General features: G+C 74.8%; 96 protein-coding genes, 4 tRNA genes, 3 pseudogenes and 1 riboswitch (1 of these 104 running past the window's edge). Of the genes and pseudogenes, 66 read left to right on the plus strand and 37 right to left on the minus strand.

Annotation, left to right across the window (positions count from 1 at the left end):
• Both AB2L27_RS10310 and AB2L27_RS10315 read right to left on the minus strand, forming a co-directional pair.
• Positions 1 to 583: the 5' portion of an alcohol dehydrogenase catalytic domain-containing protein gene (locus AB2L27_RS10310; RefSeq protein WP_370441382.1), read on the minus strand. 530 nt of this gene lie to the left of the window's left edge; 583 of the gene's 1113 nt are visible here — the first part of the coding sequence; its start codon is at positions 581 to 583; its stop codon lies beyond the left edge, outside the window.
• A 173-nt stretch (positions 584 to 756) separates the two neighbouring features.
• On the minus strand, positions 757 to 1737 hold the full coding sequence (locus tag AB2L27_RS10315; RefSeq protein ID WP_370441383.1) for a LysR family transcriptional regulator: 981 nt from the start codon (positions 1735 to 1737) through the stop codon (positions 757 to 759).
• A gap of 282 nt (positions 1738 to 2019) precedes the next feature.
• Between AB2L27_RS10315 and AB2L27_RS10320 the strand changes: the two genes are divergently transcribed.
• From AB2L27_RS10320 to ppsA, 9 genes are read left to right on the plus strand one after another with little or no spacing between them, the layout of a single operon-like run.
• Positions 2020 to 3291, plus strand: coding sequence for a CaiB/BaiF CoA transferase family protein (locus AB2L27_RS10320; RefSeq protein WP_370441475.1), 1272 nt, complete (start codon positions 2020 to 2022; stop codon positions 3289 to 3291).
• On the plus strand, positions 3288 to 4568 hold the full coding sequence (locus AB2L27_RS10325) for an acyl-CoA dehydrogenase family protein (RefSeq protein ID WP_370441384.1): 1281 nt from the start codon (positions 3288 to 3290) through the stop codon (positions 4566 to 4568). The genes AB2L27_RS10320 and AB2L27_RS10325 overlap by 4 nt, the downstream gene beginning before the upstream one ends.
• The gene (locus tag AB2L27_RS10330; protein WP_370441385.1) at positions 4565 to 6637 is read left to right on the plus strand and encodes a 3-hydroxyacyl-CoA dehydrogenase NAD-binding domain-containing protein; all 2073 of its coding nucleotides are present in this window, start codon (positions 4565 to 4567) and stop codon (positions 6635 to 6637) included. Before AB2L27_RS10325 ends, AB2L27_RS10330 begins: the two co-directional genes overlap by 4 nt.
• Entirely contained in the window at positions 6634 to 7839 is a 1206-nt protein-coding gene (locus tag AB2L27_RS10335; RefSeq protein ID WP_370441386.1) for an acetyl-CoA C-acyltransferase, read from the plus strand. Before AB2L27_RS10330 ends, AB2L27_RS10335 begins: the two co-directional genes overlap by 4 nt.
• Positions 7840 to 7888: 49 nt before the next feature.
• On the plus strand, positions 7889 to 9331 hold the full coding sequence (locus AB2L27_RS10340) for an aldehyde dehydrogenase family protein (RefSeq protein ID WP_370441387.1): 1443 nt from the start codon (positions 7889 to 7891) through the stop codon (positions 9329 to 9331).
• Between the two features lie 43 nt (positions 9332 to 9374).
• Positions 9375 to 10334, plus strand: coding sequence for a LysR family transcriptional regulator (locus AB2L27_RS10345; RefSeq protein WP_370441388.1), 960 nt, complete (start codon positions 9375 to 9377; stop codon positions 10332 to 10334).
• Positions 10331 to 12160: an FAD-dependent monooxygenase gene (locus AB2L27_RS10350; protein ID WP_370441389.1), complete on the plus strand. Its 1830-nt coding sequence runs from the start codon at positions 10331 to 10333 to the stop codon at positions 12158 to 12160. The genes AB2L27_RS10345 and AB2L27_RS10350 overlap by 4 nt, the downstream gene beginning before the upstream one ends.
• Positions 12157 to 12999 carry a pyruvate, water dikinase regulatory protein gene (locus AB2L27_RS10355; RefSeq protein ID WP_370441390.1) on the plus strand — a complete coding sequence of 281 codons (843 nt, stop codon included), beginning with the start codon at positions 12157 to 12159 and terminating at the stop codon, positions 12997 to 12999. Before AB2L27_RS10350 ends, AB2L27_RS10355 begins: the two co-directional genes overlap by 4 nt.
• A 1-nt stretch (position 13000) precedes the next feature.
• The gene (ppsA, locus tag AB2L27_RS10360) at positions 13001 to 15511 is read left to right on the plus strand and encodes a phosphoenolpyruvate synthase (protein WP_370441391.1); all 2511 of its coding nucleotides are present in this window, start codon (positions 13001 to 13003) and stop codon (positions 15509 to 15511) included.
• A 74-nt stretch (positions 15512 to 15585) separates the two neighbouring features.
• Here the strand turns inward: ppsA and AB2L27_RS10365 are convergent.
• A pseudogene (locus tag AB2L27_RS10365) lies at positions 15586 to 16656 on the minus strand (transposase).
• A gap of 160 nt (positions 16657 to 16816) precedes the next feature.
• Here AB2L27_RS10365 and AB2L27_RS10370 point away from each other — a divergent pair.
• Positions 16817 to 17224 carry a hypothetical protein gene (locus tag AB2L27_RS10370; RefSeq protein ID WP_370441392.1) on the plus strand — a complete coding sequence of 136 codons (408 nt, stop codon included), beginning with the start codon at positions 16817 to 16819 and terminating at the stop codon, positions 17222 to 17224.
• A gap of 120 nt (positions 17225 to 17344) precedes the next feature.
• Here AB2L27_RS10370 and arsB read toward each other — a convergent pair whose 3' ends face one another.
• Positions 17345 to 18415 carry an ACR3 family arsenite efflux transporter gene (gene arsB, locus AB2L27_RS10375; RefSeq protein ID WP_370441476.1) on the minus strand — a complete coding sequence of 357 codons (1071 nt, stop codon included), beginning with the start codon at positions 18413 to 18415 and terminating at the stop codon, positions 17345 to 17347.
• Positions 18416 to 18566: 151 nt separating this feature from the next.
• Here arsB and AB2L27_RS10380 point away from each other — a divergent pair, with 151 nt between their 5' ends.
• The 3 genes from AB2L27_RS10380 (at position 18567) to AB2L27_RS10390 (ending at position 20185) form a co-directional block, all read left to right on the plus strand.
• On the plus strand, positions 18567 to 18998 hold the full coding sequence (locus AB2L27_RS10380) for an ArsR/SmtB family transcription factor (protein ID WP_370441393.1): 432 nt from the start codon (positions 18567 to 18569) through the stop codon (positions 18996 to 18998).
• 89 nt (positions 18999 to 19087) lie between these two features.
• Positions 19088 to 19558: an arsenate-mycothiol transferase ArsC gene (locus AB2L27_RS10385; RefSeq protein WP_370441394.1), complete on the plus strand. Its 471-nt coding sequence runs from the start codon at positions 19088 to 19090 to the stop codon at positions 19556 to 19558.
• 117 nt (positions 19559 to 19675) lie between these two features.
• Complete coding sequence (locus AB2L27_RS10390; RefSeq protein ID WP_370441395.1) at positions 19676 to 20185, plus strand: pyridoxamine 5'-phosphate oxidase family protein; 510 nt, start codon at positions 19676 to 19678, stop codon at positions 20183 to 20185.
• A 27-nt stretch (positions 20186 to 20212) separates the two neighbouring features.
• Here AB2L27_RS10390 and AB2L27_RS10395 read toward each other — a convergent pair whose 3' ends face one another.
• A complete protein-coding gene (locus tag AB2L27_RS10395) occupies positions 20213 to 20779 on the minus strand; it encodes a TetR/AcrR family transcriptional regulator (protein WP_370441396.1) in 567 nt (188 codons plus the stop codon).
• 25 nt (positions 20780 to 20804) lie between these two features.
• Positions 20805 to 21143: a YnfA family protein gene (locus tag AB2L27_RS10400; RefSeq protein WP_370441397.1), complete on the minus strand. Its 339-nt coding sequence runs from the start codon at positions 21141 to 21143 to the stop codon at positions 20805 to 20807.
• Positions 21144 to 21344: 201 nt separating this feature from the next.
• On the opposite strand from AB2L27_RS10400, the gene AB2L27_RS10405 reads away from it, so the two are divergent.
• The 17 genes from AB2L27_RS10405 to AB2L27_RS10485 all read left to right on the plus strand — a co-directional run bounded on the left by AB2L27_RS10405 (position 21345) and on the right by AB2L27_RS10485 (position 36800).
• Complete coding sequence (locus tag AB2L27_RS10405) at positions 21345 to 22217, plus strand: ABC transporter ATP-binding protein (RefSeq protein ID WP_370441398.1); 873 nt, start codon at positions 21345 to 21347, stop codon at positions 22215 to 22217.
• Positions 22214 to 22987, plus strand: a complete 774-nt coding sequence (locus AB2L27_RS10410) for an ABC transporter permease (protein WP_370441399.1) — start codon at positions 22214 to 22216, stop codon at positions 22985 to 22987. The genes AB2L27_RS10405 and AB2L27_RS10410 overlap by 4 nt, the downstream gene beginning before the upstream one ends.
• A 62-nt stretch (positions 22988 to 23049) precedes the next feature.
• A complete protein-coding gene (locus tag AB2L27_RS10415) occupies positions 23050 to 24144 on the plus strand; it encodes an ABC transporter substrate-binding protein (protein ID WP_370441400.1) in 1095 nt (364 codons plus the stop codon).
• Positions 24141 to 25205: an LLM class flavin-dependent oxidoreductase gene (locus tag AB2L27_RS10420; protein WP_370441401.1), complete on the plus strand. Its 1065-nt coding sequence runs from the start codon at positions 24141 to 24143 to the stop codon at positions 25203 to 25205. Before AB2L27_RS10415 ends, AB2L27_RS10420 begins: the two co-directional genes overlap by 4 nt.
• Positions 25202 to 25867: a cysteine hydrolase family protein gene (locus AB2L27_RS10425; protein WP_370441402.1), complete on the plus strand. Its 666-nt coding sequence runs from the start codon at positions 25202 to 25204 to the stop codon at positions 25865 to 25867. Before AB2L27_RS10420 ends, AB2L27_RS10425 begins: the two co-directional genes overlap by 4 nt.
• Positions 25868 to 25879: 12 nt before the next feature.
• On the plus strand, positions 25880 to 30094 hold the full coding sequence (gene hrpA, locus AB2L27_RS10430) for an ATP-dependent RNA helicase HrpA (protein WP_370441403.1): 4215 nt from the start codon (positions 25880 to 25882) through the stop codon (positions 30092 to 30094).
• A 107-nt stretch (positions 30095 to 30201) separates the two neighbouring features.
• Entirely contained in the window at positions 30202 to 30621 is a 420-nt protein-coding gene (locus AB2L27_RS10435; RefSeq protein WP_370441404.1) for an Hsp20/alpha crystallin family protein, read from the plus strand.
• A 2-nt stretch (positions 30622 to 30623) separates the two neighbouring features.
• Positions 30624 to 30980, plus strand: coding sequence for a hypothetical protein (locus tag AB2L27_RS10440; RefSeq protein ID WP_370441405.1), 357 nt, complete (start codon positions 30624 to 30626; stop codon positions 30978 to 30980).
• Positions 30981 to 31038: 58 nt separating this feature from the next.
• Positions 31039 to 31623 (plus strand): CDP-alcohol phosphatidyltransferase family protein, encoded by a 585-nt coding sequence (locus AB2L27_RS10445; protein WP_370441406.1) that lies wholly within the window; start codon positions 31039 to 31041, stop codon positions 31621 to 31623.
• On the plus strand, positions 31620 to 32504 hold the full coding sequence (locus tag AB2L27_RS10450; RefSeq protein WP_370441407.1) for a DUF881 domain-containing protein: 885 nt from the start codon (positions 31620 to 31622) through the stop codon (positions 32502 to 32504). The genes AB2L27_RS10445 and AB2L27_RS10450 overlap by 4 nt, the downstream gene beginning before the upstream one ends.
• 11 nt (positions 32505 to 32515) lie before the next feature.
• A complete protein-coding gene (locus AB2L27_RS10455; RefSeq protein ID WP_370441408.1) occupies positions 32516 to 32848 on the plus strand; it encodes a small basic family protein in 333 nt (110 codons plus the stop codon).
• Positions 32848 to 33618, plus strand: a complete 771-nt coding sequence (locus AB2L27_RS10460; protein ID WP_370441409.1) for a DUF881 domain-containing protein — start codon at positions 32848 to 32850, stop codon at positions 33616 to 33618. Before AB2L27_RS10455 ends, AB2L27_RS10460 begins: the two co-directional genes overlap by 1 nt.
• Before the next feature lie 40 nt (positions 33619 to 33658).
• A complete protein-coding gene (gene gcvH / locus AB2L27_RS10465; protein ID WP_370441410.1) occupies positions 33659 to 34042 on the plus strand; it encodes a glycine cleavage system protein GcvH in 384 nt (127 codons plus the stop codon).
• A gap of 192 nt (positions 34043 to 34234) precedes the next feature.
• Positions 34235 to 34750, plus strand: a complete 516-nt coding sequence (locus AB2L27_RS10470; protein ID WP_370441411.1) for an FHA domain-containing protein — start codon at positions 34235 to 34237, stop codon at positions 34748 to 34750.
• A 41-nt stretch (positions 34751 to 34791) separates the two neighbouring features.
• Positions 34792 to 35475 (plus strand): transcriptional regulator FtsR, encoded by a 684-nt coding sequence (gene ftsR / locus AB2L27_RS10475; protein ID WP_370441477.1) that lies wholly within the window; start codon positions 34792 to 34794, stop codon positions 35473 to 35475.
• A gap of 68 nt (positions 35476 to 35543) precedes the next feature.
• Complete coding sequence (locus AB2L27_RS10480; RefSeq protein WP_370441412.1) at positions 35544 to 36023, plus strand: bifunctional nuclease family protein; 480 nt, start codon at positions 35544 to 35546, stop codon at positions 36021 to 36023.
• Between the two features lie 93 nt (positions 36024 to 36116).
• Positions 36117 to 36800 (plus strand): MerR family transcriptional regulator, encoded by a 684-nt coding sequence (locus AB2L27_RS10485; protein WP_370441413.1) that lies wholly within the window; start codon positions 36117 to 36119, stop codon positions 36798 to 36800.
• A gap of 142 nt (positions 36801 to 36942) precedes the next feature.
• Here AB2L27_RS10485 and AB2L27_RS10490 read toward each other — a convergent pair whose 3' ends face one another.
• Both AB2L27_RS10490 and AB2L27_RS10495 read right to left on the minus strand, forming a co-directional pair.
• Positions 36943 to 37704: an SMI1/KNR4 family protein gene (locus AB2L27_RS10490; RefSeq protein WP_370441414.1), complete on the minus strand. Its 762-nt coding sequence runs from the start codon at positions 37702 to 37704 to the stop codon at positions 36943 to 36945.
• A 52-nt stretch (positions 37705 to 37756) separates the two neighbouring features.
• Positions 37757 to 38539: a ParA family protein gene (locus AB2L27_RS10495; protein WP_370441415.1), complete on the minus strand. Its 783-nt coding sequence runs from the start codon at positions 38537 to 38539 to the stop codon at positions 37757 to 37759.
• Between the two features lie 75 nt (positions 38540 to 38614).
• Positions 38615 to 38711, plus strand: a riboswitch (glycine riboswitch).
• 79 nt (positions 38712 to 38790) lie between these two features.
• On the opposite strand from AB2L27_RS10495, the gene gcvP reads away from it, so the two are divergent.
• Genes gcvP through AB2L27_RS10510 form a run of 3 tightly spaced genes read left to right on the plus strand, consistent with a single transcriptional unit; the run spans position 38791 to position 43269 of the window.
• Positions 38791 to 41661 carry an aminomethyl-transferring glycine dehydrogenase gene (gcvP, locus tag AB2L27_RS10500; RefSeq protein ID WP_370441416.1) on the plus strand — a complete coding sequence of 957 codons (2871 nt, stop codon included), beginning with the start codon at positions 38791 to 38793 and terminating at the stop codon, positions 41659 to 41661.
• 26 nt (positions 41662 to 41687) lie between these two features.
• Complete coding sequence (locus tag AB2L27_RS10505) at positions 41688 to 42182, plus strand: NfeD family protein (protein ID WP_370441417.1); 495 nt, start codon at positions 41688 to 41690, stop codon at positions 42180 to 42182.
• Between the two features lie 19 nt (positions 42183 to 42201).
• Positions 42202 to 43269 (plus strand): SPFH domain-containing protein, encoded by a 1068-nt coding sequence (locus AB2L27_RS10510; protein ID WP_370441418.1) that lies wholly within the window; start codon positions 42202 to 42204, stop codon positions 43267 to 43269.
• Here AB2L27_RS10510 and AB2L27_RS10515 read toward each other — a convergent pair.
• The 3 genes from AB2L27_RS10515 to AB2L27_RS10525 are packed head-to-tail and all read right to left on the minus strand — an operon-like array spanning position 43266 to position 44960.
• A complete protein-coding gene (locus tag AB2L27_RS10515) occupies positions 43266 to 44012 on the minus strand; it encodes a cytochrome c oxidase assembly protein (RefSeq protein ID WP_370441419.1) in 747 nt (248 codons plus the stop codon). The two genes, AB2L27_RS10510 and AB2L27_RS10515, sit on opposite strands and share 4 nt — an antisense overlap.
• Positions 44009 to 44440, minus strand: a complete 432-nt coding sequence (locus AB2L27_RS10520; RefSeq protein WP_370441420.1) for a DUF2243 domain-containing protein — start codon at positions 44438 to 44440, stop codon at positions 44009 to 44011. The genes AB2L27_RS10515 and AB2L27_RS10520 overlap by 4 nt, the downstream gene beginning before the upstream one ends.
• 1 nt (position 44441) lies before the next feature.
• The gene (locus AB2L27_RS10525; RefSeq protein WP_370441421.1) at positions 44442 to 44960 is read right to left on the minus strand and encodes a hypothetical protein; all 519 of its coding nucleotides are present in this window, start codon (positions 44958 to 44960) and stop codon (positions 44442 to 44444) included.
• 41 nt (positions 44961 to 45001) lie between these two features.
• Here AB2L27_RS10525 and AB2L27_RS10530 point away from each other — a divergent pair, with 41 nt between their 5' ends.
• The 3 genes from AB2L27_RS10530 to AB2L27_RS10540 are packed head-to-tail and all read left to right on the plus strand — an operon-like array spanning position 45002 to position 47802.
• Positions 45002 to 45814: an MBL fold metallo-hydrolase gene (locus AB2L27_RS10530; RefSeq protein ID WP_370441422.1), complete on the plus strand. Its 813-nt coding sequence runs from the start codon at positions 45002 to 45004 to the stop codon at positions 45812 to 45814.
• A 48-nt stretch (positions 45815 to 45862) separates the two neighbouring features.
• On the plus strand, positions 45863 to 47386 hold the full coding sequence (locus tag AB2L27_RS10535) for a cryptochrome/photolyase family protein (protein WP_370441423.1): 1524 nt from the start codon (positions 45863 to 45865) through the stop codon (positions 47384 to 47386).
• Entirely contained in the window at positions 47383 to 47802 is a 420-nt protein-coding gene (locus AB2L27_RS10540; protein WP_370441424.1) for a PPOX class F420-dependent oxidoreductase, read from the plus strand. The genes AB2L27_RS10535 and AB2L27_RS10540 overlap by 4 nt, the downstream gene beginning before the upstream one ends.
• Positions 47803 to 47826: 24 nt before the next feature.
• Here AB2L27_RS10540 and AB2L27_RS10545 read toward each other — a convergent pair whose 3' ends face one another.
• The 4 genes and pseudogenes from AB2L27_RS10545 to AB2L27_RS10560 all read right to left on the minus strand — a co-directional run bounded on the left by AB2L27_RS10545 (position 47827) and on the right by AB2L27_RS10560 (position 50652).
• Positions 47827 to 48504, minus strand: a complete 678-nt coding sequence (locus AB2L27_RS10545) for a RibD family protein (RefSeq protein WP_370441478.1) — start codon at positions 48502 to 48504, stop codon at positions 47827 to 47829.
• A gap of 96 nt (positions 48505 to 48600) precedes the next feature.
• Positions 48601 to 49191, minus strand: a pseudogene (ribA, locus tag AB2L27_RS10550) (GTP cyclohydrolase II); the annotation flags it as partial.
• A 73-nt stretch (positions 49192 to 49264) separates the two neighbouring features.
• Positions 49265 to 49687 carry a SufE family protein gene (locus tag AB2L27_RS10555; RefSeq protein ID WP_370441479.1) on the minus strand — a complete coding sequence of 141 codons (423 nt, stop codon included), beginning with the start codon at positions 49685 to 49687 and terminating at the stop codon, positions 49265 to 49267.
• Between the two features lie 50 nt (positions 49688 to 49737).
• Positions 49738 to 50652: a sulfurtransferase gene (locus tag AB2L27_RS10560; protein ID WP_370441425.1), complete on the minus strand. Its 915-nt coding sequence runs from the start codon at positions 50650 to 50652 to the stop codon at positions 49738 to 49740.
• Between the two features lie 151 nt (positions 50653 to 50803).
• Between AB2L27_RS10560 and zapE the strand changes: the two genes are divergently transcribed.
• Positions 50804 to 51865, plus strand: coding sequence for a cell division protein ZapE (zapE, locus tag AB2L27_RS10565; protein WP_370441426.1), 1062 nt, complete (start codon positions 50804 to 50806; stop codon positions 51863 to 51865).
• A 9-nt stretch (positions 51866 to 51874) separates the two neighbouring features.
• On the opposite strand, the gene AB2L27_RS10570 is transcribed toward zapE, so the two are convergent.
• Genes AB2L27_RS10570 through glgX form a run of 5 tightly spaced genes read right to left on the minus strand, consistent with a single transcriptional unit; the run spans position 51875 to position 60018 of the window.
• On the minus strand, positions 51875 to 52936 hold the full coding sequence (locus AB2L27_RS10570) for a HoxN/HupN/NixA family nickel/cobalt transporter (protein WP_370441427.1): 1062 nt from the start codon (positions 52934 to 52936) through the stop codon (positions 51875 to 51877).
• Positions 52937 to 52980: 44 nt separating this feature from the next.
• Positions 52981 to 53637, minus strand: coding sequence for an NUDIX hydrolase N-terminal domain-containing protein (locus tag AB2L27_RS10575; RefSeq protein WP_370441428.1), 657 nt, complete (start codon positions 53635 to 53637; stop codon positions 52981 to 52983).
• Complete coding sequence (gene treZ / locus AB2L27_RS10580) at positions 53634 to 55373, minus strand: malto-oligosyltrehalose trehalohydrolase (RefSeq protein WP_370441429.1); 1740 nt, start codon at positions 55371 to 55373, stop codon at positions 53634 to 53636. Before treZ ends, AB2L27_RS10575 begins: the two co-directional genes overlap by 4 nt.
• A gap of 44 nt (positions 55374 to 55417) precedes the next feature.
• Entirely contained in the window at positions 55418 to 57859 is a 2442-nt protein-coding gene (gene treY / locus AB2L27_RS10585) for a malto-oligosyltrehalose synthase (protein ID WP_370441430.1), read from the minus strand.
• A gap of 17 nt (positions 57860 to 57876) precedes the next feature.
• Positions 57877 to 60018 carry a glycogen debranching protein GlgX gene (gene glgX / locus AB2L27_RS10590; RefSeq protein ID WP_370441431.1) on the minus strand — a complete coding sequence of 714 codons (2142 nt, stop codon included), beginning with the start codon at positions 60016 to 60018 and terminating at the stop codon, positions 57877 to 57879.
• Between the two features lie 264 nt (positions 60019 to 60282).
• On the opposite strand from glgX, the gene AB2L27_RS10595 reads away from it, so the two are divergent.
• Positions 60283 to 61362 (plus strand): YihY/virulence factor BrkB family protein, encoded by a 1080-nt coding sequence (locus AB2L27_RS10595; RefSeq protein ID WP_370441432.1) that lies wholly within the window; start codon positions 60283 to 60285, stop codon positions 61360 to 61362.
• A 60-nt stretch (positions 61363 to 61422) separates the two neighbouring features.
• The gene (locus AB2L27_RS10600) at positions 61423 to 62532 is read left to right on the plus strand and encodes an amidohydrolase family protein (protein ID WP_370441433.1); all 1110 of its coding nucleotides are present in this window, start codon (positions 61423 to 61425) and stop codon (positions 62530 to 62532) included.
• Positions 62533 to 62545: 13 nt separating this feature from the next.
• Here the strand turns inward: AB2L27_RS10600 and AB2L27_RS10605 are convergent, their stop codons facing one another.
• The 5 genes from AB2L27_RS10605 to AB2L27_RS10625 form a co-directional block, all read right to left on the minus strand.
• Complete coding sequence (locus tag AB2L27_RS10605; RefSeq protein WP_370441434.1) at positions 62546 to 63745, minus strand: glycosyltransferase; 1200 nt, start codon at positions 63743 to 63745, stop codon at positions 62546 to 62548.
• A 180-nt stretch (positions 63746 to 63925) separates the two neighbouring features.
• Positions 63926 to 64000: transfer RNA gene (locus AB2L27_RS10610), tRNA-Val, on the minus strand.
• 34 nt (positions 64001 to 64034) lie between these two features.
• A tRNA-Cys gene (locus tag AB2L27_RS10615) sits at positions 64035 to 64108 on the minus strand.
• A 32-nt stretch (positions 64109 to 64140) separates the two neighbouring features.
• Positions 64141 to 64213, minus strand: a tRNA-Gly gene (locus tag AB2L27_RS10620).
• A gap of 163 nt (positions 64214 to 64376) precedes the next feature.
• Complete coding sequence (locus tag AB2L27_RS10625) at positions 64377 to 64805, minus strand: SsgA family sporulation/cell division regulator (RefSeq protein WP_370441435.1); 429 nt, start codon at positions 64803 to 64805, stop codon at positions 64377 to 64379.
• 444 nt (positions 64806 to 65249) lie between these two features.
• Here AB2L27_RS10625 and AB2L27_RS10630 point away from each other — a divergent pair, with 444 nt between their 5' ends.
• The 11 genes from AB2L27_RS10630 (at position 65250) to AB2L27_RS10680 (ending at position 73865) form a co-directional block, all read left to right on the plus strand.
• Positions 65250 to 65714 (plus strand): TIGR02611 family protein, encoded by a 465-nt coding sequence (locus AB2L27_RS10630; RefSeq protein ID WP_370441436.1) that lies wholly within the window; start codon positions 65250 to 65252, stop codon positions 65712 to 65714.
• Between the two features lie 76 nt (positions 65715 to 65790).
• Positions 65791 to 65862: transfer RNA gene (locus AB2L27_RS10635), tRNA-Val, on the plus strand.
• Between the two features lie 17 nt (positions 65863 to 65879).
• Positions 65880 to 66473, plus strand: a complete 594-nt coding sequence (locus AB2L27_RS10640; protein WP_370441437.1) for an MOSC N-terminal beta barrel domain-containing protein — start codon at positions 65880 to 65882, stop codon at positions 66471 to 66473.
• A 38-nt stretch (positions 66474 to 66511) separates the two neighbouring features.
• Positions 66512 to 68512, plus strand: a complete 2001-nt coding sequence (thrS, locus tag AB2L27_RS10645) for a threonine--tRNA ligase (RefSeq protein ID WP_370441438.1) — start codon at positions 66512 to 66514, stop codon at positions 68510 to 68512.
• Positions 68509 to 69069: an HIT family protein gene (locus AB2L27_RS10650; protein WP_370441439.1), complete on the plus strand. Its 561-nt coding sequence runs from the start codon at positions 68509 to 68511 to the stop codon at positions 69067 to 69069. The genes thrS and AB2L27_RS10650 overlap by 4 nt, the downstream gene beginning before the upstream one ends.
• A gap of 20 nt (positions 69070 to 69089) precedes the next feature.
• Positions 69090 to 69713, plus strand: a complete 624-nt coding sequence (gene pgsA / locus AB2L27_RS10655; RefSeq protein ID WP_370441440.1) for a phosphatidylinositol phosphate synthase — start codon at positions 69090 to 69092, stop codon at positions 69711 to 69713.
• Positions 69710 to 70621, plus strand: a complete 912-nt coding sequence (locus tag AB2L27_RS10660; RefSeq protein ID WP_370441441.1) for a phosphatidylinositol mannoside acyltransferase — start codon at positions 69710 to 69712, stop codon at positions 70619 to 70621. The genes pgsA and AB2L27_RS10660 overlap by 4 nt, the downstream gene beginning before the upstream one ends.
• Positions 70622 to 70624: 3 nt before the next feature.
• A complete protein-coding gene (locus AB2L27_RS10665) occupies positions 70625 to 71770 on the plus strand; it encodes a glycosyltransferase family 4 protein (RefSeq protein ID WP_370441442.1) in 1146 nt (381 codons plus the stop codon).
• On the plus strand, positions 71767 to 72354 hold the full coding sequence (locus tag AB2L27_RS10670) for a hypothetical protein (RefSeq protein ID WP_370441443.1): 588 nt from the start codon (positions 71767 to 71769) through the stop codon (positions 72352 to 72354). The genes AB2L27_RS10665 and AB2L27_RS10670 overlap by 4 nt, the downstream gene beginning before the upstream one ends.
• A 48-nt stretch (positions 72355 to 72402) precedes the next feature.
• Positions 72403 to 73332 carry a pyridoxal 5'-phosphate synthase lyase subunit PdxS gene (gene pdxS / locus AB2L27_RS10675; RefSeq protein ID WP_370441444.1) on the plus strand — a complete coding sequence of 310 codons (930 nt, stop codon included), beginning with the start codon at positions 72403 to 72405 and terminating at the stop codon, positions 73330 to 73332.
• Entirely contained in the window at positions 73329 to 73865 is a 537-nt protein-coding gene (locus AB2L27_RS10680; RefSeq protein WP_370441445.1) for an NUDIX hydrolase, read from the plus strand. The genes pdxS and AB2L27_RS10680 overlap by 4 nt, the downstream gene beginning before the upstream one ends.
• A 4-nt stretch (positions 73866 to 73869) precedes the next feature.
• Here the strand turns inward: AB2L27_RS10680 and AB2L27_RS10685 are convergent, their stop codons facing one another.
• Entirely contained in the window at positions 73870 to 74505 is a 636-nt protein-coding gene (locus AB2L27_RS10685; RefSeq protein WP_370441446.1) for a nucleoside deaminase, read from the minus strand.
• A gap of 91 nt (positions 74506 to 74596) precedes the next feature.
• On the opposite strand from AB2L27_RS10685, the gene pdxT reads away from it, so the two are divergent.
• From pdxT to ruvC, 3 genes are all read left to right on the plus strand, one after another.
• On the plus strand, positions 74597 to 75214 hold the full coding sequence (pdxT, locus tag AB2L27_RS10690) for a pyridoxal 5'-phosphate synthase glutaminase subunit PdxT (RefSeq protein ID WP_370441447.1): 618 nt from the start codon (positions 74597 to 74599) through the stop codon (positions 75212 to 75214).
• A 56-nt stretch (positions 75215 to 75270) separates the two neighbouring features.
• Entirely contained in the window at positions 75271 to 76032 is a 762-nt protein-coding gene (locus AB2L27_RS10695; RefSeq protein WP_370441448.1) for a YebC/PmpR family DNA-binding transcriptional regulator, read from the plus strand.
• Positions 76033 to 76111: 79 nt separating this feature from the next.
• Positions 76112 to 76732: a crossover junction endodeoxyribonuclease RuvC gene (gene ruvC / locus AB2L27_RS10700; RefSeq protein WP_370441449.1), complete on the plus strand. Its 621-nt coding sequence runs from the start codon at positions 76112 to 76114 to the stop codon at positions 76730 to 76732.
• Here the strand turns inward: ruvC and AB2L27_RS10705 are convergent.
• Positions 76663 to 77379: a dienelactone hydrolase family protein gene (locus tag AB2L27_RS10705; protein ID WP_370441450.1), complete on the minus strand. Its 717-nt coding sequence runs from the start codon at positions 77377 to 77379 to the stop codon at positions 76663 to 76665. The genes ruvC and AB2L27_RS10705 overlap by 70 nt on opposite strands.
• 92 nt (positions 77380 to 77471) lie before the next feature.
• On the opposite strand from AB2L27_RS10705, the gene ruvA reads away from it, so the two are divergent.
• The 7 genes from ruvA (at position 77472) to AB2L27_RS10740 (ending at position 85933) form a co-directional block, all read left to right on the plus strand.
• The gene (ruvA, locus tag AB2L27_RS10710; RefSeq protein ID WP_370441451.1) at positions 77472 to 78083 is read left to right on the plus strand and encodes a Holliday junction branch migration protein RuvA; all 612 of its coding nucleotides are present in this window, start codon (positions 77472 to 77474) and stop codon (positions 78081 to 78083) included.
• Positions 78080 to 79180 (plus strand): Holliday junction branch migration DNA helicase RuvB, encoded by a 1101-nt coding sequence (gene ruvB / locus AB2L27_RS10715; RefSeq protein ID WP_370441452.1) that lies wholly within the window; start codon positions 78080 to 78082, stop codon positions 79178 to 79180. The genes ruvA and ruvB overlap by 4 nt, the downstream gene beginning before the upstream one ends.
• Positions 79181 to 79337: 157 nt before the next feature.
• A complete protein-coding gene (yajC, locus tag AB2L27_RS10720; RefSeq protein WP_370441453.1) occupies positions 79338 to 79718 on the plus strand; it encodes a preprotein translocase subunit YajC in 381 nt (126 codons plus the stop codon).
• Between the two features lie 181 nt (positions 79719 to 79899).
• Positions 79900 to 81816 carry a protein translocase subunit SecD gene (gene secD, locus AB2L27_RS10725; RefSeq protein ID WP_370441454.1) on the plus strand — a complete coding sequence of 639 codons (1917 nt, stop codon included), beginning with the start codon at positions 79900 to 79902 and terminating at the stop codon, positions 81814 to 81816.
• Positions 81816 to 82811 (plus strand): protein translocase subunit SecF, encoded by a 996-nt coding sequence (gene secF / locus AB2L27_RS10730; RefSeq protein ID WP_370441455.1) that lies wholly within the window; start codon positions 81816 to 81818, stop codon positions 82809 to 82811. Before secD ends, secF begins: the two co-directional genes overlap by 1 nt.
• A gap of 2 nt (positions 82812 to 82813) precedes the next feature.
• Positions 82814 to 83353: an adenine phosphoribosyltransferase gene (locus AB2L27_RS10735; RefSeq protein WP_370441480.1), complete on the plus strand. Its 540-nt coding sequence runs from the start codon at positions 82814 to 82816 to the stop codon at positions 83351 to 83353.
• Positions 83354 to 83440: 87 nt separating this feature from the next.
• Positions 83441 to 85933, plus strand: coding sequence for a RelA/SpoT family protein (locus AB2L27_RS10740; RefSeq protein ID WP_370441456.1), 2493 nt, complete (start codon positions 83441 to 83443; stop codon positions 85931 to 85933).
• On the opposite strand, the gene AB2L27_RS10745 is transcribed toward AB2L27_RS10740, so the two are convergent.
• Together AB2L27_RS10745 and AB2L27_RS10750 are read right to left on the minus strand one after the other, a co-directional pair.
• Positions 85905 to 86537, minus strand: a complete 633-nt coding sequence (locus AB2L27_RS10745) for a hypothetical protein (protein WP_370441457.1) — start codon at positions 86535 to 86537, stop codon at positions 85905 to 85907. The two genes, AB2L27_RS10740 and AB2L27_RS10745, sit on opposite strands and share 29 nt — an antisense overlap.
• 118 nt (positions 86538 to 86655) lie before the next feature.
• Positions 86656 to 88302 (minus strand): DUF349 domain-containing protein, encoded by a 1647-nt coding sequence (locus AB2L27_RS10750; RefSeq protein WP_370441458.1) that lies wholly within the window; start codon positions 88300 to 88302, stop codon positions 86656 to 86658.
• 81 nt (positions 88303 to 88383) lie between these two features.
• Here AB2L27_RS10750 and AB2L27_RS10755 point away from each other — a divergent pair, with 81 nt between their 5' ends.
• The gene (locus AB2L27_RS10755) at positions 88384 to 89058 is read left to right on the plus strand and encodes an MBL fold metallo-hydrolase (RefSeq protein WP_370441459.1); all 675 of its coding nucleotides are present in this window, start codon (positions 88384 to 88386) and stop codon (positions 89056 to 89058) included.
• A 6-nt stretch (positions 89059 to 89064) separates the two neighbouring features.
• Here the strand turns inward: AB2L27_RS10755 and AB2L27_RS10760 are convergent, their stop codons facing one another.
• Both AB2L27_RS10760 and AB2L27_RS10765 read right to left on the minus strand, forming a co-directional pair.
• Positions 89065 to 89739: a pentapeptide repeat-containing protein gene (locus tag AB2L27_RS10760; RefSeq protein WP_370441460.1), complete on the minus strand. Its 675-nt coding sequence runs from the start codon at positions 89737 to 89739 to the stop codon at positions 89065 to 89067.
• Between the two features lie 76 nt (positions 89740 to 89815).
• Entirely contained in the window at positions 89816 to 90487 is a 672-nt protein-coding gene (locus AB2L27_RS10765) for a hypothetical protein (protein WP_370441461.1), read from the minus strand.
• A gap of 287 nt (positions 90488 to 90774) precedes the next feature.
• On the opposite strand from AB2L27_RS10765, the gene AB2L27_RS10770 reads away from it, so the two are divergent.
• Positions 90775 to 91440, plus strand: coding sequence for a TetR/AcrR family transcriptional regulator (locus AB2L27_RS10770; RefSeq protein ID WP_370441462.1), 666 nt, complete (start codon positions 90775 to 90777; stop codon positions 91438 to 91440).
• A 55-nt stretch (positions 91441 to 91495) separates the two neighbouring features.
• Here AB2L27_RS10770 and AB2L27_RS10775 read toward each other — a convergent pair whose 3' ends face one another.
• The 4 genes from AB2L27_RS10775 to AB2L27_RS10790 all read right to left on the minus strand — a co-directional run bounded on the left by AB2L27_RS10775 (position 91496) and on the right by AB2L27_RS10790 (position 94859).
• Positions 91496 to 91771, minus strand: coding sequence for a hypothetical protein (locus AB2L27_RS10775; protein ID WP_370441463.1), 276 nt, complete (start codon positions 91769 to 91771; stop codon positions 91496 to 91498).
• A gap of 368 nt (positions 91772 to 92139) precedes the next feature.
• The gene (locus AB2L27_RS10780; RefSeq protein ID WP_370441464.1) at positions 92140 to 92304 is read right to left on the minus strand and encodes a hypothetical protein; all 165 of its coding nucleotides are present in this window, start codon (positions 92302 to 92304) and stop codon (positions 92140 to 92142) included.
• Positions 92282 to 93556 carry a glycoside hydrolase family 1 protein gene (locus tag AB2L27_RS10785; protein WP_370441465.1) on the minus strand — a complete coding sequence of 425 codons (1275 nt, stop codon included), beginning with the start codon at positions 93554 to 93556 and terminating at the stop codon, positions 92282 to 92284. The genes AB2L27_RS10780 and AB2L27_RS10785 overlap by 23 nt, the downstream gene beginning before the upstream one ends.
• Before the next feature lie 28 nt (positions 93557 to 93584).
• Positions 93585 to 94859 (minus strand): MFS transporter, encoded by a 1275-nt coding sequence (locus tag AB2L27_RS10790; protein ID WP_370441466.1) that lies wholly within the window; start codon positions 94857 to 94859, stop codon positions 93585 to 93587.
• Positions 94860 to 95001: 142 nt separating this feature from the next.
• Here AB2L27_RS10790 and AB2L27_RS10795 point away from each other — a divergent pair, with 142 nt between their 5' ends.
• Both AB2L27_RS10795 and AB2L27_RS10800 read left to right on the plus strand, forming a co-directional pair.
• Complete coding sequence (locus tag AB2L27_RS10795) at positions 95002 to 95592, plus strand: TetR/AcrR family transcriptional regulator (protein WP_370441467.1); 591 nt, start codon at positions 95002 to 95004, stop codon at positions 95590 to 95592.
• 116 nt (positions 95593 to 95708) lie between these two features.
• Entirely contained in the window at positions 95709 to 98273 is a 2565-nt protein-coding gene (locus AB2L27_RS10800) for a glycoside hydrolase family 78 protein (protein ID WP_370441468.1), read from the plus strand.
• On the opposite strand, the gene AB2L27_RS10805 is transcribed toward AB2L27_RS10800, so the two are convergent.
• Together AB2L27_RS10805 and AB2L27_RS20165 are read right to left on the minus strand one after the other, a co-directional pair.
• Positions 98205 to 98975 (minus strand): hypothetical protein, encoded by a 771-nt coding sequence (locus AB2L27_RS10805; protein WP_370441469.1) that lies wholly within the window; start codon positions 98973 to 98975, stop codon positions 98205 to 98207. The two genes, AB2L27_RS10800 and AB2L27_RS10805, sit on opposite strands and share 69 nt — an antisense overlap.
• A 68-nt stretch (positions 98976 to 99043) precedes the next feature.
• A pseudogene (locus tag AB2L27_RS20165) lies at positions 99044 to 99382 on the minus strand (YbfB/YjiJ family MFS transporter); the annotation flags it as partial.
• A 21-nt stretch (positions 99383 to 99403) separates the two neighbouring features.
• Here AB2L27_RS20165 and AB2L27_RS10810 point away from each other — a divergent pair.
• Both AB2L27_RS10810 and AB2L27_RS10815 read left to right on the plus strand, forming a co-directional pair.
• Positions 99404 to 100012: a TetR/AcrR family transcriptional regulator gene (locus tag AB2L27_RS10810; RefSeq protein WP_370441470.1), complete on the plus strand. Its 609-nt coding sequence runs from the start codon at positions 99404 to 99406 to the stop codon at positions 100010 to 100012.
• Between the two features lie 191 nt (positions 100013 to 100203).
• On the plus strand, positions 100204 to 100572 hold the full coding sequence (locus AB2L27_RS10815) for a hypothetical protein (RefSeq protein ID WP_370441471.1): 369 nt from the start codon (positions 100204 to 100206) through the stop codon (positions 100570 to 100572).
• The last annotated feature ends 176 nt before the right edge of the window (positions 100573 to 100748 follow it).

Raw genomic sequence — 100748 nt, forward strand, 5'->3', positions numbered from 1 at the left:
CGCTCGCCCCGTTGACCAGCAGGGTGCTGTGCGGTCCGGCGCCGGCCCGGCGCAGCGCGCGGTAGGCGGTCCCGAGGTATCCCCAGCGCGCCGCCGTCTCGAAGGACACGGAGTCGGGCAGGTCGACCAGGCTGTACTGCGGCGCGGTCATGTAGTCCGCCAGGCCGCCGTAGGGGTAGGCCTTGTAGATCTCCTTCGAGCCGGGACCGAACCCGAAGTAGCCGTTGAAGGTGTAGTAGGCGCACGAGATGTGGTCACCGGCCCGACAGGGCCGGCACCCGCCGCAGTAGCGGGCGGGGTTCACGTAGACGCGTTGCCCCAGCTCGACGCCGTGGACCTGCGACCCCTTGCGGACGACGACGCCGGCGGCGTCGAGACCGAAGATGGCCGGCAGCTCCGGCATCACCAGGTGGGGGAACCACGTGGTGATGTTGTCCAGCACGTTGCGCAGGTTGGGCACGATCCCGCAGGCCCTCACCTCCACCAGGACGTCGGTGGGCCCCGGCTCGGGGACGTCGATCGTGTCGATGCGCAGGTCTTCGCCCGTCGCGTGCATCCGGGCGGCTCGCATGGTCTTGCTCATGGGTCCCTCGCAGTCGGCCTCGTCGCCACGTGCTGTGGATGGTGTCGGTCACCCGGTGCGTGTCAGGTGTCGAACGCCTGTTCGCGACCAGGATCCCGGGGTCCGAACACAACCAGTCCCTCGTCGTCGCAGGCAACGGGGATGTTCCGAGGAAGTTGTCCTGCTGCGCCGAATTACTCTTCGCCGCCCGCGGGTGGCGAGGGCGGATCGTGGGTCGGGGAAGCCGGGGGGGCCACCTTCCCGAGCGGCCAGCTGACGGCCTGGGCGAACTCGATCACGGCCCTGCCCCGGTTGCTCAGGGTGAGGCTGGAGGACCAGATGAGCGCCACCGACACCGGGGTGACGGGCGGGGAGATCTCCCGCCGCACCACCGGGAGTTCCGTCAGGTGGGAGTAGTCGGGGTGGGGCTGGATGAGCATCCCGTAGCCCAGCCCGTGGCCCACCAGGGTGCGCACCACGTCGGAGTTGGCGGTGCGGTGCCGGACGCGGGGGGTCAGCCCGCGCGCGGCGAAGATCCCGAGCGCGTGGTCGGTGGTGGGTGGGGCGTTGAGCATGATGAAGTCGTCGTCGGCGAGGTCCTCCAGGCGCACCTGGTCGGCGTCGGCGAGGCGGTGGGAGGCGTGCAGCAGCACGTGCGGGCGCAGGGCGAACACTTCGATGCGCGGGGTGCCGCTCGGCAGGAAGGCGTCGTACACGAAGGCGACGTCGAGGCGTGCGGACTCGAGCATCTCCACCAGCTGGTCCTGGGTGGACTCGACCAGTTCGATGTCGAGGCCGGGGTGCGACGCCCCGAAGTCGCCGAGGAGCGCCGGCAGAACCGTGGGCGCGATGGGGCCGAAGCAGCCGACGGCCAGGGGGCCGGCGAGCTGCTCGCCTTCGGAGGAGAGGGTGACGCTCAGCTCCTCGGCGCCGCGCAGCAGCCGCCGGGCGTCGCTGACGGTGCGCGTCCCGGCGCTCGTGAGCGTCACCCCGTGGGACTTGCGGCGCACGCACAGCTTGGCGCCCAGCACCCGCTCGAGCTCGGTGATGGCCTCGGACATCGCCGAGGCCGAGACGTGCATGCGCTCGGCCGCACCGATGATCGTGCCGGTCTCGGAGACCGCGACGAGGTAGGCGAGCTGACGCAGGGTGAAGTTCGGGGGGTAAGGACGCATCGTCGCTCTCCGCGGGCCTCCGTGGGACCAGGTGACGGTAGCAGCAGCTCAGCGGCGTGGCGGGCGGGTGGAAGGCGAGGGGTGAGCGCTCTTTTGTTCTTTGAAACAGAACAACTGAAAGTCTTGTGCTCCCTCGTGGGACAAGTCCAGGCTGTTCGCACCGTCGGCAGCAGCGCCGGCGGGTACCGAGGAGGGTGGGCCGTGGTCGACGACGACCTGCAGGACCAGCGCCGTCTCGACGAGGCCCCGCGTGGAGTCGTCGGCGGCACCCCGAGCGGTGTCCTGGACGGTGTCCAGGACGGGCTCCCCCTGACCGGCCTGCTCGTCGCCGACTTCTCCCGCGTGCTCGCCGGCCCCCTGGCGACGACGCACCTGGCCGACCTCGGCGCCCGCGTGGTCAAGGTGGAGCGGCCCGGTGCCGGCGACGAGACCCGGCGGTGGGGACCGCCCTTCAGCGCGACCGGCTCCACCTACTTCGAGAGCGTCAACCGCAACAAGGAGTCGCTCTGCCTCGACCTGTCCGACCCCGCTGACCGCGAGCTCGCCCGCGAGCTCGCGGCGCGCGCCGACGTGCTGGTGCAGAACTTCCGCCCCGGCGCCATGGAGGCCATGGGCCTCGGCCTGGACGAGCTGCGCCGGGCCAACCCGGGTCTCGTGACCGTGTCCATCAGCGGCTTCGGTGAGGCGGGGGGTGCCTCGCTGCCGGGCTACGACTTCGTGGTCCAGGCGCTCGGCGGGCTGATGAGCATCACCGGCGAGGCCGACGGGGACCCCACCAAGGTGGGGGTGGCCGTCGTCGACGTGGTGTGCGGCAAGGACGCCGCCCTCGGGGCGCTGGCCGCGCTGGTCCGCCGCGGGGTCACCGGCCGCGGGGGCCACGTGGAGGTGAACCTGCTCTCCAGCCTCCAGGCCGCCCTGGTCAACCAGGTGCAGGCGTACGTCGGCGCGGGTGTCGACCCGGTGCGGGCGGGCAGCCACCACCCGTCGATCGCCCCCTACGAGCTGCTGGCCGCGGCCGACGGCCAGCTGGCGGTGGCCTGCGGCACGGACGCGATGTTCCGCAGGCTCGGTGAACAGCTGGGTCTGCCCGACCTCGCCGACGATCCGCGCTTCGCCACCAACACCGACCGGGTCCAGCACCGACCGGCCCTGCGCGCGGTGCTCGAGTCACGCCTGCGCACCGCGCCCGCCGAGCACTGGGAGGGCCTCCTGCTCGCCGCCGGTGTGCCCGCGGGCCACGTCGCGACCATCAGCGAGGGGCTCGCCCTGGCGCACTCCCTCGGGCTGGAGCCGATTGTCGACGTCCACGACGCCGGGGGCCGCGTGGTGGGCCGCCAGGTGCGAGGACCTGTCCGCGTCAGTTCCGGTGAGCCGGCCCCACGGCGCAGCCCCCCCACCCTCGGCGAGCACGACGAAGCGCTGCGGGCGTGGCTCGCCGCCCCCCGTGGGCGACCCGGCGGACCACCGCTGCCGGTGCCCGCCGCACCGCACCGCCCTGCCCACGCCCCCGCACCCGCCGCCACGCCTGCCGACCAGCTCGAGGAGTCCCGATGAGCAGCACGCTCGACCGCGCCACCGACCACGAGACGGGCGGCTCTCCCGCGAGCCCGACGGCCACCGCGCCCCTCGAGGTCGCGGTGCAGGCCGCCGAACCGCCCGCCGAGCCCCGCCCCCAGCTGCTGGGCCTCGAGGAGCTCCTCAGCGACGCCGAGCGCGACGTCAGCCGCCGCGTGGCCGCCTTCGTCGACGCCGAGGTACGCCCGAACATCGCCGAGTGGTTCGAGCGCGCGCACTTCCCGCGCGAGATCATGCCGCGCCTCGGCGAGCTCGGGCTGCTGGGCATGCACCTGAAGGAGGAGGGCTGCCCGGGGCGCAGCGCGGTCGAGTACGGCCTGGCCGCCCTCGAGCTGGAAGCAGGCGACTCCGGGCTGCGCACCGCCGTCAGCGTGCAGGGTTCGCTGGCCATGAGCGCCATCGCCAAGCACGGCTCGGCGGAGCAGAAGGCCCAGTGGCTGCCCGGCATGGCCGCCGGCCGCCTCGTCGGCTGCTTCGGCCTCACCGAACCCACCGCGGGGTCGGACCCGGGCAGCATGAGGACCTTCGCCCGCCGCGACGGCGCCGGTGAGGGGGCCGACTGGGTGCTCACCGGCGCCAAGCGCTGGATCGGCCTGGCGAGCATCGCCGACGTCGCCGTCGTCTGGGCGGCCACCGACGACGGCGTCCGCGGCTTCCTCGTGCCCACGAGCTCCCCGGGCTTCACCGCCACCCCCATCACGCCCAAGCTGTCGATGCGCGCCTCGGTGCAGTGCGACCTGACCTTCGACGAGGTCCGCCTGCCCGCCGACGCCCTGCTGCCGGGGGCCCGCGGCCTGTCGGGACCGTTCTCCTGCCTCAACGAGGCCCGCTACGGCATCTCCTGGGGCGTGCTCGGCGCCGCCCGCGACAGCTACCTCGAGGCCCTGGAGTACTCCCTGCAGCGCCAGCAGTTCGGCAAACCGCTGGCCGGCTACCAGCTGACCCAGAAGAAGCTCGCGGACATGGCGGTGGGCATCGAGAAGGGCTGGCTGCTGGCCCTGCACCTGGGCCGCCTCAAGGACGCCGGCCGGCTGCAGCCGCACCAGATCTCCGTGGGCAAGCTCGACAACACCCGCACCGCCATCGAGATCTGCCGCGAGGCCCGCACGGTGCTGGGCGGCAACGGCATCACCCTCGACCACGCCAGCCTGCGCCACGCGAACAACCTGGAGAGCGTGCGCACCTACGAGGGCACCGACGAGGTCCACACCCTCGTCATCGGGCAGCGCATCACCGGCATCCCGGCCTTCAGGTGATCGCCACCACGTCCGTCCGCGAGGTCGCGGGCCACCGGATCGCCCTGCTCGAACTCACCGCCGACGAGCGCAGACCCCTGACGTGGGACGCGACCGCCCTGGAGTCCCTGGGCAGCGCCGTCGCAGCGGTCGGCGGCCTCGACGTCGAGGCGCTCGTGCTGCTCGGACCCGGGGGAGGTCTGGGCGCCGGCGCAGACCTGCAGGAGCTCCGCTCGCCGCGCCAGCCCGACCTGGGGCTGCGCGTGGCCGAGCGCGGCTACGCAGCGCTGGAGCCGTTGCGCACCCTCCCGGTGCCCACTGTCGCGCTGCTCGCCGGTCCGGCGCTGGGCGGTGCCCTCGAAGTGGGGCTCACCGCCGACGTGCGCATCGCCCGCGACGGGGCCGCAGTGCTCGGACTGCCGGAGGTGCGGCTGGGGCTGGTCCCCGGGTGGGGCGGCGTGACACGCCTGGCCGAGCTCACCGGACGCGCGGTGGCCGGCCGGGTGGCCGTCACCGACGCCCTCGCGGGACGCACCCTGTCGGCCACCGGTGCCCTGGAGGCCGGAGTCGTCGACGTCGTCCTGGCCGGCGAGGACCTGGACTCCTTCGTGGAGCAGGCGGTGACCGCGGTCGCCGCGGCGCTCGACGCTCCGGGCTCCGGCCAGCCCGCCCCGCCACCGCAGACGCCCCCGACGGCGGCGTGGGAGGCGTGGGAGGCGTGGGACGGTGGTGCGCTGCTCGCTGCGGTGGAGCGCCGGACCCCGGGCGGCACCGACGCGGTCCGTGCGGCAGTCGAGCTCCTCGACGCGCTCGGCGACGTCGAGGCGACCGCCGGCACCTCGTTGCGCGAGCGCACCGCCGTCCGCCTGTCCAGGCCGGAGCCACCGCTGCGCAAGGAGACGGTGACGGCCTTCGACCGCCTCGTGGGAGGCGTCCAGGCCCGGGCCGGCATCGCGAGCTTCTTCGCCGTGCAGCGCGCGCGCAGCGCCACCCGCCGCGCGGCCGCCGGTGCACGCTGGAGCCGCGTCGGGGTGGTGGGCGGCGGGCTCATGGCCACCCAGCTCGCCGCGCTCGTCGCGCAGCGGACCGGTGCGCGCGTGCACCTCGTGGAGGTCGACCCCGAGCGCGCCGCCACCGCCGTGCAGCGCGTGCGCGGCCACCTCGAGCGCGCCGTGCGCGCCGGGCTGGACGCCGCTGCGGCGGCCGCTGCCGCCGAGGCCACCACCGCCGGCACCGACCTCGCGGACCTGGCCGGGTGCGAGGCCGTCATCGAGGCCGTCGTGGAGGACCTGGCGGTCAAGCGGAGCGTCTGGCGAGACCTCGAGGACGTCGTCGACGACACGACCCTCCTGCTCACCAACACCTCCTCGCTGTCGGTGACCGCGATGGGCGACGGCCTGCGCCACCCCGAGCGCGTCGTCGGACTGCACTTCTTCAACCCCGTCGCGGTGCTGCCGCTGGTCGAGGTGGTGGCCGCGCCCGCCACCTCGTCGGAGGCGGTGCGCACGACGTTGGCGCTGGCCGACGCGCTCGGCAAGACGGCCGTCACCAGCGCCGATGCCCCCGGCTTCATCGTCAACCGGTTGCTGAGCCGGTGGATGGGCGACGCCCTGTCGCTCGTCGACGCCGGGGAGGACCCCGAGGTGGTCGACCGGGCCCTGCAGCCCGACGGTCTGCCGATGACGCCCTTCCAGCTGGTCGAGCACATCGGGCCGGCGGTGCAGCTGCACATCCTCGAAAGCCTGCAGGACGCCTTCCCCGACCGGTTCGTGGCCAGCGCGTGCCTGCGCGAGCTGGTGCAGCACGACCTGCCCGGCTTCCGCGACCCGTCCGCCGCGGCCCTGCTGCCCCCGCGGTCCGGGACCGCGACGTCGCCGCAGGTGAGGCGCTCGCTGCTGTGCGGGCTCGCCGACGAGCTGGACCAGGTCCTGCGCGAGCACGTGGCCGCCGACGTGCAGGACGTCGACGCGGCGATGCTCCTGGGCGCCGGCTTCCCGCCGCACCAGAGGGGCCTGAGCGGCCTCCTCGACACCTCCGGGGCCTCGCAGCTGGTTCGGGGCTCGCGCTTCCACGAGGAGGGAGCCCGATGACCGGCACGACGGCGGACCCCCGCACGACCCCGGTGCTCGTCGCCGGGGCGCGGACCCCGTTCGGCCGCTGCGGCGGGGTGTTCGGGTCCGTGAGCGCCACGGAGCTGGGGGCGCACGCCGCCCGCGCCGCTCTGGCGAGGGCGGGCCTGAGCGGGGAGGAGGTCGACGCCGTCCTCGTCGGACAGGTCGTGCAGGCAGGCTCCGGCCAGGGGCCCGCGAGGATCACGGCCGTGGCGGCCGGGGTCGGGTGGCGCGCGCCGGCCACCACCGTCAACAAGATCTGCCTGTCGGGCCTGACCAGCGTCGTCGACGCCGCGCGCCTGGTGCGGCTCGGCGAGGCCGCGGTGGTGCTCGCCGGAGGGCAGGAGTCGATGAGCTCGGCGCCGCACCTGGTGCCCCGCGCCCGCGGCGGCGTCGGGTACGGGAACGCCACCCTGCTGGACGGCCTGTCCGACGCCCTCACCGACTCCTTCTCCCACCTGTCGATGGGCGAGGACACCGAGGGCCGGCTGCAGCGGGCGGAGGTGGGCCGCCAGGAGCAGGACGAGGTGGCCGCCGCCTCCCACGAGCGGGCGGCCGCGGCTCGCGACGCCGGCCGGCTCGCCGAGGAGGTGGTGCCCGTCGCGGTGCCGCGACGCCGCGGCGAGCCGGCGGTGGTCGAGCACGACGAGGGTGTCCGGGACGGCACGACGGTGCAGGTCCTCGCCGGGCTGCGACCGGCGTTCTCCCCCACGGGGTCCATCACCGCCGGCAACGCCTCACCGCTGTCGGACGGCGCCGCGTTCGTGGTGGTCACCAGCGCGGCGTGGGCCGCGGAGCGGGGCGTGGTCCCCCTGGCGCGCCTGGGGGCCGCCGGCCAGGTGGCCGGACCCGACCCGTCGCTGCTGTCCCAGCCCGCCGCCGCGGTGCGCGCTGCTCTCGCCCGCGCCGACCTCCAGGTGCGCGACCTGGACGTGGTGGAGATCAACGAAGCGTTCGCCGCTGTCGTCGTCAGGTCCTGCCGGGACCTGGGGATCTCCCCGGAGGCGGTCAACACCGACGGCGGGGCGATCGCCCTGGGCCACCCGGTGGGCGCCTCCGGCGCCCGCCTGGCGCTGCACGCCGCCCACGCCCTGCGGCGCAGGGGCGGAGGCACCGCAGCCGTCGCCCTGTGCGGCGGCGGCGGGCAGGGCGAGGCACTGCTGCTCCACCACGCCGGTTGAGCGACGACCACAGACGAGACCCGGCCCCGGCCGGCCCGAAGGAGGACCAGTGGACACCGAGGTCACGCTCCGCCAGCTCATCGGCGGCGACTGGCTGGACGGCGAGGGCGAGCAGGTGCGCTCCACCGACCCGACCCACCCGGACCACGTGGTGGCGGTCGGGTGCCTGGCCGGACCCGACCAGGTCGACGCGGCGGTCCGCGCCGCCACGGCGGCCGCTCCGAGCTGGGCGGCCACGCCCTACCACGCGCGCGGCGAGGTCCTGCAGCGAGCCGCGGGGGTGCTGGAGCGGGAGGCCGAACGCTACGGCCGCGAGCTGACCCGCGAGGAGGGCAAGACGCTGGCCGAGGGCGTCGGCGAGGTGCGCCGGGCCGCCGCGGTGCTGAGGTACTGCGCGGGGGAGGCGGACCGCGAGGCCGGCCAGCTCTTCCACTCACCCCGGGCGGGCCAGCGGATCCTCGTGGTCCACCGCCCCGTCGGGGTGGTCGGCGTCATCACCCCTTTCAACTTCCCCATCGCCATCCCCGCCTGGAAGATCGCCCCCGCGCTCGTCCACGGCAACACCGTGGTGTGGAAGCCGGCCGGTCTGGTGCCCCTCCTCGCGCAGCGGCTCGCCGAGGCGCTGGTGGAGGGCGGGCTGCCCGCGGGGGTGCTCAACCTCGTCATCGCCGATTCGCGCACCGGCCGGCGCATCGTCGACCACCCCGGCGTGCACGCCGTCACCTTCACGGGCTCCACCGGCGTGGGCCGCTCCATCGCCGCCGCCTGCGCGGCGCGCGGAGCGGCCGTCCAGGCGGAGATGGGCGGCAAGAACCCCGCCGTCGTCCTCGCCGACGCCGACCTGGAGCTCGCCGCGGAGCAGGTGCTCCTGGGCGCCTTCCGCTCCTGCGGCCAGAAGTGCACGGCGACGTCGCGCCTGGTGGTGGAGGACGCCGTGGCGGACGACCTCCTGGCGCTGCTGAGCGCCGGCGTCGAGCGCCTCGTGGTGGGCGACCCGCTCGACCAGGCCACCCAGATGGGACCGCTGGTCTCGGCAGGGGCCCGCTCCACCGTCGACGACGGCGTCCGGAAGGCCGTCGCCCAGGGCGCGCGTGCCGTCGGCTCTCCCGGGACGCAGCTGCCCGACGACGGCTGGTTCAGCCGGCCAGCACTGCTCGAGCTGCCGTCGCCGTCGCTGGAGGTCTGGCGCGAGGAGCTCTTCGGGCCCGTGCTGTCCGTGCTGCGCGCGGGGAGCGCGGCCGAGGCGTTCCACCTGGCCGGCGACAACGAGTTCGGTCTGTCCGCCGCGGTGTTCACGCGGGACCTCGGTGCCGCCCTCGCGGCGGTGGACGCCCTGGACGTGGGGGTGCTGCACGTCAACGACGAGAGCGCCGGTGCGGACCCGCACGTCCCCTTCGGCGGTTCCCGGGCCAGCTCTCTGGGACCGAAGGAGCAGGGCACCGCCTCGCGGGAGTTCTTCACCCGCTCCACCACGGTCTACCTGCGCGGATGACCGCGGTGCAGCCGGGACCTGCTCGTCGGGGGCAGGGGGCCGCGTGGACCTGAGGTGGTTGCGCGCCTTCGTGGCCGTGGTCGAGGAGATGCACTTCGCGCGGGCCGCGGAGGGGCTGGAGACGGCCACCTCCAACGTCAGTTCCCAGTTGAAGGCCCTCGAGGACCACCTCGGGGTGCGCCTGCTGGAACGGGGTCGGCGCACCGTGCCCCGCCTCACGGCGGCGGGGGAGGTCTTCCTGCCGCAGGCCCACCGGGTGCTGCTCGCCGTCGAGCAGGCCGAGGCGGTCGGGCGTGCCGCGGGCCAGGGCCTGCTCGGCCGCGTGCGCGTGGGCTACGTGGCCTCCGCGGCCTACTCCGGTGTGCTGGCCGAGGCGCTGGCACACGTGGCCGACGACTCCCAGGTGGAGGTCGTCATCGAGGAGATGACCACCCCCGCCCAGCTGGAGGCGCTGCAGGCGGGACGCATCGACGTGGGCCTGCTGCGGGAGCGACCCGACCTGCCGACCGCGCTCGCGGCCACCGTGGTGCGGCGCGACGCAGTGCTCGTGGCCCTGCCCTCCCGCCACGCGGCGGCCGGGTCCGGCACCGTGCGCGCGGCCGACCTGGCGGGGGAGCGTTTCGCCGCGCCCTCCTTCGGCGAGGCGCACGACGCGCGCGACGAGGTGGCCGCCGTGGCCAGGGCCGGGGGCTTCCCCGTGCCCGCGGTGACGGCCGTGCGCGACTACCTCGCCGCGGTGGCGCTGGTGGGCGCGGGCAACGCGGTGGCGCTGGTGCCCGAGTCGGTCTCGGGCCTGTCGCTGCCGGGGGTCGTCTACGCGCGCCTGCAGGACGTGCGGCTGGAATCCGCGCTGCTTCTGGTGCACCGACGGGACGAGAGCGCCCCGGCGGTGCGGACGGTGCTGGCGGGCCGGTGGGCACCACCCGCCGACGACGGCGGTGACGCGCCGGTGACAGCGGACGTGAGGACGGACGAGACGACGGTGGGAGGACGGGAGTGGTGAGAGCTGCAGCGGGACGGGCGCCGGGGCGCGGGGCGCTGCTGGGCCGACGGCAGCGGCTGCGGCCCAGCGGCCCCGACGTCGACGTCGACGTGCTCGTCGTCGGGTCGGGTCCCATGGGCTCGACCACGGCCCTGGCCCTGGCCCGGTACGGGGTCAGCGTGCGCGTCGTCACGAAGCGGCGCTGGCTCGCCGACGGGCCGCGGGCGCACGTGACCAACCAGCGCGCCATGGAAGTCTTCCGCGACCTGGGCGTGGAGGAGGCGGTCAGCGCGGACGCCGTCCCGTGGGAGCTGATGGGCGACATGGTCTTCGCGACCAGCGTGGCAGGGCCGGAGGTCGCGCGCATGCACGCCTTCGGCTCCGGGCCGGACCGGCTCTCGGACTACCTCACGGGCAGCCCGTGCCCGATGGCCGACGTCCCGCAGCCGCTGCTGGAGCCGGTGCTCGTGGACGCCGCAGCGGTGGCCGGTGCGGAGTACGCCTTCTGCACGGAGTACCTCTCCCACACGCAGGACGAGGACGGGGTCACCACCACGGTCCTCGACCGGCTCTCGGGCCACCGGTCCACCGTCCGCTCGCGCTACCTCGTGGGCGCCGACGGGGCCGGCTCGAAGGTCGTGCAGGACGCCGGCCTGCGCATCGAGGGCGTGATGGGGCGTGCCGCCTCGATGTACACGGTGTTCTCGGCCGACCTGGCGCGGTACGTGGCCCACCGCCCCAGCGTGCTGCACTGGATCATGAACCCCGCCGTGGGCTTCGGCGAGATCGGCATGGGTACCTTGCGGGCCGTGCGCCCCTGGGACCTCTGGATCGCGGGGTGGGGCTACGACCCCGACGCGGGGGAGCCGGCCACGGAACCGGCCGCCGTGCTGCCCACGATCCGGGCGATGATCGGTGACCTGGACGTGGCGGTCGAGGTCCACTCGACGAGCACGTGGCGCATCAACCAGGCGTGGGCACCGGTGTACTCGGCCGGACGCGTCCACTGCGGCGGGGACGCGGTGCACCGCCACCCCCCCAGCGGAGGCCTGGGGTCGAACACCTCCGTCCAAGACGGCTTCAACCTCGCGTGGAAGCTGGCCCACGTCGTCAAGGGGTGGGCGCACCCCCGTCTCCTGGAGTCCTACTCCGACGAGCGCGCCCCCGTGGGCGAACAGGTGGTCGCCCACGCCAACCGGGCCCGGACCGACTACCAGCCCATCGCGGACCTGTTCCGGACCGGGGTCCAGGACGACCCCGTCGCAGCCGGCGTGGCGAGGTTGCGGGACCCCGGTCCGCAGGGGGTGGCCGACCGCGAGGCGCTCAGCCGGGCGCTGGAGCTGAAGGACACCGAGCACAACGCCCACGGCACCGAGCTCAACCAGCGCTACGCGTCCTGCGCGGTCGTGCCCGACGAGGCCGCCGGACCCGAGGTGTGGCGGCGTGACCCCGGCCTGCACCTGCAGGCCACCACGAGGCCCGGGGCCAAGGTCCCCCACGTCTGGCTGGTCGACGAGGCGGGGCGCAAGCTCTCCACCCTCGACGTCACCGGTGGGGGGCGATTCAGCCTGCTGACCGGCCTGGCGGGCGGCGCCTGGCGGACGGCCGCCGAGGCGCTGGACCTGCCGCACCTGCGCACCGTCGTCATCGGGGACGCCGGGGTCCGCGACCCCTACCTGGCCTGGCACCGGGTGCGCGAGGTCGCCGAGGCCGGGGCGGTGCTCGTGCGGCCCGACGGGTACGTCGCCTGGCGGTGCGCTGAGCCGGTGACCGACCCGCAGGACGCGCAGACGCGCCTGCGGGGCGCGGTGGCCGCCGTTCTCGGCGCCCAGGGGCTCGCGCGGTGAGCGACGCGGCCCCTGCCCGGGCGGTGTTCTTCGTCTCCGACAGCACCGGGATCACGGCCGAGACCCTCGGCGGGGCGCTGCTGTCGAACTTCCCCGCCGTCCGGTTCGCGCGCCGCACGACGCCGTTCGTCGCCAGCCGCGCAGCTGCCGAGCAGGTGGTGCGGGACGTGGTCGGGGCAGCAGGGCGCGGGCTCGCTCCCATCCTGTTCACCACCATCCGGGACCCGGTCGTGCGCGAGGTGCTGCGCTCGGCGCCCGCCGTCCGGATCGACCTCCTGAGCGGGTACCTGACCGAGCTGGAGCAGGCGCTGGGCACCACCGCCTCCGAGCAGCTGAGCGGGTTCCACCGCGTCGGCGACACCGAGGCGTACTTCGCCCGCATGCGCGCCGTGGAGTACGCCATCGAGCACGACGACGGCCAGAGCTACCGGGCCCTGGGCAGCGCCGACGTGGTCATCGTGGCTCCCAGCCGCTGCGGCAAGACCCCGACCACCATGTACCTGGCCCTCCAGCACGGCCTCCAGGTGGCCAACTACCCGCTCACCGACGAGGACTTCCCCGCCGATGGGCTCCCGACCGTGCTGGCGCCGCTGGCGGACCGCTGCTTCGGGCTGACGACGACGGCGCTGCGGCTGAGCCAGGTCCGGCACGAGCGCCGCCCCGACTCGCGCTACGCGAGCCTCGCGCAGTGCTCCCTGGAGCTGCGCCGTGCGGAGCAGTTGTACCGGCGTCACCGGATCCCCTACGTGAACTCCTCGACCAAGAGCGTCGAGGAGATGTCTGCGGTGATCCTCCAGAACCTCCACCTGCGCCCCCGGCGCACCGGCGAGAAGAGCTGACATGAACCACGTGGCCACTGACTCCCGCAACGTGTTGTGGTTCGACGAGATCACCCTGGAGGACCTGCCCCGGGTCGGCGGCAAGAACGCCTCCCTGGGCGAGATGGTCTCCAACCTCGGGCACGCCGGGGTGAGGGTGCCCGGTGGTTTCGCCACCACCGCGGACGCCTACCGCCGGTTCCTCGCCCACGAGGGCCTGGGGGACCGGATCGTGGCCGCGGTCGCCGCCGTGGACGTCGACGACGTCGCGGACCTGACCCGCGTCGGCGACCAGGTGCGCCAGTGGGTGCAGCAGCAGTCGTTCCCCACCGACCTCGAGGCGGACGTGCGCGCGGCCTTCGCCCGGCTCGTCGAGACCGACCCCGAGCCGCAGACCGTCACGTGGGCCGTGCGCTCCTCCGCGACCGCCGAGGACCTGCCTGACGCCTCCTTCGCCGGCCAGCAGGAGACCTTCCTCAACATCGCCGGCATCGACGGCGTGCTGTCCGCCGTGCGTGCGGTCTTCGCCTCCCTCTACAACGACCGCGCGATCTCCTACCGTGCCCACCACGGCTTCGGCCACGATGTCGCCCTGTCCGCCGGGGTGCAGCGCATGGTGCGCTCCGACGTCGGCGCCTCCGGTGTCGTCTTCACCGTGGACACCGAGTCCGGCTTCGACCGGGCCGTCTTCGTCACCAGTTCCTACGGCCTCGGGGAGGCCGTGGTGCAGGGGGCTGTGAATCCCGACGAGTTCTTCGTCTCCAAGGTCGCCCTGCGCGCCGGGCGCCCCGCCGTCCTCAAGCGGGTGGTGGGGGAGAAGGCCATCGCCATGCGCTACACCGACGACCGCACCGTGGGCGCCAGCACGGCCTTCGTCGACGTGCCCCCGGAGGACAGGAGCCGCTTCTCCGTCACCGACGCCGAGGTGCAGGAGTTGGCCCGCCACGCGCTCGTCATCGAGGAGCACTACGGCCGGCCGATGGACGTCGAGTGGGGCAAGGACGGCGTCGACGGGCGTCTCTACGTCCTGCAGGCACGCCCGGAGACGGTTGTCTCCCGCGCCAGCAGCACCGTCCTGCGGCGCTTCGAGCTCACCGAGCGCGCCGCCGTGCTGACCACGGGCCGCTCGATCGGGCAGCGCATCGGCGCGGGGCCGGTGCGCGTGATGCGGTCCCTGGACCAGATGCACGACTTCCGACCTGGCGACGTGCTGGTGGCCGACATGACCGACCCCGACTGGGAGCCGATCATGAAGCGGGCCGGCGCCATCGTCACGGACCGCGGCGGCCGGACCTGCCACGCGGCCATCATCGCCCGCGAACTCGGCATTCCGGCCGTGGTGGGGACCGGAGACGCCACCCGGGTGCTCGGCGACGGCGCGCCCGTCACCGTCTCGTGCGCCGAGGGCGCGGACGGTCTGGTCTACGAGGGGATCTTGCCCGTCCGCGAGAGCGAGACGCACCTGGACGCGATGCCCCCCGTTCCCACGAAGGTCATGATGAACGTCGGGACCCCCGACCAGGCCTTCACCTTCTCCCGGCTGCCCCACCACGGCGTGGGACTGGCGCGCCTGGAGTTCATCATCAACCGTCAGATCGGCGTCCACCCCCGGGCCCTGCTCGAGCACGCCGACCTCCCCGACGACCTCAAGGCCCAGGTCGACGCACGGGCTGCCGCCTACCCCTCGCCCCGGGACTACTTCGTGCAGCGGGTGGTCGAAGGGGTGGCAACCATTGCCGCGGCCTTCGCGCCCGAACCGGTCATCGTGAGGCTGAGCGACTTCAAGTCCAACGAGTACGCCAACCTGCTCGGCGGGGAGCGCTACGAGCCCCACGAGGAGAACCCGATGCTCGGCTACCGCGGTGCCTCACGGTACGTCTCGCCCGAGTTCCGCGGGTGCTTCGACATGGAGTGCGAGGCCCTGCGCTTCGTGCGCGAGGAGATGGGTTTCACCAACGTCCAGGTCATGGTGCCCTTCGTGCGCACCGTGGCTGAGGGGCGGGCGGTGGTGGACCTCCTGGCCCAGAACGGGTTGCGCAGCGGAGACCATGACCTGAAGGTCGTGATGATGTGTGAGCTGCCGTCCAACGCCCTGCTCGCCGACCAGTTCCTCAAGCTCTTCGACGGGTTCTCCATCGGCTCCAACGACATGACCCAGCTGACCCTTGGACTCGACCGCGACAGCGCTCTGGTGGCCGGCTCGTTCGACGAACGGGACCCCGCCGTCCTCGCGTTGCTGTCGCTCGCCATCGAGGCAGCCAAGCGGCAGGGCAAGTACGTCGGAATCTGCGGTCAGGGACCGAGCGACCACCCCGACTTCGCGCAGTGGCTCGTGGACCAGGGGGTCACGTCGGCGTCGCTGAACCCCGACACCGTGGTCGACACCTGGCTCGGTCTGAGCCGTCGACAGCTCGCAGAACCGCTCCCCTCGGAGACGGACGGACCGACATCGGCGCGCCGGCCGAACCCGAGCGAGCGACCGAGAGGAGAGGAACCTCGTGCGTCGAGGGCCTTGGGTCCCACGTGCCGCTGACCGGTGTGGGAAGGTCTGCGGGCACCGATGGCATCAGGGGCTCTCCTGACACATGTGTGAAGCCTCATCAGCCCTCAGCGCCCTCCGCGGCCCGGTAGCGGCGGGCAGAACCCACCCGAAGCCACCATCGCCAACCCCACCAACGGCGCCGCCGAGTGGACCCCGAACGCCACCCGCGTCAACACCCGGATCTTCGTGTTCATCGACTCCACCGACCCGTTCGACGACCCGTGCTCGAACGTCGCCTCGATCGCCAGCCGGTGCCTGATGATCGTGCGCGACAGCGCCACGAACGCCGGGACCCTGCACCGCCTGGCCCACCCGATCCACCGATCCAACGCCGCCCCCGCCGCGACTGGCCCGTCCGAGCGATCCACGCCAGCTGGGCTACCTGCTGCTCGGTGAGGTGCTCAGGGTTCCTCCACAACGCCCACCGCGCACCCTTGAGCGACTTCGCCGCGCCCGTGGCCTGCGCAGCCCTGCCCTCGGTTGCACGCCGGCCCACCGCACCCTGGCGCGGTTCCACGACGCCCGCCGTTCTCCATCCAAGGCCTTGCTCGCCCACTGCACCACCGCACGAGGCCGTGAAAGGGGTCAGCGCACCGCACCGCGTTCGGGCACCGATCGGCCACGACCGTCGCGATCCAGTTCGCCCCGTCCGCCGACACGTGCGTGATCTGGGAAGACCGCAACTCCTCACTCCCTGGACCCGAGGCGTCCAGCTCGTCGAAGAACCCGGCCGACGTCTCCTTGTCCCGCCCCGGCCCCACCCGCACCAGCCGCTCGGTGTCGTGATCGACCACCACGGTCAGGTCCTCGTGCCCGCGCTTGTCGGAGATCTCATCGACCCCGATCCGGCGCAGCCCGGCGAACCGGCCCATCCCGTGCTCACGGCAGCGGACCCGCGGCGCACGGGCCTGGACGAAGGTACGGGCCGCGCCCAGGTCCAGCGCCCGCCACCGGCGCACACCGCGGCCCGCACCGAAGCGCCGGCACCGCCGTCGACATCACCCGCACCGATCCTGGGCCCGACGCGGCACACGAGCAGTCACGACGAGCACGCCAGCGTCCTGGTCGGAGTCGACGCCCTCGACGACCGCCTGCTTCAAGCCGAGCAGCTCAGCCCATGTCCTGATCCCGCGCACGCCGTTCTCCCGTGGTGACGATCATGAACTCGACGCTCAAGACCGCAGCCACCCGGACGGCGTGCGTCCTGCATCTCAGCTGCTCAGAGGCGTCGCAACAGCCGACCTGACCTCACAGGCGTCAGAAGAGCCTCATTCTCGGGTCAGACAGCCAATCCGAGTGTCCACCGAACCGAGGACGGTCCAGGACGGCGCCACGGTCGAGGTCTCCCGCACGCAGGTGTGGATGTGGCTGCGACACCGGACGGCGCTGGACGACGGGCGGACGGTGGACCGCCGGCTGGTCCAGCGGATCCTCGACGAGGAGTTCGGCCGTGCGCTGGCCGAGCTGTCGAGCGATCCGGGGCCACCTGCGCGACTGGCTGCCGCCCGCGACATCGTGGAGGAGGCGACGTTCGTGGCCGAGTACCCGGCCTCCATCACGACGGAGGCGTACGCCCGGCACCTGGTCGACGTGCTCCCGTCGCCCTGCCCCACCGATCAGCGCGGTGGGGCTCGGTCCGGTGTCCGCAGCCTCTCGCCCACCCGGACGAAGATCGTGGAGCCGGTCGCCGTGGGTGTCGCATGAGCACGGTCCACTGCCTGCGCAGCTGAGTCCTTCCCGAAGCACCGCGAGCCGGACCCCGGCGATCGACGGTGGGGCCTGCGCCCGCGCCCGGGGTCGTGGGGTCGCCCGTCCCGGGCGGGGTCAGCGACGGGACGGGGCGGGGCTCGCCGGTGCTGTGGGGTCACCGGGGAAGAAGCGCCGTCCGGCCCACAGCGCCACGTGGACCAGCGCGATGAGGACGGGCACCTCGATGAGCGGGCCGACGACCCCGGCCAGGGCCTGCCCGGACGTCACGCCGAAGGTGCCGACGGCCACCGCGATGGCGAGCTCGAAGTTGTTGCCGGTGGCGGTGAAGGACAGCGTGGACGTCTTGGCGTAGCTCAGGCCGATCACCCGGCCGAGCGCGAAGGAGCCCGCGAACACGACCGCGAAGTAGGCCAGCAGCGGCAGGGCGATGCGGGCCACGTCCCCGGGCCGGGAGGTGATCGCCTCCCCCTGCAGGGCGAAGAGCACGACGACGGTGAACAGCAGCCCGTACAGCGCGACCGGGCCGATCCTCGGCAGGAAGCGGTCCTCGTACCAGGCCCGTCCCCTGGCCCGCTCGCCCAGCGCGCGGGTGGCGAACCCGGCGACCAGCGGGATGCCGAGGAAGACCAGCACCGAGACGACGATGGCGCCGACGGAGAAGTCCGCGCTGGTCGTCGGCAGGCCCAGCCAGCCGGGCAGGACCTGCAGGTAGAACCAGCCGAGAGCGGCGAAGGCCAGGATCTGGAAGATCGAGTTGACGGCGACCAGGACGGCGGCGGCCTCCCGGTCACCGCACGACAGGTCGTTCCAGATGAGCACCATGGCGATGCAGCGGGCCAGGCCGACGATGACCAGCCCCGTGCGGTACTCCGGTTGGTCCGGCAGCAGCAGCCAGGCCAGGGCGAACATCAGCGCGGGGCCGACGAGCCAGTTCAGGACCAGGGAGCTGACCATGAGCCGGCGGTCGGCGGCGACGCGCCCGGTCTCGGAGTACCGGACCTTCGCCAGCACCGGGTACATCATCAGCAGCAGGCCCACGGCGATGGGCAGGCTGACCGAGCCCACCTCCACCGCGCCGAGGGCGCGGTCGAGGCCGGGGACGGACCGGCCCAGCAGCAGCCCGGCGGCCATCGCGGCAATGATCCACACCGGCAGGAAGCGGTCCAGCACCGAGAGCCGGGCCAGGACCGGGGCATCGGCGCCGGCCCGCGGTCCTTGCGCGACGACGTCGTTCACGAGCAGACCCCTCCACCGATCGACACGGAGGCAACCCTGGGGTTGGACATCGATGATTGTCAATATCGACAGCTCTCGATGTCTGCGGCACCATGGCGCCATGGCCACGCTCACCCCGACGACGTGCGGGGGTGCCCGTCCGGACGTCCACCCCGGTGCGGACCCCGGTGCGGACCCCGGTGCGGACCCCGGTGACCGCTGCGCCCCGCTGGCCCGCGAACCCCTCGCCGCCGAGGCCGCCACCACCCTCGCGCGGACCCTGAAGGCGCTCGCGGACCCCGCCCGCCTGCGCCTGCTGTCCCTCATCGCCGCCCACGAGGGCGGCGAAGCCTGCGTCTGCGACCTGACCGGACCGCTGGGCCTGAGCCAGCCCACCGTCTCCCACCACCTCAAGGTCCTCCTCGAGGCGGGCCTGCTCACCCGCGAGAAGAGGGGAGTCTGGGCCTACTACACCCTGGTCGGCGAGGCGATGGACGCCGTCGCGGCCGCCCTGACCGCACCGCCGGGCCGCACCAGCACCTCCACCTGCTGACCACCACCACGACCGAGCCGCCGCCTCCTCAGCTCGCCGGCACCGGCGCCGTCCTGCTCCCGAACCCCCCACGTCCCCAGGAGATCCCCGTGCCCCAGCCCACCGTCCTCTTCGTGTGCGTCAAGAACGGCGGGAAGTCGCAGGTGGCCGCCGGTCTCATGCGCCGGGCCGCCGGGGACGCCGTCACCGTCGCCTCCGCCGGCACCCGGGCCGGCGCCGAGCTCAACGCCCTGGCGGTGCAGAGCCTGGCCGAAGTCGGCGTGGACATCGGCGCCGAGCGTCCGCAGCAGCTGACCGACGACCTCGTCCGCGCCGCCGACCTGGTCGTCGTGCTCGGCCGTGAGGCGGAGGTCGAGACCGTCGACGGCACCCCCGTCGAGGTCTGGGAGACCGACGAACCGTCGCTGCGCGGCATCGAGGGCGTGGAGCGGATGCGGCTCGTCCGCGACGACATCGCCCGGCGCGTCACCGCCCTGGCGCACCGGCTGCAGGCGGGTGCCCCCGCCGGGACCTCGCGCCCGGAGGCGGTGACCCGGGCCACCGAGGGGTCGGACCGGTGACGCCGATCCGCTGACGCCGGTCCGCTGACGCCGGTCCGCCCCACCACCGGGCCCGGCCCTCCCGGGCAGGGTCGCAGGACCCTGGTCCTCCGGGTCACCGGCGAGCACGGTGGCGGGGTGGAACGCGACGACCGGGACGGGGTGGGCGCCGTCACCGTCCTGCCCGAGCACGAGTGCTGGCGGTTGCTGCGCGCGCAGACGCACGGTCGCCTGGCCTTCACCGCGGCCGACGGCCGGCCCGACGTCCGGCCGGTCAACCACGTCGTGGACGGGGGCAGCGTCGTCGTCCGCACCCACGCCGGCGGGTCCCTCCCCGTGCCGGACCGCCCCCGGTCCGGCCCCCAGGACCTGCCGGTCGCCTTCGAGGTGGACGGCCTGGAGGCCGCGTCGGGGACCGACGGCCCGGGGCACGCGTGGAGCGTCGTCCTGCGCGGGAACGCCGCGCCCGTCGAGGGCCTCGGAGGAGCCCTCGACGTGGGGGCGCTGCCGCTGGCCCCCTTCTGGGCCGGGGCGGGACACGTGGTCCTGCGGGTGACCGGGACCGTCTCCGGCCGCCGCCTGCCGCTGACCGACCCCGCGCGCTGGCGACCGGGCGGAGCCGGCCAGCGCGGCCCGGTCGAGGGGTGAGGCCGCCGGCGGCCGATCGGACCCGGCTCAGCCCGGGGTGCGCAGCGGCCACCACGGCGGCACGAGCTGGGCGAAGGCGGCCAGGAAGGCGTCGGGGTCGCGGTGCTCGCGCGTCAGCCACGAGGAGAGCGCACCCACCGTCCCCTCGGCGACGAAGCGCGCGACGAGGTCGAGGTCGGCCACGGGGGAGCGCACGACACCGCGCTCACCCAGCAGCAGGATCGAGGCCCGGAAGTGCTCGGCCAGCAGCGTGCGCAGCGTCCCGTCCGCGGGACTGGCCAGGCTGCGCAGGTACACGGCCCGGTGCCGTTCCAGGTGCTCCAGCACCTCGCGGGTCACGGCGGCCACCGCCGAGGACCAGTCCCGTCCGGCCGACCCGCCCAGGTGGCGCTCGCGGGCGTCGTCGAGCTCGTCGCGCAGCACCGCGCGCAGCAGGGCTGAGGGGGAGTCGCTGTGCTCGTAGAACGTCGAGCGGTGCACCCCGGCCGTGCGCGCGATCTCGGCGACCGAGAGGGCTTCGGGGGCCCGGTCCGCCGCGAGCGCCAGCACGGCCGTCGACAGGCGTTCGAGGCTCCGTTGCGCCCTCGCATCCACGCCGGGAACCCTACTCCCGCCCCGGTCAGGCTCCCGTCCGCGGCGCGAGCGCGATGACGCCCGCGCCCAGGAGGCACACGAGGGCGCCCGTGACGTCCCAGCGGTCGGGGCGGTACCCGTCGACGGCGGCCCCCCACACGAGCGAGCCGGCGACGAAGACCCCGCCGTAGGCGGCCAGGACGCGCCCGAACGAGGCCTGCGGCTGCAGCGCGGCCACGACCCCGTAGAGGCCCAGCGCCACCACCCCGGCCCCGACCCACAGCAGGCCCCGGTGCTCGCGCAGCCCCTGCCAGACCAGCCAGGCCCCGCCGATCTCGAACACCGCCGCCAGCAGGAACAGGACCACCGTGCGCAGCAGGTCCACCGGGCCTCAGCGCCCCGTCCGGGCCGGGGGGTGGACGGGCGGGGCGGTCCGGGTCGGGGGCACGGTTCCTCCTGGGGGCCGGGGACGGCGGGGCGCGGGTTCGGCGGGGCGCGGGCTCGGCGGGGCACGGGTTCGGCGGGGCACGGGCTCGGCCCTCGGGGTGTCGCGGCTCCCACGGTGGCCGCTGAGTAGGGTCACCGCATGTCCAGCCCGCCGCCGTCCGAGGGCCCGTTCGTGGCCGTCAACGACGCCTGCACGACGTACGGCACGGGCCCGGACGCCGTCCGGGCGCTCGCCCACGTCGACCTGCAGGTGCCGCGCGGGCGGTTCGTCAGCGTCATCGGCCCCTCCGGCTGCGGGAAGTCGACCCTGCTGCGCCTCATCGCCGGGCTCGAGGCCCCCGACGCCGGTGACGTCCGGATCTGCGGACGGACCACGGCCGAGGCCCGCGCCGCCAAGGTGCTCGGCTTCGTCCCGCAGGTCCCGGCCCTGCTGCCCTGGCTCGACGTCCTCGGCAACGTGCGCGTCCTGGAGAAGGTGAACCGCGCCGCGGGGCGCCAGCGGACGCAGCGGGGTCTGGCGTCCGACCCCGTCGCCCTGCTGACCCGGCTGGGCCTGGGCGACGTGCTGACCCGCCGGCCCGGGCAGCTCTCGGGCGGGATGCAGCAGCGGACCGCGCTGGCGCGCGCCTTCGCCCTGGCCCCGGACGTCCTGCTCATGGACGAGCCGTTCTCCGCCCTCGACGAGTTCACCCGCGAGTCCGCCCAGCTGCAGCTGCTCGACGTGTGGCAGGAGCTGCGCACCACCGTCGTGTTCGTCACCCACTCCATCGCCGAGGCGGTCCTGCTGTCGGACACCGTCGTCGTCATGGCCGCCGCGCCGGGGCGGGTCGCGGGCGTCGTGGACGTCGGCCTGGACCGCCCGCGCCACCACGGCCTGCTGGACTCGGCCGCCATGCACGAGCACGAGCACCGCGTCCGGGCGCTGCTGGAGACCGCCTGGGACCCGGTGTCGGGAACCCCGACCGGAACCCCCCTGCGAACTCCCGGCGCCGCGGGCCGGGAGGTGGCGTGAGGCGGCTGGCCCGGGTCGCGCACCCCCGGACCTGGCTGCCCACGGTGCTGGCGGTCGTGGTCGTGGGGTTGCTGTGGACGTGGGTGGCGCGCGACAACCCGTACGTGCTGCCGACCCTGCCCAGCGTCGGCCGGCAGTTCCTGGACCAGCCCGACCTCTACCTGGCGAACGCGTGGACGACGCTGCAGGAGGCGCTGCTGGGGTTGCTGGCCGGTGGGGTCTGCGCCGTCCTGCTGGCGGTGGTGGTGGGTGAGTCCGGCCTGGTCCGGCGGGCCGTGACGCCGCTGGCCGTCGTCCTGAACGTCACCCCGGTCGTGGCCATCGCGCCCGCCCTGGTCGTCGCCTTCGGGTTCGGCCTGACCCCCAAGGTCCTCGTGACCGGCCTCATCACGTTCTTCCCCGTCCTCATGAACACCGTGACGGGGTTGCGCTCGGTCGACCGGCACGTCCTGCAGGTGTTCCGGACCGTCGACGCCTCCCGCCTCGACGTGCTCGTCCGCCTGCGGTTCCCCAGCGCCCTGCCCTACCTGTTCGCCGCGCTGCGCGTGGTGTTCCCGCTGTCGCTGGTCGGTGCCGTCGTCGCGGAGTTCGCGGCCGCCGGGGCGCAGTCGGGGCTGGGGACGCTCATCAGCGTCGCGAGCGCGAACTCCCAGCTCGACCGCGTGTTCGCCGCCATCGCGTGCCTGGCCCTCATGGGATCGCTCATGCTGCTCCTGGTGACCACGTTCGAGCGCCGGGCCCTGGCCTGGCACGAGTCCCAGCACCGCTGACCCCCACCGCCCGGTGACCCAGCCCGAGAACCCAGCCCGAGAAGACCACTCCAGGAGCCGCCGTGAACACCACCCGCACCGCCCTCGCCGTCGGCGCGGCCGCCACCCTGCTCCTGGCCGGCTGCAGCGGCTCGGAGCAGGGACCCGCCGGCGGGTCCACCCCCACCGGCAGCCGCGGTTCGGCCGTCAGCGCCGAGCGCTGCGCGCAGAACGAGGCGGCGGGGACGGTCACCTACGTCACGGGGTTCCAGTACCAGGCCTCGGCGAGCATCCTGGACCCGGTCGCCGCGCAGGCCCTGGGGTACTTCGACGACGTCTGCCTCGACGTGGAGATCCAGCCCGGAACGGGCCAGACGGCCCAGAACGCCCAGCTCGTCGCCTCGGGCACCGCCCAGCTCTCCTCCATCGCCGGCAACGGCGACGTGCTGGTCAACGTGTCCAACGGCGTCGACGTGCAGGCCGTCGCGGTGTTCGGGCACGTGCCGGTGGCCACGCTCATGACCGAGCCCGACGTCACCGACCTGCGGCAGCTCGAGGGCACGACGCTGGGGCACAAGGGGGCCCTGCCGGTGACGATCGAGGCGATGCTGCGGGCGGCCGGCGTGGACCTGTCCACGATCACCCAGGTCAAGGTCGGGTACGACCCGAACGTCCTCGTCCGGGGCCAGGTGCAGTCCCTGACGGGGTACAAGTCCAACGAACCCCTCACCCTGGCGGCCGCGGGGGAGCAGATCACCACGTGGAACCCCGAGGACTACGGGGTGCCCGGTTCCATGGCCACGACCATCGTGAACCCGCGGTTCCTGGCCGAACACCCCACCGCCGTGGAGGACTTCCTGCGCGCCCAGCTGCGCGCCTACGACCACTGCGAGCAGCACGCCGAGGAGTGCGTCGCCGACGCCGCCGAGCTCGCCCGGGCGGGGTACGACACCGAGCACAACGTCCAGGTGTGGCAGACGGAGACGAAGCTCGTCGACTCCTCGCTGCCGCCGGGTCAGGTGCTCGGGCAGGTCGACGACACCGCGGCCCGGACCGAGGGGGAGTTCCTGGTGCAGATGGGGCAGATCCCCGCCGTGCCGGACCTGACGCAGGTCCTCGTCCCGGACCTCGTGCCCTCCCTCTACGCCGAGGGTCAGCTGGTCTGGCCGGTCCCGTGAGCGCGGGGCCGGTGCCGCACAAGGAGTTCGGCACGTTCCTGCCCATCGGCAACGGTGGCTGGATCATGTCCGAGACCGCCCCGCACCCGCAGGCGACGTACGCCTACAACCGGCAGGCCGCGCTCGCCGCCGAGCGCACCGGCCTGGACTTCGTCATGTCCATGGCCAAGTGGCGCGGGTACGGCGGCCGCACCGACCACTGGGGTCAGACCCTGGAGTCGATGACCATGACGGCCGCGCTGGCCGAGGCCACCGAGCGCGTGCAGGTGTGGGCCACGGTGCACACCAACCTGTTCCACCCCGCGCTCGTGGCCAAGATGTTCGCCACCCTGGACCAGGTCTCCGGCGGGCGGTGCGGGATGAACGTCGTCGTGGGCGCCTACGAGGACGAGTTCGCCCAGATGGGCCAGTGGCGCGAGGACTTCACCCACGACGACCGCTACCGGTACACGCAGGAGTGGATGCGCCTCGTCGACCGGTTGTGGACCGAGGACTCCGTCACCCACCACGGGGAGTTCTTCACCCTCGACGACTGCCGGTCCCGCCCGCACCCGGCCCGCCGCCCGACCCTCATCGCCGCGGGCACCTCCCCGGCCGGGCTGCGGTTCCAGGCCGCGCACTGCGACGGGTCCTTCCTCACCGCCCCGGACCTGCCCGGCCTGCGGCGCGCCAACGACGAGGTCAAGGCGCTGGCCGCGGGGCAGGGCCGCAGCATCCGCACCTACGCGATGCTCACCGTCGTCCTGGAGGAGACCGACGCCGCGGCCCGCGCCGCGTTCGCCGAGTACGGCCGCGGGTACGACCGCGAGGCCATCACCGCGATGAAGCTGTCCTGGGGGCTGCCGCTGGAACGGGCGATGTCGATGACGGCCGGCGACGAGGCCCACGAGGCGTTCCAGACGGCCGTGGTCGTCGGCGGCCCGGACAGCGTCACCGAGCAGGTCCTCGAACTGGTCGGGCAGACCGGCCTGGACGGGGTCATGCTCGTCTTCCCCGACTACCTGCGCGACCTGCCCGTCTTCGGCGAGCTCGTCCTGCCCCGGCTGCGGGCCCAGACGTGACCGACCCCCGGTTGGTGGCGCTGGCCGGGCTGCCGGGGGCGCTGCTCGTCGTCGACCTGCAACGGTCCTTCGCCGACCCCCGGCTGCTCACCCACCTCGACGCCGACGCCCGCGAGCGCACCGCGGCGGCCGTCGCCCGCACCGCCGAGGCCGTCGAGGTCGCCCGCGGGGCCGGCGTCCCCGTCGTGTGGTGCCGCCTGCGCGTCCGGCCCGACGACCCCTGGCCCGCGTCGAACTGGTTCCGCGGCCTGGGCCCGCAGGAGGACTGGCCGACGCCGTGGGAGCCGTGCGTCGAGGGCACGCCCGGCATCGAGTGGTACGGCGCGGCCCCCGCGGGCGGCGAGCTCGTCGTCGACAAGCGCACCTACGACGCCTTCGCGGGGACGTCCCTGGCCGAGCGGACGCGGCACCTGTCCTGGGTGGCGCTCGCGGGCCTGACGAGCGACTGCTGCGTGCTGGCCACCGCGGGCGGCGCGTTCAGCGCCGGGCTGCGGGTCGTGGTGCTCGGGGACGCGACGACCGCCGAGGACGCCGCCACCCACGAGGCGGCGCTGCGCGTCCTGGCCGCGCACACGGCCGTGGTCGCCGACACGGCCCGGTGGAGGGCCCTGGTGGGTGAGGTGCCCGGATCCCGGGGGCGCAGCGGTCCGGGGCGGACCTAGACTCGGCGGGTCATGTCGCGCACCCCGCAGCGTTCCCGCAGCTCCTCCCGCTCCTCCTCCCGGGGGCGCTCCGGTCGTCCCGGGGGCCGCCGCCCGGGCCCGGAGGTCCGGGCCCTGCCCGACGACCCGCGGGCGCGGGCCCTGGCCGAACGCCTCTCCGGCGTCTCGCTGCGGGACGAGGACCGGCTGCGGCGCCGGCTGGCGGCCCTGGCCCGCCGCCCCGTCGAGGCGTTCGCGGCCGACCTGGACCAGCTGGAGGCGCTGACGAGCGCCGCCGAGGCCCGCACCGCGCGGCGGGCGGCGTCGGTGCCGTCCCTGGAGTACCCCGAGCAGCTGCCCGTCAGCCAGGCCAAGGACGACATCGCCCGGGCCCTGGCCGAGCACCAGGTCATCGTGGTGGCGGGGGAGACCGGGTCGGGCAAGACGACCCAGCTGCCGAAGATCGCCCTGGAGGTCGGCCGGGGCGTGCGGGGGCGGATCGGGCACACCCAGCCCCGGCGCATCGCCGCCCGGGCCGTCGCCGAGCGCGTCGCGGAGGAGCTGCGCACCGAGCTCGGCGGCACCGTCGGGTACGCGGTGCGGTTCACCGACACCGTCGGGGAGGACAGCCTCGTCAAGGTGATGACCGACGGGATCCTGCTGGCCGAGATCCAGCGCGACCCCGAGCTCCTGCAGTACGACACCCTCATCGTCGACGAGGCGCACGAGCGCAGCCTGACCATCGACTTCCTCCTGGGGTACCTGGCCCAGCTCCTGCCGCGCCGGCCCGACCTCAAGCTCGTCATCACGTCGGCGACCATCGACCCGCAGCGGTTCTCCCGGCACTTCGGCGGCGCGCCGGTGCTGGAGGTCTCCGGGCGCACCTACCCGGTGGAGGTGCGGTACCGGCCGCTGCTGGCCGCCGAACTCGCCGAGGAACTCCTGGGCGACCTCGGCGGCGAGGACGAGGGCGGGGACTCCCTGGACGACCGGGACGACCTGACCGCCCTCGTCGGCGACGACCGCGACCAGACCGAGGGCATCCTCGACGCCGTCCGGGAACTGGCGGCCGAGGGTCCCGGGGACGTCCTCGTGTTCCTGCCCGGGGAACGGGAGATCCGCGACACCGCCGACGCCCTCGCCGACCTGGTGAAGACCCGGGAACTGCGCGGCACGGAGATCCTGCCGCTGTTCGCGCGGTTGTCGGCCGAGGAGCAGCACCGGGTGTTCCGCACGACCGGCAACCGGCGGATCGTGCTGGCCACCAACGTGGCCGAGACGTCCCTGACCGTCCCCGGGATCCGCTACGTCGTCGACGCCGGGACCGCGCGCATCTCCCGGTACAGCCACCGCACGAAGGTCCAGCGCCTGCCGGTGGAACGCATCTCGCAGGCCTCGGCCAACCAGCGCGCCGGCCGCTGCGGGCGCGTCGCGGACGGCATCTGCATCCGGCTGTACTCCCAGGCCGACTACGAGTCCCGCCCGGAGTTCACCGACCCGGAGATCCTGCGCACCAACCTCGCCGCCGTCATCCTGCAGATGACGTCCCTGGGGCTGGGGGACATCGCCCGGTTCCCGTTCGTCGAACCCCCCGAGGCGCGCGCCGTGGCCGACGGCCTGGCCCTGCTGGCCGAGCTCGGGGCGCTGGAGACCCCCCGGCCCACCGACCGCGGGGTGCCCCGGCTGACGCGCACGGGCCGGGACCTGGCCCGGCTGCCCATCGACCCCCGACTGGGCCGGATGGTGCTGGAGGGTCAGCGCAACGGCTGCCTGCGCGACGTCCTGGTCGTCGTCGCGGCGTTGTCGGTGCAGGACCCGCGCGAACGCCCGCTGGAGCAGCGCGAGCGCGCGGCGCAGCTGCACGCCCGGTTCCGCAACGACACGTCCGACTTCCTCACCTACCTCAACCTGTGGTCCTACCTGCAGCACCTGCAGGCCGACCTGTCCAGCTCGGCGTTCCGCCGTCGGGTGAAGGCCGAGATGCTGCACTTCCTGCGCATCCGGGAGTGGCAGGACACGTTCTCGCAGCTGCGCCGGGTCGTGCGGGACCTGCAGTTCGAGGTGCCGCGCGCCGAACCCGCCGAACTGGCCGAGGGGGAGGTGTTCCCCGACCCCGGGTACGACGCCGACGCCGTGCACCGGTCGCTGCTCGCGGGGTTGCTCGGGAACATCGGCCTCAAGGACGTCCGCGAGGAGAAGTCCGGGACCGGCGACCGGGGCGGGCGCCGTGAACCGCGCCGCGCCCAGGTCGAGTACCTGGGTGCGCGCGGGGCGAAGTTCGCGGTGTCCCCGGGGTCGGCGTTGGGGCGGAAGAACCCCGACTGGGTCGTGGCGGCCGAACTCGTCGAGACGTCCCGGTTGTGGGCGCGCGTCGTGGGCGGGATCGACCCGCGCTGGATCGAGCCGCTGGCCGAGCACGTCGTCAAGCGCACGTACTCCGAACCACGGTGGTCGCGCAAGCGCGCGGCCGTCGTCGCGACCGAGCGCGTCACGCTCTACGGGGTCCCGGTCGTGGCCGGCCGCACCGTCGCCTACGGCGGGATCGACCCCGAACTCTCGCGGGACCTGTTCCTGCGGCACGCCCTCGTCGAGGGGGACTTCGAGACGCGGCACGCGTTCTTCCACCGCAACCGCGAACTCCTCGCCGAGGCCGAGGAGCTGGAGCACCGCGCGCGGCGGCGCGACATCGTCGTCGACGACGAGGTGCTGTTCGCGTTCTACGACGCGCGGGTGCCCGCCGACGTCGTCTCCGGCCGGCACTTCGACGCCTGGTGGAAGCAGGCGCGGCGCGAGGACCCCGAGCTGCTGACGTTCGACCCGGCGATGCTCGTCACCGAGGACGACGCGGTGAGCGAGGAGCAGTTCCCCCGCACCTGGCGCCAGGGTGACCTGGACTTGGCGCTGGAGTACGTCTTCGACCCCGGCTCGGCCGCCGACGGGCTGACCGTCGAGGTCCCCGTCGAGGTCGTCAACCGCTTCGACGACCGCGACCTGCTGTGGCAGGTGCCGGGTTTCCGGCACGACCTGGTGACGGCGATGATCCGCTCGCTGCCCAAGGAGCTGCGCCGCAACCTCGCCCCTGCACCGGACAAGGCGAGCCGGTTCCTGGAACGGGCCGAACCCCGGCGCGAGGAGTTCTGGGCCGCCTTCGAGCGGGAACTGCCCGCCCTGGGGGACGGCACGGAGATCTACGAGCAGGACGTCGACTGGTCCAGGGTGCCCGCGCACCTGCGGCCCACGTTCCGCGTCCGCGGCGCGGACGGGTCGGTCATCGCGGCCGGCAAGGACTTCCCCCGCCTGCGGACCCAGCTGGAGACGACGGTGGAGGAGACCCTGACGGCGGCCGCCGACGACGTCCAGCGCACGGGCGCGACGTCGTGGGCGGGCCTGCCCGACCCGGTCCCGGCCACGCACACCAGCGTGGTCCGCGGCACCGACGTCACCTCCTTCCCCGCCCTGGTGGACGAGGGGGAGACCGTGGGGCTGCGGACGTTCCCGACGGAGGCCGCGGCGCGCACGGCCCACCGCGAGGGGGTCCTGCGGCTGCTGCTGCTGGCCCTGCCGTCCCCGGTCCGCGCCGTGCAGGACGGTCTGGCCAACGACGCCAGGCTGCTGCTGGCCCGTGCCCCGCACGGGAACGCGAACGCCGTCGTGGCCGACGCCGCGCACGCCGCGGCGGCGCACCTCCTGCAGGAGCACGGGGGGGCCGACGTCCGGACGCGGGCGGCCTTCGAGGCGCTCGTGGCCGCCGTGCGCCCCGGGTCCACCGACCTCACGGCCACGACCGTGGACCGGACCCTGCGCGTGCTGCGCACGGCGGCCGCGGTCGAGCGGAACATCTCGCGCACGAGCAGCCTGGCCCTGGTGCCCTCGCTGGCCGACGTGCGCGAGCAGTTCACCGGCCTCGTGCACGCGGGGTTCGTCGCGCAGACGGGCCTCGAGCGGCTGCCGGACCTGCTGCGGTACCTGCAGGGCATCGACCGCCGGCTCGCGACCATGCCGGACAACCCCCAGCGCGACCGGGTGCGGATGGCCGAGTTCACCCGGGTGCGCGAGCAGTGGCGGACCGCGGTGCGCAGGGCCGGGGAACGCTCGGGCGGACCGGTCCCGCCCGAGCTCGCGCGGCTGCGCTGGACGCTGGAGGAACTGCGCCTGCAGAAGTTCGCGCCGGGGGTTCCCACGGCCCACCCGGTGAGCGACGAGCGCGTCCTCAAGGCCCTCGCCGAGCTCGCCCAGACCCGCCCCTGACCCCTTGCGCTCGCGCGAGGAGAGTGCTACATCATTGTCAGGGCACCGGCCCGGCCCGGTGCTCGGTTGGTAGCGCATCTCCTTCTCTCGCACTGGAGGTGGTGGCCATGTTGATGCGCACTGATCCCTTCCGGGAACTCGACCGGCTCACGCAGCAGGTCCTCGGGACGACGGCCCGACCGGCCGTCATGGCGATGGACGCGTGGCGGGCGGGCGAGGAGTTCGTCGTGGAGTTCGACCTCCCAGGCGTGGACCCCGCGACCGCCGAGCTCGACGTCGAGCGGAACGTCCTGACGGTGCGGGCGCACCGTCCGGTGCACGAGGGCACCGAGGAGATGATCGCCGCCGAACGCCCACGAGGGGTGTTCAGCCGCCAGCTCATCCTCGGCGACAACCTCGACACCGAGAAGATCTCCGCGACCTACGCCAGTGGCGTGCTGACGGTGCGCGTCCCCGTGGCGGAGCGGGCGAGACCGCGCCGGATCGCGGTGGAGACCGCCGACGCGCAGCAGGCGATCGGGACCTGACCGTGGCGGGGGCCGTCCTCGCGGCGGTCACCGCGCAGGTCCCGGACGTGGACCCGGACGCGACGAGGGACTGGGACGCGGAGTTCTGGTCCCTCGTCGCCGGGTTCGACGTGCCGACCGGCACGGTGACGCGCCGCCACGACGACGAGGACGGGGACGGGGTCCGGTTCGTCCGTCCCCACCACCGGACCCCGCCGGGCCGGTGGCCGGAGGTGGTCCGGCGCCCCGCCGGCCGGGAGCGCTCGCCCCCGCACCCGTGCGGGCCGGCCGGCCCCGCCGACGGGGCCGGCACGGGGCCGGCACCGGGCCGGGCCGGCCGGCGGTGCGCCGGTCGGCCGCCCCGGTGCCCGGGGCCGTAGGCTGCAGGTCCCCGGGCGGGGACCGGGAGCGGTGGCAGATCGAGGGACGGGGTCGAGGGTGGCGACGGCGCAGGGTCAGGTCGTCAGCAACCGCGTCCTGACGGTCCCCAACGCGTTGAGCTTCCTGCGGCTCGTGCTCGTGCCCGTCTTCGCGGTCCTCATCGTCCAGCGCCAGGACGGGTGGGCGCTGCTGGTCCTGGCCCTCAGCGGGGCCAGCGACTACCTCGACGGCCACCTGGCCCGGCGCTGGAACCAGGTCACGCGCCTGGGGCAGGTGCTGGACCCCTTCGCCGACCGCCTGTACATCCTCACCACGCTCCTGGGGCTGGCCTACCGCGGGTTGGTGCCGTGGTGGCTCGTCGTCGTCCTCATCGCGCGCGACCTCACGATGATCGCGACCCTGCCCGTCCTGGCGCGCCTGGGGCACAGCGCCCTGCCGGTCCACTTCCTGGGCAAGGCCGGCACGTTCTGCCTGCTCTACGCCTTCCCCCTGCTGCTGCTCGGGGAGGTCTCCACGACGCTGGCGCTGCCCGCCGGGGCCCTCGGCTGGGCGTTCGCCCTGTGGGGGACCGGGTTGTACTGGTGGGCCGGGATCCTCTACGTCCAGCAGGTCGGGCAGCTGTGGCGGGCCGAGCACCGGTGAGCCCCGTGCGCCGGCTGCGCCGGGCCCTGCACCCGGCGCCGCGCCCGGTCGACCCGCACCGCGACCCGGCGGCCAGCACGCGCCTGTTGACCGAGGTCATGGAGCGGCCCCTGGACCCCGGGTACGCCGCGGCCGCCCGCCGTCGCGCGCGGACCGGACTCCCCCCGACCCGCGCGGCCAGGACCGCGACCGTCCTCGCCCTCCTCGTCGTCGGAGCCCTCCTGGCCGTCGCCGGGGTCCGCGCGGCGGCGGGCGCACCCGCCGCCGACCGGGGCCGGACCCAGCTCGCCCAGCGGGTCCAGGACGGGACCGCCCGCGCCGACGAGCTGGCCGCCCGCGTGAGCGAGCTGCGGGCCGGCAACGCCCGGCTGGCCGCCTCCCTCGGCGGTGCCCCGGCCGCCTCGGCCGACGCCCGCGCCTCCGGGCTGCAGGTCGCGGCCGCCGCGACCGCCGTCACCGGGCCGGGGTTGTCCGTCGTCCTCGACGACGCCGCGACCCCCGCGGGGGCCCCGGCCCCCGGCCCGACCTCGGGCCGGGTCGTCGACCGCGACGTCCAGCTCGTCGTCAACGGCCTGTGGGCCGCCGGGGCCGAGGCCGTCGCCGTCAACGGTCAGCGGCTGGGGGCGCTGTCGTCCATCCGGGCCGCCGGGGAGGCGGTCCTCGTCGACTACCGGCCCCTCACCCCGCCGTACACCGTCTCCGCCGTCGGGGACCCGGCGGCGATGCAGACGGCCTTCGCCACCTCCGTGGCCGGCCGGTACCTGCAGGTGCTGCGCGACAACTACGGCCTGCGCGCCGAGGTCGCCCCCGCCGACCGGCTCGACCTGCCCGCCGCGCGCCTGGACCTGCGCTTCGCCCGGGCCGGCGCGGCGGGCCAGTAGGGTTCGGCCCCGTGATCGCAGCCGTCGGACTCGTGGTGGGTGTCCTCGCCGGGGTGCTCCTGCAGCCGGAGGTGCCGCTGGCCCTGCAGCCCTACCTGCCCATCGCGGTCGTGGCCGCTCTCGACGCCGTCTTCGGGGGTCTGCGCGCGGTCCTGGACGGCATCTTCGACGACAAGGTGTTCGTCGTCTCGTTCCTGTCCAACGCGGTGGTCGCGGCGCTCATCGTCTACCTCGGCGACCAGCTCGGGGTCGGATCCCAGCTCTCGACGGGGGTCGTCGTCGTCCTCGGCGTGCGCATCTTCTCCAACGCCGCCGCCATCCGCCGCCACCTGTTCAACGCCTGATGGGCGCCAGCTCCAGCACGGACCCGGACCCGGACCCGCGCCCCGGCCCCTGGCGCCGGCTCCGGCGGGCCGCCTCCCCCCGGGCCACCCGCGGCCAGGTCCTGGCCGGGGTGCTGTGCGCCGCCCTCGGGTTCGGCGTCGTCGTGCAGGTGCGCCAGACGGACACCTCGGACCTGGCCGACCTGCGCGAGAGCGACCTCGTGCGGATCCTGGACGACACCACCGAGCGCGGGGAGCGCCTGGCCGGGGAGCTGCAGGACCTGCAGGCCACCCGGCGGGAGCTGACCGAGGGCTCGGACCGGTCGGCCGCCGCCGAGGAGGCCGCCGCCGCCCGGGCCCGGGAGTACGGCGTCCTCGCCGGCACCCTGCCGGCCCACGGACCGGGCGTCGTGGCGACCGTCACCGACCCCGGGACCGCGCTGCGGGCGACCAACCTCATCCAGCTCGTGCAGGAGCTGCGCGACTCCGGGGCCGAGGGGATCCAGATCGGGCAGACCCGCGTCGTGGCCCAGACCGCCTTCGCCGACGGCACCGGCGGCGTCCTCGTCGACGGCCGCCTCGAACGGTCCCCGTACGTGGTGACGGTGATCGGCGACCCCGCCACGCTGGCCACCGCGCTCGACATCCCCGGCGGGGTGCGCGAGACGCTGCGCTCGGCCGGCGCCGACCTCGACGTCCAGCGGCGGCCGGGACCGGACGGCGTGTCGGTGACCGCCTTGCACGCCGTCTCGGCGCCTCAGTACGCTCGCCCGGCGTCGCCGCAGCAGTGACCCGCGGACGCACCCCGTCTCGTGAGGAGTCCCGCGTCCCATGTCGAACGTCCCCGCCGACCTGCGCTACACCAGCGAGCACGAGTGGGTGCGCGTGGAGGCCGACGGCTCCGTCCGCGTCGGGATCACCGACCACGCCCAGGACCAGCTCGGGGACGTCGTGTACGTGTCCCTGCCCGCCGAGGGGGAGCAGGTCAGCGCCGGCGGCGCGATCGGGGAGGTCGAGTCGACCAAGAGCGTCAGCGAGATCACCGCTCCCGTCTCGGGCACCGTCACCGGCCACAACCCCGGCCTGGAGACCCGCCCGGACCTGGTGAACACCGACCCGTACGGGGAGGGGTGGATGTTCACCATCACCCCCGGCGACCCCTCCGAGGTCGAGGCGCTGCTCGACGCCGAGGCGTACACCGCCCACGCGGGCTGAGCCCGTCTCCCACGCGTCCTCCCACGCGTCCTCCCACGCGTTCCCCCGCACGTCGTCCGCCGCCCGGCGGAACGTGCGGGACGCGGGCTGACCTGCGGGGTCGGTCCCGGCTAGTGTGGTGCCCGAAGATCCGAGCGTGACCGTCCGCCTGCCGTCGGTGGTCGCGTGCTCTGCCAGCGAGAGGTGGTGTCGATGTCCGCGCCGGGCTCTGAGTCGACCAACGGGCCGACGGGTCCGGAGGAGGGGGCGCCCCCCGGGGGGCCGGGTCAGGAACGACCCGTGGACTCCACGATGTCCTTCGCCGGGCTGGCCGTCCCCGAGGTGCACGAGAGCGCCGACCGCGGGCTGACGGGCGAGGACACCGAGGCGATCGAGGCGCTGCCCGCCGGGTCCGCGCTGCTCGTGGTGCGCCGGGGCCCCAACGCCGGGTCGCGGTTCCTGCTCGACGCCGAGCGCACCTCCGCCGGCCGGCACCAGACGAGCGACATCTTCCTCGACGACGTCACGGTCTCGCGCCGGCACGCCGAGTTCCTGCGCGCCCCGGACCCGGTCACCGGCCCGGGCTTCCGCGTGCGCGACGTCGGCAGCCTCAACGGCACCTACGTCAACCGCGAGCGAATCGACGACGTCCTGCTGAGCGCCGGTGACGAGGTCCAGATCGGCAAGTACCGGCTGGAGTTCCACCCGAGCCCGCGGGTGCGGCCGTGAGCGCAGCGGGAGCCCGCCCGCTCGACCCGAGCCAGCCCCGGATGACCATCGGGGAGGTCATGGCGATCCTGTCGCCGGACTTCTCCGACCTGACGATCTCCAAGATCCGCTTCCTGGAGGAGCAGGGCCTGGTCGAGCCGGGACGCACCCCCTCGGGCTACCGGAAGTTCTCCTCCGACGACGTCGACCGGCTGCGCTACGTCCTGTCGGCCCAGCGCGACCACTACCTGCCGCTGAAGGTGATCCGCGAGCACCTCGAGGCCGTGGACCGCGGTCTGGAGATCCCCGACCCGGCCGACCTCTCCCCGCGGGTGCCGGGCACCGAACCGCCCGCCACGGCCGGGGTCGAGCGCTTCGACGGCCGCGCCGCCGGTCTGCGGCTCACGCGCGGCGAGCTGCTGCGCGAGTCCGGGGTCGAACCCGAGCTGCTCGACGCGCTGGAGGGGTTCGGCGTCCTGTCCCCGGCCCCGGGCGGCCCCTGGTACGACGGTGAGGCCCTGGAGGTGCTGCGCGCCGCCTCGGCCCTGGCCGCGCACGGCATCGAGGCCCGGCACCTGCGGATGTTCCGCACGGCGGCCGACCGCGAGGTCGCGCTGGCCGAGCAGGTGGCCGCGCCGCTGCAGCGCACGGGGCAGCGCGACGAGGTCGCGCGCGAGGTCGCCGCCGCCTGCCTGCGGCTGCACACGGCCCTGGTCGCCGGCGCGCTCGGGCGCACGGTGCGCTGAGCCCGTCCCGTCGGGCACCACGACGGTGCCCAGCGGTGCCCAGCGGGGTCGAGGGGTACGGTGAACGGGTGCGAGCGCTCGATGTCGTCGGTGTCCGGGTGGAGATGCCCTCCAACAACCCGATCGTCCTGCTGCGCGAACGCGACGGTGACCGGTACCTGCCGATCTGGATCGGTGCCCCCGAGGCCAGCGCGATCGCCTTCGCCCAGCAGGGGGTCGTCCCCCCGCGGCCGTTGACGCACGACCTGCTCAAGGACGTCATCGAGGCCGTCGGCCGCCGGGTCGAGGAGGTTCGGATCGTCGACGTCAAGGACAACGTCTACTACGCCGAGCTGGCCTTCGACGGCGGGCTCACCGTCAGCGCGCGGACCTCCGACGCCATCGCGCTGGCGCTGCGCGTGGGCTGCCCCATCGTCGGGGCCGACGGGGTCCTGGACTCCGGTGGGGTGCCCGTTCCCGACGAGGACGAGGACGAGGTGGAGAAGTTCCGTGAGTTCCTCGACCACATCACCCCCGAGGACTTCGAGTCCGGGTCGGGGGAGCGTTGACGGTCCACGCGGCGGCCGTGGTCACGGAAGGGTCACGGGACGCGCCGCGCCGCGCGCCTCGTTGACGCTCCGCGAGTGCTCTTCTACGGTCTTATGGAAGGACGCTCCCGGACGAACCCTCGACCGGGTGGCGATGACGAGGAGGCCGGCGTGAGCAGTGGCGACACAGTCGCGGGGTCGTCGCGGAAGGTGTCCCGACCCGCACGTGCACAGGGCTTGCTCTTCGCCGAGGACCTGCCCGACCTCGACGAGGAGGTCGGCTACCGCGGCCAGACGGCCTGCAAGGCGGCCGGCATCACCTACCGGCAGCTGGACTACTGGGCCCGCACCGGCCTGGTCGAACCCGGGGTCCGTAGCGCGTCCGGCTCGGGGTCCCAGCGCCTCTACGGCTTCCGCGACATCCTCGTCCTCAAGGTCGTCAAGCGGCTGCTGGACACCGGGGTCTCGTTGCACCAGATCCGCACCGCCGTGACCCACCTGCGCGAGCGCGGCGTCGACGACCTCGCCCAGATCACGCTCATGTCCGACGGTGCCAGCGTCTACGAGTGCACCTCGGCGGACGAGGTGATAGATCTCGTCCAGGGCGGGCAGGGCGTCTTCGGCATCGCCGTCGGCCGCGTCTGGCGCGAGGTCGAGGGGGAGCTGGCGTCCCTGCCCAGTGAACGCCCCGCCGAGCGCGAGCAGCCCGAGACCACCGAGTCCACGGGGTCCACCGGTCCCGGCACGGTCCTGGCCGACGAGCTGTCCCGCCGCCGCGCCGCGCGCGAAGCCGGCTGACCTCCCCGCTCCTCACCCCGCGTCACTGCCTCCCCGTCCGGGAGACCTCCTCGCCCAGCGCCGGACGAGGACCCCCTGCGCGCCACCCGCCGGGTGACGGACGGTGAAGGACACGGGGGACCGCGGTGGGACCGCGGTGTCCTCAGTCCAGCAGCTCGGCGTGCGGCAGCGCCTGCAGCGCGAAGGGGTCCGTCACCCAGTCGTGCGCGTCCGGCAGCCAGATGACCGCGGCCAGCAGCGAGTCCGCCCACGTGCTCAGCAGGTCCTCGAACCCGGTCCGCCAGGCGTGCTGGTAGCTCTCGCCGTCGTCGGCCAGGACGAGCTGCTCCACGACCGCGCGGCTGGAGCCGAGGCGGACGGCGATGAGTTCCTCGTCGCGGGCGAACACCGGCAGCAGGGCCGGCGGCGCGGCCAGACCGGGTCCCTGCCCCGTGGCGCGGGCCACGGCGTCCTCCAGCCGCAGCGGGACCCACCCGCCGGGGCCGACGGTGGGGGCGCTGGTGCGGAACGTCGTGCGCACGGGGTCGACCCCGTCCACGGCCCGCCACCAGGCGCGGACGGCGCGGGGGATGAGCAGCCCCGTCTGGCGCTCGACGGCGTCGAGCTGGGCGTCCTCGACCCCCGGGCGCAGCCGGGTCGCGATGTCGGCACCGGAGCGCGTCCAGTGCGCGCGCAGCCGCTGGACCAGGCCGACGACGCGGTCGGCCTCGGGGTCCACGGCCAGCGGGCGCCGGGCCGGAGCCGACGTGGGCGTGGTGGCCCGGGCGGGCCGGACGACGCGGGCGGGGACCTCCGCGCGGGGCGAGCCGGTCAGCGGGGTGTTGGACGACGTCACGAGACCTCCTTGGACCCGCGCGGGGCGCGGGGAGAGCGGGGGCGGCACCCACAGGACGAGTGTGCGCACGACCCGTCTGGCAACGGTAGACGTAGCGCGATCTTCCTGCACCTCGTGACGGTCAGGGGGCCGGGGAGGTTCCCCCCGCTCCGGTCAGCACCCGGTCCAGCAGCGTGTCGAACTGCGCCGCGAGGGTCCTGGCGGTGCGCGTCCGCAGCGCGTGCAGGGGGGTGCCGGAGCCCTGGGACTGGGGGACCGCCACGCGGTCGGGCAGGGGGTCCAGCACCAGGTCCCCGAAGAGGCCGCGCAGTTCCTCCAGGCGGAAGCGCTGCTCGCCCGAGCGCTGGGTGAACCGGTTGACGACCACGCCCACGACCCGCGGGGCCGAGCGCAGCGAGCGCACCTCGCGCAGCGTGCGGTCCACGGCGGCGACCGAGAACCGGCTGGCGTCGGAGACGACGAGGACCGCGTCCGCGGCGCGCCAGGCCGAGCGCGTGAGGCCGTTGAGGGAGGGGGGCGTGTCCAGGAGGGCGAGGTCGTGGTCGTCGAGCTTGCGCAGGGCCCGCCGCAGCGCCTTGAGCTCCTCCTCGTCGGCGTCGGGGCTGTCCCGCCGCGCCGAGGCCGCCGAGCCGCTGACGACGTCGAGCAGACCGGGGTGGTCGTCCACCCAGCCGCTGGGGGCGACGGCGTCCTCGGCGACGCGGCGCTTGGGCGAGGCCAGGACGGCGGCGGCGTCGTGCGCGCGCTGGGCCGTCACGTCCAGACCCGACGTCGCGTCGGCCTGCGGGTCGAGGTCGACGACGAGGGTGCTGGTCCCGCGGGCCAGCGCGGCCGAGGCGAGGCCCAGCACCACCGAGGTCTTGCCGACACCGCCCTTGGCACTGCAGACGGCGAGGGTGATCACGGGGCACAACCTAGCGCCGAGGGTCCGGTGCGGGGGAGCCGGTGCGGTGGACCCCGTAGAGTGGGGCCCGGCCGTTCACCCCGCGAGGGAGAGACTCCGACCCGTTCCGGGACGGGGCGCCGAAGGGGCAACATCCCCGGAACCTCTCAGGCGGAAGGACCACGTGGGGCAGGCCGCTCTGGAACGCCCCGCCCGCGGTGCGTGACAGACGGGGAGGTCCGTCCGCGCATCGCCAGACCTCCGGAGCGTCCATGACCTCGCCGTCCCTGCCCCTCGCCCGCGACCTGCCCGAGGTCGCCCCCGAGCCCGCCGCCCTGCCGTTCAGCGCCCGCCACATCGGGCCCGACGCCGCGGCCGTGGCCCGGATGCTGGACGTCGTCGGGCTGGCCTCCCTCGACGAGCTCGTCGACCGGGCCGTGCCCGCGGGCATCCGCGACGGGGTCCTGGACCTGCCCGAGGCGCTGGACGAGACGTCGGTGACGGCCGCGCTGCGCGCCCTGGCCGGCCGCAACCGCGTCGTACCGTCCCTCCTCGGGATGGGCTACCACGGCACCCGCACCCCGGCCGTGGTGCGGCGCAACGTCCTGGAGGACCCCGCCTGGTACACGGCGTACACGCCCTACCAGCCGGAGATCTCCCAGGGCCGGCTCGAGGCGCTGCTGAACTTCCAGACCGCGGTCACCGACCTCACCGGCCTCGACATCGCCAACGCCTCCCTGCTCGACGAGGGCACCGCCGCGGCCGAGGCGATGACCCTGGCCCGGCGCACGTCCAAGGCGCCGAAGGGGGCGGTGTTCGCCGTCGACGCCGACGTCCTGCCGCAGACCCTCGCCGTCCTGCGCACGCGCGCCGTGCCGCTGGGGATCGAGCTGGCCCTCGTCGACCTCGACGCCCCCGACCCGTTCGCCGCGACCGGCGACGTGTTCGGCCTGCTCGTGCAGTACCCCGGCACGTCGGGTCGGGTCCGCGACCTCGCGGGCGTCGTCGCCGACGCCAAGGCCCGCGGGGCCGTCACCGTGGCCGCGGCCGACCTGCTGGCCCTCACCGTCCTCGTCCCGCCGGCCGAGTTCGGCGCCGACGTGGCCGTCGGGTCCAGCCAGCGGTTCGGCGTCCCGATGGGCGCCGGTGGCCCGCACGCCGCGTACATGGCCGTCCGCAAGGGCCTGGAACGCTCGCTGCCGGGCCGGCTCGTCGGGGTCTCGGTGGACGCGGACGGGAACGCGGCCTACCGCCTGGCCCTGCAGACCCGCGAGCAGCACATCCGCCGCGACAAGGCGACGTCGAACATCTGCACCGCCCAGGTGCTGCTGGCCGTCATGGCCGGGTGCTACGCGGTCTGGCACGGCCCGGACGGCCTGCGCGCCATCGGTCTGCAGGTGGCCCGCCGCGCGTCCGCGCTCGCGCAGCAGCTGCGCGAGGGCGGGGTGGAGGTCGTGCACGCGGACTTCTTCGACACCGTGCTGGCCCGCGTTCCCGGTCGCGCGGACGAGGTCGTGGCCGCCGCCCTGGAGGCGGGGGTGAACCTGCGCCGCGTCGACGCCGACCACGTCGGCATCACCGTCGACGAGACGACGTCGGAGGCGCACGTCGCCGCGGCCCTGCGCGGTTTCGGGATCGAGGCGGCCGAGGTCGCCGCCGAGGCCGCCCTGCCCGCGCACCTGCGCCGCACCTCGGAGTTCCTGACCCACCCGGTGTTCTCGCAGCACCGGTCCGAGACGGCGATGCTGCGCTACCTGGCCCGCCTGTCCGACGCCGACTACGCCCTGGACCGCGGCGCGATCCCGCTGGGGTCGTGCACGATGAAGCTCAACGCGACGACCGAGCTGGAGCCGATCTCCTGGCCCGAGTTCGCCGACCTGCACCCCTACGCCCCCGCCGACCAGCTCGCGGGCACCGCCGAGCTCGTCGCCGACCTCGAGCGCTGGCTCGCCGAGGTGACCGGGTACGACGCGGTCTCGTTGCAGCCCAACGCCGGTTCGCAGGGCGAGTTCGCCGGGCTCCTGGCCATCCGCGCCTTCCACGTGGCGCAGGGGCACGGGGAACGCACGATCTGCCTCATCCCGAGCTCCGCCCACGGCACGAACGCCGCCAGCGCGGTCATGGCCGGCCTGAAGGTCGTCGTCGTGGCGTGCGACGAGGCCGGCAACGTCGACCTCGAGGACCTGCGCGCCAAGGTCTCCCAGCATGCCGACGACCTCGCCGCGCTCATGGTCACCTACCCCTCGACCCACGGGGTCTACGAGGAGTCCATCCGCGAGGTCTGCGGCCTCGTCCACGACGCGGGCGGTCAGGTCTACGTCGACGGCGCCAACCTCAACGCCCTCGTCGGGCTGGCCCGGCCGGGGAAGTTCGGCGCCGACGTCTCCCACCTGAACCTGCACAAGACGTTCTGCATCCCGCACGGCGGTGGCGGCCCGGGTGTCGGGCCCGTCGCGGTCCGCTCCCACCTCGCGCCGTTCCTGCCCTCCACGGCCCCGGACGCCGGCGGCGTCGGGATGGTCTCGGCGGCCCCGTTCGGGTCCGCGGGCATCCTGCCGATCCCGTGGGCGTACCTGCGGCTCATGGGCCCCGACGGCCTGCGCGCCGCCACGGTCCAGGCGGTCCTGTCGGCGAACTACGTCGCGGCCCGGCTGTCCGAGGCGTTCCCCGTCCTGTACCGGGGTCCGGGCGGGCTCGTGGCCCACGAGTGCATCCTGGACCTGCGGCCGATGACGAAGGCCACCGGCGTCACGGTCGACGACGTCGCCAAGCGGCTCATCGACCACGGGTTCCACGCCCCGACGATGTCGTTCCCCGTCGCGGGCACGCTCATGGTCGAACCCACCGAGAGCGAGGACCTGGCCGAGCTGGACCGGTTCTGCGACGCGATGCTCGCCATCGCCGCGGAGGTGCAGGAGATCGCCGACGGCCGCTGGGCCGTGGAGGACTCCCCGCTGCGGCACGCCCCGCACACCGCGGCCAGCCTCGTGGGGGAGTGGGACCACCCCTACACGCGCGCCGAGGCCGTCTACCCGGCCGGGACGGACCCGCGCACGAAGTACTGGCCGCCGGTGCGCCGCATCGACGGCGCGGCCGGGGACCGCAACCTCGTGTGCTCGTGCCCGCCGCTGTCGGAGTACTGACCGGTGCGTAGGATCACCGCCAGGGGGTGATCACCGTGGAGTTCCTGGACGCCGTGCTCGACCGCAGCTGGCTGCTGTGGATCGCGGCCGCGCTCGTCCTGGGGATCCTGGAGATCACCGCGATCGACCTGGTCTTCGCCATGCTCGCCGGCGGCGCCCTCGCGGGCGCCGCCGCCGACGCGCTCGGGCTGGGGTTCGTCGGGCAGGTGCTCGTGGCGGCGCTCGTCGCCGGGCTGCTCATCGGGACCATCCGTCCCGTCCTGCTCCGGCGCCTGCGGATGCCCCCGGTCGGCACGACGAACTCCGCCGCCCTCGTCGGGCGGCCCGCGATCGTGCTCGCCGACGTCACCGTCCGCGGCGGGCAGGTCAAGCTGGCGGGGGAGACGTGGTCGGCCCGCTCGGCCGGTCCCGTCTTCGCGGCCGGTGCCGACGTCGTGGTCACCGCGATCGACGGCGCCACCGCCGTCGTCGGGCCCCTGCCCGCAGCCCCACCCCCGACGGCGATCCCGGGGGAACCGTGATGGACCGAGAGGCATTCTGATGGACAACGTCGTGACCCTCATCGTCCTGGTGCTCGTCATCCTCTTCGTGGTGACGGTCATCATCCGGACGATCCGGATCGTCCCGCAGGCCACGGCCGTCATCGTCGAACGGCTCGGGCGCTACTCGCGCACGCTGGACGCCGGTCTGCACTTCCTCGTGCCGTTCATCGACAAGGTGCGCGCCAACGTCGACCTGCGCGAGCAGGTCGTCTCCTTCCCGCCGCAGCCGGTCATCACCTCCGACAACCTCGTCGTCAGCATCGACACGGTCATCTACTACCAGCCCACGGACCCGAAGTCGGCGACGTACGAGATCGCGAACTACATCCAGGGCATCGAGCAGCTCACGGTCACGACGCTGCGCAACGTCATCGGCTCGCTCGACCTCGAGCAGACCCTCACCAGCCGCGACCAGATCAACGGCCAGCTGCGCGGGGTCCTCGACGACGCCACCGGCCGCTGGGGCATCCGCGTGAACCGCGTGGAGCTCAAGGCGATCGACCCGCCCGCCAGCGTGCAGGACTCGATGGAGAAGCAGATGCGCGCCGAACGCGACCGGCGCGCGGCCATCCTCAACGCCGAGGGCCTGAAGCAGTCCCAGATCCTCACCGCCGAGGGGGAGAAGCAGTCCTCCATCCTGCGGGCCGAGGGTCAGGCCCAGGCCGCGATCCTGAAGTCCCAGGGTGAGGCCAAGGCCATCACCCAGGTCTTCGACGCCATCCACCGCGGCGACCCGGACCCGAAGCTGCTGGCCTACCAGTACCTGCAGACGCTGCCGCAGATCGCCAAGGGCGACGCGAACAAGGTGTGGATCGTCCCCAGCGAGCTCAACGACGCCCTCAAGGGCTTCGGCTCCATGTTCTCCGCCCACGGGGGTCCCGACGGGGGCGACGGGGCCTCCCCGCGGCGCCGCGACGACGCCCGGGAGGGCGGGGAGACGCACGACGCGGGCCTGCCCGAGGTCGTGCTGGAGGACCCGGCCGAGGCGCTCAAGCGGGCCCGCGAGGAGGCCGCCGGCGCCACCCGTGACGCCGAGGGCGCGACCCGCCTGGGCAAGGACGACTAGCGCGGCACCGCCGCGCCCCGGCCGGGGGACGTCCGCCCGCGGACCGGCCCGGCAGCGGGTCGCGGCGCCGTGCGCCGGTACCACCGGGCCCACACGGCGACCGCCGTGGCGACCTCGACGACGTCGCCGCCCACGAACAGCAGCTCCGCGGCCGGTCCCGCGCCCGCCGCGAACCACAGCTTCGCGCTCACCCCGTGCACGGCGGCCACGACGAGCAGGGCCAGGGTGCTCGTCACCGCGCCCGGCCGGCCCCGCACGGGGTCGGGACCGGCCACGACGGTGGCGAACAACCAGCTCGCCAGGGCCGTGTGGACCATGAGCGGCCCGTGGAGCCCGTGCGGGACCGGGGCCAGGTAGAACAGCGGGGCGCCCGAGGCCGCCAGGACCGTCGCGACCGGCCACCAGGTGACGGCACGCGCCCACCGGCTGTGCAGCAGCCGCACCAGGACCCGCCGGGGACGGGGCGGCAGCACGCGCAGGACGAGCGCGACCGGGCCGGACAGGGCCAGCAGCACCGGGGCGGCCATCGTCGCGAGCAGGTGCCGGACGGTCTCGGCGACCCCGGCCCCGGCGGGCCCGGCCTCGGGCCACGACGCCGCCACCGCCAGCAGCGCCCCCGCCGCCAGCACCGCGGCGCTGCGGGCCACGGGCCAGGCGTCCCCGCGCCGGTGCAGCACCTGCTCGAGGGCGAGGTACCCCGCGGGCAGGAGGACGGCGGGCACGAGCAGCCCCGCCCACGTCACGCGCGCGCCCGCCCCCGCCGCACCAGCAGCAGGACGCCGACGAGCACCCCGAGGGCCCCGGTGAGGTTCCACACCAGGTCGTAGGGCAGCAGCTCCACGTCGTAGCGGATCTGGTGCAACCCCAGCACCTTGTGCTGCACCAGACCGTCGTAGAGCTGGAACCCGCCCCACCCCAGCAGGACACCGGCGGCCACCCGCCGGCCCACCAGCGCGTGCCGGCGCTGCAGGTCGGCCACGACGAACAGCCCGGCGACGGTGGCCAGCCAGCTGCCCGCGTGGAACCAGCCGTCCGAGACGAGCCCGACGGTGCTGGTGGACCGGTCGTAGAAGTGGTGCCAGTGCAGCAGCTGGTGGAAGACCACCTCGTCGAGGAACCCGGCCAGACCCACCCCGCAGAGCAGACCGGCCACCAGCGAGCGCCCGGTCACCTCAACCGGCCAGCACGTCGCGCACGGCGCTGCGGCGCAGCTCCTCCAGCCGCGCGGCCTGCCGTTCGGCGCGCTCGAGCAGGACGTCGAAGGAGGTGCCGGCGGACCGGGCGTCCAGCCGCGACCCCGCTGGACCGCCGGCCTCGGCCAGCTCCCGCAGGCTGCGCCACCCCGCGGCCTTGCCCTCCACCCCCAGCAGCAGCGCCTCCAGCTCCACGACCGTGCGCAACGGGGACCGGCGCACGAGGCGGCCGTTGGGCTTCAGGGCCCCCAGCGCCTCCACGACGCGCGCCGCGACCTGCAGGTGCCGGCGCCGCGGCACCTGCAGGGCCCGCATCCAGCGCAGCAGCTCGCGCCGGTCGGCGACCACCTCGGTGTGCAGGTCCGCCAGGACCCGGCCGGTCTCGGTCCCGGCGTGCGCCCGGGCCGCCCGGGCCAGGCGCGCCCGGCCGGCGCTGGCCCCGGCGAGGTGGTCGCCGAGGTAGACGGTGAGCAGGTCGTGCGGGGAAGGAGCATCCACACGGGGCGACTACCCGGGCCGCGGGCGGGTAACCCCCCGGCGTGGACGCTCCCCGCCTGGCCCTGACCTTCATCGGCACCGCCACGGTCCTGCTGCGGTGGGGGGCGGTGACGGTGCTGACCGATCCGAACTTCCTGCACGCCGGCCAGTTCGCCCACCTCGGGTACGGGATGGTGTCCCGGCGGCGGACCGAGCCGGCGCTCGCGGTCGGGGACCTGCCCCCGCTGAGCGGAGTCGTGCTCTCGCACCTGCACGGCGACCACGTCGACCGGGTCGCCCGCCGCGGTCTGGACGCGACCGTCCCGGTCCTGACGACCCCGCACGCCCGGCGCCGCCTGGAGCGCCGGTACGGCTTCGAGGACGTCCACGGGCTCGGGACGTGGGACGACCACGTCCTCGTCGCGGGCTCGGAGCAGGTGCGGGTGACCGCGGTGCCGGGCCGGCACGCCCGCGGGCCGGTGCGGGCGCTGCTGCCGCCGGTCATGGGTAGCGTGCTGGAGTTCGGGGCCGTCGGGGGACCGGTGCGCCGGCGCGTCTACGTCTCGGGAGACACCCTCGTCGTCCCGGAGTTGTCCGAGCTGCCGGTGCGCTACCCCGAGCTGGACCTGGCCGTCCTGCACCTGGGCGGCACGACGCTGCCGCCGGGGTCGCCGCGGGGTCTGGTCGTGACGATGGACGGCGTGGCCGGGACCGACCTCGTCGAGCTCGTCCGCCCCGCGGCCGCCGTCCCGGTCCACCACGACGACTACGGCGTCTTCCGCTCGCCCCGGTCCGACTTCACCGGGGAGATGGGCCGGCGCGGGCTCGGGGACGTCGTGCGCTGCGTGGAACGCGGGGAGACCGCCTGGTTCTGAGCCCCCTCCCGAGGTGCCGGGCGGGCGGAGGGTCGCCACAGTGGGGTCGTGCCGACCCCTGACGAGCCGACGCCGCTGCCGGAACGGTCCCCGGGCACCCGGCGATGGCTGTTCGCCGACCAGCTCGGCCCGCACTTCCTCGACGCCCCGCGCCAGCCGGTGCTGCTCGTGGAGTCCGTGGACGTCTTCCGCCGGGGACGGTTCCACCGTCGCAAGGCCCACCTCATCCTGTCCGCGCTGCGGCACCGGGCCGCCGAGCTGGGGGACCAGGCCGTGTTCGTCCGGGCCCGCACCTACCGCGAGGGTCTGGCCGAGTGCGGGGAACCGGTCAGCGTGTGCGACCCGACGTCGTACGTCGCACGCCGCTTCGTCCGGCGCCTGGACGACGTCGAGGTCCTGGCCTCGCGGGGTTTCGTCGTCTCCGAGGCGCAGTTCGCGCACTGGGCGCACCAGCGCGGCGACAAGCGCCTGCTCATGGAGGACTTCTACCGGGACGTGCGGCGCCACCACGGCCTGCTCATGGACGGCGAGAAGCCCGTCGGCGGGTCCTGGAACTACGACCACGACAACCGGCAGGGACCGCCGAGGAAGCGGACGAGCCTGGACGTGCGCGAACCCTGGTGGCCGGTCGAGGACGAGATCGACGAGGAGGTCCGCGCCGACCTGGACCGCTGGGAACGCGACGAGGGGGTGGAGTTCACCGGCGTCGACGGACCCCGCCGGTTCGCCGTCACCCGCCGGGAGGCGCTGCGCGGGCTGCGCCGGTTCCTCACCGACCGCCTCGAGCAGTTCGGCGTCTACGAGGACGCGATGCTGACCCAGGACCCGTGGATGTCGCACTCGCTGCTGTCGGCGCCGATGAACCTCGGCCTGCTCGACCCCGTCGAGGTCGCCCGCCGGGCCGAGGAGCACGGGCGCGCCCACGACGTCCGCCTCGCCTCCGTGGAGGGTTTCGTCCGGCAGGTCGTCGGCTGGCGCTCCTACACCTGGCACCTGTACTGGCACCTGGGCGAGGACTACAAGCGCCGCAACGCGTTGGGCGCCCGGACGGAACTACCGCAGTGGTTCGCCGACCTCGACGCCGACGCGGTCGAGGCGAACTGCCTGCACCACGTCCTGGCCGGCGTCCGCGACGAGGGGTGGGTGCACCACATCCCGCGGCTCATGGTGCTGGGGAACTGGGGCCTGCAACGCGGCTACCACCCGGGCGACCTCGCGGACTGGTTCTGGCGCAACTTCGTCGACGGCTACGACTGGGTCATGACGACGAACGTGGTCGGCATGTCCCAGCACGCCGACCACGGGGTCCTGGCCACCAAGCCGTACGCCTCCGGGGGCGCCTACATCGACCGGATGAGCGACTTCTGCGGCGGCTGCCGCTACGACCCGAAGGTGCGGGTCGGGCAGGACGCGTGCCCGTTCACCGCCGGGTACTGGAACTTCCTGGCCGGGCACCGCGAGCAGCTGGAGGGCAACCGGCGGATGACGCAGGCCCTGCGCGGGCTGGACCGGCTGCGCGACCTCGACGGCGTGCTGCACCAGGAGAGCGAGAGAGGGAGTGGACCACCGTGACCGATCGTGCCGACCGGACCGACCGGGTGACCGAACTGCTCGCCGGGACGTCCTACGTCCTGCTGACGACCTTCTGCCGGGACGGTCGCCTCGTCCCGACCCCCGTGTGGGCGGCCCCCCTGGGCGACGGTCGCCTCGTGCTCGTGACCCAGGACGGCACGGGGAAGGTCAAGCGCATCCGGCGCGACCCCCACGTCCTGCTCGCCCCGTGCAGCCGCCGCGGCACACCCCTGGGCCGTCCCGTCGACGGGACGGCCCAGGTGCTGCCCGACGACCGGCTGCCGGAGGTCGAGCGCGCGCTCGCCGGCAAGTACGGCCTGGAGTTCTCGCTGTTCCAGGCCGTGGAGGGGCTGGTGCGGCGCCGGGGCCGCACCACGGGCCGGCGCGTCGCGGTGGCCCTGACCGTGGAGCCCTGACCGTGGAGCCCTGACCCTGGACCCCTAACCGGCGCGCAGGTCCAGCTCGAAGCACACGTCCTCACCCAGCAGGTGCCGGCGGGCGGGCGGGCGCAGGCAGTCCCGCAGCGGCTCGACGTCGGGCAGGGCCAGACCGCGCCGCCCGCCGCGACCGACGACGAGCGGGGCGACGGTGAGGAACAGGCGGTCCACCAGCCCGGCGTCGACCCACCGGCTCACCGTGGTGCCCCCGCCCTCGACGAGGACGCGGCGCAACCCGCGCTCGCGCAGCACCGCCAGCACCGCGGCCGGGTCGCGGGCGACGTCCCCGCGCACGTGCACCGTGGCCGGGTCGGCCAGCACGGCGCGGTCGCGCAGGCTGTCGCGCGGGTCCAGCACCACGCGCACGGGGTTGGGACCGGTCACCGCCCGCACCGTCAGCTGCGGGTCGTCCGCGTGCACCGTCCCCGGTCCCACGACGACCGCGTCGACGAGGGCGCGCAACCGGTGCAGGTGCTCCCGGTCGGCGTCGCCGGTGACGAAGGCCGCGTCGCCCGAGGCCGTGGCGATGCACCCGTCCAGGCTCTGGCCGAGCTGGGCGACGACCCCGCGGCGCCCGGCCAGCAGCAGCGGGGCGTAGCGGTCGACGAGCTCGCCCCCGGCGCGGGCGCGCAGGCCCGCCGCGACCAGCACCGGGTCCTCCTCGCGGGCCAGCTCCAGCAACGCGGACCAGTCGTCCAGGGCCGCCGAACCCGCCGAGCCCGTCGACCCCGTCGACCCCGTCGACCCCGCACCGGGCCGGGTGTCGATGCTCACGGCTCAGCCCATCCCGGGCAGGCGGTGGCCCATCCGGTCGCGCTTGGTGCGCAGGTACCGCAGGTTGTCGCTCGTCGGCGTCACCGGCAGGTCGCGCCGGCGCACCACGGGCACGCCGTGCGCCTCCAGCGCCTCGACCTTCACCGGGTTGTGCGTCATCAGCTCGACGTCGCGCACCCCCAGGTCGCGCAGGACGGCCGCGGCGCCGGTGTAGTCGCGGGCGTCCACGGGCAACCCCAGGTCCAGGTTGGCCTCGACGGTGTCGCGGCCCTGCTCCTGCAGGGCGTAGGCCGCGATCTTCTCCGCCAGGCCGATGCCCCGGCCCTCCTGCCCGCGCAGGTACAGGACGATGCCGCGGCCCTCGGCCGAGATCGCGTCCAGCGCCGCGTGCAGCTGCGGACCGCAGTCGCAGCGCAGCGAGCCGAGGACGTCGCCGGTCAGGCACTCGGAGTGCAGGCGCACGAGCACCTCGTGCCCGTCGCCGACCTCACCGACGACGAGGGCCAGGTGCTCGACCCCGTCGGCCTGCCGGTGGGACACGGCCCGGAAGGTGCCCGAGGTGGTGGGCAGCGTCGCCTCACCGACCCGGACCACCGGCAGGGACGGGTGGTGCCCCAGCAGCTCGCTGTTCGACTCCTGGAGATCTGTCACGTGCGTTCCCTCCGTGTCAGGCCGCGGTCGCGACCCTCACCTGGCGCTTGACCCGCGCCAGCATCCCGGTCATGCCCCGCATCCGCAGCGGGCTGACCGCCTGGTCCAGGCCCAGCCGGTGGCACACGTCCCCCGGCAGGTCCAGGACCACCTGCGCGGGCAGACCCTCCAGGCCCTCCTGCAGGACCCCCGCGAACCCCCGCGTCGTCGGCGCCTCCGGGGGTGCGGACACGTGCAGGTGCACCGCGTTCCCCGCGTCCGGGCCCTCCACGTCGACGGAGATGAAGACGGGCGACTGGCACTCGTCGACGCGCTCCATCTTCTCCAGGTGGCCCTCGAACTCCGCCGGCAGCGGCTTGAGCCCCTGGCTGAACTCCAGCAGGAGCTGCAGGCGCTCGCGCTCGGGCAGGGCCTGGAAGTCCTCGACGATCCCGGCCATCGCCGGGGGCAGCCCGGCGGTGGGGGTGTCGTCCAGACCGGCCGGCCCGCTCACGCCGTCGTCCCCGTGGAGCCCTTCTCGGGCCCCTTCACGATGGGCACGCGCACGGCGTTGCCCCACTCCGTCCACGAGCCGTCGTAGTTGCGCACCGCGCCGAACCCGAGGAGCTGGGACAGCACGAACCAGGTGTGGCTGGAGCGTTCCCCGATGCGGCAGTAAGCGATGACCTCGTCGTCGGGGGACAGGCCCTTCTCGCCCTGGTAGATCGCCTCCAGGTCCTCGCGGGACTTGAACGTCCCGTCCTCGGCGGCCGCGCGCGCCCACGGCACGCTGTCGGCGCCGGGGATGTGACCGCCGCGGACCGTGCCCTCCTCGGGGTAGTCGGGCATGTGCGTGCGCTCGCCCGTGTACTCCTGCGGGGAGCGGACGTCGACGAGCTTGCCGCCGCCGGGGGCCCGCAGGTGGGCCAGGACGTCCTCCTTGAACGCGCGGACCGGCCCGTCCTCGCGCTGCACGACGGGGTAGTCCGTCGCCGGGCGCTGCGTCACCTCGGTGGTCGTCTCCCGGCCCTCGGCGATCCACTTGGCCCGGCCGCCGTCCAGCAGCCGCACGTCGGGGTGCCCGAACAGCGTGAACACCCACAGGGCGTACGCGGCCCACCAGTTGTTCTTGTCGCCGTAGATGACGACCGTGTCCTCGCGGGAGATGCCCTTGGCGGCCATGAGCCGGGCGAAGCCCTCGCCGTCGACGTAGTCGCGCGTCACGGGGTCGTTCAGCTCGGTGTGCCAGTCGACCTTGACCGACCCGGGGATGTGACCGGTGTCCCACAGCAGGACGTCCTCGTCGCTCTCGACGACCACCAGCCCCTCGTCCCCGAGGCGGTCGGCCAGCCAGGCCGTCGTCACGAGCTTCTCGGGGTGCGCGTACGCGGCGAGCTTGGCGTCGGTGTCCAGCGGCGTGCTCACGGTCGGTCCTCCAGCGACTCGGCGGGCGGTGGCGGTCCGGCCACCGCAGCTCCCCGGTGCAACCGAGGAGGCGCGGTCTTCGTTCCCGCCGCCGGTGATCCTGCCAGACCCCGCCGAGCGCGCCCGCACCCGTTCACTACCCTGGACGGTCGTGACCGGTTCCCCCCCACGGCCCGAGGCCGGACTGGACTCCCTGGCCGACCGCGACCCGCGGGTCCCCCCGGAGCAGCTGGTCGCCGAGCTCGTGCCGCCGCCGCGGTTCGCCGACGTGCGGTTCTCCACCTACGTGCCCGCCCCCGAGCACCCCTCCCAGGCCGAGGCCGTCGCCGGGATGTCCGCGTTCGGGGAGGGCGTCGTGCGGGGGGACTCCGCCCGCAAGGGCCTGTTCCGGCGCCGCAGCGCGCCCTCGGGGCCGCCCGGGATCTACCTCGACGGCGGCTTCGGCGTCGGCAAGACCCACCTGCTGTCCTCGCTCTACCACCAGGTCGTCACCGAGGGTGGCCGCACGGCGGCGTACGGCACCTTCGTGGAGTACACCAACCTCGTCGGGGCCCTCGGGTTCCTGCCCGCCGTCGAGGCCCTCGCCCCCCACCACCTCGTCTGCATCGACGAGTTCGAGCTCGACGACCCCGGCGACACGGTGCTCATGTCCCGGCTCATGCGCGAGCTCGTCGACCGCGGCGTGAAGCTGGCGGCGACGTCGAACACCCTGCCCGGGGCGCTGGGGGAGGGCCGCTTCGCCGCCCAGGACTTCCAGCGCGAGATCCAGGCGCTCGCGGGCCAGTTCGCCGTCCAGCGCGTCGACGGGGAGGACTACCGCCACCGCGGGTCCCCGGCCGCCCCCGAACCGCTGTCCGACGAGACGGTCCGCCGCGTCGCCACCGGCCGCGAGGGGGCGACGTTCGACCCCTTCGCCCGGGTCCTGGCCCACCTGGCCGAGGTCCACCCCAGCCGGTACGGCGCGATGGTCGGGACGACGTCGGCGGTGTGCCTGCAGGGCGTCGGCACCGTCAGCGACCAGATGGTCGGCCTGCGCCTGGTGGTCCTGGCCGACCGCCTCTACGACCGGGCCATCCCCGTCGTGGCCTCCGGGGTCCCCTTCGACGCCGTCTTCACCGAGGAACTGCTCGGCGGGGGGTACCGCAAGAAGTACCTGCGCGCGGTGTCGCGGCTCTCGGCCCTGGCCCGGGACGGGGCCGCGCTCGCGGGGTGAGGGCGGCCCTCAGACCGGTTCGCGGGACGCGCCCTGCGGGGTGGCCGGGCGGTTCGTCGCCCGCCACCACACCAGGGCCGCGACCCACACGAGGAGGAACAGGCCGGCGACGGCGTAGCCGACGTACTCGGTGTTCAGCCCCGAGACCCACGTCGTCACCGCGTCGCCGAGGCCGAGTTCCTCGTGCAGCACGCTCGTGAGCTGGACGGTGCCGATGCCCAGGGCCACGGCGACCGAGACCCCGGTGACGACGCCGTTGTAGGCCAGGCGCCGCAGCGGGTTCGCCAGCGCCCAGTCGTAGGCGAGGTTCATGAACGCCCCGTCGAGGGTGTCGAACAGGCTCATCCCGGCGGTGAACAGCACCGGCAGCACGAGGACCGCGTACCAGGGCAGCGTCACCGCGGCCGTCCCGGCCAGCACGAGCAGCGCGACCTCGGTGGCGGTGTCGAACCCCAGACCCATGAGCAGGCCGGCGGGGTAGATCTGCCGCGGCGAGCGGATCGTGCGGGTGAACCGCCGCAGCACGCGGGCCACCGCCCCGTCGAGGGCGAGGTGCTGGCGCAGGGCCGCGTCGTCGAGCTCACCGCGCCGCCGCCGGCGTGCGGTCCGCAGGATGCCGGCCAGGGACACCAGGTTGACCAGGCCGATCACCCACAGGAACACCCCGGCGGCCGAGGTCCCGAACACCCCCAGCGCCTCGTGGGCCCCGGACCCGTCGGTCACGAGCGAGGACGCGAACCGGGCCCCGGTCGCGACGACGAGGGCCATCGCGAACACGACGCTGGAGTGCCCCAGGGAGAACCAGAACCCCACCGACAGCGGCTGCTGACCGTCCCCGGTCAGCTTGCGCGTCGTGCCGTCGATGACGGCGATGTGGTCGGCGTCGAAGGCGTGCCGGACGCCGAAGACGTACGCGGTCAGGCCCAGGCCCCAGCCGAACACCTGCTCGCCCACCGAGTACCCGTGCGGGACGACGAACAGGCCCAGCACGCCCCAGCCGAGCACGTGCAGCGCCAGCACGACGCCGAGCAGTCGCAGCAGCCGACGCGAGTCGTCGCGGGTCCAGCGCACGGGGGAGGCTCCAGCCTGTTGCAGACGGTTTGCAACAGCGCAGACTAGTCCCACTCCGTCGGCAGGGTGGGATCGCGGTGGTGGGCCAGCAGGCGCTCCAGCTCCCAGCGGTTGATCCGGCGCTCGGACAGCTCCGGCAGCTCCTCCAGGCCGAACCACCCCACGTCCAGGGTCTCCAGCTCGCTCGGGGCGACGCGCTCACCGGTGACCCGGCACAGGAAGTACAGGTGGAAGACGCTCACGGGCATGGGCGGCTGCTTGCCGCGGACCTCGCGCTCCCACACCCCGACGACCTTGACGGCCTCCACGGGCCAGCCGGTCTCCTCCAGCACCTCCCGCTCGGCGGCCGGGCCGGGCCGTTCGCCGGGGTCGGCCCAGCCCCCCGGCAACGACCACAGCCCGTCGCTGCGCTCGCGCAGCAGCAGGAACCGCTCGCTCGCGTCCAGCACGCCGGCGCGGACGTCGACCTTGGGGGTGGCGTACCCGGTGTCGGCGTCCAGCACCGCGCGCAGCACCTCCCGCGGGCTCGTGGAGACCGCGGCCAGCAGGTCGGCCGCCAGCTCGGTGAGCTCGCGGTAGCGCGCCGCGTCGTAGTCCTTCCCCGGGTCCCCCGCGGCGTACGTCAGCCCGTCCTGGGCCAGCGCCGCGATCCGCACCGCGGCCCGGCGCACCCGGTCGGCCGGTGCGTCGGGTCCGCTCACGCGACCCGCAGGACGACGACGCCCTCCGAGGCCGTCCGCACGCCCTCACCGAGCAGTTCGGGCTCGGCCCCCTCGCTCCAGGCCGCGACGACCTCCACCGGCGTGCCCTCGACGTCGACGTCCGCGCCGCCGCCGAGGGTCACCACGACCCGGTGGTCACCGCGGTGCAGGACGAGGGCGTTGCCCTGCACGTCGACCCGCACGGCCCGCAGGTCCGCGTCGGCCAGGGCCGGGACCGAGCGCCGCAGCCCCGTCAGCGTCCGGTACCAGGCGAGCATCCGGGCGTGCCCGTCACGCTCCACCTCCTCCCAGCGCAGGACCGAGGCCTCGCGGGTGGCCGGGTCCTGCGGGTCCGGCACGTCCTGCGCGTCCCAGCCGTGCTGCCCGAACTCCCCGCGCCGGCCCTCGCTGACGGCCCGGCCGAGCTCGGGGTCGGGGAAGCTGGTGAAGAACTGCCACTTCGTCGAGGCGTTCCACTCCTCGCCCATGAACACCATCGGGGTGAAGGGGCCCAGCAGGTACAGGGCCGCGCCGGCGGCCTGCCGCGCGGGGGACAGGAGGTGCCCGATGCGGTCCCCGACCGCGCGGTTGCCCACCTGGTCGTGCGTCTGCAGGTACCCCAGGAACGCCGTCCCCGGCACCGCGGCGCGGTCGACCTTCTTCCCCCACTCCTGCCCGCGGAAGGAGGAGAACCGCTCGGCGTGGAAGAACGCCTCCTCGAACGTCGTCGCCACGACCTCGGGGTCGCCGAAGTCGGCGTAGTACCCCTGGCGCTCGCCGGTCAGCCAGGCGTGCAGCGCGTGGTGGACGTCGTCGTCCCACTGCGCGCTCATGCCGCGACCGCCCTGCGCGGTCGGGGTCACCATGACGGCGTCGTTGAGGTCGGACTCGGCCACCAGGCCCAGGGGCCGGCCGAGCCGGGTGGACAGCTCGGCGGTCTCGTCGGCCAGCTGCTGCAGCACGTGCCGGTCGGAGTCGTCGACGAGGGCGTGGACCGCGTCCAGGCGCAGCGCGTCGACGTGGAAGTCGCGGAACCAGCGCAGCGCGTTGTCGCAGATCCAGCGGCGCACCTCGACCGAGCCGGTGTCGTCGAGGTTCACCGCCGCACCCCAGGGGGTGTCGTGCTTGTCGGTGAAGTACGGCCCGAACTCGGCGAGGTAGTTCCCGCTGGGGCCGAGGTGGTTGTAGACGCAGTCCAGCGCGACCGCGAGACCCTTCGCGTGGCAGGCGTCCACGAACGCGGCGAAACCCTCCGGGCCGCCGTACTCGTGCTGCACAGCGTACGGGGCGACGCCGTCGTACCCCCAGTTCCACGGCCCGTCCCACGCCGAGACGGGCAGGACCTCCACGACGTCGACGCCGAGGTCGACGAGGTGGTCCAGGTGGGCGGTGGCCGCGGCGAACGTGCCCTCGGGGGTGAACGTCCCCACGTGCAGCTCGTAGAACACCGCCCCGTGCACGTCCCGGCCGGCCCAGCCGGCGTCGGTCCAGGCGAACGTCGAGGGGTCGACCACGGCGCTCGCCGCGTGGACCCCGTCGGGCTGCCACCCGGTGCGCGGGTCGGGGCGTTCGTCGCCGCCGTCGAGGCGGAACGCGTACCGCGTCCCGTGGGCCGCGTCGGCCTCGGCCGACCACCAGCCCTCCCGCGGGGACCCGGTGCGCTCCATGGCCACCGCCGTCCCGTCGAGGACGAGTTCCACCTCACGCGCACGCGGCGCCCACACTCCGAACTGCATGGCCACAGCCTGTCCGAAGTGCGGGCGCCCGGCGACCGGAGGGATCAGCCGTGGCGGACCAGCAACGCCACCGGCAGGTCGGTGAGCAGGTCGGCGATCCGCACCGAACCACCGTCGAGGACGACGTCCTCGGCCAGCGCGTTGCGCCAGCGGCCCTCGGGCAGCGTCAGCGTGTGCTCCCCCCACCCGCCGTTGCGCTGCAACGACACCGGCAGCCGCGTGGCGACGGCGATGACGCGGGGCGCCTCGACCGCACCCCGGGCGAACGCCAGGGCGTTCCCGCTGGAGGTCGGCACGGGGGAGTAGTCCCCGCGCGTGAACACCGACGGGTGGTCGCGCCGCACCCGCAGGGCGCGGGAGACGACGAGCAGCTTCTCGTCGTCCAGGTCGGCCGGGGCCGACCCCTCGTCCAGGGCCGCCAGCCGCCGGCGGCGGTCGGCGTAGTCCACGGGCCGGCGATTGTCGGGGTCCACGAGGGACAGGTCCACGACCTCGGTGCCCTGGTAGACGTCGGGGACCCCCGGCATGAGGAGCTGGACGAACTTCTGCCCCAGGACCGCCACGCGGGCGGCCGGACCCGTCAGCTCGACGAACCCGGCGACCGCGGCGCGCACGGCCTCGTCGGCCAGGACGCCGGTGGCGAACTTCTCCACCGCCGCCTCGTACGCCTCGTCGGGCGAGGTCCACGTCGTGTGGTCCTTCGCCTCGCGGGTCGCCTTCTGCAGGTAGGCCAGCAACCGGTCCGCGGCGATGGGGCCCTGCGCGCCCCAGGTGCCGACGACGGTCTGCCACACGAGCAGCTCGGTGCGGGCGTCGAGCTCGGCGTCGCGGTGCTCGGCGGCCAGCTCGCGCCAGGAGGCCAGGGCGGTCGACCACTCCTCGCCGAACTCCGACAGGACCGACAACCGCGCCCGGACGTCCTCGCTGCGCTTGGTGTCGTGCGTCGACAGCGTCGTCATCGTGGCCGGCCAGTCCCGCGCCAGCCGGGCCGCGAACGCGTGGAACTCCTCGGGGGAGATGCCGAACCGCGTCGGGTCGCCCCCCACCTCGTTGAGCGAGCTGAGCCGGAACCAGCGGTAGAACGCGGTGTCCTCGATGCCCTTGGCCATGACCGGGCCGCAGGTCTGCTGGAACCGCACGACGAACTCCGCGGCGCGCGCGTCCTCCCGCCCGACCCGGCCGAGCGCGAGGTCCACGACGACCGCGAGGGTGTCGTGGCGTTCGGCGGGCAGCCGGGTGCGGGCCGTGGCCGCGGCGTGGTCCAGGACCGCGACCGCGTCCTGCGGCGCGGTCTGCCCGGGCACCACGTAGGCGCGGTACTGCTCGACCGCGACGAGGAGTTCCACGACGGCCTCGTGCAACCCGCGACGGGTGTGGTCGCGCAGGTTCACGTCGTCGTGGCAGATGCCGGCCAGCAGCTCCACCAGCCGGTGCACCTCGGCGTACAGGCCGTTCTCGACGACCTCGCGCTTGGCCTGCTCGACGACGGCGGCGAACGGGACCGCCGTCCCCGTCGCGGCCGCGTACGCCGTGGACAGGGGTTCGGCCCCCGCCGGGTCCAGGAACACCCCGCCCACGCGCTGCAGGGCGTCGTAACCGGTGGTGCCCGCGCACGCCCAGCCCGCCGGCAGCAGCTCGTCGCCCTCGAGGATCTTCTCCACGACGACCCAGGCGCTGGACCCCTCGCCCTCGTCTCCGGTGCGGGTGGCGGCGGCCAGGCGGTCCAGGTACCCGCGCGGGTCGGCCAGGCCGTCCGGGTGGTCGATGCGCAGGCCCTGCAGGGAGCCCTCGTGCACGAGCTCCAGCAGCAGCCGGTGGGTCGCCTCGAAGACCTCGGGGTCCTCCACCCGCACGGCGGCCAGGGTGTCCACGTCGAAGAAGCGCCGGTAGTTCAGCTCCTCGTCGGCGACCCGCCAGTGCGCCAGCCGGTACCACTGGCGGTCCACCAGCTCCTCCAGCGGCAGGTCCTCGGTCCCCGGCCGCACCGGGAAGACGTGGTCGTAGTAGCGCAGGACCGGTTCGTCGCCGGAGCGGTCCAGGGACAGCTCCCCGGCGGCGAGGACCTGGCCGATCCGCTGGCCGAGCACGGCCATGAGGATCGCCCGGTCCGGCACCGACCAGTCGACGTCGAACCACGACGCGAACTCCGACTCCGGCCCCTCGCGCAGCACCGACCAGAGCTGGGCGTTGTCGCTGGCCGGGGTCGGCACGGCGACGTGGTTGGGCACCACGTCGGCCACCGCGCCCAGGCCGTTCGCGCGCAGGCGCTCGGTGAGCCGGTCGAACGCGGGGCGCCCCCCGGCCTCGGGGTTGAGCCGGGAGTGGTCCACGACGTCGTACCCGTGCGCCGAGCCCTTCGCCGGGGCCAGGACCGGGGACAGGTAGGCGTGGGAAACCCCGAGGGCGGCGAGGTGCTCGGCCTGCGCGGCCGCGTCGTCGAACGTGAACGCGGGCTGGATCTGCAGGCGGTAGGTGCCGGTGGGCACCACCGCGGGACGGTAGGTCACTTGTCTCCCAGTGGTTCACGAGCCAGGATCAGGACGGAGCGGGCTGAGACGGGCAGCTTGGCGCCCGGGGAGAACGCCGACTCCTCGGTGAAGATGGAGACGATGCCCACCTGGTCGTCGGCGGTGTCCAGCCGCGGCCGCCAGTCGTCGCCGTAGGCCTCCTCGGGCAGCGTGAACTCGACCGTCTCGTGCCAGGGGTTGTACAGCACGAGGAACGAGTCGCCCACGGTGCGCTCACCGCGCCGGTCGGGCTCGGGGATGGCCTCGCCGTTGAGGAAGACCATCACCGTGCGGTTCGAGGCGTCCCCCCAGTCGGCGTCGGTCATCGCCGTGCCGTCGCAGGAGAACCACTCGATGTCCCCGACCTCGGACTCCCCGCCGTGACCGGCGTCACCGGCGAAGAAGCGCCGGCGCATGAACACCGGTTCCTGCCGGCGCAGGGCCACGACGCGGCGGCTGAACTCCAGCAGCTCGCGCTGGGCGTCGGACAGGTTCCAGTCGATCCAGGACAGCTCGTTGTCCTGGCAGTACACGTTGTTGTTGCCGTTCTGCGTACGACCCAGCTCGTCGCCGTGCAGGATCATCGGCACGCCCTGGGACAGCAGCAGCGTCGTCAGCAGGTTGCGGTGCTGGCGGGCCCGCAGGGCGATGATCTCGGCGTCCTCGGTCTCACCCTCGACCCCGCAGTTCCAGGACCGGTTGTGGCTCTCCCCGTCCGCGCCGCCCTCGCCGTTGGCCTCGTTGTGCTTGTCGTTGTAGGAGACGAGGTCGCGCATGGTGAAGCCGTCGTGGGCGGTGACGAAGTTGATGCTGGCGATGGGTTTGCGCCCGGAGTGCTCGTACAGGTCCGAGGACCCGCTGATGCGGCTGGCGAACTCCCCGAGGGTCTTGGGCTCCCCGCGCCAGAAGTCGCGCACCGTGTCCCGGTAGCGGCCGTTCCACTCCGTCCACAGCGGGGGGAAGCCGCCGACCTGGTAGCCGCCGTCGCCGACGTCCCACGGTTCGGCGATGAGCTTGACCTGGCTGACGACCGGGTCCTGCTGGACGAGGTCGAAGAACGCGCTGAGGCGGTCCACCTCGTGGAACTGGCGGGCCAGCGTCGCGGCCAGGTCGAAGCGGAAGCCGTCGACGTGCATCTCCGTCACCCAGTACCGCAGCGAGTCCATGATGAGCTGCAGGACGTGCGGGGACCGCATGAGCAGGGAGTTGCCCGTGCCCGTGGTGTCGAAGTAGTGCTTCTTGTCCTCGTCGACCAGGCGGTAGTACGCCTGGTTGTCGATGCCGCGGAAGCACAGCGTCGGGCCCATGTGGTTGCCCTCGGCGGTGTGGTTGTAGACGACGTCGAGGATGACCTCGATGTCCGCCTCGTGCAGCGCCCGCACCATCGACTTGAACTCCTGGACCTGCTGACCCTGCTGGCCGGTGGAGGAGTAGGCGTTGTGCGGGGCGAAGAAGCCGATCGTGTTGTAGCCCCAGTAGTTCGTCAGGCCCTTGTCGACCAGGTGGGTGTCCTGGACGAACTGGTGCACCGGCATGAGCTCGACGGCCGTGACGCCCAGGGACGACAGGTGGTCGATGACGGCCGGGTGCGCCATGGCCGCGTACGTCCCGCGGATCTCCTCGGGCACGTCCGGGTGCAGCATCGTCAGGCCCTTGACGTGCGCCTCGTAGATGACCGACTCGTGGTACTCGTGCCCCGGGCGCCGGTCGTTGCCCCAGTCGAAGTAGGGGTTGACCACGACGGAGAGCATCGTGTGGCCCAGGCTGTCGTCGTCGTTGACCTCACCGGGCCGGTCGAAGTGGTAGCTGAACAGCGACTCGTCGCCGTCGACCTGCCCCTCGATGGCCTTGGCGTACGGGTCGAGCAGCAGCTTCTCGGGCTGGCAGCGCGCGCCGCTCTCGGGGTGGAACGGGCCGTGGACGCGGTAGCCGTAGCGCTGGCCGGGCTGGACGGCGGGCAGGTAGGCGTGCCACACGAACCCGTCCATCTCGGGCAGGTCCAGGCGCTGCTCGGTCCCGTCCGCGTCGATGAGGCACAGCTCGACCCGTTCGGCGACCTCGGAGAAGAGGGCGAAGTTCGTCCCGGCGCCGTCGTACGTGGCGCCCAGGGGGTAGGGCCGTCCGGGCCAGATCTGCATCGGGGGAGTCCCTCCAGCGGTCTCGAAGGTCGTGCCCGGGCGGCTCGCGCCCGCGCAGGTGGTGCCCGGGCAGGTCGGTGCGTCCTGCCGCGAGCCGGTCGGTGGTGCCAGGTCATCATGGCGGCTGCGGCCTGGCGGCACCTCCCGGAGCCCCGGGCGAGCGCCCCGGAGTGGCAGCGGCGCCGGGCCGCGGGCGCCCGTTACGGTGGGCGGGTGCCCGAGGACCCCTCCCGTCCGGGTGGGCACCCACAGGACGAGGAGAGCATGGACGTGGCCCGCCCCGAGGACGCGATCGACACCCGGGACGGTCTGCACGTCGGCCCGGACACCGGCCGAGACGCCGGCCCGGACGCCGGTGGGGCGCCGGCCCCGGAGGTGAGCGTGCGGCGCACCCTGGCGCGTCCGCGCCCCGGGCGCCGGCTGCCCGTGCTGCGCCGGCTCTGGCGCGACCTGCGCGCGCTGGTCGGCGGCACCGTCGGGGCCTGCATGCGGTTCCGGGTGACCGGGCTGGCCGCCGAGGGCGGGTTCTTCGCCCTGCTGTCGCTGCCCCCGCTGGTCTTCGGGCTCATCGCGAGCCTGGGCTACCTGGGGCGGTGGCTGGGCCCGGACGACGTCGAGGCCGCCCGCGCCCAGCTCACGCGGGCCACCGAGGCCTTCTTCACCTCCCAGGCCATCTCCGACGTCATCCTGCCCACGTTCGACTCCGTGACGACCGGGGGCCGGGCCGACCTGACCGTCCTGGCCTTCGGGTTCAGCGTGTGGTCGGGCTCGCGGGCGCTGAACGTCTACGTCGACACCATCGCGATCATGTACGGCCTCGGCGGCCACCGCGGCATCGTCCGCACCCGGTTGCTGTCCTTGTCGACGTACCTGGTGGCCCTCCTGGTCACCGTCGTCGTCGTGCCGCTCGTGCTCGTCGGGCCGCGGCTGCTGGGGGAGTGGCTGCCCGTGCACCTGCGCTGGCTGACCGCGCTCTACTGGCCGGTGGTGCTCGTGCTGTCCGTCTTCTGCCTGGCCACGCTGTACCACCTGGCCACCCCCGTGCGCTCGCGCTGGTGGCGGGACGTGCCGGGCGCGCTGCTGGCCCTGCTGGGCTGGCTGGTGATCTCGTGGGTGCTGCGCCGGGCCCTGTCGTTCTCGGTGGGGGGTGCCTCGACCTCGATCTACGGGCCGCTGGCCGCGCCCATCGTCGTGCTCATCTGGTTCTACTTCCTGGCCATCACCGTCCTCATCGGCGCGGCGCTGAACTCCGCCGTCGACCGGGTCTGGCCGGACCCGACCAAGGCGGCCGCCCGGCAGGCCGCCCGCGAGCAGGCGGCCGAGCGGCGGCGCTGGGTCCCCTGACCGGGTGAGGACCGCCGGCGCCGTGCCGCCGGTGATCGCCCGGTGGGTGAGACTGGCCGGGTGCACCTGAACCGCATCACCTCGGCCGGCCGTCGCCGCGCCCGCGACCTGGCGGCCCGGGCGCGGCTCAGCACCCACCGCCTGGCGGCCTACCGCCCCCGCAGCGAGCTGGTCCTGCCCGTGACGGACGTGCCGCGGGCGGCGGTGCCGGCCGTGGACGCCCACAACCACCTCGGCCGCTGGCTGACGGGCGGGCACGCCTGGCTGGTCCCCGACGTCGGGGCGCTGCTGGCGCGCATGGACGAGCTGAACATCGCGGCGATGGTCAACCTCGACGGGCTGCCCGGCGACCTGGAGGCCAACCTCGACCGGTACGACCGCGCCCACCCCGGCCGGTTCGCGACCTTCGCGCACGTGGAGTGGCGGCGGGTCGCGCAGGGCCCGGCGGGGGTGGCGGCCATGGTCGGGCAGGTGGAGGCCGCGGCCCGGGCGGGTGCGGCGGGCCTGAAGGTGTGGAAGGACCTGGGCCTGCTCGTGCGGGACGCCGGGGGTGCCCTGGTGCGACCGCACGACCCGCGGCTGTCCGACGTGTTCGAGGCCGCCGGGGAGGCCGGGCTGCCCGTGCTGGTCCACGTCGGCGACCCGCCGGCGTTCTTCCGGCCCGTCGACCGGCACAACGAACGGCTGGAGGAGCTGACCCGGCACCCGGACTGGAGCTGGTACGGCACGGGCGTGCCCACCCACCCCGAGCTGCAGGACGCCTTCGACGCCCTCGTCGGCGCGCACCCGGGCACGACGTTCATCGGCGCCCACGTCGCGGGCTGGGCGGAGAACTTGCAGTGGGTCTCCGACGCGCTGGACCGGCACCCCAACCTGGTCGTGGACACCGGGGCCCGGCTGGCCGAGCTGGGCCGGCAGCCGCGGGCGGCGGCGGCCCTCGTGGCCCGCCACCCCGACCGGGTGCTGTGGGGCAGCGACAGCTTCCCCTTCGACACCGACGCCGTGCGACGCTGGTTCCGCGTCCTGGAGACGGCCGACGAGGCCTTCGACTACGGTCCCGAACCGGACCAGGGCCGCTGGACGGTCTCGGGGCTGGACCTGGACGCCGACCAGCTCGCGGCCCTGTACTCCGGCAACGCCCGCCGGGTCGTCCCGGCCCTGCGCGGCTGAGGGGGCCGGCGCCTCAGGAGCGCGGGCCGGCGACCGCGGGTTCGTCCACCAGGCCCGCCGGCAGGGCCCGCCCCGCCACCCGGGCCAGGACGGCCAGGTGCCGCCGGGCCAGCCGCCGGGCGTCGAACCGGCGCGCGAACTCCGGGCCCCGGTCGGCGGCCGCGCGCAACGGTCCCGGGTCGCTCAGGTGGGCGGCCAGCGCCTCGGTGAGCGCCTCGACGGACTCCGGGGGCACCAGTCGGCCCAGCTCGCCCTCGGCCAGCAGCATCCGCGTGCCCACCGAGCAGTCGGTCGCCACCACGGGCGTGCCCAGCGCGAGGGACTCCAGCAGCGTCAGGGGCATGGCCTCCGTCCGGGAGCTGCAGACGTAGAGGTCGGCCCCCGACAGCACCAGGTCGGGGCGGTCGGTGAAGCCGGGCAGGTGCACGTGGTCGGCGCCGAGCTCGGCCACCAGCGCCTCCAGCCCGGCGCGGCCCTCGCCCTCACCGGCGATGGTCAGCTCGTGCTCCAGGCCCCGGGCCCGCACGGCGGCCGAGGCGCGCACCAGCAGGTCGAAGCCCTTGTGCGGGGTCAGCCGGCCCAGGGAGACCACCTGCGGGACCGTGGACGGCCGCGGGGCCTGCCCGGCCACCCGCGAGCGCAGGGCCTCGACGTCGATGCCGTTGACGACGACGTGCGTGCGCTCGGCCGGCTGGCCGTTGGCGACGATCCCCGGCACCAGGCCGGGGGAGACGCAGATGGTGGCGTCGGCGTGCGCGTCGGCCAGCCGGGTGACCCGGCGCAGGTGCGGGGGGACCCACGCCGCGACGGCCTCGTCGAGGTCGCCCTGGGCCAGGATGACGAACGGGCGCCCGGTCAGTCGGGCCGCGATCCACCCCGCCAGCACGCCGTGACCGATCTCCGAGCCCGAGACCACGACGTCGTGGTGGCGGGCCTGCGCGACCAGGCGGCGGACCCCCCGCGGGAGGCGGCGCACCCCCGGCTCGGTGGCGTCGGCCCCCAGGACGAGGCGCACGGAGGGGTCGGGGGTGGCCGTCGGGACCCCGGAGACGTCCTCGAGGGCGAAGACGGTCGTCGCGACCCCGTCGGCCACGAACCGGCGCGCCAGCTCCAGGACCACCCGCAGGCCGCCGTTCTCGCGCAGGTGCCCCTGCACGAAGAGGACGCGCAGGTCGCCCCGTCGTCGGGACACCGGGCGCGGCAGGAGAGGCACGGGCACCACCGTACGGACATCGACGGCGTCGCGCGGGCGGACCCCGCCGTCGTCAGCCGTTCCGCCGCAGACGACCACTCCATCCGGGTGGTGCCGCGTGAGGACCCGCCACGAACCCGGCGGGGAGGGGTGGACGTGCAGAGGGCCCGGGACCAGTGCTGGTCCCGGGCCCTCTGCCGGTGGTGGGCGATACTGGGATCGAACCAGTGACCTCTTCCGTGTCAGGGAAGCGCGCTACCGCTGCGCCAATCGCCCTCGTCCTCCGCGCCGGGAGCTACCCGGTGCCGAGTGGAGGTGGAGACGGGATTCGAACCCGTGTGGACGGCTTTGCAGGCCGCTGCCTAACCTCTCGGCCACTCCACCGTGAGGCTCGCGCCCCGCAAGCCGAACCCCCGAGCGGACGACCGGACTCGAACCGGCGACCCTAACCTTGGCAAGGTTATGCGCTACCAACTGCGCTACGTCCGCGTGCTTCCGGTTTCCCCGCCGTTCCCGGCCGGTTCCCCGTGGCGTTGAAAACATTAGCCGACATCACGGGCTCGGCCAAATCACCCCCGCCGCGGCGTGGTCCGGGCGGGGGGAGGCGGTGCGCGACGGCCCGTCCGACGCGGTGCGGGTCAGGAGACATGGGTCAGGAGACGAGGCGGGCGATCAGGTCGTCCAGGTCCAGGTGCCGGCTCTCCCGGCCCGGCGGGACCAGCGCGTCGGCCCGGCGCAGGAAGCGGCGCACGTCGGCCTCGTCGGCCTCGAGCTCGGCGTTGCCGTCGGGGGAGGACAGGCGCAGGACGACCCGCGGCCGGCCGTCGGCGGACTCGGTGCACGGGCGCACTTGTACGTCCCCGGACCCGGTCGGCTCGCTCAGGCCCTCGCGCAGCAGGTCGCGGGCGAAGACCCACTCGACGTCGGCGTCGCCGCCGCGGAAGACGGCGTGGATCGCGTACGGGTCGTCGGCGCCGTAGTGGAGGCTGGCCGGGACGGGCAGCCCGGGACCGCTGGTGGTCCGGAGCCGCAGGGACACGTCGACGTCGACCTCGGTCTTGCGGTGCGGCAGTGCAGGCACGTCGACCTCCGTGTGCTCTTGGCCGCTGACGGGCTCCAGCGACCGTGCTGACCAGTTTCCCACCAAGTGCACCGTCGAAACACCCCGACGACGCATCTGGGACGCCGGCGCGTCGCCGTCGGTTCCCCCGGGTCCTGCCGGGGTCCTGCCAGGGGTCCTGCCGGTCCGGCCCCGACCGGCTGCTGTAACGCGCCTCACGGCCCCCGGCCGCAGGACGTGCCGCCGACCGGGAGCGCACCGCGCCGCCCGGTCGTTGTCCGCAGGGACGGGACCGGCGCCGACGGCGCGGACAGCACGGGAGGTGCGGTGGGGGCGGTGCACACGCAGGGTCCGGAGCAGGGGCGGGGCTCAGGGGAAGCTCGTCGGGACGAGGTGCTGCCCGGGCCCCGCCTGCCCGACCCCCCGCGCGCCCCCGAGCCCGTCGGTCGGCCCGTGGACGCGGCGGTGCCCGGGGGGACCGCCGACCCGCTCGAGGCCCGGCGCCACCGCTCCCGGCGGGTGCGGGCGGCGCTGCACGCCCGGCGCGAGGCGATCCGCGCGGACGCGCGGCGCAACCGGCTCTACCGCGCGGTCGTCGGCTGCGCCGGCATCCTCGTGGTGGTCGTGGGCCTGGTCCTCGTCCCGCTGCCCGGCCCGGGCTGGCTCGTCGTCTTCACGGGGCTGGCCGTGCTCGGCAGCGAGTTCAGCTCCGCCCAGCGGGTCAAGCACTTCGGGGAACGGCAGCTGCACCGCTGGGCGCGCTGGGTCGCGGCGCGGTCGCTGCCGACGCGGGCCGCGCTCGCCGGCGGCACGGCCCTGGTGGTCACCGGGTCGGTGTGGGGCTGGCTGGCGTGGCAGGGGCTGCCCGCCTGGACCCCCGAGGTCGTCACGGCCCAGCTGCAGTGGGTCCCGGGGCTGCCCGGGGCGTGAGGGGGCGGGGGTCGGTCGTGAGCAGTCCCGCGGTTCCGGTATGGTTCTGGAACCGGCCGCGCTCAGCGCGACGACCGGGCGATTAGCTCAGTGGTAGAGCACTTCGTTCACACCGAAGGGGTCACTGGTTCGAACCCAGTATCGCCCACCCAGCACACTCGTGGGGTGTCCGTCACCGGCGTCCTGCGCGAGATCCACCTCTTCCCCGTGAAGTCCGCCGGGGGAACCTCCCCGCAGACCGCCTACGTCGGGCCCGACGGTCTCGTCGGTGACCGCTCGCACGCCGTCGTCGACGCCGACGGCGAGGTGCTCGCGGCCAAGCGCGTCCCCCGGCTGCGCGAACTCCGGCTCGCCGCCACCTCCACCCCTGAGGTCCCCGTGCCCGAGGTCCCCGTGCCCGAGGTCCCCGTCCTGGTGGTCCCCGGCGGGCAGGACCTCGCCACCTTCCTGGGGGTCCCCGGTGCGCACCCGGCTCCCGTCGCCGGCGGGGCGCGGCAGGTGGAGGCCGTCCACGTCGTCACCCGGCGCCAGCGCGCCGACCCGGCCGCGGGGGACACCGCCCGCGCCAACCTCGTCCTGGACCTGGACGTGGACCCCCCGCACGGGGCCCGCCTGCGGGTCGGTGCGGCGCTGCTGGAGGTCGTGGGCGTCCCCCGGCACTGCGGCGGGGTGTTCGCCCAGGTCCTGCGGCCGGGGGCCGTGCGGGTCGGGGACGTCGTCGAACTGGGGGTGGAACGGGCCGGCGACCCGCACGGATAGAGTCGCCGCAGTCCATCCCCGACCCCCGGAGGCCCGCGGTGTCCGCCCAGCTGTCCATCACCCGAACCGTTGCCGGGGGCGAGGAGACCGAGGCGGCCACCCGGACGCAGCAGGTCCCGGCCGGTACGACGGCGGCCGAGCTGTTCACGCAGGAGCGCGACGTCGTCGTCGCGCGCGTCAACGGCGAGCTGCGGGACCTCTCGCACGTGCTGGCCGACGGGGACGTCGTGGAGGGCGTGCCCGTCTCCTCCGAGGACGGCCTGGCGGTCCTGCGCCACTCCACCGCCCACGTCATGGCCCAGGCCGTCCAGCAGCACTTCCCCGAGGCCAGGCTCGGCATCGGCCCGCCGATCCGCGACGGCTTCTACTTCGACTTCGACGTCGAGCGCCCCTTCACCCCCGAGGACCTGAAGACGATCGAGAAGACGATGCAGCGCATCGTCAAGGAGGGGCAGCGGTTCGTCCGCCGCGAGGTCTCCGACGAGCAGGCCCGCGAGGCGATGGCCGCCGAGCCGTACAAGCTGGAGCTCATCGGCCTGAAGTCCACCGCCGACTCCGCCGCCGAGGGTGCCTCCGCCGAGGTCGGCGAGGGCGGCCTGTCGGTCTACGACAACGTGCGCCGGGACGACTCGGTCGCCTTCCGCGACCTGTGCCGCGGGCCCCACGTCCCGACGACCCGCCTGGTGGGCAACGGGTTCAGCCTGCTGCGCAGCGCGGCGGCGTACTGGCGCGGCAGCGAGAAGAACCCCCAGCTGCAGCGCATCTACGGCACCGCGTGGCCGAGCAAGGACGAGCTGAAGGCCTACCAGGAGCGCGTCGCCGAGGCCGAGCGCCGCGACCACCGCCGCCTGGGCGCGGAGCTGGACCTGTTCTCCTTCCCCGACGAGATCGGCTCCGGCCTCGTCGTGTTCCACCCCAAGGGCGGGGTCGTGAAGCGGGAGATGGAGGACTACGTCCGCCGCCGGCACATCGAGGAGGGCTTCTCCTACGTCGGCACCCCGCACATCTCCAAGGGCGGGCTGTTCGAGACCTCCGGGCACCTGCCGTACTACGAGGACACGATGTTCCCCGGCATGGAGCTGGAGAACTCGACGTACTACCTCAAGGCCATGAACTGCCCCATGCACAACCTCATCTTCCGCTCGCGGGGGCGGTCCTACCGGGAACTGCCGCTGCGGTTCTTCGAGTTCGGGTCGGTCTACCGCTACGAGAAGTCCGGGGTCGTACACGGCCTGACCCGCGTGCGCGGGCTGACCCAGGACGACTCCCACAGCTACGTCACCGCCGAGCAGGCCCCGGGGGAGATCACCCACCTGCTCGACTTCGTCCTGGGCCTGCTCAAGGACTTCGGCCTGGACGACTACTACCTCGAACTGTCCACCCGGGGGGACTCGGAGAAGTTCATCGGCTCCGACGAGCAGTGGGCGGCCGCCACGCAGGTGCTGGAGGACGCGGCGCGGGCCACCGGCCTGGAACTCGTGCCCGACCCCGGCGGGGCCGCGTTCTACGGCCCGAAGATCTCCGTGCAGGCCCGCGACGCCATCGGCCGCACCTGGCAGATGTCGACGATCCAGTACGACTTCAACCAGCCGGAGCGGTTCGGGCTGGAGTACACCGCCGCCGACGGATCCAAGCAGCAGCCGGTGATGATCCACTCGGCCAAGTTCGGTTCCCTCGAACGGTTCTTCGGCGTCCTCGTCGAGCACTACGCCGGCGCCTTCCCCCCGTGGCTGGCGCCCGTGCAGGTCGTCGGCATCCCCGTCGCCGACGCCCACGTCCCGCACCTGCGCGAGGTCGCCGACCGGCTGCGGGCCGCCGGTGTGCGCGTGGAGGTCGACGACACCGACGACCGGATGCCCAAGAAGATCCGCACCTGGACCAAGCAGAAGATCCCCTTCCTGCTCATCGCCGGGGCCGAGGACGTCGAGAACGGCGCGGTCTCCTTCCGGTTCCGCGACGGCAGCCAGGAGAACGGCGTGCCCGTCGCCGACGCGGTCGAGCGCATCGCCGCCGCCGTCCGGGACCGGGTGCAGGTGTGAGCGAGCCCACCGTCGAACCGGCCGAGGCGTTCGCGGGCGACCCCGACGGGTTCGGCCGGCTGTGGACGCCGCACCGGATGGCCTACATCCAGGGCGAGCACAAACCCGCCGACGCCGAGAGCGGGAGCTGCCCGTTCTGCCGGGCCCCCGGCCGCCCCGACGACGAGGGGCTCGTCGTGCGGCGCGGGGAGCACGTGTTCGCCGTGCTGAACCTCTTCCCCTACAACCCCGGGCACCTCCTGGTCTGCCCCTACCGCCACGTCTCGGCCTACGTCGACCTGGACCCGGCCGAGCTGGCCGAGTTCACGGCGTTCACCCGCGCCGCGGTGCGCACCCTGACGGCGGCCTCGGCCCCGGCGGGGTTCAACCTCGGCATGAACCAGGGCGACGTGGCCGGGGCCGGCATCGCGGCGCACCTGCACCAGCACGTCGTGCCCCGGTGGAAGGGCGACGCCAACTTCCTGCCCGTGGTGGGCCGCACGAAGGCGCTGCCCGAACTGCTCGAGGACACGCGCGCGCGCCTGGCCGCCGCGTGGGTCACCGACGCGACCGGCTGAGCGCCCTACCCTTCGACACGATGCTCAACACCTACGGCCGCGCGTTCGCCACGAGGGTCTTCACCCCGGTCGCGCGCTTCCTGCTGCGGTGCGGGGTCACCCCCGACGCGGTCACGATCGCCGGGACCGTCGGGGTCGTCGCCTGCGGGCTGGGGCTCTACACCACCGGTCACCTGTTCTGGGGCTCGCTGGGGGCGACGCTGTTCGTCCTGTCGGACACCATCGACGGGACGATGGCCCGGATCCGGGGCAGCTCGGGGCGCTGGGGCGCCTACCTGGACTCCTGCCTGGACCGCGTCGCCGACGCCGCCCTGTTCGGGGGGCTGGTCGTCTGGTTCGCCCGTCAGGGCGCCTCGGACCTCACCGCCGGGCTGGCGCTGGCCTGCCTCGTGCTCGGCGGGATCGTCTCCTACGTCAAGGCCCGCGCCGAGGGCCTGGGGTACACCGCCAACGTCGGGCTCGCCGAACGGGGCGAGCGGATCGTCGCCGTCCTCGTCGGCGCCGGTTTCGTCGGCCTCGGCGTCCCGCTCGTGTTCCTCCAGGTCGTCCTCGCGCTGCTCGCCGTCGCCAGCGCCGTCACCGTCGTGCAACGCATGGCCACGGTGCGCCGGCAGGCCCTGGCCGCCCCGCCGGCGGGCGCGTGAACCTGCGCGAACCGCTGACCGCCGGCGCCTTCCGGGCCGCCTGGCGGTTCGCCCGGGTCGTGCCCGAGGACGTCGCCGTCTCCGCGAGCCGGCGGGCGGCCGACCTCCTGGCCCGCCGCGGTGGGCCCCGGGTGCAGCAGTTGCGCCGCAACCTGGCCCGGGCCCGCCCGGACGCCGGGCCGGCCGAGCTGGACGCCCTCGTGCGCGACGGCCTGCGCAGCTACGCCCGGTACTGGCTCGACGCGTTCCGGCTGCCGGGCTGGACCCGGGAGCGGATCGTCGGCACCGTCCGGCTGGAGCACGGCGCGGCGCTGCGGGCGGCCCTGGCCGACGGGCGCGGCGCGGTCGGCTTCCTGGGGCACCTGGGCAACTGGGACCACGCCGCCGCCTGGTCGGCCACCGAGCTCACCCCCGTCGTCACCGTCGCCGAACGGCTGCGCCCCGAGCAGGTCTACGCCGAGTTCCTCGCCTTCCGGCGCTCCCTCGGGGTCGAGGTCCTGCCGCTGGGGGACCCGGCGAGCTTCGGGACGCTGCTGCGCCGGGTGCGCGCGGGCGCCTTCGTGCCCCTCCTGGCCGACCGCGACCTCACCGGTGCCGGGGTCGAGGTCGACTTCCTCGGCGGGCGCGCCCGGATGGCCCAGGGCCCGGCGGCGCTGGCCGTGGCCACGGGGGCGCCCCTGTTCCCCGTGGGGCTGTTCCACGAGGTGCGCGAGGGCCGGCGCGTCCTCGTCCTGGACGTCGCCGCCCGGGTGCCGGTGCCCGCCCGCCGCCCCGGCGAGCAGGCCCGGGACCACCGGCGCCGGGCCGTGGCCGAGATGACCCAGGCGTGCGCCGACGCCCTCGCCGCCGTCGTGGTCGCCCACCCCGAGGAGTGGCACGTGCTGCAGCGCGTGTTCAGCGAGGACTGAGGCGTGCGCATCGGCATCGTCTGCCCCTACTCCTTCGACGTGCCCGGCGGCGTGCAGTTCCACGTCCGCGACCTCGCCGAGCACCTGCTCGGCCTCGGCCACCACGTGCGCGTCCTGGCCCCGGCCGACGACGAGTCCACGCTGCCGCCGTTCGCCGACCCCGGCGGCAGCGTCGTCGCCGTCCCCTACAACGGGTCCGTGGCCCGGCTGTCCTTCGGCCCCGTCACCGCGGCCCGGGTCCGGCGCTGGCTGGCCGAGGGCGCCTTCGACGTCCTGCACGTGCACGAACCGCTGTCCCCGAGCACCTCGCTGCTCGCGCTGTGGGCCGCGACCCCGGCCACCACCGGCCCGCTCGTGGCCACCTTCCACACCGCCAACCTGCGCTCACGGGCCATGCAGGCCGCCTTCCCGCTGCTGCGCCCGAGCCTGGAGAAGATCTCCGCCCGCATCGCCGTCAGCGAGGACGCCCGGCGCACCGTCGTCGAGCACGTCGGCGGGGACGCCGTCGTCGTGCCCAACGGCGTCGTCACCGGCGCCTTCGGGGACGCACCCCGCCGGCCGGAGTGGACCGGGACCCCCGAGCGGCCCGTCGTGGCGTTCGTCGGCCGGCTCGACGAACCGCGCAAGGGGCTGCCGCTGCTGTGCGAGGCCGTCCCGCTCGTGCGCGCCGCCGTCCCCGGCGCCCGCTTCCTCGTCGCCGGCCGCGGGGACGTCGCCGCCGCCCGCGAGCTGCTCGACCCCGCCGACCGCGGCGCCGTGGAGTTCCTCGGAGCCGTCGACGACCGGGCCAAGGAGTCCCTCCTGGCCAGCGCCGACGTCTACCTCGCCCCGCACACCGGCGGGGAGAGCTTCGGGATCGTCCTGGTCGAGGCCATGGCCGCCGGGGTCGCCGTCGTGGCCGCCGACCTCGGCGCCTTCCGCCGCGTGCTCGGCGACGGCGCGCACGGGGCGCTGTTCGGCGTCGGCGACGCCACCGCCGCCGCGCGCGCGGTGCTCGCGCTGCTGGCCGACCCGGCCCGGCGCGCGGCGCTCGCGGCCGCCGGGCAGGCCGCCGCCGCGCGCTACGACTGGTCCGTCGTGGCCGGGGAGGTCCTGCGGGTCTACGAGACGGTCGTGGGCCACCACGGGGCCGGCGGGGGGCGCGCGTGAGCGCCGTGACCTGGGCCCTCACCGTCCTGCTCGTGCTCGCCGCGCTCGCGGGCTGGCTGTCGGCCACGGCCCAGCGCGTGGACCGGCTGCACCGGCGGGTGGAGACGAGCCGGGCCGCCCTCGACGCCGAGCTGACGCGCCGGGCCAGCGCCGCGCTGGAGTTCGCCCTGGAGAGCCCGGCCCACCTCGACCCCGCCTCGGCGCTGCTGCTGGCCGACGCGGCGACGACGAGCCTGGACGCACCCCGCACCCCGGCCGCCCTGCGGGAGGCCAACGACGCCGACGACGCCCACCGCTGGCGCGTGGAGTCGGACCTGACCCGCGCCCTGGCCGCGGCCCTGCCCCCGCGCGACGGCGCGGGGCTGGCCCGGGTGCTCGAGGCCACCCGCCGCGTCCAGCTCGCGCGGCGCTTCCACAACGACGCCGTCGTGCAGACGCGCCGGTTGCGGGGCAAGCGGATCGTGCGCTGGGCGCACCTGGCGGGACGGGCCCGGCTGCCGGAGACGGCCGACTTCCTCGACGGGGACGGCGAGGACACCGCCACCGGTCCCGGACCCGGTGTCGGGGCGGGTCCCGGGACGTAGGATGTCGCCCTCCTGACCGCCGTCCGACCGATCGCGAGGCACGCGCACGTGAGCAGTGAAGTGAGCACCGGGACCAGCACGGGGACCAGCAGCAACCCTGTCGTCGGCACGAGCCGCGTCAAGCGCGGCATGGCCGAGATGCTCAAGGGCGGCGTCATCATGGACGTCGTCACCGCCGAGCAGGCCCGCATCGCCGCCGACGCCGGCGCCGTCGCCGTCATGGCCCTGGAACGGGTCCCGGCCGACATCCGCGCGCAGGGCGGGGTCTCCCGGATGTCCGACCCCGACATGATCGACTCGATCGTCTCCGCGGTCTCGATCCCCGTCATGGCCAAGGCCCGCATCGGGCACTTCGTCGAGGCGCAGGTGCTGCAGTCCCTCGGCGTCGACTACATCGACGAGTCCGAGGTCCTGACCCCGGCCGACTACGCCCACCACATCGACAAGCACGCCTTCACCGTCCCCTTCGTCTGCGGGGCCACCAACCTCGGGGAGGCGTTGCGGCGCATCACCGAGGGCGCGGCGATGATCCGCTCCAAGGGCGAGGCCGGCACCGGTGACGTCTCCAACGCCGTGACGCACATGCGCACCATCCGCGCCGAGGTCAACCGGCTGCGGTCGATGTCCCCGGACGAGGTCTACGTGGCCGCCAAGGAGATGGCCGCCCCCTACGACCTCGTCAAGGAGGTCGCCGAGACCGGGACGCTGCCCGTCGTGCTGTTCACCGCCGGCGGCATCGCCACGCCGGCGGACGCGGCGATGATGATGCAGCTCGGCGCCGACGGCGTCTTCGTCGGCTCGGGCATCTTCAAGTCCGGCAACCCGGCCCAGCGCGCCGAGGCCATCGTCAAGGCCACGACCTTCCACGACGACCCCGACGTCATCGCCAAGGTCTCCCGCGGTCTGGGTGAGGCCATGGTCGGCCTGAACGTCGAGGCCATCCCCGAGCCGCACCGCCTGGCCCAGCGCGGCTGGTGACCGGTTCGGCGGAGCACGACCCGCTGGGCCCGGAGTGGGGTCACGGCCCCGGCGGGCTCCGGACCCGCGAGGCCTCCCGCGTCGTCCTGCTGGACGACGCGGGGCGCGTGCTGCTGCTGCGCGGGACCGACCCGGCCCGCCCGGGCACCGACTGGTGGTTCACCGTCGGGGGCGGCCGGGGGCCGGGGGAGGACGCGCGCACGGCGGTGGTCCGGGAACTGCACGAGGAGACCGGCCTCGACGTCGACCCGGCCACCCTCGACGGGCCGGTCTGGGCCCGGGTGGCCGACTTCCCGTTCCTCGGCCAGACCTGCCGGCAGACGGAGGAGTTCTTCGTCCACCGCGTCGCGGCGGGGTTCGAGCCCGACCGGGCGGGGTGGACGCCGCTGGAGCAGGCGTCGGTCTCGGAGTTCCGCTGGTGGGTGCCCGCCGAGCTCGCCGGGTCCGGCACGGTCTACTACCCCGAGGACCTGCCGCGGCTGCTCGCCGAGCTCCCGCCCGTGTGGGCGGGGGACCCGATCACCGTCGCCTGACGCCTCAGCCGTCGCTGCCGGTGTCGCCGCCGGTGTCGGCGCGGGCGTTGTAGACGACCGCGCCGGTGGCCGCGACGTGCGTCGCGTACGCGCGGTAGACCTCCAGCGCCTCCTCCCGCAGGACGTCGGTGACGACGTCGATCCCGCGGGCCTGGAACTGCTCGGCCCAGTCCTCGCGGACCGGGCCCTCGTCGAACCCGGTGATCTCCTCCAGCTCCGGCCCGGACCCGGCGACCACGAGGGTGCGCACCCCCGACCACAGGGTCGCGCCGTAGCACTGGGCGCACGGGCGCCAGTTGACGACGAGCTCGCGGCGGGCGCCGCCCGCGCCGAGGTCCCACGACCCGGTGCCGACCTGGGCCAGGCCCAGGGCGGTGACCTCGGCGTGGCCCGAGGAGATCCCCGTGGACAGGACGACGTTGACGCCGACGGAGACCAGCTCACCGCTGTCGGTGTCGACGACCACCGCCGCGAACGGGCCCCCGTCGCCCTCGCGGAAGTTGCGCCCGGCGAGGCGGTGGACCAGGGCCATCCGGTCCTGGCGGGTCGCCAGCACGGCGGGGACGTCGGCCAGTTCCTCCTCCACCCAGGCGGGCAGGGAGATCGTGAAGGAGCGGGCGAGGTCCGCGGGGACGGGCATGGTGGTCGACCCTCCGGTGGTCCGGTGTTCCGTGACGTGGTCCCGCGGATGCTAGGGCAACCGCCCCCGGCGCGGGCCCTACGCTGCCCCGGTGAGCAGCACCACCCCCACGATCGGCGTCCTGGCCCTGCAGGGCGACGTCCGCGAGCACGTCGCCGCCCTGGAGTCCGGGGGCGGGCGGGCCGTCACCGTCCGCCGGCCCGCCGAGCTCGGCGCCGTCGACGGGCTCGTCCTGCCCGGCGGGGAGTCGACGACCATCGACCGGCTGCTGCGGGTCTTCGAGCTGCGCGAGCTGCTGCGCGAACGCATCGCCGGGGGTCTGCCCGTGTACGGCTCGTGCGCGGGGATGATCCTGCTGGCCGACCGGCTGCTCGACGGCGCGCACGACCAGCAGACCCTCGGTGGCCTCGACGTCACCGTGCGGCGCAACGCCTTCGGCCGGCAGGTGGACTCCTGGGAGGAGCACCTGCCGCTGGCCGGCATCACCGACGGCGGACCGCCGACCGACGCCGTGTTCATCCGCGCGCCCTGGGTCGAGGAGGCCGGGCCGGGCGTGCAGGTGCTCGGCCGGGTGGGCTCCGGGCCGGCCGCGGGTAGGATCGTCGCCGTGCGGCAGGGCGCTCTGCTGGCCACGGCGTTCCACCCGGAGATCACCGGGGACGACCGGGTGCACCGCCACTTCGTGGCGATGGTGCGCCAGCGGGACTGACGCGCACGGGATGTCGCACGACAGCGGAGCAGTTCAAGCGAGGCGGAGGGAACCACATGTCCGGCCACTCCAAGTGGGCGACGACGAAGCACAAGAAGGCCGTCGTCGACGCCAAGCGCGCCAAGAGCTTCGCTCGGCTCATCAAGAACATCGAGGTCGCGGCGCGCACCGGCGGCGGTGACCCGGCGGGCAACCCGACGCTCTACGACGCCATCCAGAAGGCGAAGAAGACCTCGGTGCCGGCCGACAACATCGACCGCGCCGTCAAGCGCGGCTCCGGGGCCGAGGCCGGTGGCGCCGACTGGCAGACGATCATGTACGAGGGCTACGGGCCCAACGGCGTCGCGCTGCTCGTGGAGTGCCTGACGGACAACAAGAACCGGGCCGCCATGGAGGTCCGCACCGCGATGACCCGCAACGGCGGCTCGATGGCCGACCCGGGCAGCGTCGCGTACATGTTCAGCCGCAAGGGCCTGGTCGTCATCGGCAAGGAGGGCACCGACCTCAGCGAGGACGACGTCCTGCTCGCGGTCCTGGAGGCCGGCGCCGAGGAGGTCACCGACCAGGGCGACACCTTCGAGGTCGTCTGCGAGGCCACCGACCTCGTGGCCGTGCGCGAGGCGCTGCAGGCCGCGGGCATCGACTACGACTCCGCGGAGAACAGCTTCGTGCCCAGCGTGCAGGTGCCGCTGGACGCCGAGGGCGCCACCAAGGTGTTCAAGCTCGTCGACGCCCTCGACGACTGCGACGACGTGCAGAACGTCTTCGCCAACTACGACGTGTCCGACGACGTCATGGCCGCCCTCGAGGACGCCTGACCCCCGCCTGACCCCCGCCTGACACACCGGGTCACCGCCCCTCAGACCCCCACGACCGCCCCGTGCCATCGTGGGGGTCGTGCGCGTGCTGGCGGTGGACCCGGGCCTGACCCGGTGCGGGATCGGGGTGGTCGACGCCGTCCGCACCGGTCGCCGGGCCGCGATGGTCGGCGTCGGCGTCGTGCGCACCCCCGCCACCGACCCCGTCGAGGCCCGGCTGCTCGCCATCAGCGAGGGCCTGGAGACCTGGCTGGACACCCACCGCCCCGACGTCGTCGCCGTCGAGCGCGTCTTCGCCCAGGCCAACGTCCGCTCGGTCATGGGCACCGCGCAGGCCGCCGGGCTCGTCCTCGTGGCCGCCGCCCGCCGCGGCCTGCCGGTCGCGATGCACACCCCCAGCGAGGTCAAGGCCGCGGTCACGGGGGACGGCCGGGCCGGCAAGGAGCAGGTGACGACGATGGTCACCCGCATCCTCGGCCTGGACAGCCCCCCGCGACCGGCCGACGCCGCCGACGCCCTGGCCCTGGCGCTGTGCCACCTGTGGCGCGGCGGGGCGAGCACCCGGCTGGAGGCCGCCGCGCACTCCGCGCTCGTGACGGGGCGGCGCAACGCCTACGCCGAGGCCGAAGCTCAGGCCAGGCGCTCGCGCAGGAACGTCGTCGTGCGCTCCCAGGCCAGCTCGGCGGACTCGCGCCGGTAGTTCGGCCGCTCGTCGTTGTAGAAGGCGTGCGGTGCGGGGTACTCGTGCAGCGTCACGTCCACCCCGGCCTGCTCGCGGATCCGCTGCGCGGTGGCGCGGACGGCCTCCAGCGGCACCGACGTGTCCTCCTGGCCGTAGTGGCCGAGCACGGCCGCGCGCAGGCCGGAGAAGTCGGTGTCCCCACCCGGCAGGCCGTACCAGGGCACGGCCGCCCCGACCCGCTCGCCCTGCTGGGCCGCCAGGCGCAGCACGAAGCCGCCGCCCATGCAGAACCCCACCGCGCCCACGCTCGAGGACGTGACCTCGGGCCGGTCCAGCAGGTACGTCACGGCGCCGGCGAGGTCCTGGGCGGCCCGCTCGGCCGGCAGGTCCGTCATGAGCTGGGCGGCCTCGGCGGAGTCGTGGGTCGTGCGGCCGCCGTAGAGGTCGGGGGCCAGCGCGACGAACCCCTCGCGGGCGAAGCGGTCGACGATGGCGGCGATGTGGTCGGTCAGGCCCCACCACTCCTGGATGACGATGACCCCGGGCCCGCTGCCGGACTCGGGCACGCGCAGGTAGCCGTGCGCGTGACCGGACTCCGTGGCGCTGTCGAAGGTGACGTTCTGACGGGCGTTGCCGTCCTGGCCGGTGCTCTGCTCGTGGCTCACGGGAGCACTCTGCCCCGGCGTGCCGGGTCCGTCGTGTCGGAGGGGGCGTCTAGCCTCTCGTACAAACGTTCGTCTGCTGGTCTGGAGGTCGTGTGATCGCGTCGGTGCGCGGGCGGGTGCTCGCGGTGCGGCTGGACTCGGCGGTCGTCGAGGTGGGCGGGGTCGGCATGTTCGTCCTGGCCGCCCCCGCGACGCTGGCGGGGCTGCGGGTGGGGGAGGAGGCGCTGCTGCACACCACGCTCGTGGTGCGCGAGGACTCCCTGACCCTGTTCGGCTTCGCCGACGCCGACGAGAAGGAGGTCTTCGAGATCGTCCAGACCGCCTCGGGGGTGGGACCGAAGATGGCGCTGGCGATGCTCGCCGTGCACCGCCCCGACGGGATCCGCACCGCCGTCGCCGCCGACGACCACGCCGCCCTCGTCCGGGTGCCCGGCATCGGCAAGAAGACGGCCCAGCGCATCTGCCTGGAACTGGGCGACCGCCTCGGCCCGCCCGCCGGTGCCCCGGCCCCCGTTCCCGCCGCGGGCGGGGACCCGCGCAAGGACCAGGTCGTCGAGGCGCTCGTCGGCCTGGGGTACCCGGCCAAGCAGGCCGGGGACGCGGTCGACGCCGTGCTGGCCGACCACCCCGACGCCGCAGCCGCGGACGCCGACGTGCCGGGCACCCTGCGCGCGGCCCTGCGCCACCTGTCGGGCCGCGGATGAACGAGCGGCTGGTGACCACGGGGGCCGACGAGCGGGAACGGGCCGCCGAGTCCGCCCTGCGCCCGCACGGCCTGGAGGAGTTCGTCGGGCAGAAGGTCGTGCGCGAGCAGCTCTCCCTCGTCCTGGACGCCGCCAAGGCGCGCCAGGCCCCCAGCGACCACGTCCTGTTCTCCGGCCCGCCCGGGCTGGGCAAGACGACCCTGGCGATGATCGTCGCCTCGGAGATGGGCGCCCCGCTGCGCCAGTCCAGCGGCCCGGCCATCCAGCACGCCGGCGACCTCGCGGCCGTCCTCAGCTCCCTGGACGAGGGCGAGGTGCTCTTCCTCGACGAGATCCACCGGATGGCGCGCCCGGCCGAGGAGATGCTCTACATCGCGATGGAGGACTTCCGCGTCGACGTCGTCGTCGGCAAGGGGGCCGGGGCCACCGCGATCCCGCTGGAGCTGCCGAAGTTCACCCTCGTGGGGGCCACGACGCGCGCCGGCCTGCTGCCGGCCCCGCTGCGCGACCGGTTCGGCTTCACCGGGTACCTGGACTTCTACACCCCCGAGGAGCTCGTGCAGGTGCTGCGCCGCAGCGCCTCCCTGCTCGGCGTGCAGCTCACGGCCGAGGGCGCCGCGGAGATCGGCGGGCGCTCGCGGGGCACCCCGCGCATCGCGAACCGGCTGCTGCGGCGCGTGCGGGACTGGGCGCAGGTGCGCGGGTCCGGGATCGTCGACCGCAGCGCGGCGCGCGCGGCGCTGGAGGTCTACGAGGTCGACGAGCGCGGGCTGGACCGGCTGGACCGGGCGGTCCTGGACGCGCTGTGCCGCCGCTTCGGCGGCGGGCCCGTGGGCCTGTCGACGCTGGCCGTCGTCGTGGGGGAGGAGGCCGAGACGGTCGAGACCGTGGCCGAGCCGTTCCTCGTGCGCGAGGGGCTGCTGGGCCGCACCCCGCGCGGTCGGATCGCGCTGCCCGACACGTGGGGCCACCTGGGGCTGACCCCGCCGCGCGACGCGCCCGCCGGGGCGGCCTGGCAGCTCGGCCCGGAGGACGGGTCGGACGAGGGTCCGCAGGACGCTCCCGGCGGTTCCGGGGCGCAAGGGCCGACCGGGTGAACCTCTAGACTGCCCGGGCGAGTCGGTCCCGCGCCGCGCTCCTGCCCCGTCCCGCGGAACCCGGCAGGGGCCCGTGGCGTTGGGTCGGCCGAGTCGGCACAGGGCCGACGCAGGTGCCGGTGAGTCGTCGATCCCGCCGGTGCGGAGAGGGTGTGTCGTGGACGGTTCGTTGTTCTTCCTGCTCATCATGGCGGCGCTGCTGGTCTTCATGTTCAGCCGCACCCGCAAGCAGCAGAAGGCCCAGCAGCAGATGCAGAACAGCATCGGGCCCGGCGCGGAGGTCATGACGACGTCGGGGATGTTCGGGACGGTCGTCGAGCGCACGGACGAGCACGTCGTCATCGAGATCGCCCCGGGCCTGCAGACCCGGTGGACCCCGCGCGCCGTGGCGCGCGTGGTGACCCCGGTGGCCCCCGTGCAGGACGGGCCGCTGGACGACGCCGACCGCGCGCCGGACTCCCTGGAGGGGCTGGACCTCACCAAGCGGGACGGGGACGCGCCCGGCGACGGGACCACGGGCGGTACCCCCCGTTCATAGCGACTACTGGTATGACAGCAGTCGTCCACGAGCAGTGACAAGCTTGCGCTGACCGGGTGGCACTCCCGCCACCCGGTCGGTGCCTGTCCCGAGGTGTTGAGTGTCCAACGACCGGCCCACCGGCCCCCCACGCGTGCGCCGCGGCGCACCGATCCGTCGATCCCACCCCGGCCGCACCCTGGTGGCCCTGGTGCTCGTCGTCGTCGCGGTCTTCGCGGCGGTGGGAGCCGGTTCGATCTGGAGCTCGGCGCGCTGGGCGCCCGGGCTGGCCCTCGACCTCGAAGGCGGCACGCAGGTCGTCCTGACCCCGCGGTCGGTCTCCGGCGGGGAGGTCCCCGCCGACCAGGTGCAGCGGGCCGCCGAGATCATCCGCCAGCGCGTCGACGCCACGGGCCTGTCCGAGACCGAGGTCCAGGTCCAGGGCGGGCAGAACATCTCCGTGTCCATCCCCGGGGAGGCCACGCGCCAGCAGCTCGACCTCATCTCGCAGTCGGCGCAGCTGCGCATGCGCGTCGTCCTGTTCGCCCAGCCGGCTCAGCCCGCCGCGCCGCCCGCGCCCGCACCCAGCGCCGAGCCCTCGGGCGAGGCCACCCCGGGTGAGGGGGCTCCGGCGACGCCCACGGGGGAGGCGGGCGACCCCGCCGCGACCCCGGCCCCGACCCAGAGCGCCGACGGTGCCGCCGCCCCGGCCGCGCTGCGGGCCGCGACGACACCCCCGGTTGAGCCCCCGGCCGAACCCCCGGCCGAGGCGCCCGCCACGACGACCCCGCCCAGCCTGGCCGACATCGCCACGCCCACCCCGACGCCCGGTCCGGGGCAGCCGACCGGGACACCCTCGCCCGCACCGACGGACGCCAGCGACCAGGCGTGGCTGTCGATCCCCGACCTGGAGCAGCGGTTCGCCGCGCTCGACTGCTCCGACCCCGCCCAGCGCTCCGGCGGCATCGTCGACGACCCGACGAAGCCGCTCGTGACGTGCGACCAGGACGGGACGTACAAGTACGTCCTGGGCCCGGCCGAGCTGGAGGGCACCGACCTCGTCAGCGCCACCGCCGCGCAGGCGACGAACAACCAGGGCTTCACCACCGGCGCGTGGGTCGTCCGCCTGCAGTTCGACGCCGACGGCGCCGACCGGTTCTCGGCGCTGACCACCCGCATCTCCACGCTGGAACCGCCGCGCAACCAGTTCGCCGCGGTCCTCGACGGCCTCGTCGTGACCGCCCCGACCGTCGGCCAGCGCTTCGGGGCCGACGTCGACATTGAGGGCAACTTCACCCAGGCCTCGGCCGACGCCCTGGCCCAGCAGCTCCAGTTCGGTGCGCTGCCGGTGTCGTTCACCGTCCAGACCGAGGACCAGATCTCGGCCACGCTGGGCTCGGACCAGCTCCGCAACGGCCTCATCGCCGGTGTCGTCGGCCTGGCGCTCGTCGTGGCGTACATGCTCGTGCAGTACCGGGCCCTGGGCCTGGTGACGATCGCGAGCCTGGCCATCGCCGCGGCCCTGACCTACGGGGTGCTGCTCCTGCTGAGCTGGCTGCAGGGCTACCGCCTCAGCCTGGCCGGGGTGGCCGGGCTCATCGTGGCCATCGGGGTCACCGCCGACTCCTTCATCCTCTTCTTCGAGCGCGTGCGCGACGAGATCCGGGACGGGCGCGTCCTGTCCTCGGCCGTCGAGGCCGGCTGGCACCGCGCCCGGCGCACGATCCTCGTCTCCGACGCCGTCAGCCTGCTGTCGGCCGTCGTGCTCTACGTCCTCGCGGTCGGCAACGTCCGCGGGTTCGCGTACACCCTCGGGATCACGACGATCATCGACCTCGTCGTCGTCGTGCTCTTCACCCACCCGGCCGTCGCCGTCCTGGCCCGCACGAAGTTCTTCGGCGGGGGCCACAAGTGGTCCGGGTTCGACCCCGAGCACCTCGGGTCGGTCGTGGCCCGGCACGCCCTGCACCACGGCGAGCGCCGCCCGACCGTGGCCGAGCGGCGCCGGGCCGAGCGCGAGGCCGAACGTGAGGCCGAACGAGAGAAGGCCCGCAGCGGCGGGGGGACGGGCGAGAACGCCCGCGACGACCGGGACGACGCGAACGGGGACGAGTCCTGATGGGCATGGCACAACTGGGCAACCGGCTCTACACCGGGGAGTCCTCCGTCGACTTCGTCGGGCGCCGCAAGCTGTGGTTCCTCATCGCCGCGGCCCTCGTGCTGGTCTCGGCGGTGCTGCTGTGGAAGCCGGGGCTCTCCTTCGGCATCGAGTTCGAGGGCGGCTCGGAGTTCCGCGTCAGCGGCTCGTCGAACCAGGACGCCGCCCGGCAGGCCGTCGAGGCCGTCCTGCCCGGGGCGGTCCCGACCGTGACCAGCGTCGGGCAGGACGGGGTGCGCGTGCAGACCGAGGCGCTGTCCTCCGGTCAGCTCGACGCGATCAAGGGGGAGCTGGTCCAGCGGCTGGACGTCCCGGCGAGCGAGGTGACCTCCTCGAGCATCGGCCCGAGCTGGGGGGCGGACGTGACGAACAAGGCCCTCACCGGCCTGGTCGTCTTCCTCGTCCTGGTCTCGGCGGTCATGGCCGTGTACTTCCGCGCCTGGACGATGGCCCTGGCCTCCCTCGTCGCCCTGTTCCACGACCTCGTCATCACCGCGGGGGTGTACGCCGCCGTCGGGTTCGAGGTGACGCCGGCCTCGGTCATCGGGTTCCTCACCATCCTGGGGTACTCGCTGTACGACACCGTCGTGGTCTTCGACAAGGTCCGCGAGAACACCACCGAGGCGTTCCTCAAGAAGGACCGGACGTTCTCCGAGGCGGCCAACCTCGCGGTCAACCAGACGGTCGTCCGGTCGGTGAACACCACGGTGGTCGCCCTGCTGCCGGTGGCGGCGATCCTGTTCATCGGGGACCTGCTGCTCGGGGCCGGGACGCTGCGCGACATCAGCCTGGCGCTGTTCGTCGGGATGCTCGTGGGGGCCTACTCCTCGATCTTCGTGGCCACGCCGCTGCTCGTCGTGCTGCGCCGCCGCGAGGCGCGGGTGCAGGCGCTGGACGCGGAGGTCACCGCACGCCGGGCCGCCGACCCCGTCGCGGCGCAGGAGGCGCAGGCGTGAGGCTGAGCGTCCCCGGCCACGCGTCCGCCCTCGTCCTCGCCGGGTTCCGCGACGTCCCGGACTTCCCCGAGCCCGGGGTGGTGTTCAAGGACATCACCCCGCTGCTGGCCGACCCGGTGGCCTTCGGTGCCGTGACGGCGGTCCTGGCCGACCTGGCCGCCGCGACGGGCGCGGACGCCGTGGCCGGCATCGAGGCCCGCGGGTTCATGCTCGCCGCCCCGGCGGCCGAGCGGGCCGGTGCCGGGTTCTGGCCCGTGCGCAAGGCGGGCAAGCTGCCCCCGCCGGTGCTGCGCCGCGACTACGACCTGGAGTACGGCAGCGCCTCGCTGGAGCTGGCGGCCTCGGCGGTCCGACCGGGGGCCCGGGTGCTCGTCGTGGACGACGTCCTGGCCACCGGGGGCACCGCCCGCGCCGCGTGCGAGCTGCTGGAGGAGGGCGGCGCGGAGGTGGTGGGCCTGGTCGTGCTGCTCGAGCTCGCCTTCCTCAGTGGCCGGGCGCGGCTGGGGGACCGGCCCGTCGTCGCGCTGCACGTGCAGGACTGAGACCGCCGGGCGCCCGGTGCGGCCGGGCGGCGCACGGTGGCTGCGCGCTCAACCTAGACTGGTCGTCCGGACGAGACGGAGGACGCCATGGCAGACGGCACGGACACCCACGTCACCCACGCCACGAGCGCCCCGGCCACGCCCGACGGAGCCCCGGCCACGCCCGACGGGGCATCGGCCACGCCGCAGACGCCGGCTGCCCCGAGCGCCTCGCCGGGCGCCGTCGTCCCCGCCCCGCAGCCGGCGCACCGGCCGGCCGGCGGGGCCCGCCCCAACGGCCCGGAGCGGCGCCGGGGCCAGGAGACCTACACGGGCCCGGTGACCGCCGGGCGGATGCTGTCCCGGCTGGCGCGCTTCGGCCAGCAGCGCCAGCAGACCGTCTCCCCGGTCCTGGAACCGCTGCTGCGCACGGTCCGCGCCACCCACCCCAAGGCCGACCTGTCGGTGGTGGAGAAGGCCTTCGAGCGGGCCGAACGCGCCCACGACGGTCAGCGCCGCAAGAGCGGTGACCCGTACATCACCCACCCCGTCGCCGTCTCGACCATCCTGGCCGAGCTCGGCATGACGCCCTCGACCCTGGCCGCCGCCCTCCTGCACGACACCGTCGAGGACACCGACTACACGCTGCAGACCCTGCGCGCGGACTTCGGGGACGAGATCGCGCTGCTCGTCGACGGCGTCACCAAGCTCGACAAGGTCACCTACGGCGACGCCGCCCAGGCCGAGACCGTCCGCAAGATGGTCGTGGCGATGGCCAAGGACATCCGCGTCCTAGTCATCAAGCTGGCCGACCGGCTGCACAACGCCCGCACGTGGCGGTACGTCTCGGCGAGCTCGGCGGAGAAGAAGGCCCGCGAGACCCTGGAGATCTACGCCCCGCTGGCCCACCGGCTCGGGATGAACACCATCAAGTGGGAGCTGGAGGACCTGTCGTTCGCGACGGTCTACCCCAAGGTGTTCGACGAGATCGTGCGGCTGGTCGCCGACCGGGCCCCGGCCCGGGAGGAGTACCTGCAGGGGGTGCGCGCCCAGATCGAGGACGACCTCAAGGACGCGCGGGTCAAGGCGACCGTCACGGGCCGGCCCAAGCACTACTACTCGATCTACCAGAAGATGATCGTGCGCGGGCGCGACTTCGCGGAGATCTACGACCTCGTGGGGGTGCGCGTCCTCGTCGCCTCCGTCCGCGACTGCTACGCCGTCCTCGGTGCGCTGCACGCGCGCTGGAACCCGGTCCCGGGCCGGTTCAAGGACTACATCGCGATGCCCAAGTTCAACATGTACCAGTCGTTGCACACGACGGTCATCGGGCCCGAGGGCAAGCCCGTCGAGATCCAGATCCGCACCTACACGATGCACCAGCGCGCCGAGTACGGCGTCGCGGCGCACTGGAAGTACAAGGACGACCCGAACGCGGTGGCGGCCGGCACCCGCCCGCAGACGGAGATGGACTGGCTGAAGTCGGTCGTGGACTGGCAGCGCGAGTCGGCCACGGGGGACTTCCTCGACGACCTGCGCTGGGAGATCGGTGCCAACCAGGTCTTCGTGTTCACGCCCAAGGGGGACGTCCAGCAGCTGCCGTCGGGCTCGACCCCGGTCGACTTCGCCTACGCCGTGCACACCGAGGTCGGTCACCGCACGATGGGCGCGCGCGTCAACGGCCGCCTCGTCCCGCTGGACTCCACCCTCGACAACGGCGACCTCGTCGAGGTGTTCACCTCCAAGGCCGACGGTGCCGCGCCCAGCCGCGACTGGCTGACCTTCGTCAAGAGCCCCCGGGCCCGCAACAAGATCAAGCAGCACTTCTCCAAGGAGCGCCGCGAGGAGGCCATCGAGGAGGGCAAGGACGAGATCGCGCGGGCCATGCGCAAGCAGCACCTGCCGCTGCAGCGCCTGCTCTCGCACGACTCCCTCCTCGTGGTGGCCCGCGAGCTGAACCACCCCGACGTCTCCTCCCTGTACGCGGCGGTGGGGGAGCGGCACGTCTCGGCCCAGCACGTCGTGGACAAGCTCATCGCGGCCGTCGGCGGGGAGGCCGCCGTCGAGGAGGACCTGGCCGAGGCCACCACCCCGGGCCGGGGCCGGCCCAGCCGCAGCAGCGGTGAGGCCGGTGTCGTGGTCGCCGGCACCGAGGACGTGTGGGTCAAGCTCGCCAAGTGCTGCACGCCGGTGCCGAACGACCCGATCGTGGGTTTCGTCACCCGGGGCGCCGGGGTCTCGGTGCACCGCGACGACTGCGAGAACGTCGTGACGTTGCGCCAGGAACCCGAGCGCATCGTCGACGTGCAGTGGGCCTCGGCCATGCCGACGGGGCAGACGCGCCTGTTCCTCGTGCAGATCCAGGTCGAGGCGCTGGACCGGGCCCGGCTGCTCTCGGACGTCACGCGGGTCCTGTCGGACAACCACGTGAACATCCTGTCGGCGACGGTGAGCACGAGCCGGGACCGGGTGGCCCTGTCGAAGTTCTCCTTCGAGATGGCCGAGCCGAGCCACCTGAACCAGGTGCTCGGCGCAGTCCGCCGCGTCGACGGGGTCTTCGACGCCTACCGCGTCACGGCGACCCGGCCGCAGAAGGGCTGAGGTCCCGCGCGCTGCGCGGCGGTGACACGGTCGCGCTGCGCGGCAACGACAACGCCCGGCGCGCCACCCGCACCCCGGTGCGCCCGTGGGCGGCGGCGCTGGCGCGGGCGACCGACCCCGGGTCCAGCAGCCCCGCCGCGCTCAGCGCCGCCCGCCACCGCGGCGCGCGGTGCGGCTGGACGGCGGCGGCCTCCAGCAGGGCCCGGGCCGGGGCGCTGACCCGCAGCGCACCGAGTTCCACGACGTCGCCGGCCAGCGGGCGCACCCGGCTGGGCAGCACGGTGACGCCGCCGACCGGGCCGCCCGGTCCGCGCCCGGCGACCTGCACGTGCGAGGGCGCGGTCAGGGGGTGCCCCAGGTGCACCCACAGGGCCGCGACCCCGAGCACGACCACGTCGGCCGGCAGAAGCAGGGCCAGCGCCCGGGCGCGCAGCGCCGCGTCCGGTGCGACGTCGCCGGCCACCAGGACGTCACCGACGACCCGGCGCACCGCGCCCTGGCGCAGCTCGGCCTCCCACGACTCCGCCGCCGGCGGTCGCCAGGGCACGCCGGGGTCGAGGGGGGTGCCGCGGGTGAGGACGGCGGTCAGCCAGGGGGTGCGCACGCGGTCAGCTCAGCACCTGCGGCCCGCACGCACGGGACCCCCGCCCACGGCTGTGGACGGGGGTCCCGGGTGCGGTGACGCTGCGGTGACGGTGCGATGACGGTGCGGCGGCGTGCGGTCAGCGCACGTCGCGCAGCGTGGCCTGGGCGGCGTCGAGCCAGGCCCGGCGGGCCCGCAGGGCCTCCTCGGCGCGCGCGAGCGCCCGCGCGTCCCCGGAGGCGCGGGCCTTCTCGACGTCGGCCTCCAGGTCGCGGATGGCGCTCTCGAGCTGGCTGGCCAGCCCGCCGGCACGGGCCTGCGCCTCGGGGTTGCCGCGCGACCAGCGGGCCTGCTCGGCCTCGCGCACGGCCGTCTCGACGGCGCGCAGCCGGCCCTCGACCCGGCCGAGGTCGCCGCGGGGCACCTTGCCGGCGGCCTCCCAGCGGTCCTGGATGCCACCCAGGGCCTTCTTGGCCGCGGTGAGGTCCTTGATCGGCAGCAGGGCCTCGGCCTCGACGAGCAGTTGCTCCTTGACGACGAGGTTGTCCTTGAACTCCTCGTCGACCGCGTCGTTGGCGGACGTGCGGGCGGCGAAGAACACGTCCTGGGCGGCGCGGAAGCGTTCCCACAGGGCGTCGTCGTCCTTGCGGCCCAGCCGGCCGGCCGCCTTCCAGCGGTCCATCAGCGCCCGGTAGGCGTTCGTCGTGCCGCGCCAGTCCGTCGAGGTCGACAGCGCCTCGGCCTCGGTGACGAGCTTCTCCTTCTCGGAGCGGATGGAGTTGCGCTGCTCGCCGAGGGCGGCGAAGTGGTGGCGGCGCATCTTGTCGAAGGCGCTGCGCGCGTGGCTGAAGCGCTTCCACAGCTCGTCCTCGGACCGCTTGTCGAGGCGGCCCTCGCGCTGGGCGGTCTTCCAGTCCTCGAACAGGGTCCGCAGGCGCTCCCCGGAGGCCCGCCACTGCACCTTCTCCGGGTCCTGCCCGGCGATGCCCTCGGCCTCCTCCACGATGCTCACCCGGGCTGCGCGCAGCTCCTCGCGGTGCGCGGCGCGGGCCCGGTCGGCGGCGGCGCGGGCCTCGTCGGCGACGGTGGCCAGGGCCTCCACGCGGGCCGTCAGGGCGTCCAGGTCCCCGACGGCGCGGGTCTCGGCCAGCGCGGTGCGCAGCCCGGTGACCCCCGCGACGATGTCCTTGCCCCCGAGCTCGGTGCCGCGCAGGCGCTGCTCGAACAGGTCGACCTGGGCGACGAGCTCCTCGTACTTGCGCACGAAGTAGGCCACGGCCTCCTCGGGCGTGGCGTCGGGGTAGGCCCCGACCTCGTGCTCGCCGTCGGCGCGACGCACCCAGACCGTGCCGTTCTCGTCGACGCGGCCGAACGCCGCGGCGGCCTCGCGGTCGACGTGGGTGGGGTGCAGGACCTCGGCGGACTCGGCCGCGACGGGGGCCGGGGCAGCCGGCGGGGCGACCGGACGGGGGGTGGGCCGGACCGCGCCGGGCGTGGGCCGCGGCGCGGGGGCGCTGTCCGGTTCCGTGGCCGGTTCCGCAGCCGGTTCCGCAGCCGGTTCCTCCTGGGCCGCCGGCTCCGCGGGCTGCCCCTCGGCCGCGTCCGCGGCGGGGGCCTGCTCGGAGGCCTGCTCGGGGGCCGGCGCGGACGACTGCTCGGGCGTCTGCTCGGGCGTCTGCTCGGGCGTCGCGTCCTGCGCGTCGGGGGTGGTCGGGGTGGTCTGGGGGGTGTCCGCCACGTCCTGGGGGGACGCCGGCTCCTGGGGCTGCTCGGTCACCTGCCTCATTCTAGGTCCCCAGCCCCCCGGACGGCACGGGCCGTGACCGCGAGCCGCACCGCGGTCGCGGCCGGTCACTACGCTGTCCACGTGATCGTCGACCGGATCGAGGCGTCCGTCTTCGGGACGAACTGCTACGTGCTGGCGCCCCAGGCCGGTGCCGAGTGCGTCGTCGTCGACCCCGGCGTGGGCGTCGCCGACCGGCTGGCGGAGGTGCTGCGGCGCCGCCGCCTCAAGCCCGTGGCCGTGCTCCTGACCCACGGGCACGTCGACCACACGTGGCCGCTGACCCCGGTGTGCGGGGCCCACGGCCTCGCCGCGACCATCCACGCCGACGACGCCCACCGGCTGCGCGACCCGCTGGCCGGGCTGGGCGGTCCGCTGCGGGCGGCGCTGGAGGCCACGACGGGGCCGGTGGCGTGGCGCGAGCCCGAGGAGGTCGTCACCGTCGAGGACGCCCAGCGCTGGTCCGGGGCGGGGCTGGACCTGACGGTCGTGCACGCCCCCGGCCACACCGAGGGTTCGGTCCTGTTCGCCGTCGACCGGGCGCAGCAGGCCGACCTCGTCCTGTCCGGGGACGTCCTGTTCGCGGGGTCCATCGGGCGCACCGACCTGCCCGGCGGGGACCCGGTCGCCATGCGGCGCAGCCTGGTGGAGAAGGTCCTCACCCTCGACGACGCGGTCGACGTGCTGCCCGGGCACGGCCCGGCCACGACCGTCGGCCGCGAACGGGCGAGCAACCCGCACCTGCTCGCGCTGCGCTGAGCGCGCTCAGCCGTCCACGCGCACACCGAGGTGCGCGGCGAACAGCGGCGCCAGCTGCAGCAGCTGCGCCGAGGTGACCACCGCCCCGCGCAGGTCCCCGACCCCGTCGAGGCCGTCGGTGAGCTCGCTGGTGCGCAGGTCCACCGACCGCAGCCGGGCGCCGGTGACGTCGAGCCGGCCGATGCGGCAGCCGGCGAAGCGCACGCGGTCCAGGCGCGCCCCGGCGAGGTCGACGTCGCGCAGGTCCACGTCCTCGAAGGTGACGTCCACCAGCTCGGCCCCGCGCAGGTTCGCGTAGTCGAGGCGGCCCCCGCGCACCAGCACGCGCTGCCAGGACGCGGCCGACAGGTCCAGCGCGCCGACGCGGCAGTCCGTCACGACGACGTCGCGCCACGTGCCCGCCCGCCACGGGGCCTCGGTGGCCCCGAGCCCGCTCACCTCGCAGTCGACCACGCGGGCCCCGGCCAGCCGCAGGCCGTCGGCGCGCACCGAGCGCACGCGGCAACCCAGCAGCCGGGTGTCGCGGGCGTCGGCGCCGGACAGGTCCAGGTCGGCGGGGAACAGCTCGCCGTCGTGCGCGCCGCCGGGGTCGGGCGGGGCCGTGCGGCGGACGAGGTCGTCCTCGCGGGCCGGCAGGTCGGGCACGGGCAGGGCGGGGGCGTCCCGGGGCGTCGTCGGCACGGGCGGCAGCCTGGCACGGACGAGCCGCTCGGTGGGCCGTTCTGCGGGCCGTCCTGCGGGCCGTTCTGCGGGCCGGTCAGTGCACCACGACGTCCTCGGCGGCGAAGCCGAGCACCCGGGCCCGGCCGTCGGGCGCGGTGAGCACCCGCCCGCGGGCCACGACGACTCCGTGGTGCGGCGGCAGCACGCGGAAGCGCACCTCGCAGGGCAACCCGGTGGAGGCCGAGGAGCGCAGGGCGGAGGACACCGGTGCGCGGTCCTCCTCGTGCACCGTGCGCGCCAGCCACTGCGGCAGCGGGGCGTGGCCGGGCTGCGGCCCGAGCCCGTACAGCGTCCCGCTGCGCGCGTCCCAGGCGAGGGTGTCGGCCGTGGCGTCGTACTCCCAGGCGCCGGTCGCCTCGCTCGGCAGCGCCGCCGGGCCGCTGATCCGCAGGTCCACGAGCCGCCCGGCGGTGGGTAGGACCCCGGCGAGCCGGGCCCGCAGGGCGGGCGGGACCAGGTGCAGCGTCGCGCTCGAGCGGACGTCGGCCAGGACCCGCGCCAGGGCCTCGTACCCGAGCCCGTCGCCCTGGACCACCAGCCGCTCGTCGACCCCCTGCTGGTCGTCGACGGCGACGGCGTCGACGAGCACGGTCAGGACGGGGTCCGGGGCGTCGGGCAGCTCGTCGCCCCACAGCGCCTCCAGGGCCTCCTTGACCCGTTCGGCGCGTCGGCGCAGGTGGTGCTCACGACTCAGCGCGTCCGCCACCACCGACCCCCTCCACCGACGCCAGCGCGGGCGCCTCCTGCCGGTCGCCCCGACCACCGGGAAGGTCCAGCGGCAGCGCCTCCAGGGCAGTGAACCGTTCCCCACCTGCGGTGACAACCCCGTGGACGGCGCTGTCCGGCCGGTCGGGGGACACGGCCTGGTCACGTGACCGGTCCGCGACTGGTCAGGTGACCGCGATCCGCCCCGCCCGGGCCGCCCCGGCCCGGTCCCGTGCCCGCCCCGGTCGGGACCCTCACGGCCCGGTCCCGGTGTGCGACGATCCGGCCATGGCGGCGCCCCGACCCCGACGCAGCCCCGGCGCCACGCGCGCCGAGCTCATCGCGGCCACCGCCCGGGTCATGAGCCGGGAGGGCGTGGCCGCGACGACGACGCGCCGCATCGCCGAGGAGGCGGGCGTCCCCCTGGGGACCGTCCACTACTGGTTCTCCAGCAAGGACGCCCTGCTGCGCGAGGTCGCGGCCGTCCACCTCGAGGAGGTCCGCTCCGCCGGCCGGGACGCGCCGGTGGCCGGCGAGGTCGACGGCGACGGCGGCCGGGCCGCCGAGGAGGCGTTCGCCCGGCTGCGGGCGGCGCTGTCGGCCGAGGAGGCCTTCGACACCGGGCGCCGGCTGGCCCTGTACGAACTCACCACGTGGTCGCTGCGCACGCAGGGGCAGACCGGCACCGCCCGCGAGCAGTACCGGGCCATGCGCGCCGCCGCCCGGTCGCTGTGCGAGCCGTGGATGCGGGCCCACGGTCCGTCGGCGCCGGCCGCCGGGGCGGGGCAGGTCGACGAGCGACGGCTGGAGGCGCTGTCCGCCCTCGTCGTCGCGTTCTTCGACGGCCTGGCCCTCAGCGAGCTCGCCGACCCCGAGGGCACGCCCAGCGACGCGGTGCTGGAACTGTTCAGCGCCCTGATCGGTGCGTGGGTCGCGGACTCCCCGCCCGGCTGAGCCCGGCTGGACCGGGGTGGGGAGCCCGCGGTCCGGGTCAGAGGTGGTCGCCGGGTCAGAGGTGGTCGGCCCCCGCCCAGGTGCGGTGCCCCACGAGCGCCCCGGCGGCCCGCTGCGGGACCTGCGGCACCGGTGCGCCGAGCAGCCAGGCCTCCCGGGACAGCGGGTCCCCGGGGTCGGACCCGTCGTCGGCGGCCAGGACGGTCAGGACGGTGGGGGCGTACCAGGACACGACCGGGCCCAGCCCGGGTTCGCCCACGCCGAGCCCCAGGGCCAGGTGCCCGCCCGCGGACTCCCCCCACACCCCGACGCCGGACAGCGCCGGCAGCACCGACGTGAGGGGGTCCGGGCCCGGCCGGCGGCGAGCAGGTCGGGGACCGCCGGGACGTAGGGCGGTCGTTCCCCGAGGTGGTCGGTGGGCGCGCCCATCCGTGGAGGGAACCGCTCGAAACCCGCGCAGACCACGCCCAGGAGGCGGGAGGCCTCCTCGACCCGGTAGGCGTGGGCCAGCCCGGGGGGGCGAGACCGACGTCGCCCGTGCGCGGCAGCCGGGTCCGCTACCGGCCGCTGCCGGCCGCTGCGGTCCTGCACGAACAACCTGACCGTGCCGTCGAGCACGTGGAGCACCTCGTGCGTCCCGGCGTGGGAGCGGGTCGGGATGGCGTCCCCGGCGGGGTACTCGCTGGTGAACATCCCGAACTACCCCTCGGTCTCCTCCCCGCTGAGCAGGAGGGTGAACAGGTCCCCGCAGGGGTTGGCGTGCTCACCCTCGCCCCGGCTCGGGAAGAACGGGTCGGGACGCCCGGGCAGGTTTCCCGACCAGGCCGGGCGGCCGTCGGGGTCACGCAGGTACTGGAAGGTCACGTCGTTCTCCGGCCGTCCTGCGTCCGCCCCGTGCCCGGCGGACGCAGTCGGCGTAGACCGTGGCGGACGGTTTGGGGGTGCGGGTGAAGGTCTCGCGGTCGACGGCGACGAGCCCGAGCTTGGGGCCGTACCCGAAGATCCACTCGAAGTTGTCCAGCAGCGTCCAGTGGCAGTACCCCAGGACCGGGGTCCCGGCGTCGATCTCGGTGGCCAGCCGGTCCAGGGTCGCGGGCAGGAACGCGGCGCGCTGGGCGTCGTCGTCGGTCTGCAGGCCGTGCTCGGTGACCAGGACGGGAACCCCGGACACCTCGTGGGCGTAGCGGACGGCACCGGCCAGCGAGCCGGGGTCGATCACCGAACCCATCCCGTTGCGGGCCCCGTCCGGCACGACCTCCCCGTCCGGGCCGTGGAACAACGTCTCGTAGTTCTGGACGCCGACGAAGTCGTCCTCGCGCGCGACCCGCAGCCAGTGGTCGTAGACGGCGGCGCGGCGGGCGTCGCGGCGGGCCTCGCCCCCCGGCCGGGCCACCTCGTGCGCGACGGCCAGCGAGATCCCGACCGGCAGGTCGGCGCGACGCGCCTTGGCGGCGGCGCGGCCCGCGCGGTGGGCGATCGTGAACGCCTCGCGGAACTCGTCCTGGAACGCCGCGGGGATGACGTTGGAGGAGAAGTACCGCTCGGTCCCCGCGGCCCGGGCCGCCGCGGCCAGCATGTCCACCTTGAGCTGCTCGGCGGCCGGGGGCAGTTTACCGCCGGCCTGGAGCAGTTGTTCCAGGTTGGGCTCGTTGAGGGTGACCGCGGTGTGGATCCGGTCGCCGAACCGGGCCACGACGCGGTCGACCTGGTCGGCGAACCGGTCCGCGGCGTCGGGGGCCAGCCAGGACCCGGCCGCGGAGAACCAGTGCGGGGAGGTGAAGTGGTTGAAGGTCACGACGGGCGCCAGGCCGCGGGCCAGGGCGGCGTCGACCACCCGCTCGTAGTGGTCGAGGGCGGTGGTGGAGACCTCCCCCCGCGCGGGTTCGACCCGGGCCCACTCCACGGAGAACCGGTAGGCGTTCAGACCCATCCCAGCGGCGAGGTCGAGGTCCTCCTCGTACCGGTCGTAGCTGCGGCACGCCGGGCCGGACGGTTCCCGGAAGAGCGTGGGGTGGACGTTCTCCAGGAACCAGGTGTCGCCGGCGGTGTTGCCGCCCTCGGTCTGGTGCCCGGCGGTGGCGACACCCCACAGGAAACCCTCGGGGAACTCGGTCACGGTGCTTCTCCAGTCGGTCGGTGGTGGGTCAGCGGGCGCCGCGGACCAGCGAGATGACGAGACCGCCCAGGACGGCCGCGCAGGCGCCGGCGACGAACAGGGCGGCGTAGTTCCCCCCGCCCCCGATCGCCAGCAGGGCCGGGGCGAGCGCGGCCACGAAGGTCGAGGGCAGGTTGTCGGCGATCTTGAGGATTCCGAGGTCCTTGGCGGGGTTCTCGGGGTCGGGCAGGACCTGGGTGGCCAGCACGAGCTCCACGGCGAAGTACACACCCTGGCCGAGGCCGACGACCCCGCAGGCCACCACGTACTCGGCGAAGGTGGACGCCCGGGCGGCGAGCAGGAGCCCGGCGGCGAAGATCAGCGCTGCGGCGACGATGAAGGGCTTGCGGCGGCCGAGGCGGTCGCTGAGCTTGCCGACGGCCGGCGCGGCGAGCAGGGTGACGCCGGCGTTGACGACCACGGTCAGCAGGATCGCCACGCTCAGCCGGGCCGGTTCCACCTGCAGGTGCTGCATCAGGTAGAGCGCCAGGAAGATGTTCAGGGCGGCGACGCCGGAGAAGACGAGCATCCGGCTGGTGAAGACCCAGGTGAAGTCCGGGTGCTTGAGGGGGTTGACCCAGAACACCGACACGAACCGGCGCAGGTCGAACGCCGGGGGCGCGCTCTGCGGCCGGACGTCGCGCACCGCGACGGCCAGCAGCAGGGGGAAGACGACGGCGACCGCGGTGGGGATGCCCACCAGCGGAACCAGGTCGTCGCCGAACGGGACGGCGACGGCCATGCCCACGAGGGCGCCGAGGGGGGTGCCGATGCCGATCAGGGCCGCGGTGGGGCCACGGCGGTCGACGGGGAGCTGGTCGGCGACCAGCGCGATGCAGGTGACCGTCGCGCTGACGAACCCGAGGGTGATGAGCAGGTGGGCCGCGACGAAGGTCGGCAGGTCCGGGGCGGCCACGAGCAGGGCGCCGCCGGCGACGAAGGCGATCGCGGCCAGCAGCAGGAACGGTCGGCGGCGCCCCATCCGGGCGCGGGAGCGGTCGCTGAGCGTCCCCACCACGGGGAGGGCGATCAGGGTCAGGATCCCGGCGATGCTGGTGGACAGGGAGATGGTCGTGGCGGCCGTGCCGGCGTCGAGCTGGTTCGCCTTGAGGGGCAGCGTGAGCAGGGCCGCCGACATCTGGGCGGCACCTGCGCCGACGCAGGCGAGCAGCGCGAGCAGCGCGAAGCCCCGGGGGGGCTGGACCGCCGGTGGGCCGGGGTCGGGGAGTTCGGTGGGCAGGAGGGGCTGGGAGGGAACGGTCATGGTGGCTTCCTCACCGGTGTAGTGGCCGCCTGCGCGGCCGTGTTCGTCGTCGAACGCACACCCCGTCGTCGGGGTGCGGCGACGCTACCACGAAAACATGGAGGGGTAAATGTTTTTGTCGGGACCCTGCTACGGTGCCGGTGTGGCCGGACCCCGGGGTGAGTACCGCAAGAGCGCCGAGCGTCGCGCGCAGATCCTCGACGCCGCGTTCGACGTGTTCTCCCGCGACGGCTACACCGCCGGCTCCGTCAGCGAGATCGCCCGTGTCGTCGGGATCAGCCAGACGGGGGTCCTGCACCACTTCGCCGGAGGCAAACCCGCCCTCCTGCAAGCCGTCCTCGAACAGCGCGACGCCCGCGCCAAACTCCTCCTGGAGGGCCGCACCGGCCGGGACTTCCTCGCCGGCCTCGTCGAGATCTCCCGCACCCAGGAGTCCCGGCGCGGCCTGGTCCAGCTCTACCGCCGGCTGGCGACCGAGGCCGTCGACGCCAGTCACCCGGCCCACGACTACATCGCCGTCCGGTTCCGGCGCATCGTCGACGCGGTGACCGACGCCTTCGCCGAGGTCGCCGCCGAGGGCGGTCTGCGCCCCGGCCTCACCCCTCGCGCGGCCGCGCTGCGCGCCGTCGCCGTGACCGAGGGTCAGGAGGTGCTGTGGCTGCAGGGGTTCGAGATCGACCTTGCCGCCGACATCCGCTCCTTCCTCGACTCCCTCCTGCTCGAACCCCTCTGACCGACCCCGCCCCGCGGGGTCACCCCAGGAGCACGATGACCCCCACCGACCGTCCCGTGACCGACCGTCCCGTGACCGTCCGTCCCGTGACCGTCCGTCCCGTGACCGTCCGTCCCGTGACCGTCGAACACCACCGCGAACCCCTCGGCATCGGCACGTCCCGCCCCCGGCTGTCCTGGGTGGCCGAGACCGCTGAACTCGGCTGGCGGCAGACCGCCCACGAGATCGAGGTCACCTCCGGGGAGGGCACCCGCAGCACCGGCCGGGTGCCCTCGGCCGAGCAGGTCCTCGTCCCCTGGCCCGCCGAACCCCTCGGCAGCCGCGAACGGCGCACCGTGCGGGTGCGGGTCTGGGGTCCGGGCGGCGGGCCCTCGGCGTGGAGCGAGCCGACCGCGCTGGAGACCGGCCTGCTCGACCCCGCCCTGTGGACCGCCGCCCTCGTGGCCCCGGTGCTGCCCCCCGCCGGGACCGGCGGCGAACCGGCGGTGCTGCTGCGTGGGGAGGTCGACCTGCCCGGCGGTGTCCTCCGGGCCCGGGTCCGGGCCACCGCCCACGGGGTGATGACGCTGCGCCTCAACGGCTCCGCGGTCGGTGACGACGTCCTGCACCCCGGCTGGACCAGCTACGCCCACCGCCTGCGGTACCGCACCTGGGACGTGACCGACCTGGTCCGGCCGGGCCCGAACGTCCTGGGCGTCCAGCTCGCCGACGGCTGGTTCCGCGGCTACGTGGGCTTCGGCGGCCGCCGGGAGCTGTACGGCGACACCACCGCCGCCCTGGTCCAGCTGGAACTCGACCATGCCGACGGCTCGCGCACCGTCGTCGGCACCGACGGCACCTGGCGCTCCACACCCGGCCCCACCACCCGCGCCGACCTGCTCATGGGGGAGACGTACGACGCGGCGCGGGAGCTGCCCGGCTGGGACCTGCCCGGTTTCGACGACTCCGGCTGGGACCCCGTGCGGGTGCGCCCGCTGGACCCGGCGCTCCTGGTGGCCCCCGACGGGCCGCCGGTGCGCCGGACCGCGCTCCTGGACGTCGCCGAGGTCCTCACCACCCCCTCGGGCCGGACCGTCCTGGACTTCGGCCAGAACCTCGTCGGCCGGCTGCGGCTGGCCGTTCCCGCCGGGTCGGGCACGATCACGCTGCGGCACGCCGAGGTCCTGGAGGGCGGGGAACTGGGGACCCGGCCGCTGCGGGCGGCCCGGGCCACCGACGAGGTCGTCCTGGACGGGCGCGCGTTCACCTGGGAGCCGGAGTTCACCGTCCACGGGTTCCGGTACGCGGAGGTGGCGGGCTGGCCCGGGGAGTTCGACCCGTCCGCGGTGCAGGCCGTGGTCGTGCACACCGACCTGCGCCGGACGGGGGAGTTCGCGTGCGCCGACCCGCTGCTGGACCGCCTGCACGAGAACGTCGTGTGGAGCACGCGCGGGAACTTCCTCGACGTGCCCACCGACTGCCCGCAGCGCGACGAACGGCTGGGGTGGACCGGTGACCTCACGGTCTTCGCCCCCACGGCGGCGTTCCTGTACGACACCGGCGGCATGCTGACCGGCTGGCTGGCCGACCTGGCCGCCGACCAGTTCCCCGACGGCGACGTGCCCCTGTGGGTCCCGTGGAAGGAGGTCGACGAGGGGTTCCCCGACGTCGGTGCCGAGGCGGGCTGGGGGGACGCGGCGACCGTCGTGCCGTGGACGCTGTACGAGCGGTACGGCGACACCGGGTTGCTGGCCCGGCAGTGGGACTCCATGACCCGCTGGGTCGACGTCCTGGCCGCCCGCGCCGGGGCCGACCTGGACTTCCCCGCCGGGGGGGTGTCGCTGGGGGACTGGCTGGACGCCGCCGCCCCCGATGACCAGCCCTGGGCGGCCCGGCTGCCGTGGCAGGCCGTCGCGACGGCCTACCTGGCCCAGTCCGCCCGCATCCTGCGCGAGGCCGCCGTGGTCCTGGACCGGCCGGCGGACGCCGAGCGCTACGGCACGCTGTTCGACCGGGTCGCCCACCGGTTCCGCACCGAGTACGTCACCCCGAGCGGCCGGTCGGCGTTCGCCTCCCAGACCGCCTACGCCCTGGGGCTGCGCTTCGGCCTGCTCGCCCCCGGGCAGGTCGCCCACGCCGGGGACCTGCTCGCCGCCCAGGTCGCCGCCGACGGGTTCCGCATCGGCTCGGGGTTCCTGGGGACCCCGCACGTCTGCGACGCCCTCGCCGACGCCGGGCACGGCGAGACCGCCTGGGACCTGCTGCGGCAGCGGGAGTGCCCGTCGTGGCTGTACGCGGTGACGATGGGCGCGACGACGGTGTGGGAACGCTGGAACTCGATGCTGCCGGACGGGTCGATCAACCCCGGGGAGATGACCTCGTTCAACCACTACGCCTTCGGGGCCGTCGCCGACTTCCTGCACCGGCGGGTCGCGGGCCTGGCCCCGGCGGCCCCGGGGTACCGGGCGCTGCGCGTCGCCCCGCTGCCCACCCCCGGGCTGGCGTGGGCCCGGGCCGCCCACGAGACCCCGTACGGGCGCGCCGAGGTGTCCTGGACGCTGACCGGGACGCAGTTCGTCCTGGAGGTGGACGTCCCGCCCTCGGTCACCGCCGACGTGCACCTGCCCGACGGCTCACCCGTGCGCTCCGTCGTCTCCGGCCGGCACCGGTTCACCTGCCCGTTCCCCGGCGGGGGTTCCTGAGGGCCCGCCCGTCCCCGCGGCGGGCGGCCCGGACCGCCCGGGCAGGGCCAGCGCGGCCCCCAGGACGACGGCCGCGCACACGCCGAAGGCGCCCGGCAGGCCGATCCACCCGGCCAGGGCGCCGGTCGCGGAGGCCCCCAGGGCCTGCCCGGCGGTCAGGGCGGCGAGCACCACCTGGCCGGGGGCGAGGGCCAGGGTGGCGGTGGCCGTCAGCGCGACCGCGAGGACCCAGGAGCGGCGCAGCCCGAGCAGGCGCACCGCGTCCCCGCTGGCGGCGCCGAGGACGGCGGCCCCGCCCAGGAGCACCCACAGCGCCGCGCTCGTGCGGTCGGGCAGCCCCCCCGTGGTGGTGATGAGGTCGCGCCCGAAGGTCCACACGGCCGCGTTGCCCAGGCCCGCGACGGCCGCGGCCAGGACCGGGCGCACCATCGCCGCGCGCGCGGACCCCGGGGTGGCGTTCCCGGGGCCCGGGACCGCCGGGACCGCCGGGGAGGGTTCCGGGGTCCGCGCCGGCCAGGTGGCCGACCGGTCGGCGACGGCGGCGGTGAGCACGGCGGCCGCGGCGGCGGCGACCCACACCGGGCGCCATACCTGCGGGGCGGCCAGCACCGCCGCACCGGTGAGGGCGACCCCGACCCCGGTGCCGGCGTTGACCACGGCCTGGGCCCGGTCGGCCAGCGGGCCGCGGACGGTGCCGGCCACGGCGACGACGAGGGCGGGGGAGGCCGCGCCGGCGGCGCCCCGGCGACGAGCACGCCGACGGCGAGCGCCACCGCGGACCACGACAGCGCCACGAGCAGGGCCCCGGCGGCGGCCAGGCCGGCGGCCAGCCACAGCGTGGCGCGCGCCCCGCGGGCGGGGATGAGCCGCTGGGCGGCCAGGGCGGCCACGCAGTAGGCGGCGAAGCTGCCGGAGGCGATGGCGCCGGCCGTCCCGGGCGAGAGCGCGAACTCCGCGGACAGCTGCGGCAGCTGCAGGCCGTAGCCGAGGCGGACGACGCCGTAGGCCACGGCGATGAGACCGGTCCCGGAGGCCACGAGGGAGCGGGCCCGCCCGGGCCGGCCCGCGGGGCGTTCCTGCGAGGGCTGCTGTAACGATCGGTTCACCATAATGGTCGTTACAGTAGACCCGTGACGACGACGACCGCACGCCGACCGGCCCGTGAGCGCCTCCTCGACGCCGCCGAGGAGCTGTTCTCCGAACGCGGGATCGCCGCGACCGGCGTGGACGCCGTCCTGCGGCGCGCCGGTGTCGCCCCGGCGACCCTGTACGCGCACTTCGGCGGCAAGGACGCGCTCGTCGCGGCCTACCTGCAACGGCGCCACGAGCGCTGGCGCGCGGCGTGGGACCGGGCCCTGGCGGACTGCGGCGCGGACCCGGCCGCCCGCGCCGTGGCGCTGTTCGAGGCCCTGGACGTCTTCCCCGCCCAGCCCGGCCCGGCCCGCGGGTGCGCCTTCCTGGCCGCGGCCGTGGAGGTCGTGGCCCCCGACCACCCCGCGCACCGCTGGCTCCTGGAGGACACCCGGCTGCTCCTGGACCGCCTCCACGAGCTCGCCGCCGCCGCCGGCGCGGACGACCCGGCGGCCCTGGCGACCGAGCTGCTCACCCTCTACGACGGCGCCCTCGCCGCCCGCGCCCGGCGCGCCGTCACCGGCGGTGCGCGGCCCGCCCCACCGCCGGTGCGCGACCTCGCCCTGGCCGCCGTCGCCCGCCACCGCGCCGCAGGACCGCAGGGCTGACGCAGCGCCGGGGCCCGACGCCCGCGACCGGCTGGGCGGCAGGGCTCGCGGTGCTCTGCGCGGTGGGAATCACCCGTCTGGCGACGTTCAGGCCACGCCCGCCGGGGTCGATGCACCGGGGGACAGCAGCACGGGACAGCACCGGCCGGCGGAACGGCCGCGGCCCGCGTCCCCCGACCGGAAGGACAGACGTGACCAACGTCGACGCCACCCTCAAGGCCTGCCTCGAGATCGACGGCGCCACCGCCGCCGCGCTCGTCGACTACGAGTCGGGCATGTCGCTCGGCCAGGTCGGCGGCGGGGCCATCGACCTCGACGTCGCCGCCGCCGGCAACACCGACGTCGTGCGCGCCAAGCTGCGCACCATGCAGCGCCTGGGCCTGAACGAGCAGATCGAGGACATCCTCATCACCCTCGGCACCCAGATCCACCTGATCCGCCTCATCCAGTCCCAGTCCGGCCAGGGCCTGTTCCTCTACCTGGTCCTGAAGAAGGACTCCTCGAACCTGGCCATGGCCCGTCGCCAGCTGACGATCCTCGAGCGCGACCTGGCCATCTGAGCCGGATCCACCCGCACGACCGGCACGACCGGCACGACCAGCACGACCAGCACGACCAGCACGACCAGCACGACCAGCACGACCCGCACGACCCGCACCGCACCGCCGGCGGTCGGCCCGGACGCGACCGCGTCCGACCGCACCGCCGGCGGGCGCCGGGCCCGGGGGGGGGGGGG

The organism is Kineococcus halophytocola (genome assembly GCF_041276425.1).
Classification (GTDB): Bacteria; Actinomycetota; Actinomycetes; order Actinomycetales; family Kineococcaceae; genus Kineococcus; species Kineococcus halophytocola.

Bases quoted from the DNA above. Each gene is read 5' to 3' on its own strand.
- AB2L27_RS10435 (WP_370441404.1), top strand. From the start codon at position 30,202: ATGTTGATGCGCACTGATCCCTTCCGGGAACTCGACCGGCTCACGCAG.
- AB2L27_RS10335 (WP_370441386.1), top strand. From the start codon at position 6,634: ATGACCGGCACGACGGCGGACCCCCGCACGACCCCGGTGCTCGTCGCC.
- ruvB (WP_370441452.1), top strand. From the start codon at position 78,080: ATGAACGAGCGGCTGGTGACCACGGGGGCCGACGAGCGGGAACGGGCC.
- AB2L27_RS10470 (WP_370441411.1), top strand. From the start codon at position 34,235: ATGTCCGCGCCGGGCTCTGAGTCGACCAACGGGCCGACGGGTCCGGAG.
- gcvH (WP_370441410.1), top strand. From the start codon at position 33,659: ATGTCGAACGTCCCCGCCGACCTGCGCTACACCAGCGAGCACGAGTGG.
- gcvP (WP_370441416.1), top strand. From the start codon at position 38,791: ATGACCTCGCCGTCCCTGCCCCTCGCCCGCGACCTGCCCGAGGTCGCC.
- AB2L27_RS10325 (WP_370441384.1), top strand. From the start codon at position 3,288: ATGAGCAGCACGCTCGACCGCGCCACCGACCACGAGACGGGCGGCTCT.
- AB2L27_RS10750 (WP_370441458.1), bottom strand. From the start codon at position 88,302: ATGAGGCAGGTGACCGAGCAGCCCCAGGAGCCGGCGTCCCCCCAGGAC.
- AB2L27_RS10555 (WP_370441479.1), bottom strand. From the start codon at position 49,687: ATGGCCGGGATCGTCGAGGACTTCCAGGCCCTGCCCGAGCGCGAGCGC.
- AB2L27_RS10595 (WP_370441432.1), top strand. From the start codon at position 60,283: ATGGACGTGGCCCGCCCCGAGGACGCGATCGACACCCGGGACGGTCTG.
- AB2L27_RS10405 (WP_370441398.1), top strand. From the start codon at position 21,345: ATGTCCAGCCCGCCGCCGTCCGAGGGCCCGTTCGTGGCCGTCAACGAC.
- AB2L27_RS10460 (WP_370441409.1), top strand. From the start codon at position 32,848: ATGGGCGCCAGCTCCAGCACGGACCCGGACCCGGACCCGCGCCCCGGC.
- AB2L27_RS10510 (WP_370441418.1), top strand. From the start codon at position 42,202: ATGGACAACGTCGTGACCCTCATCGTCCTGGTGCTCGTCATCCTCTTC.
- AB2L27_RS10315 (WP_370441383.1), bottom strand. From the start codon at position 1,737: ATGCGTCCTTACCCCCCGAACTTCACCCTGCGTCAGCTCGCCTACCTC.
- treZ (WP_370441429.1), bottom strand. From the start codon at position 55,373: ATGCAGTTCGGAGTGTGGGCGCCGCGTGCGCGTGAGGTGGAACTCGTC.
- AB2L27_RS10685 (WP_370441446.1), bottom strand. From the start codon at position 74,505: ATGCCCGTCCCCGCGGACCTCGCCCGCTCCTTCACGATCTCCCTGCCC.
- AB2L27_RS10770 (WP_370441462.1), top strand. From the start codon at position 90,775: ATGGCGGCGCCCCGACCCCGACGCAGCCCCGGCGCCACGCGCGCCGAG.
- AB2L27_RS10695 (WP_370441448.1), top strand. From the start codon at position 75,271: ATGTCCGGCCACTCCAAGTGGGCGACGACGAAGCACAAGAAGGCCGTC.
- hrpA (WP_370441403.1), top strand. From the start codon at position 25,880: ATGTCGCGCACCCCGCAGCGTTCCCGCAGCTCCTCCCGCTCCTCCTCC.
- ppsA (WP_370441391.1), top strand. From the start codon at position 13,001: ATGAACCACGTGGCCACTGACTCCCGCAACGTGTTGTGGTTCGACGAG.
- glgX (WP_370441431.1), bottom strand. From the start codon at position 60,018: ATGCAGATCTGGCCCGGACGGCCCTACCCCCTGGGCGCCACGTACGAC.
- ftsR (WP_370441477.1), top strand. From the start codon at position 34,792: ATGACCATCGGGGAGGTCATGGCGATCCTGTCGCCGGACTTCTCCGAC.
- AB2L27_RS10740 (WP_370441456.1), top strand. From the start codon at position 83,441: ATGGCAGACGGCACGGACACCCACGTCACCCACGCCACGAGCGCCCCG.
- pgsA (WP_370441440.1), top strand. From the start codon at position 69,090: ATGCTCAACACCTACGGCCGCGCGTTCGCCACGAGGGTCTTCACCCCG.
- AB2L27_RS10485 (WP_370441413.1), top strand. From the start codon at position 36,117: ATGGAAGGACGCTCCCGGACGAACCCTCGACCGGGTGGCGATGACGAG.
- secF (WP_370441455.1), top strand. From the start codon at position 81,816: ATGGGCATGGCACAACTGGGCAACCGGCTCTACACCGGGGAGTCCTCC.
- AB2L27_RS10790 (WP_370441466.1), bottom strand. From the start codon at position 94,859: ATGACCGTTCCCTCCCAGCCCCTCCTGCCCACCGAACTCCCCGACCCC.
- AB2L27_RS10380 (WP_370441393.1), top strand. From the start codon at position 18,567: ATGGCCACGCTCACCCCGACGACGTGCGGGGGTGCCCGTCCGGACGTC.